The organism is Paraburkholderia sp. SIMBA_030 (genome assembly GCF_046535245.1).
Taxonomy (GTDB): domain Bacteria; phylum Pseudomonadota; class Gammaproteobacteria; order Burkholderiales; family Burkholderiaceae; genus Paraburkholderia.
Genome location: NZ_JAWRXB010000014.1, coordinates 112,684 through 216,665, shown reverse-complemented (window position 1 = coordinate 216,665; position 103,982 = coordinate 112,684). Strand labels below are relative to the sequence as shown.

Below are 103,982 nucleotides of genomic sequence, written 5' to 3'. Positions count from 1 at the left end.
GACGCGTCGCGCTGTCGATTCACGTAACCACCTGTCCCGTTATGCCGGAATTCTTTCGAGCAGGTGCGTCACCCGTTGCCGCTGTCCCGCTTTCGTTGCCTGCGCCAGGGCAGCCTCGTACTCGCCAGGCGTCGGTGCTGGACCGTCGCAAAGCCGGTTGACGAGAACCGTCAGCGCGTCCATCTGCGGCCCGTCGTACCGCGCCCGTAATCTCCCGTGAGACAGGCCAGCGCGCACCGCGTCAGATCACCTGATTGCTGCATCTCGGCGCTGACCCGCAGCACAGGCTCCATGCGCGCCAGCATCCATGAAGTGCGCTGGTTGCGCCCTTCCAGCGAGTAGAGGCTGTCGTAATACCTTCGTCGCTCCCTGCTGCTGATGTCGAGCGGCGCGAACCGGTATACGAATTCATTCAGGGACCATCCCTGGTGCCCACGAATATATCTAACATTGGCTCCAAGGCTCATTTCGGGCCTCTCAAAATAAAAAACCCGCACACAGGTGCGGGTTCTCCAGACACTCGCCACGGCTCGGGGATTCGGGCCGCGGCACTTACGGTGCCGAATCTATCCATCCGGTTTTGCAGCGGGCATCGGAATGCCATACGCACCCGTATCCAGGTTGCACGTCTCAACGAGGCGAATTCAACCGGGCGGGTCTGATCCAGCGCGCGGCGTTGCTGGTCATCGGGCGTGGTGCGGGAGCCGGGCTGTACGCTCAGTTGTCCTACCGTGCAATCGTAGATATCGGCGAAGCGCTTCAGCGTGCCGGTGCCAGGTACGTTGTATCCGTTCTCATGCCAGCGAACCGTATCGCGTGACAGTCCGGCAGGACAAAGACTGCGGTGTACAACGGGCACTCCCAAACACGACCGTATACACAAGAGAACGATTCTTAAAGATTTTGGATCGTCAGTAGACTCCAGTAGACGGAAAGAATCCCCCGCACAGGGGGAAAGCCAATAAACCAATATCAAATCAAGGAAAGGCCAACGCCGCAGACAAACAGAAACACGCCGCCGCCAATGCCAAATAAACCTAAACCCTTTATCGAATTCGTTCGAACGCCAACCGCACACCCTCATCCGAACTCCGGGCAGCAAGCTCAACCACAGTCATAACATCGACGGCATCCTGTGCACTAACAGGAAACTTCACGCCATTCTGAATGGCATCAGCCAAAGCAATATAAAACCCGGCGTAGTCTCCATTGCGAGTGGGAACCTCGCGCTCAACCTCTTGCGAGCCGTCGAGCACCCGCAGCATCCCTGCCGCGTTGCCGGCGCCAAATCCGTCATCACCGGGCCGCAGTCCGGCTTTCAATTGATCTTCCTGCGTATCGAGCCCGTATTTCACATAGCTTCCGCGCGTGCCGTGAATCGCAAACCGCGGCCCGACCAGCGCGGTCAACGCGCTCGCATGCAGCACCACCTCGAATTCGCCATACCCCAACTGAATATGAACGTAATCCGGTGCGCTCGCCTGATCGCGGTGCGTCCGAACCGTGGCCGAAACCGTCGCCGGCGTGCCGAACAACGCCAACGCCTGGTCGATCAAATGCGGCCCTAGATCGAACAGCAAACCGCCCCCGCGCGACGCCTCCTCGCGCCAGCGCTGCCGGACCTCCGGCCGGAAGCGGTCGAAATGCGATTCATATTGCGTGACGCGCCCCAACTCGCCGCTGGCGAGCAGATCCCGTACGGTCAGAAAATCACCGTCCCAGCGACGGTTGTGAAAGGGCACGAACAACTTGCCACGTGCAAGCGCGATGTTGGCGAGCGTGTGGGCGTCGGCGGCCGTGAGCGTCACCGGCTTGTCGACCACTACGTGCTTGCCCGCTTCGAGCGTGCGGCGCGCGAGGTCGAAGTGCGTGTCGTTGGGCGTCGCGATCACGACGCAGTCGATTTCGTCGAGCGCGAGCAGCGCGTCCAGATCGGCGACCACCTTCGCGTGCGGGTAGTCGGCCCGTGCGTGCTCGGCCTGGCTGGTCGCGATCGCGGCGACGTTCGCCCGCCCGCAGTGCTCGATCACCGGTGCGTGGAAGGTCGCGCCGGCAAAACCGTAACCCATCAATCCCATCTTCAGCGATACGGACATGCGTGTCTTCCTGCAAAAACGGCGCGCCGTTTTGCCACCGCGGCGACGGCGCGCAACGATGTAATTGTGGCATGTCCTGAAGCCTGTCCGTTAGCCGCCGGCGTGGGCGTCCGCCGCAGTCGTCTTCGACGCTCGGGCTAAAAGGGCAGTTGCGGCGCCGGACAAAGCTTCTGCCGCCGCTTCGGGCAAGATTTCCGCCGAGGGCTCTGACGCTTGAGTCAAGATTTCCGCCGAGAATTCCGCCGACGCTTCATTCAAGACTTCCGCCGAGGATTTCGCCGATGCTTCAGTCAAAACTTTCACCAAAGCTTGCGCCTCGCCTTCCGTGTTAACATCGCTCCTCTCGCGCGGATCGCCGCAAGCCGGAACGCCCTTCGCACCACGAGAGGCACCCGTTCCGGCCACCCGCCCGCGCAGCATGCCCCCGGGCCTTCGGTCCAGCGACTCCGCACCCAAGCGCCCTCAACCGCATTACCCATCCACAGACGATGTCCGCAGGCCTGAACCCCGCTCAAAATGAAGCGGTCCGTTATCTCGACGGTCCGTGTCTCGTGCTCGCCGGCGCAGGCAGCGGCAAGACGCGCGTGATCACGCAGAAGATCGCGCACCTTATCGAAGCCAAAGGTTTCGAGCCGCGCCACATCGCCGCCGTCACGTTCACGAACAAGGCCGCGGCGGAAATGCGCGAGCGCGTCGGCAAGCTGCTCGAAGGCAAGACGCTCACCACGCCCGGCAAGGAGGGCCGCAAGGTGCCCGTCAATCAGTTGACGGTCTGCACCTTCCACTCGCTAGGCGTGCAGATTCTGCGCCAGGAAGCGGAACACGTCGGCCTGAAACCGCAGTTCTCGATCATGGATTCCGACGACTGCTTCGGCATGATCCAGGAACAGGTCGGCTCGACGGACAAGGGCTTCATCCGCAAGATCCAGTCGATCATCTCGCTGTGGAAAAACGGCCTGATCATGCCGGAAGAGGCGATCGCGATCGCCGCGAACGAGGACGAGCACCAGGCCGCGATCGTCTATCGCAACTACGTGGCGACGCTGCATGCGTATCAGGCGGTCGATTTCGACGACCTGATCCGCCTGCCTGCGGAACTCTTCGCGAAGAACGAGCCGGTGCGCGACCGCTGGCAGAACAAGCTGCGCTACCTGCTGATCGACGAGTATCAGGACACCAACGCGTGCCAGTACGAGCTGCTCAAGCAGCTGGCCGGTCCGCGCGCGGCGTTCACGGCCGTGGGCGACGACGATCAGGCGATCTACGGCTGGCGCGGCGCGACGCTCGAAAACCTCGCGCAGCTCGGCAAGGATTTTCCGAAGCTGCATCTGGTGAAGCTCGAGCAGAATTACCGTTCGACGGTGCGCATCCTGACTGCCGCCAACAACGTGATCGCGAACAATCCGAAGCTGTTCGAAAAGAAACTGTGGTCCGAACACGGCATGGGCGACACGATCACCGTCACGCCGTGCAACGACGAAGAACACGAAGCCGAATCCGTGGTGTTTCGTCTCTCCGCGCACAAGTTCGAGCGGCGTACGAATTTCCGCGACTACGCGATCCTGTATCGCGGCAATTTCCAGGCGCGCATCTTCGAACAGGTGCTGCGGCGCGAACGCATTCCGTATGTGCTGTCCGGCGGCCAGTCGTTCTTCGACAAAGCCGAGATCAAGGACATCTGCGCGTATCTGCGCCTGATCGCCAACGCGAACGACGATCCCGCCTTCATCCGCGCGATCACCACGCCGCGCCGCGGCGTCGGCAATACGACGCTCGAAGCGCTCGGCTCGTTCGCGGGACAGGCCAAGGTGTCGCTGTTCGAGGCGGTGTACATGGGCGGCATCGAGGCGCGGCTGTCACCGCGTCAGGTCGAACCGATGCGCGTGTTCTGCGATTTCATGCAGCGTCTCACCGATCGCGCCGAAAAGGATGCCGCAGGCACTTTGCTCGACGAGCTGATGGACGCGATCCACTACGAGGCCTATCTGTACGATGCGTTCGACGAACGCCAGGCGCAGGCCAAGTGGCAGAACGTGCTGGAATTCATCGAGTGGCTCAAGCGCAAGGGCACGAAGGCCGAGCCTGACGGTTCCGGGAAGGGCGAAGCAACCGGCTTTGACAACGCCGACGGCCTCGCCGACACCGGCAAGAATCTGCTCGGCCTGATCCAGACCGTCGCGCTGATGTCGATGCTCGAAGGCAAGGAAGAAGATCCGGACGCGGTGCGGCTTTCGACGGTGCACGCATCGAAGGGGCTGGAGTATCCGCACGTGTTTCTGGTGGGCGTCGAGGAAGGCATCATGCCGCACCGCGGCGGCGCCGACGACGAACCGGTCGACGATGCGCGCATCGAGGAAGAGCGCCGCCTGATGTACGTCGCGATCACGCGGGCGCAGCGCAGCCTGCATCTGAACTGGTGCAAGAAGCGTAAGCGGGCGCGCGAAACGGTGGTGTGCGAGCCGTCGCGCTTCATCCCCGAAATGCTGCTCGACGATGCACCGCCGCCGACCCCCGAGGAAGCACCGATGTCGCCGAAAGACCGGCTCGCGAGTTTGAAGGCGCTGTTGCAGAAGCCTTGAGCGCGATCGCGAGCGAGCGTCCGCGTTCGCGCTGCAAGACCCGGCGCGCGGCAGGTGCATCGGCGGCTTTCACAAGCGCTAGCGTTACAGTGGCACGGCTCGACAACCGGACACTACTCGGAGACCCTTGCATGACAACGCCGCCCCTCGCGCACTATCGCCGCGCACTCGAAACCTATATCGACGCGAAGGACAACACGCGGGCCGAGCGCATCGCCGAGGCTTTTGCACAACGCATAAAAAATCCCTGCCGTGTGGCCACGATGCAGGGATTTTTTGGTTTACCAGAAAAGCCGGAGGCGATTTATTTCGCAGCGCTGACCATGTAATCGACGGCGGCCTTCACGTCCGCGTCGGACGCGTTGGAGCCGCCCTTCGCCGGCATCGCCCCCTTGCCGTGCAGCGCGTAGTTGTAGACGGTGTCCATCGGTTCTTTCAGGCGCGGCGCCCAAGCGTCCTTGTCGCCGAATTTCGGTGCGTTCAGCACGCCGGCCGCATGACACGCCTGGCAAACCTGCTGATACAACGCCTTGCCGGCTTGCGATGCATCTGCGCTTTGCGTGGCGCCCGGCGCCGGCGCAGCCGCTTGCGGCACGCTCGCCATCGCCGCCATGGCGGCAGCGGCTTGGGCGGCAGCCGTGTCCGAGGCGCCGGCCGGTACCGCGGCGGCTGCGCCCGACGCTGCTGCCGCACCCGAAGCCGCCGCAGCCGGCTGCGCCGGTTCAGGGAAGCTCGCGCCGGAATTGTTCGCCATATAAGCCACCGCGCGGGCGATTTCGAAATCGCTGTAGTCGTCGGGGCTGGTGCCGCCGCGCGCGGGCATCGCGCCCTTGCCGGTCAGCGCCGTGTGCAGGAGCGTGTCGAAACCTTGAGCGATGCGCGGCGCCCAGTCGGCGGTATTGGTGAATTTCGGCGCGCCAGCCGTACCCGCCGCGTGACACGCGGAGCAAACGGCCTTGTAGACCTCTTCGCCGGTTTTGTAGACGCGCGGCGCATTGGCGTCGCGGATCTCGACCTGCGCAAGCGGCTTGATGCGGGCGCTGACCTCGGCTTCGGAGAGACTGTCTGTGCCGGCGCCGGTACGCGTCGAGTTATCGACGTAAACCGCCAGCAGAACGATGATGACGATCGGTACGGCAAACCCCGCGATGATCGCAGCGATGAGCTGCGCGGGGGTTTTGATCGGGGCTCTGTGTGGTGCTTCGCTCATGCTTGTCTCGTCTCCGTGGGTATGTGAGCGGTACAGCGTGACGGCAACTTCTTGTTCTTGAATCAGCCACGGACGATTATAGACGTAACGTTTCGGCGGCGGCGAGCGGCGTGGCGAGGTGTTCAGCAGGCGTTTACCCGCATCGTGGGGCGCGCCTTGCGGCGTTCGGGCGGCGGCTTTGAAGCGCCAAATAGCGCCATGCAGGCCGTCCGGTGGACGGTTTGGACGAAACCGGGTATCCTTGCGGTCTCGCTTTGGCGCCGCTCCCGCTCAGGTTGCCGCGCTTTCATGTTGAAGCGCCCGTAGCTCAATGGATAGAGTACTGCCCTCCGAAGGCAGGGGTTGCTGGTTCGATCCCAGCCGGGCGCACCAATAGCCGTAAGGCTTTCAGCGGTTTCCCTTCCTTACCGTTCACCGTCATTGCAGCTAAATTGCAGCTAACTGCGGTTTTGCTGGCACCTCCGTCATCGGCTGCACCCACTGCGCCAGGTGATCGGCCGACAGGTGCGCGTACCGTTGCACCATTTCCAGCGTTTCCCATCCTCCCAGTTCCTTGAGCACCTGCAACGGCGTACCGCGCTGCACATGCCAGCTTGCCCAGGTGTGGCGCAGATCGTGCCATCGGCAGTCACGGATGCCGGCCCGCTTCAGCGCCTTTTTCCACGCGGCCGTCACGGTCTGGTAGACCGATTTGCCGTGGTACACGAACACGCTTTCGACATGCTCGGGCTTGCGCTTCTTCGGGAGCTGCCGCCGCAACACTCCCACGGCCGCGTCCGACAACGGCACCGTGATCGCCTTGCGGGCTTTCGCCTGGTCCGGATGTATCCACGCGACACGCCGCACCAGATCGACCTGTGACCATTGCAAACCGGTCACATTGGAGCGGCGCAGTCCGGTTTCGAGACTGAACTGCGCCATGTCGGCCAGGTGCGTCGGCAGCTCGGCCAGCAGCTTCTCGGCTTCCGCCGGCGTCAGCCAGCGAACCCGCTTTGATACGACCTTCGCGCGCTTCGTGACGGGAGCGCGATCGAGCCATTCCCATTCGACCGCCGCATTGAGCACCGCTTTCAGGACGCCGACGACGCGATTCACTGTGCCGGCGCTGACATTGCGCCCAAGCGTCTTGGGGCCTTTGCGCGTCTGCACTACACGCGGCTCCATCCGCTTCGCATGTGCGATCGCGTCGATCTTGTTCCGGTCGATGTCGATCAGCAGTACCCCCGACAAATGCTGGTCAAGCCAACGCAGGTGCGTCTTTGAGGTCTCAAGACTTGCGAGGCCTTCGCGATCGCTGATGTAACGGACGACCGCATCATTCCAGACGTAGCGCGGCTTGTGGCCGAGCCGCGCCTGATTCCAGAGATCCACTCTCAACCGATCGTAAAATTCCTGCGCCTGCTCTTTGTTGCTGGTGCCAGTGCTTCCCTGTATTGGCGGACCGCCGCCGGGGGGGTACAGCTTGTATTGCCAGTTTGGGCTCGTACTACGTTTATAGAGCGACATGTTTCTTCTTCCTTACCGTGGTCGCCCTGCACAACTCGCGGAATCCATTCTCCTGCGAGGTAGCGCTCCAGGGCAACCGTCGAGAACACCCAGCGCTTGCCGACTTTCCGGCCGGGCAGTTCGCCGGCCTTCGCCTTGAGCCTCACCGTCTCCGGATGCGCACGGAGCATCGCGGCGGCTTGAACGAGACCGACCGTACTCATTGGCGGACCTTCGGAGAGACGCGTAGCGGGGGTACACGCAGCGCAACTCGTGGACACGTGGATGGCGTGGAGGATGTCTCTAACGTTTTGATTTCAAACGAATTGCCTGCCATCAATTGCCATGGGTTAGCCGATTCCGAGGTGTCTAACTCGTGGCCTAAAAAATAGGCAGCGCGTCTGACTCGTGGCAAAACCGTGGTAACTCGTGGCGCACGTGCATAGCTGATTCTTTGCACCTCGAAGCCTTCTTTCTTCTTCTCTTTCAATAATTTAGAGAGAGAAGAGAAAGGAGCGACGCGGCGAAACGCAAAAAACGGACTCGTGGCAAAAAAGGCCTGACTCATGGCAAAGCATGGGTGATTTGTGGCGGTAGTCCTCTCAACAATCAATGACTTACACGCGCACACCCCCGAAAACCACGAGTTATCTGCACCGCCTGCCCCTGTCCATCGGCTAATTTCGCCCGCTTGGCCCCCGGCCTTCCCGGTTCGCGCCGTTGTCCGGTTGTTCTGGCTCGCGGGCAGAATGGCGGGAAGCGGACCGAACGGCGCGCGCGTGACGATGCGCACCGATTGCTGTGCGCATCGGTGCACGCACCGACGACCCGAATCCATGGCCGCTACGCGGCCAGAACGAGCAGGGTGAGGGACGCGATTGCGTGACGGCCGCGAGCGCTGGAAGGGCGTCATGCGCGGCCTCGCTGTTCGACGGCATCAGTCGCCAGGTCTTCGCGCACAGACACGTGCAGACCGAAGCCTGCGAGGCGATCGAGCGAAACCGGCGTGAGATATGGCACGCGGCGCGTGTAGATACGCCGCTCGACTTCTTTCTCGCCGACCACAACGCCGGCGTGATGGAGCTGGCGCTTGAACACGCGATCGGACTTCACCGGCAGACCGTTCCACTTGTCGCGCAGCGCGCTCGTGTGTGCGATGTGATCCATCACGTGTCCGGTGCGCAGCAGGATGCAGAACTCGCCGTCGACCGTATCGAACGTGTACGGGTGCTTGTAGTTGCCGCCGTCGATCTCGGACAGCACGGTTTCCAGAATCCAGACCCACGGCTCACGGTCGGCGCTCGTCTCGGCGATGTGGCTGTTCATTTCGGCCGTGAGGTCGCGAAGGAAGTCGCCTTCACTGGGGTCCATGCCGGCGAACTCGCAGAGGTAGCGCCACGCGAGACCCACGGCCGCATAGTTACCGGCCATCCGCAGCGCGCCATCGTCGGCGCCGCTCGCGCGACAGGTGGTGAGGCAACGCTCGCGGATGGCGCGATACTGGTCAAGCACGTCGCGTCTGTTCAGGCCGGCCAGGAATTCGAGCCATTGACGCAGCGGGAAGCGCGGCAGATCGTCGGGCAGCATCGGGCCACGCTTGCCGGTGAGCGACGTGCGGATCAGCTTGCCGAGCAGGCTTTTTACGGGCACATCTTCGCCGGCCAGCATCACGGGCGCGCACAACAGGTATTCCGTCATGTCGCTGCCGCGACGCGTTACCGTGTACTGATAGTTCTCCTGTAGCAGGCCAACGGCCTTGTCGATCACATCCTGCCGACGTGCGGACAGCTCTTCCCAACCGACCGGATGGCTCGTGTGGCTGATACTCGTCAGTAGTCGGAATTCGGTTTGCAGCGATTGCCCTGAAAACATGGTGAAAGCGAGCGTGCGCTCGAGGCGCTTGATGAGTGTCGATTTTCCCGCACCCTTGTCGGCCTGCACCGTCATGTGCGGCCAGAAGCCGAGCAGCGCTTTCAGGTGGCCGCCGAGTGCCCACACGAGCGGGATTGTCGCGGCGTTTTGCTTGAACGTCTCCTGATACGCGGCGAGCACACGCCGCGCGTCGCTGACCGGACCGGCCGGAAATGACAGGTTGTGATACGGACACTGCTTGTCGGCTTCAGTGAAATAGCAATCCGGGCCTTCGTTGACGATGAGCTGGCCGTCGCGCCAGGCGAGGCCCACGAAGTTCGCCGCGTGCCGTGCGCCGAGGTCCCCACCACGCTCCAAGATGTTCACCATGCGTTTGAACGGTGCCGGCGCCCAGATCGGCCCGAACTTCGCCCACTGGTCGGTGTTGTGGAGCTGGTCATCCATCATCACGCGACGAATGAGCGTCGGACCGTGGCGCGGCGCCTGTACGGACACGGCGAAGTACACGGTCGGCGCCTGGTCTGCATCGCCCGTCATGGTCGACGTCGCGCTCGCCACTGAAACGCGGCTAATAGAGGCGATACGGAAGCCGCACAGATCTGTCGTCACTGGCGTCTCGACGCCGCTTTCTTCGTTGCGGTCCATTTTCGCGATGTAGCTGGTGAAGTCGGGCCGAGTGCGGAAGCGCCAGTATTGTGCGAAGTCGTGCGAAGGCAGGTAGATGCGCGGCCGACCCTTGCGGCTGTCATCGCCAGCCATGCCGGCGATGAGCCACGGCTCGTACTGCTCAAGCGCGCGTTGCAGTTCACGAGGGCCGCGGAGTTGCAGGTAGTCGTTTACGTCGTTGATCGGCTTCCGAGCCTTTTCGCCATTGGCGAGGTCAGCCAGCCACTCGGATTGATCGACCATCACGGCGCTGATATTCAGGCTCGTGAGTCGTTCGTAAAGCGCCCACGCGGCTTCGGGGCCGGGCCGGTGGCCGGCGCGCGGGTGGCCGTCTGCGAATGGCTCATCATTGTCCAGGCAGATGACAACGTGCTTGCCGCGCAGAAACGAAAAGTCGATGCCGTCAACGTTCGCAAGGCCGCGCAGCGCGAACCCGGCGGTACCGGGAATGCTGCACGTGTCGATCGACAGCGCGTTGATCGCGCTTTCGACGACGATCACGCGCTTCGCCTTGCCGATCCGCCGCACGTCGGCTGTCCAGCCGTAGCCTGACTTGTCGCCTTGCGTCTGCGTCTTGACGCCGCCGTTGATCGTTGGATCGAGATAGCGCATGTCGACGGCGACGACATGGCCGGGATTCAACGTGCGGACGATGAACGCGGCGGCCGGCCCGCCGTGGCCGACTTCGCCGGGCTGCGCCTTCGAGCTGGTCCAGTCGTTAAAGCCGAGTGTCCTGGCTGTGATCGCGGCGTCGATTGCAGCGTCGGAGATCCCACGCCCGGTCAGGTAGTCGCGCACGAGCGCGCGTTCCGCGAGGCATCGATCGGCGATGAACTCCACCGTCGATTTCTCGCGGCGGTCCGCAGGCATGGCCGGCCGGTCGAACGGGATACCGTAGGCTTCATGCAGGAACCGGATCGCGTCGGAGACGGTGCCGCCGCGCGCGAAGATCACCAGATCGATGCAGGAACCCCCGTGGTCGGCGCTATGGTCGCGCCAACCGGTGCCATGCTTTGGGTGATTCTGGTAAATCGACAGTGACGGGCTTTTATCCTCGTGCTGCGGCGAGTGGTATAGCGCCTTGTCGCCGCCGCGTCCGCGTTTGAGGCCGAGGCGATCGGCCAGATCGTGCAGGTCGACGCGTTGTTTGAGTTCTTCGATCGAGGCCATTGTTATGCGTGTTGCTGTGACTGGGGACGAGATGTTTCGACCGGGTTGCTGTCTGTGGCCGGACTGAATACGACGGCTTTCAGTGCATCGGCAGAGTGCGGGAAGGCGAGCGCCAGACGGTCGCTCAACGCGGCAACGAACAGACCAAGGGTGCATTGCCGCTCAATGCTGCCCGGACGGTTATCGAACCGCAGTTGGTCTGCCGCGCGGGCGATCGCCGCCGCCAGTACGGCGTCATGGGGCGCCTTCGCAGGGGCTGTATGACAGTGTGACTGTGCAACTGGCGCGCTGGCCGCATTGCGGACGCAGTGCGCTTTCCGGTTTGGCAACGGATGCATGCACATCCAGTGACCTTCGCTCTCGCTGCATTCCGGACATGCTTTTCCCGTGGCCGTCGCGCTCCCGTTCCGCTCCATCGCTGGCCTGATAGCCGATAGGAGCGCGTGTGCAAACTCCATCACGTCGTCAAAGTACCAAACGGGTGTGCCTTCTTCGTTAAGCGCCCGGCAGTAGGTACTCGTCACCTGTCCGATCCTTTCGTTGTTCATCGTGTCAGTCATGAGTGCGTGTCCTCGCGTGAGTTGCTTGCTGCGGGTGTTTCTGTAGGGTTGCCGGTTGTTGTTTGCGGGAACGCCGGCGCGCGCGATTCACCATCGGTGGGGGCCGCGATCCACTCCGAGCCGTTCCAGCGGGCAAATTGACGAAACTGCTTGATCCAGTAGTCGGCCGGCTGGATGTTGAACATCGGTATCGGTTGGCTGCCCATCCAGCGCTTGATGATTTCAACGCTGATGGCACGTACTGCTTCGCAGGCGTCATGGTCGCCGTGCTCGACGGGCAGAAACTGCGCTCGATACCAGTACGCCGCGAGATATTCGTCGGAAACGCTGGCCAGGTGCTCTGTATCGATTTCGACGACAAAGATCTTTTTCATTGCATCATCCCCTGCGAAGGAACCGACCAGGCGAGCGCGGCAATCATCGCAATGAGCGAGCCTGTGGCAATCACAAGAGACAACAGCGGTCCAAACCGCAGTTCGTAGCGACGGAGTACGCCCACAGCGGTGAAGGTCAGACCGGCGAGAGAGAACGAGAGCATCAGCAACACGCCGATGCCGAAAACGTAGGGCTTCATGGTGTGGTTCCTTGTATACGCACCGATTACCGGTGCTGGTTACTCGTGGCGCTCGCCGGCCGCGCGGTTCTCGCGTAGTCGACGGGCGCGTTTTTGCTCGCTCGCTTCGAGCGCGCGGCCGGCGGCTTCAACTGCACACCTCACGGCACGGTTGCGCATTGATGCTTCGTAATCGCCTTTCATGCGCAACCGGTGCCAGGCGGCGCGAAGCCGGGCGTCAGTGAGCGGGGCTTTCATGACTGGCTCAGTGCAGGGTGGACAGCATGGGCATGCCATGCTCGCTATCCCATTGGCACATGACGAAATAGCCAAGGCGACGCGCTATTGCGACGAACTTGAGCGGGGGAATGTCCGCGTTCCAGAGAATGCGGAGATAGTCGACACGCTCCGCCGGGGCGAGCGTCGTGAGGTCTGTGGTCGAAAGGGCGGAACTGGATGCAGGGCGATGCATAAGACTCTCCTTTTTTCAGGCAAAAAAAGTCCCTCATGCCGCTTGGGCACGATGCGAGGGACAGACGGGGATTCGGTTAAGAGGCGCTAGATGTCGAGTGCTAGCTGTTCAACTAGGCGCTCCCGCACATGGGGCGAAAGCGGTAGATTGAGCGATAGATTCGGCGTCGCAGACGGTGACAGCGTCCGCGCGAATTCCATGTTCACGACGTACGTGTGGCCGCATTCGGGGTTGTTGCACATGAATGTCACTTCGCGGAATGTCAGCGACATATCGCGACTGCTGCGCGCGGTGGCGCGGGTGCGGCAATGGGGGCAGCGGTTCAGGATTCGCATTGCGACTCCGGGTGATGTTTCCCGCACTCACCGAAGCCCTGGCGAGCACATTCACAGTGGACGCCCACTTCGCCGAGCGTGGTGACGGCATCAAGGTATTTGCGCGTCACGAGGACAAAGCCGACGGCGGCGACGAGTGCGTCGATCTTGTCAATGACGACGCCTTGGCCGCCGCTCAGGAAGCGGCTCACCTGGGAGTCATCCCAGCGGATCGCCTGCTGTACGCCGTGGCGCTTGGGGCCGCTCAACGCCATGCGCAGCGCGGCTTCGATACGAACGGGGGATCTCATGGTTCAACTTTCCGCAATGGGTTTTGCGTGCGCTTGAGCAGCGCCTTGCATAACCTTTTTGCTGTAGGGGCCGAGGCCTTCGCGGAACACTTCACCGGCGGTTCGCGAAAGGGAGCAGTTTGTGCTCGCGGCCAGCGTCTCAAGCGCCTGCCTCTCTTCAGGCATCAGACGAAAGAGCACCGGCTCGGGGGACAGTACGCCACGAGGTTGGCGGCAGGGGCCTTTGAGTTTGCTCATGGGTATACTTTGGACACTTAGCCTTTCGTTACGGTAAAGCTAGTATAAAGTCCCCGAAAGGGGAATGTAAACACTTAGGGTATCAAATGAGCACCTTTGGCGAGCGCTTGCGACAAGAGCGAATGCGTGTTGGCCTAAGTCAAGAGGAACTTGCGGCCGTTGGTGGTCTGCAAAAGAAAGCGCAAATGAACTACGAGTCCGGTGCTCGATCGCCGGACGCTAATTATTTGATGGCGCTTCTTCAGGTAGGCGTTGACATCGTTTATGTGATCACCGGCGAAGCAGCATTCCGCACGCTACCGGCAGATGAAAGTGAGCTGCTTGGTGGATATCGTCTGCTCAACGTGCCTAGCAAGGCAGCGGTGCGGTCCTTGGTCCAGACGTGCCTTGAGAGCAGCACATTGACCGCAAGCGGTGAGCCGGTGCCGCCGCAGGAGCGTCGTGTGAAAAGGCTCGCCTCCAACCGTGTTGCTGCGCTCGATCAGCAGGCGGCCGACACTGTACGGAAAGCAATGGAGGTAGTCGGCGAGTATCGGATCAAGCAGCCTAGGGGTAAGGCGCCGTCAAAGCACCAGAAGGATTCCGAATAGCACCCTATGGCGGGGTATGGTGCGCGGAATCGTGCGCCTTCAGTTCCTCAATGGCATCTTGCAAGTCGTGCAATGCGGTTTCGGCGCGACCTAGCGGGTTAGTCCTGTCGCCAGCAGACTTGGCCGCGAGTTTCCGCACGACGGAGAGGTTTCCGTCGAATTCCAGAATAGCCCGATGGAGCACCTTCCCGCGTCTGGTCAACCGCAAGCCGGACCTGCCCGGCGAGCGTTCCACGATCGAGAATCCAAGCGCTTTTTCCAGATCCGCGACTTTTCGGCTGATAGCTGGGCGGACTGTGCCCGTCGCCTTTGCCGCTTCGGTGAATGAATCATGTGCGGCGATCGTCAGGAAATCGCGCAACAGGTTCCAGTTCAGGTCACTTCGATGATTCCGGGTAGTCATACCGAAAGCCTCGTGGTGTACCACACCGTAACCAACTCGAAAGCATTTAGCATAGAAAGGTTACCTTTCTGCTACCTTTTGTTCTGCTTTCGATTCGTTTCCAAGTGACTCGATTTCTGCGTTAATGGCGATTAACCGTTCGCACATTATGGTTATTGCGATGCGGCTGTTTGTCTTTTTGAATGCGCAGTATCAAAAAGTGGGGGAGTCCGTAATGAATCCGCAGCACGAGGTTACCAATAACCAGCTCAGTTCAAACGAATGCGCTAGCGAGGAACAGTATCAAGATCGAACGTTTCCTGCTACCCGGTGCCGCCCGGTGCCAGTCGTGCTAGGTGATGACTGCGACACAGCGGAACACGTAAGCACGCTGGTGACTGATGCCCTGGCGTCAGCCATCAAGGGCATCGAAATGACGGTATCAGCCGTTACCAAGTTGAGATTGGTACTTGAGGCACTTGAGGAATGCGCGCACTCGGGGGAAGGCTGTTCCGCCCAAGCCGATGACGCGTCGGGCGGACATTCATGAGGCAGTCGAATGGTACGCGACAAGAAAGAACCCCGCCGAAGCGGGGGCTCACAAATACTCTGGTATGTTTACCGGCTCCTAGACCTGAAACAAACGGGAACATCAATGAGTTCTTCGAATAATAGGCCAATCGTGCCCGACCCGCAGCCTGTTTACCGGGCACCAACCAAGGATGGATTCAACAAGGGCACGCCTACACCGACACCTTCGACGCCACAAAAGCAGCAGCGATAAAGACAATTGGACTGGCTGCGGCCGCGAGCCGCAGCCGATTGAGCCACACGACGACTCCGGCGTTGCTCTTGGCCGCCATGTCGATGCGGCGCTGCATGCCTTCGACTTCCGCTTCTTTCAGCTGGTCAAGCGAATATGCCGGCTGATAAAGGTTCCGCGGCTCGTTATAGATAGAGGGCATTGCCCGGAACATCAGGCAGTTCCGAACGAGCAGCAGACTCAGGATCAGGAACCACCCCGTAAATACGATAGCGCCCACCGAAAGCCAGTTCACGCTGTGCAGTTCGAGAGCTTTCGCTGCGTATGCCAGACCACCGCCCAGCGCTGCCAGGAACACCGTTAGTGTCGTAGCAGCATCCTTTGCGATCACATCAGCGCACGCGTGATGTGACTTCAGATTCTCGATCGCCGTTTGTTCTACCCAGTCCAGCAAATCGCTCATTGCGTCCTCTTCCTTAGTGGTTGTTCAATATACCGCAAACCATTAGCTCTACCCCCCGCGCCTGAAGTGCGAGCGGTGCCGGTTGCTTGTCGGATCGTCTCGCATTTCCAGTTCGAGTTCGCACGTATAGCCGTTATCCATCAGCTCGTGCCGCACCCTTTTCACGAGCCATGATTCATCATCGATATCGGGCTTGAACCCGTTGAGATAGACGGGCACTTCGGGGTAGAGGTCGGGCCGGCCGAGCGCGAGCATGTAACTCATGGTCGCCTGACTGCGCTGCGCGCGGTTGAGTTCGGACGTTGCCGCGGCGCGGGCCTCGGCCTCGGTCGGGTATGTCTCGGGCAAAACCTTGATGCTGTGATTGTTCTCGCCGCCGACGACAACGGACTTTCGTTTCGCTCGGCCGGTCGCTTGATAGAACGCGCGCACGCCGGCATAGTTCTCGCGCTCCGATACGTGGTAACGGTGGCGGTCGCCATCCTTGCGCGTCAGCTCGATCGACGTGAGCGGCTTGCCGCTTACGCTCGTGCCGTGGCCGGTCGGCATGAACAGCAGGCGCGTATCTTTCACGTTCATCACGGCGTCGTAGCGCTTCGCGAGGCGCGTGAGAAACGACATGTCGGACTCATGCGTCTGGTCAATATGCCCGATCACGATTTTCGCGAGCGTGTCGGCAACGGCCGCTTTCAGGTTGTGCGAGCCGGCAACTTTGCGCACGATCGCGCCAATCGTCTCGCCGTGCCAGCTCTTTTCCTTCCGCTCGCTCATGGCGTTCGTCATCGAGGCCGATCGCGCCTGAATGGTGATCGTATCTGGGGCGCCGGCGTGTTCGACTTCGTTGATCGTGAAAGACCCCTTGTCGACGAGGCCCGTGTCGGCCCATCCGATCGACGCGCGCACAACTTCGCCGCGCTTCGGAATTGCGAGCTTGCCGTCTGAGTCGTCGAGCACGAGCGTCAGCGAGTCGGCCTCGTCCGATCGCGACTCGTCGATCGAGAGGCTCACAAGGCGTGGCTCGATCTTGCCCGTCAGATCCTTTCCATTGAGCGTGATTTGATAGACCGGCGTCGGTTGCTTCATTGTGCCTCGTCCTTCTTCGGCTCGGTTTTCGTTTTCACGAGACCATCGTCGACGCGCATCAGGCTCAACGTGAATTCGATGCGCCTCGGCGTGCCGTCCTTCTGGTGTAGCGTTTGCCCTTCGTCGAGGCCTTCGATCACGAACGCGCCGTACACATTGCCGGCGCCGTCGACGAGCGCATAGGCGTCGCCGTCGTCGCCCATGTTGCGCAGCTCGGTAAGCGACGACAGCATGCCGATACCCTGGTCGGGGGCAAACCATCCCGTCATCGTGATCGCGTCGTCGCCCTTGCCGGTGTATTGCCGCGCGTCACGGGCGCCGACGCGCGAGGTGTTGCGATGCTTCCAGCTCGTGCGCCGTTGCAGCTCTTGATAGGCGAGGGTAGGCAGGCTGAAAACGAACTGCCCGAGGGCCATCATCATTGCTTTCTCTCCCGGTTAATCCGACAGGCGCGAGCTAACGCGCGAGGCCTTCTTGCGCTCGATTTGCTCGATCGCCTGTCGCACCTGATTCGCGATCTCTTTCGGATCCGCGCCGGTGATGTGGAACACGTATTGATTGCCGCCGGCCGCCGTATTGGCCCCGTTCGCGGCCGCGTGGCGGGCTTGCAGCGCTGGCCGGGTGTCGATCGTCACGCCGGGGTCGCCGGCGGCCTGTGCGGCCCCTGTGCCGGCGAACGAGGTCGCCGCGAGCGTCGCGAGGCCGACCGCAGCTTTCGCGATGCGGCCTTGCTCGGCCTGCATGCCGATCGCCGCGCCCTGGGTGATGAACCCGCCCAGCTCGCCGAACACACGCGACGGGCTATGAATGCCGAGTTTTTCCTTGAACCATGTGACGGTGCTACTCGCGACGTTGGTAATCGCGCTTTTCACGGTCCCGAGGCTTTTCGTGATGCCGTTGACGAGGCCCGAAATCAGGTTCGCGCCGAATTCCGAAAACTTCGCAGGCACGTCGATGCCGAACCATCGGAGCACGGCCGCGAAGGCGCGATGGAACAGGCCGAGCGGCGACCAGTTGAGGATCAGCGCGCCGATGCCGGCAAGGCCGCCATCGAACGCCGCGCGCACTTCCTCCCATATCGAGCGGAAAAACGCCTTGATTGGCTCCCAGTACCGGTAAATGAGTAGCGCCGCGACCGCGATCGCGGTGATCGTCAGCCCGATCGGGTTGGTCATCGCCGCGCGCCCGATGACCTTGAGCGCCGTGCCGAGAAATGGCAGCACGCGCGCGCCGAGGTTCCAGAGCATACCGATCGCGCTGCCGCCCTTGATGCCAAGCACGCCGAGCGACATTTTCACCGCAGCCATCGGGACCAGCACGGCGGCGAAGGCGAGCGTGAGCGCGCCGAGCACGCCAAGTGCGGCGCCGGCGACGAGCGCGATCTTCGTGATCGTCGCGGTCAGCTCGGGGTTACGCTTCGACCACTCACTAACCTTGCGGATCGTTTCGGTCACGGTCCGTGTGACCTTACGCAGCGGTCCGTCTACCGTGTCTGACACCGTGATGCCGAAATCTTCCCATGCCGATTTGGCAGTCAGCAGATCGCCTTTCAGGTTATCGGCCATGATCGCGGCCGTCTGCGTTGCGATGCCTGCCGAGGCCTTCACGATTTCGACATACTTGTCGATGCCCCGCGTACCCTGTTGCGCAATCAGCTCGGCCATGCCGGCCGCCGGTTCCTCGCCAAAAATCCGTTTCAGATAGCCGAGCCTCTCGCCCGAACCCATCTTCTCGGTCTTGGCGGCCACGTCGCTCAGCACAGACGTGATATCGCGCACGTTGCCTTTCGCGTCGCGTGACGATACGCCCAGCTCTTTCAGGGCCTTCGAGGCCTTCGACGTTGGCGACGCGAGCCGCAGCAGCATCGATCGTAGCGTCGTGCCGGCCTGGCTTGCCTGGATACCCACATTGCCAAGCAGGCCTGCCATTGCGGCGGCCTCTTCGAGCGACATTCCGGCGGCCTTGGCGACAGGTCCCATGTATTTCATGGTTTCGCCCAGCATATCCAGATTGGTGTTGGCCGTCGTGAAAGTCATCGTCAGCACGTCGGCAACGCGGGACATTTCGTCGGCCTGCAGGCCGAAGCCGCTCATGATGTTCGATGAAATGTCGGCGGTACGCGCGAGGTCGGCGTCGCCTGCCTTTGCCATCGCGAGCACGCTTGGCATCGACTTCAGGATCTGGTCGGGCTTGAAGCCGGCCATTGCGAGAAACCCCTGGCCGTCGGCGGCCTGTGTCGCGGTGTAACTCGTCGTTGCACCCAGTTCGCGCGACTGCGCCCGCAGCGCCCTGAATTCCTCCGAGTTCCTGTCGATGCGTGCGAGAGCCTGCACCTTCGACATTGCGGCGTTGTACTCCACGGCCGGCGTCAGCAGTCCGCGGGCGCTCATGAGCACGCCGCCGCCAAGCGCGGTACTTGTCGCGCCGATAGCCGCGGTGCTCCCGGCCAGATTCTTCGCCTTGTCGAATTTCTCGCGGGTCGCGCGCATGCGTTGCTGCTCGCGCGTGACGCGTTTGAGCTTTTCTTCCTGCTGCCTGAGTCCGCGATTCGCGGCGGCAGTTTGCTCATTGAGTGTGCGTTGATGCTTCGCGAGATTCGAGGTGCTGATGCCGTTCGCAGTGAGGCTTGAGCGCGCGGCGTCGAGGCGTTGCCGGTGCTGGGCGAGTTGTGCGTTGGCCTGCCGTGATTCCCTCGTCGCCTGCCCGAACGCGCGTGCGAGTTCACGCGACGGGTTTGCCGTCGATTTCATCTGCTGCGCGAGGGCTCGCACGCGTGCCTGCGATTCGCGCGCACGCTCAGAAGCTCCCTGCATGCCTCGCTTGAGTTCGGCAAACTGACCAATGCGCTTTTGCGCCTCGCCCAGCTCCTTAAGACGGTCGCGTGATGCCTTCATCCCGGCAGCAAGCCCCTTGCTGCCGTTGATGATGGACTTGATCGGGCGCGTTGCACCGTCGACCATGTCGAACAGCACGCGCAGTTTGAGGTCGTTTCTGGCCATCTTCATTCCGCTCCGCTTCTGACGCGCGCCCGCTCGCGCCAGGCGGCAAGCTCGCAGAGGGTGAAGTCGCGCATGTCGTGCGGGGTCCAGTGAAAGACCGTCGCGATATCGGCCATCGCTTCTTCAACCCTGTCGGGTATGCCGTGCTCTACTGAGCACGCTTCGGCAGCAAAAAACCGGCGAACACGACCCCCAATTGCACGAGGTCGGCCGGGTCGAGCTGCTGCACGTCGAATTCGGTCAGCGTCGGCGACGAGATACGCGGTAACACCTTGCCGAGCGCGTCGACGTCCAGATTTACAAGCGCATTGAGCGACGTGCCGCGCAGCTCGCCGGATGCTGGCTTGCGCAACGTGATTTCAGTGATGGTCTGCCCGCCGTTGCGCTCGATCGGCGCGTCGAGCGTGACGGTGTTCGGCTTGGGTTGCGTCGCCGGCGTGACGCCGTGCGAATGGCCGGGATCGATGACGCCGTGCGAATGGCCGGAGTCGGTGATGTGGTGTACGTGCATGGCTTGTTCGATCATTTCTTTCTCTGTTCGGGTTTTGGTTGTTGGTGCTCGCTCGGCACGATGCCACGCGAGCGGGGCAGTGCATCAGGTGCGATCGATTACAGGCCGATCGCCTTGCGCAGATCGGCGAGCAGATCGTCGCCGTTGACGTTCTCGATCATGTTCATCAGATCGATTTCGATCACGGTATCGCCGTTGATCGTGAGCTTGTAATAGCTGCACGTCGTCGAGACTTTGAAAGACGTGTCGTCGCCGGGCTTCGCGTTGCCGAAATCGAGTTCTTTGTGACGGCCGCGCACGACGATTTCAACGGCATCGGGTTTGCCCGAGTCGTCGGCGCGATATGCGCCGGCGAAGCGCAGTTGCACGCCGTCATGCTTCGTGATGCCGTATTGCGCGAGCACGGAACGCATGAGGCCGCCGCACGTCCATTCGAGCACGATGCCCTCTTGCCCTTGGTCGATATCGACAGGGCCATTCATGCCGCCGCCGCGATAGGCCTCCATCTTTCGCGTCAGCTTAGGGGGCGTGACTTCGGCCACCTGGCCGACGAAGTTCTCGCCGTTCTGAAAGAGGTTGAACGCCTTAAGTTTCTTCGGCAAAGCCATGTTCTATTGCTCCTGGTTATGCCGACACGCGCGAGGCGAAATCGGCGAGGTAACGGTCGGTGATGCGTTGGCGCAGCATCAGGTTTTCGATCGGCGGTACGGGCGTGTAGTCGTAATCGATCGCCAGCTTGCCGGCCTTGAGCGAATCCTTGTCGTTCGCGCTTTCGTCGAACCATGCTTCGCCGCCGATGAGATAGCCGTTTCGGATCAGCTCGCGGAATTTCGCATTGACGCTCTCGATCATGTCGCGCACGAGCGACGGGTGTAGATCCTTGTCGACATACAGCATGTGCGCCTCGGCCATCGTGTCGGCGAGCACTTGCGCGGTGCGGGTGTAGTTCTCGAACGCGAACAGCGGATCATCCGAGCAGGTGCGCGAACCCCAGAAGCGAAAGCCCTTCGAATTCACGAGCGTCGTCACGTCCTGTTCGTTCAGATAGCCCGCGTCCGTCGCCGGGTCTTGCAGATCCCAGAAAACATCGCGGCTGATACCTGTGACGCCATTTACGCCGATATTCGAAAGCGTCTTGTGCCAGCCCGTTTCTTCGTCGATCTTCGCGCGCAGGCCGAGCGCGATCGCCGTCGCGTCAACCGTGTCATACGCGTTCGTGCTCGTGTTCCAGCCGACGAAATCCGGCCAGATCACCATCAGCTCGCGTTGGCTGAATTGCTTGCGGTACGCGGTCGCCGCTTCCTTCGTCTCGCAGCCGTTCGCCGAGATGTAGCCGAACCCGCGCAGCTTTTGAGCGATCGTGGCGAGGCCTTGCGCGACGGGTTGCGCGTCGAGGCCAGGAGCGCCGAGAATGCGCGGCTTCACGCCGAGCCGAGCTTGCGCGGCAAGTAGCGCCTGCATACCGGTGAAACGGCCGCTCGTGTCCGTTTTGCCGATCACGTTGCTCGTCGTCGCGGCGTCGTCGGTGCCTTCAGCGACACGCACGACGATCGTGACGGGCTTCGTTTGTGCCGAAATTGCTTCGAGGGAGCGCGCGAGCGTGCCCTTGTCGCCGGCCTTGCCAAGCGCCGATTGAATGTTCGTCAGCAGCACGGCCGTATCGAGCGGGAACATGTCTTTGTCCGCATCGAGGCCGGTCGCGACGAGGCCGACAACGGCCGTCGATACGGTGCGAATCGGGCGCGTTCCTTCGTTGATTTCCAGTACGCGCACGCCGTGGTGATAGTCAGTTGCCATGTGTATACCTTTGTTTAAGGGCAGTGAAAGGGCGGGTTGCAGCTCGCGACGCTTGCGGCGTTACGCGTTCTCGGCCGGCGGTGCATCGGACGTTTCCGGTGCATCCGGCAGCGGATAGGGGTGAGGCTCGGCCGGCCAGCGAACGGCCGGCAGCGGGTCGCGCTCGAGCGCGAGAGAAAGGGCGGTCGTGTAGTCGCTCCACGCGTGGTATTCGTAGGCCTCGCGCGCCGACAGCGTGCCGGTCGCATAGGCGTCGGCCTTGCCATCGGTGAAGGTCTTGGCCTTCGTCATGCGCGCGTCGAATTCGGCCATCACGGGGGCCATTGCTTCTTCGAACGAAATCGGATCGGCCGGCCATGTCACGGCATTGGGGAACCCTTCGCGCTGGATCGTGCGCACAAGGGCGAGCTGATAGGCCGACCACGCGCGGAAGTAATACGCCTCCTCGGGCGTCAGCAGGCCGGCCGCGATCGCGTCGGCCTTGCCGTTGTTCATCTCGCGTGCGTGCGCCATGCGCGTTTCAAACTCGGCCATCGCGGCCGAGCGCAGGGTTTGCGCAACGATCGCCGGATCAATGGTCCATGCGCCATCGCGCCAAACGTGTTCAGCCGAGGGGCGCGGCGTTTCCGTCAGGCCGTTCTCGGCCGGCGTCGTGCCGGCGACGAGGATTTCGGCCGCCTCGCCGTTGTCCTGGCGATACAGTATCCGGCCGCGATAGTCGGGCAGCAGCTTCCATGTACCGTTGAGGTAGAACGGCCACGTAAGCGGCGTGCGGGCCGGCAGCTCGTCGATAGTGCTGAATGCAGGCACTAGCCAGCGGTCGGGATTGAGCGGGTCGGAATCAGCCAGGCGGCTTGATGTGTATTGGCCGGTCTCGGCGTCGTATTGATGAATGAGCATGGTTTGATCCTTCAGTAAGCACGAATCATTGCGAGTAAGGCGATGTTGCGCGGCCGTGCTTCGTTGCCGCCGTCGCCGTTGACAGTGACGCCGTGAGAGTGGCCACCGCCGCCGCCGATGCCGACGTTATGGCCGTGGTTGCCGTCGCCGTTGAGCCAAATGCCCGTGCCCGCGCCAGTCGTCCACGGGTCGACGGGTGCCCTACCTTGGGCGTTCTGGTAGAGAATCGCCCCGTCGTTGACGCCGCCGCTAATGCCGGGGTCTTGCGCGTGCATGCGGTGGTTGTGGCCGGGGTCGTTGACGCCGTGGCCGTGCCAGCCTTGCGCGTCGGTCCATGCGCCGTGTATGTGATCGCCGACCCATGACGAACTGGCCCCGTGGGCGTGGTAGCTGTTTTGCGAGCCTTGATTGGTGCCGATACCTCGGCCCGGATCAGCGCCGCGCCCGTCATCCCAACAGCGCAAGAATTCGCCGCGCAGCTCGGGGATTCGAAAATTCGTCGAACCGTCGCCGGTCGAGAAACAGCCGAAATTGCTCGTCCAGTACGCCTCGGCGACGATTGCGCCGCTCGCCTGTGCATAGGCCCACAAGGCCGGATAGTCAGCGCGACGGAGTACCGCCCCGTTGAGCTTGAGAAAGCCGGCGCGTGCCGTTGTGCGGGCTTCGAAAACGATGGTGCCGACAGCAGCCGACGCGATCGCCGCGATCACCCATTCGGTAGTCGCCGCGCGGCGCGACACATCGGACGCCGGCGGGGTTTGCGCGGTAATCAGGCCTGCAACATCGAGCGAGCCACGAAAGCCCGCATTGCCCGTGCGTGTGTCGAACCAGTGCGAGTATTCGGCTCTCGGCACGTGCATGTTATCGATCGACGGGCCGAACCCGATGCCGAACCATGAGCGCAACGCAAAGTTGTTGATGGTCTCCGAAGCCCCGTCGCCGTTACCGGCCGACACGGTGATATTTGAGCCCATTGCGCCAGCAAATCGCAGCACGTCCGCGATGGTTACGGGGCCGGTGAAGTCAGCGCCCGACAGGTTCGCTTTCTTGTCGAGCCGTAGTTTCAGCGTGGCAGGCGTGACGGCGCGCGATGCGTCGGCGCCGGCGTCGACTTCGGCTTGCGTCGCGAGCTGGATCACGCCTTGACGCTGAGTTGTCGCCGGCGGGTTCGTGAAAGAGGCGTCGCCGAACACGAGCTGTGCCGCGTCGATCGTGGCGAATTGCACATCGGCCGACAGCAACAGCAGCGCATCAGGCGACTTTTCCATGATCGGCGTTGCCTGCCCATAGGCCGCGAGCAGCACGTCGTTTTCGAGGTACAGGCCAAAGCCGTACAGCGTGAATTGATCGGCCGTGTCGTCTTTCAACGTCACATGGATCGTGTCGGGCGCGACGTTCTCGCCGGCGAAAGTCTTGATGCGCTTGCGCTCGCCGGGTAGCGCCTTCATTGCCTTGTCAGCGGTGAAAGGGGCGCTCGCGAGGCCGATTTCGACGATCTGGTGCGCGGTGGTGCCGTCATTGCCAGGCGCAACGAGCGCGGCGCGTCCAGCGTCGGTAACAGTGATGAGGGTTCCGGCCATGTTCAGATATCCGAGAAAGTAAGACGGCGATACAGCGCGCACCGAACAGCCGCTGCGACGCGTTGCGTCCCCTGCATGGAAAAGCCTTGCGTGAAGGTGTAATGCGCGCGCACGGGCTTGGTGCGATCAATCTCCGCGATGATGTCGGCGACGAGTGCAGCGGTCGGCGCTTCGCCGTTGCGCGAGCTAACGGTGAGCACTACGTCGAACGTGCCCGGTTTGCCGCGTGGCGTTTGCTCGAACCATTCGCGCAGCGCGACATTTGCGCCGAACGTGGCGACGACCTGGCGCACGGCAGCGGCCGTGCCGTTCTTGCGTGCGATCGGAATGGCGGCCTTGACGCGGGCACGCTTCGTTTGCTCGGGCCAATAGTCTTTCCATGCGTCGACGCCGAGGTGCCACGCGAGCCAGGGCAGCAGCGGCAGCGGGATCGCGTCAGGGTCCATCAGCGCGGCGATCGGCGACGGAATGTCGCTAATGCGGGCGCCGACACGCGCAAGATTGCGCTCGGTGGTCGACGAGTTCGGGGCGAGCAGCTCACTCATTGTTGTATATGCCCCCGTCGATCAGCTCGATAGCCGTGCAGTAAGCCGACTCCATTTTCGAAATCGGAATATCGGCGGCCGGCTCGTCGAGAATCACCTTTTGCACACCTGGCGCGCGCGCAGCGGCATAGATGCCGTCGAGCGTGATTTCCATGCCGAGCTTGTGCATTTCGGTCGTGTACGTCTTGACGCGCTTGTTTGCTTCGGCGAGTGCGACAGAGCGATCGGGGCCGGCGAAGAAAATGAGGGTGGCGCGAACCGCATATCGCTTGATGGTTGCGCTGCGCGTCGTTACGAAGTCCGTGAGCGGGCGCACGTCATCGGCCGAGAGCGCGGCTTGCACCTTGTCGACGAGCGGCTTGTCGGCCGTGCCATCGCCTTCGCGCGACAGGACAGTAACGACAACTTCGCACGGCGCGGGGCTAACGGCCGAGGCATCGAGCACGCGACCATCGGCGTCGCGCGCATGCTTGATGTATGCCCCCTCGGGGCCGGCGACGGAAAAGCCTTGCGGTGCGAGCTGCGTGCGGGCGCGCAAGTCGGTGTCGTTCTCGTAAACGCCGTCGATATCGTCGGCCGGGTCAGGCTCGGATATCGTCAGGCGTTGCACTTCGAACAGTGCGGCCAGGTGTTCGAGGGTCGTGCCTTGTGCATAGGCCAGCATGATCGAACGTGCAGCATCGTTGACGCGTTGACGCAACACGACTTCACGATAGGCGTTTTCCTGCAAAAGAATGTTCATCGGCTCGGATTCGAGCGCGAGCGCCGCCGCTACTTCGGCCTGTTGGTCGGCCGGGTAGAGCGACACGAGTTTCGCCTTGCGCTCGGCGAGCAGCGTTTCGAAATCGATCGTTTCGACGATATCGGGCGAGGGCAGGCGCGACAGATCGATCGGGGTTGCGCTCATGCTGCACCGCCGTTCGTCAGCTGCACGCGCGTCGATACCGGCTCGCCGGTTTCGGTGGTCGAGCCTTCAATGTCGACAACCTGCACGCCCGCGCCGGTGTCGGTCTGTTCCGTCGAGAGCTGCACGCGCGACAGGCGCAAGCGGGGTTCCCACTGCATCAGCGCGGTCGCGATCGCGGCATACAGGCGAACACGCGTTGCGCCATTGTTCGGCGCGTCGACCAGCTCGGGCAGCTCGGAACCGAAATCGCGGCGAGCGATGCGCGTGCCGATCGGCGTCGTCAGAGTCTTCGTGATCGATTGATACAGGTGTGCGAGGCCGGCCGTCGCGCGACCGGTGAATGCGTTCATGCCTTTCATTTCGTCGGCTCACTTGTCTGGGCGTTCGTGCCTTGCGCCTGGTGCTTATGCTTCGAGGTACTGACGCCGGCCGCGATCACGTCTTGCGTGAATTCGGCTCCGCCGTCGATCTTCATGGTCGAGCCGCCGGAACCGCCCTTGCCGGTCATGCCCGACTCGAACGCGAACGAACCTTTAACCAGCATCGCGCCGGTTACGGTGGTGTTTTTCGCGTCGATCGTCATTTCGTCCGCTTCGATGGTTGCGGTCTTGGTCTGCACGTTGACCGCGCCAGGCGCGACGATCAGTACGGTCGCGCCGGCGGGCAATCTGGCGGTGAGAGAGTGGGCGACTGTGTCGTATTCGACGGTTGCGCCGTCGCGATACTTACGGACGTGCTTCGCCGGGTCAGTGCTCGGCGGGGGGAAATCTTCGGAATAGAACCCGCGTAGCGCGACGGCTTGCGCCGGGTCGCCGCTCGGGCACAACAGCATTACGCCTTCGCCGATCGAGGGCGCAAGCCACTCGATCGTTTCGCCGGCAAAAAGCACGAACCATTGAATCCAGTCGGTAGATAAATCGCCGCTTTCTACGCGGCATAGCGCACCCTGCACGGCTAACACCGTGCCCTTGCGGATGCCGTTCAAAAATTGGCGTGAGGATTCGTTTGCGTTCATGCCTCCATGTTGCCGAGCACGCACGCGCGAGTCATCACGCGGCGTTTGTTAGCGTGTCGGGTACTTATTGCGGTAGGCGAACGATTAACGCACGAGGTGTTTGAGCAGCAGATCGCGAATCAAATTGCGCTCGGCGTCGGTGAATCCGAGCAGCACGCGGGCCGGATATTTGTATGAGGGGCCGCCCATGGCGACGCGATCGGTTTCGCCGTACTGGTGGACGCGTGCCACGCGTGCCACGCGGCCGGCAAAGCCGATCGCGATGCCGGCCGCGTCTGATTCAGTGCGCAGATAGCGTGTTTGCCGCAGCTTCGCGAACATGGCCGCACGCTTGATTCGGCCGGCCTTGCCGCACAGGTGCTTTTTCGGGCGCGGCTTGCGCTTCTCGAATGGCGTGCCGTCCGGGTTGCTTTGCTGCGCGATGCGCGTGCGTTGACTGCGTTGCAGCTCGTGCGCGATTTCGCGCGTTGCGACGCGGCGAGCAGCTGGGGCGAGTTGCGTGAGCAGCGCGCCCGCCCATGATTCGAGGGCGCTTAACTCGTCCATTGCGGATCGACCAGGCTATTTACGTCCCATTCGGGCACAGGCTCGTCGACGTGCTTGATCGTCTGTTCGCCGGCGTCATTGGTGCCGACGACGACGCTTTCGGTGAGCCTCAGCTTGATCGACAGATCGACGGTCGTTTGCGTCAATTGATCGGCTTCGAAGGAAATGCCCGACTTTCGCAGATCGTCATTCGTGAGCAAGTCCGATTGATTGCGCCGAACCCAGGCCATCACCGCGACGAACACGGTATCGGCGTCGCCGGCGAAGTCCTCAATGATGACGTTGAGGGTGTACGCGTAATCGAACGACAGCGACACGGCGCCGGTGCCGATGATGTTGCCGGCGTCGATGAACACGAGCAGCTTGTCGGGATCGACCGCGAGCGACGGCACGGCCGCCGTGAGGGCACGGCGCAGACTGGTTGCCTTATTCATGGTCGGCCTTGTCGGGAGCGGGCAAGCCTTGCGCCTGGCACGTCGCGATCATGTCTACGCGGGCTGCACATTCGCCCCAGGCCGCCTCAGTCACGTCGAGCGCGCGGCGCAGCTCGTCGTTAGTTCGCGGGGCCATCGCCGGCAGCGTGCAGCGCGAGACGGGCGCGCATTGCTGAAATGAAATCGTCGGCTCCAGTGATCGCGGGCCGGTCGTACAGGCGCACAACAGCGTCAGGCAAAGGGCCGTCAGCCCAGGCGCGAACCGTTTCGTTTTCATGCTTCAAAGCCTCAAAGTCGGTTTCGAATTGTGCGAGGTCGGCTGCGATGCGTTGGCGCTTCGCTTCGAGCTGCGCGAGCGCTTGCGCGTCGTCGCGCGCTTTCTTCTGTAGATCGGCGATCAACGCGTCGCGACGGCCGACCGTCTCTTTCGCGGTGCGTGCATCGACTTGTGCCGCGACCAGCTCGGCGTGCAGGCTTTCCACGTAAAGCCAGCCGACGACGAGCGCGAGCACGACGAGCGCGATCGTGCCGAGGCGCACGGCGATCGCGTTCATGCCGCCGCCTTCTCGCGATCGGCATATTTCGCGTATGCCTGGGCGAGCTTCGCGTCGTACAGGTTGCGGGCGTAATCCGGGCCGTTGTAGCCCTTCGCAAAGGCCGCCCACTTCCTACCCTTCAGCGCGGAAAGCAAGGCCGTGTCTGCCGCGATAAACCGCACGAACGCGTCGAGGTGATCGCCTTCGCTGCGCTGCATGCGCACGACGAAATCGGCGATGCTCGAGTACTCAAGGGCATTCCAGTGATAGCCCATGATTTGAAACGCGCCCCAGCTCGCCGACTCGTGCGCCGCGTCCGCGTCGATACGCTCGGCCGTCGCGAGCCGGGTGTATTCGGCCGCCTTGCCCATGTAACCGCCGGCGGTGCTCGATACGATGTTCGGATACTTCGCCGCAAGTGCGTCAGCGTCGAGGCCTTGCGCTTTCAGGCGCTTGTAGAACACATGCCGCTCGAACAGGATCACGGGCCGGCCATCGGTCAAAAAGCCTTCGCCGCGTGATTCGACTTCGTTGACGGCGCGGATCGATGCGACGGACACGCCGAGCGCGTCGGCCGCCCGCACGAGGTCGGTATCGGTAAGGTGGCTCGGCAGCGCGACGCCTGGTAAGGCGATCATCGTTTTCGGGCCGGCGATGCCGTCGATCACGAGGCCGCGAGTTTTCTGCAGGGCCATCACCGCGGATTCGGTTTCATGGTCGAAAACGTGCGTCTCGGGGACCGGAAAGCCGGCGCGCGTGAGGCGCTTTTGCAACAGCGATACATCGTCGCCGATATCGCCTTTTCTAAGGCTCATGTCATGCACTCCGCAGCAGGCGCGCGACGTTGCCGCGTGCGCCAAAAATGAGAACAGCGAAAAGAACGGCGCGGACCGCTTCGAAATAGCCGGCCGACTTCGCATGCAAGGCCAGCTCGATCGCCGAGCCGCCGAGCATGACCAGCAGCAGCCATGCGAACCATGAAACGTGACGACGATGCCGCGCGCCGTCGCGGCGATAGACGAGGATGCACAACGCGGCGACGCTATACGCAGTCAGCGCAATCAGTGCGAGGGGGGTGTGCATGGGTCAGCCCTTTCGAAACAGCGACAACAGGTCGAAAGACTTGATGCGTTCGATCAGTTGCAGGGTCACGGTGATTGCCAGAGCGGCAGCGAAGAAAGCAGCGACGCCGGTGCTCGTGATTGGCGTATGGCTCACCACATCGGGCGCGGCGAGATAGCCGGCGATCAGCGAAATCACCAGATACGCAAAGCGCTTGCCGAGCGAGATGTCTTTCGACGTGACGACGACGAGCGCGGCGCCAGTGAAAGCGCCGATCAGCGCATTACCGTCAATGCCGGGAAGCAGGCTTGCAAAGCCGATGCCGGCCGATGCAACGGCGAGGGTAGTGGTGCTAGGTTCGGCCATATTGGCGACTCCGGGTTAGTCGAAAAGGTTGACGAGCTGGATCGTTGATTGATCGTTCGGCGGATCGGGCAGATCTACGGCGAGGCCGAGCGGCAGCACGGGGCCGTGATCGGCCAGGCCGGCGTTAAGTTCTAGCGTCGCCTCGACGACGCTTTGCGTGCGGCCGAGATAGCGAAAGCAAAGCGAGTCGACCGTATCGCCCTGTTGTGCATAGACGCGCATCAGATCAGCTCTACCGTTGTGCGCGCGGCGCCGCGCATGTCGTTGATTGCGTGGCGAGCGTTGCGGCGATCGGCGTCGATCGTCGTTTCCAGCTCGGCCGCGTCGGCCGCGCCCGATTTCGTGCTATCGAAATCGCGGTATTGCTCGGTCACGTCAGCACGCGCGAGGTAATAGACGGCGCGGCGATAGCGCGCGAGATGCACGCTTTCACCGCCGATATCGTCGGCCGGCAGCTCGGCGAGTGTCGCGACGCCGGCGGCCTGGTGCGCCTGGCGCCACGTCGACAGTTCGCGATTTACTTCGTCGATCGCGGCGATCACGGCATCGCGCAAGCGCGCATGCGTAACGGTGCCGTCGAGGCGTACCGCCTGGCGCATGTGGGCCAGATCCACAGAGGGAAACCAGTGCGTATTAGTCACGATCAGCTCGGCCGCCGGCGGGGTTGGCTCGGGCGTGATGTTCGGTTCGGCGATCGCGTAAAAGCTACTCATGGTTTCAGCTCTGAAATAGTGGGCGGTGGGCCGGCGTCGGATCGCGTTTCCGTCAGGTGTTGCGATCGTCAGCCGGCGCCGCCCAGCCGGGGGGCTCTTTACGTGCGGCTGGCGTCGCCGCCGGTCACAATGCTGGCTTTTTCAAGCCGAGCAATGTCCTGTTTCACGCCGATACGCGAATCTAGTTCGAGTGCGCGGCATAGGTGTTCGAGTGCGGCCTTGCCGTTGCCGTCGCGCTCGGCCATATAGCCGAGTGCCTTGTGCGTCTTTGCGCGCACCTGGTCGTGCATGTCGGCCGACGCGGTGAGCTGCGCGACTTCGACGAGCTGCGCGGCAGTCACGCCGATATCGGCGCCGCCTTTCTTGAACGCTGAAAGCGCGGCTTCGGCGAATTCCTCGGCGATCGCAGTCGCGAGCGGCCGGTCGTATTGATCGGGCAGCGTCATCCGGTGCGCGAGTGCATACCGCGCGATATCGAGCGCGCCGGCGAAGTCGCCCGCGTCGACGCGCCAGATCATCACGGTCGTTAAAACATCGTCCTGCGCCCCCCGCCCGCCCGCCAGTGCGCCCGCAACATAGTCGACATATTCAGGCAGCAACTCGGCACGCTTTACGGCGATCTTGCGTTCGATCGAGGCGATCGATTTGAGGCGTCGGCGATCGGTCGCCAGCTTCGCAAGCATCAGCTCGTAAGCGCTCGCGCCGGCAAGCGATTCACCAGGCGCCGCCGATGCCGCAGCTTCTTCGGCCGACACGCGTTCGTAATGACGTTGGGCGGGGCTTTTCATGGTTAGGCCGCCACCGCAGTGATGTTCTCGACCAGGCAGCCGGCGCCAAAATCTTCGACGACATACGCATCATTCGACGATTCGAAGTTCTCGACACGATCGCGCTTTGCGTTGTCGACGAGCGTGCGACGGCGCGCGCCCTCTTGCCAGTAGATCGACAGATTGTCGAGTCGTTGAATCATGACGGCATTAGCCGGGAAGTAAGGCACGGACACGGCCGGCAAGCCGCCGATGCGCTTCTGACTCACGATCATGTCGGCCGCCGCCATCTCGGTCGGCTTGTTTTCCTGATTCAGAATCGGGAAATACTTGTCGTGCAGCATTTCACGGCCGCAGATCACGACGAGCGCCGTATCTTCACGGTGCCACGCGTCGACAAGGTTATTCACCACGTCATACACCAGCGCGTCGAGGTTCGTGTAATCGCCGCCGGCGCCGATTTGCACCTTGCCGGCCGCCTTGCCGTGATCCATCACGCGTTTCGCAGCTTGCGCACGATAGGCTTGCAGCCATCCGATATTTACGTCTTGCAGCAGCGGGTTTTTTGCGCGATCGGATGTTGCCGCGCGCCTCGTGCCGTTGAAACCGATCGTGATGCGATCGAGCGCCATACGTTGCACGATCGCGTCGCGCAAGCGGGTTTGAAAGTCGGCAAACTTCGCCCATGCGTCGAGCTTCGCATAAGGAATGTGCGAATCGAAGTTCGTTTGCGAGGCAAAGTATTTGCTCGAATCCAGATCGGTCGGGTCGACCGTTTCGCGGTCTTTAACCTTCGTGTCGGTCGTGCTCGCGATCGGGCCACCGATGCCGAGGCCGAGCTTTTCGCCCTGTTGCTCTGTCACGGGCATGACATTAATTTTCGACAGGAACGTGCTCGATTCCTGCATCTTGGTTTCGATCTTCTGTTGCACGCTCGGGTCGACCGCAAACTTTACGGCCGCGCTCGGCACGCCGTTCAGTTTCGCGATCGCCTCCATGTATGCATTGAAGGCGAGGCGGGTTTTGTTCTGCATGTGTGTTGCTCCGAAATATCGAGGGGTAGGCCGGGGCCGGTTAGCAGTCGGTCACGATCGCGCCGTCGCCGCCCGTGGTGGTCGGGCGTTGCGGCTGGCCGTTGCCGGTGGTCGAGAGCTGCACTTGCAGCTCGTCGAACGCTTTGCGATCGGCTTCGCGTGCCTGGGTCAGCTCGGCGACCTTCGTTTCGAGGGCCGCGACGAGCTTGCCGGTCGCGATTACTGCGTCGGCTTGTTCCGCGCCGTGCGTGGCGAGTTCTTCCACCGCTTGCGCCACGTCAGCGAAACGCGTCTCGTCGGTCGCGGCCTTCTTCTTCGCAAAGCCGAGCACTTCCTTAACGCGGACAAACAGCGACGGCAGGCTCGGCGTGTCGTCGGCCTCTTCTTCAAACTCGATCACGGTTTCGGCACCGGCGGTGAAAAGGTTCGTCGGCGTCACCTTGCGGCCGGTGAATGGTGATGCGTTCGGGTTTTGAGCTGCGAAAGAAAGAATCTCGGTGCCGAGGCTCGCGGGGCTATCGGTCACGGCAAGGCCGATCAGATAGGCTTGCTTCGTGTCGGCGAACGCCGGATCGATTTCGCACGAGGTGTAAATCTTTTGCTTCGCCTTCGTCAGCGCGACCAGCTCGGGCGTTGGGGCGATTTGTGCATAGAGGCCGAGCTTTCCGGCGAGCGGGCCAGTTTCGTCGTGGGTTTCGAGCGCGAGCACGTCGCCGTATGCCTTGAACGGGCCATCGGGCACGATGCCGCGATAGTGTTCGAGGTTGATGCGTGCGCCGTAAATATCGCGGTTGTAGTTCTTCGCCATTTGCGAGAGCCATTCGCGGGCGATGGTGCGGCCGTCAGTCGTCGCACCTTCGACAGCGATGCGGAAAAACCTGGTTGCCGCGTGCTTGACCGAGTCGGGTGCGCCGGTCGCCGCGACGGAACCGATCGCGAGCGCGCCCAGGCCGACGCCGTGCGATGCCAGCGCACCGACAAAATCGACGGATTTGAAAACGGTGTCAACGGCGAGCGTCGCCGCGTGTGCGTCCATTGTGAAAGCGAACGCAATCGCCGCAACGGCGAAAGACATAAGCGACAGCTTGCGAGATTGCATCGTTAGGTCTCCAACAGGTTCGGAAAGGGTTCAACGTGAGTTCACATATTGCGGGTGAGCGTGCGAACGCTCAACGTGCGCCGATTGTTTTCGCTTTGGATACATACGGTTAGGCGTGCTTGCGCGCGCGCGGCGCGAGAAACTTGGGGCCATGCTAGGAACCGCCAACATTGCCCCCGCACTCGAATCGAATGCCGATCCACGCCGTATAGCCCGCGCGCTTTACTGGCAGGGTTGGCGCATCTCGTCTATCGCTCGGCACATTGGCGAAAAGCGGCCGACCGTCGAGGCATGGAAACAGCGCGACAAGTGGGCCGAGGCGACGCCGATCGAACGCATCGAGTCGTCGCTAGAAACGCGGCTTGCGGTGCTCATTGCAAAGGACAGGAAAGACGGCCAGGACTTCAAGGAAATCGACTTGCTCGGCCGGCAGTTCGAGCGCACGGCGCGCGTGCGCAAGTACGGCGAAACGGGGAAAGAGAGCGACCTGAATCCGAACATCGAGGCACGCAACACGGCGCCGCGCAAAGAGAAGCCCGCGCAAAACGAATTCAGCGACGAACAGGCCGAGCGGCTTCGCGAGGCGTTTCTAGATTCGTTGTTCGGCTATCAAAAGGTCTGGTATCGGCAGGGCGAGCAGCGCACGCGCAACATTCTCAAGTCGCGGCAGATCGGCGCGACGTGGTATTTCGCCCGCGAGGCACTGGACGACGCGATCGGCACGGGTCGCAATCAGATTTTCTTGTCGGCCAGCAAGGCACAGGCGCACGTATTCAAGCAATACATTCGGCAGTTTGCCGCCGAGGCCGCAGACGTTGAGCTGAAAGGCGACCCGATCGTGTTGCCGAACGGTGCCGAAATGATCTTTCTCGGCACTAACTCGCGCACCGCGCAGAGCTATCACGGCAATTTCTATTTCGACGAATATTTCTGGGTCGGTGGATTTCAGCAGCTCAACAAGGTTGCATCGGGCATGGCGATGCACAAGCAGTGGAGAAAGACGTATTTCTCTACGCCATCGAGTATCGCGCACGGCGCCTATACGTTCTGGACAGGCGAGCACGCCAACAAGGGCCGCTCGAAAGACAAGCATGTGCATTTCGACGTAACGCACAAGGCACTCGCCGGCGGCCGGCTTTGCGAGGATCGCCAGTGGCGCCAGATCGTCACCGTCGAGGATGCCGTCGCCGGCGGTTGCGACCTGTTCGATATCGACGAGCTGCGGCTTGAATACAGTCCAGAGGAATACGCCAATCTGTTGATGTGCCAGTTTATCGACGACACGGCGTCGATATTCCCGCTCGCGGATTTACAGCGCTGCATGGTCGACTCATGGGAAGAATGGGCCGACGACTTCAAGCCGCTCGCGCCCCGCCCTTTCGGTTTCCGGCCGGTTTGGGTCGGCTATGACCCTGCACTATCCGGCGACTCGGCCGGCTTGATCGTCATCGCACCGCCGGCGGTGCCTGGTGGCAAGTTTCGCGTGCTGCACAAGTGCCAATGGCGCGGCATGGATTTCGAGGCCCAGGCCGAGGCGATACGCACGGTCACAACGCAATACAACGTCGCCTATATGGCGATCGATACGACGGGCATCGGCCAGGGCGTCTATCAGCTCGTCAGGCAGTTCTATCCGAACGCGATCGCGCTCAACTATTCGCCAGAGGTGAAAGGCCGCCTGGTGCTCAAAGGCTTGTCGGTGATCGGCAAGGGCCGGCTCGAATTCGATGCCGGATGGACAGACCTGGCGCAATCGTTCATGGCGATTCGCAAGACCATGACGGCGAGCGGAAAGAAAGTCACCTATGAAGCGAGCCGTAACGAGGAAACAGGACACGCGGACCTTGCATGGGCGTGTCTGCACGCGCTCGGCAATGAACCGCTAGAGGGCGTCACCGCCAACAATACCGGCTTTATGGAGTTCTCAAATTGAGCAAGCGAAACCGCAACATGCACGCCGCACCGCCGGCGCCGGCCGCACCGTCGACGCCGCTGAGGGCCGAGGCCTTCACCTTCGGCGACGCCGTGCCGGTGATGGATCGCGCCGAGATTCTGGATTACGTCGAAACGTGGTCGGCCGGCAACTGGTTCGAGCCGCCGGTGTCGTGGTCGGGCCTGGCAAAGACATTTCGCGCCGGCGTCCATCACGGCTCGGCGATCTACTTCAAACGCAACGTGCTATCGGCGACGTTCATTCCGCACAGGTTGCTCACGCGTGAGGAATTCGACAAGTGGGCGCTCGACTTCCTCACGTTCGGCAATGGATACCTGGAGCGGCAGGATAACCGCCTGGGCCGGCCGCTCGCGCTCAGACGTGCGCCGGCAAAGTACATGCGCCGCGCGACGGACCTGCAACGTTTCTATCAGGTCAACGGGTGGCAAGCGTCGCACGAGTTCGCCGGCGGGACAGTGCATCACTTGATGGAACCGGACATTAACCAGGAGGTGTACGGCTTGCCCGAATATCTCGGCGCCCTGCACGCGGCATGGTTGAACGAATCGGCGACGCTGTTTCGTCGGCGGTATTACGAGAATGGTTCGCACGCGGGTTTCATCCTGTACATGACGGATGCGGCGCAGTCGCAAACCGATGTTGACGACATGCGCGCAGCGTTGAAAAACAGCAAGGGGCCGGGCAATTTCCGAAACCTGTTTATGTACGCGCCGAACGGCAAGAAAGACGGCATTCAGCTCATTCCCGTTTCCGAAGTCACGGCGAAAGACGAGTTTTTCAACATCAAGAATGTGACGCGCGACGACTTGCTCGCGGCTCATCGTATCCCGCCGCAGCTCATGGGGATCGTGCCGAGCAATACCGGGGGCTTTGGCGCGGCCGATACGGCCGCCGAGGTATTCGGGCGTAATGAAATCGAGCCACTGCAACGGCGGTTCGCGCAGCTCAATGACTGGATCGGCGACGAAGTTGTGAGGTTCGTTCCGTATTCGATCTAGACGCCGAAGGCCGCCGCGTAAGCGACAGGGGTTTCGTCCGGAGCGGGCATGTCACGAACGGCAATTGGGCGCGCCAAGTGCGCCCAATGTATGCGGTCGAATGGCTCAGATCGACCCAAATCTGACATCGAGCAAACAAGTTTGCCATCGAAGAGCGGACCTTGAACTGCAACTCTGAAGGCACCATTGGCCGGGCCTCCATATGCTTCGGTGTAACTGCTACAAATTCCTTGACTTGCAGACGCTATGCTGAGATTGGCAACCGCTGCTTCCTTAGCGACGTCAAGGCCAAGCATAGAGCGGCGGACCCGGGAGGAACCGTGTCCTCGGGGGCAGGATCGCCCTTCCTCACTTGCTCAATCGGCCGTACGCACAAACGATCACCAAGAAACTCTTCATTAAGCTCCAAGCGATCGACGCCGTCAATGCCCCGACTATGCTTTGAGAACCAATCGGGCGAGCTGATGTGAAGAACTGTGCATATCTCGGGCCGCAGATTTAGCAGATTTACTGCGACGCCCGTGAAAAGAAGAGATGCATCACCTCGGTCCAACAGTGAGCGAAGAAAGATCAGATTCCGGTTTCCGTAAAAGTAGTCATGCGAGATGACGCTGGGCGCCTGCGAAGCCTCTTTAACGCGAAACAACTCCTCCAGATACTCGCGATAGATGTTGTGAACCACGGAGTACTCGCGGGCGGTATCTCCAGCAATCGGCTGGAACATAAAGGACGGGGCCACGTGCCAAAGATCCCCATGTACTGCCACACCAGCCGCGGATCGTCGTTGCAGGATGACGCCATAGTCATCGGCCCTGCGAAAGACGACCACCGTGGAGACTGCTACAGCGGCGCTTCTGCCTGTTGGCTGCATGACTGGCTGCGCGGAAAGCGAATGAACGCGCATTCGGCACTTCAGCGCGTTGAGCAGGGGCTCTACGCTTTTGGCCCCTCTTTGTGCCTCGGCGACAAACGCAAGGATTTCCCACTCGAGAACGTCACATGTGCGCAAGGCGCCAAAGTACGTTCCCATGCCGCAATCGAGCGTGATGGCGTCGCCAAAGCGAATCTCTCTCATTGCGTATGTCGGCAGGTCTTTGGGACCACCATCACGAGGAGCAATCTTCTGAAGGAAGTCGACATACTCTTGTCCAGCGATTGCAAGATCCGGATCGATACTCACCTGTTCGGGAGCGAGCCGTCCCAAGACAGACTCGGGCTGCGTCATCTGTCCCGCAGGTGCGGGAAACATGACCACCGGATATGAATCCTCGTCCCATGGCCTTTCAAGAGCCGGGTACAACTGCAACAGCCATCTCTCTAGCTGGGGACACGACCGGCCCAGCCTTGCGGCATCTAGCTGCTTGCTTGCACGACTTCTGGACCACCAACCCCGCAGGTAACGCCCCATTTCAAACAGTTCGGTTGGAGATGGCGTGGGAATGGGAATAGGAATAGGCATCATCACCTCCCAGAGGGAATGCCATTCTCAGTGTAGAAAAACTTTCGCGGTCCGTCTATGTCACCGAAGGCATCGAAAGTAGGAGCCGGCGCGCACCAGAGCAGACGTTGACGACTGACAGCTTATGGCCGATCCACGCCCCTTGCGAAGGCCGCGCGCCGACCCGGTGAAATAAGTCGCCCCAACTCATTGCTGCGGCCGGCAAATTGGCCACCGTAGACGGCTGGCGCTTTGGGCCGATATAAGCAAGCCATCATCACCTATGCTTTTTTGCAGTCCCCTCCCCGCCTGCCGACTTCGCTTAGGGGGCCGATTTTGATGCGCGCATGGTAACGGCTCTTTGCCCTTTCATGTGCGTCATCGCGCGAAAAGACTCTCGACGAATTGATGCATTTCGATGCGCACTTGACGCGTCCTTATGCAGCTAACAGAAGTCGGAATAGTTGCTGCCTCGCGCCTTCGTTCCTCCTGTGGGACTCGTGTCGCCCAAGGGAAGACGAAGGCTCCGGATCTTCGACAATTCAGACCATCCCCAAGCCGGATTGGGGATGGCAGACTAATCCTTGTACCGTTATGAACTCCTCGGGCGGTCTAGCCACCTTCGAAGACTTGTTCGGCACATGGATGGCCTTGTCCCACGGACGGACAGCTGCGGTCCCGTCGCATGCGTCCGCCATGCGCTCCTTGGCGATAGCTACGTATGACGCGTCGATTTCTGAACCCACGAACCGACGCCCCTCAAGTAGCGCTGCGACGCCTGTGGTGCCGCTTCCGCAGAACGGGTCAAAAACTAAATCGCCTGGTTTGGTGAGAGCGCGGATGAAGACCTGGGGCAATGCGACTGGGAACTGGCACGGGTGCTCGGTTTTTTCGACATGGTTCGCCTTAACATTTGGCACGTCCCATACATCGCCGGGGTTTTTCCCGCGAGGATTGCCGCTAGGGGTTCCCTTTCGTGGACCGCGGGTGTGGGTTTTTCCCGGATATTTCTGCGGGACGCGAACAGAATCTAAGTCGAAATAGTAGTCGTCCCCTTTGGTAAACCACAGCACTACCTCATGGCGGCCACTGAAGCGGTTTGCGCAATGCAGGCCATGGCCAAAACTCCAGATAACCCTGTTCCGAAGACGCATTTCCGGGAACCGAGCCATTTCTGCGAACACGATGTAGTCAAGCGGTGTCACTACGCCGTTCTTCACATGTGACCCGACCTGCCAGCAAAAGCTACCGCCAGGGCGCAGTGAACGGATGAGCTCCGGAAGAAGCTCGCTATGCATTGATCGAAAGTCCTCGACGCTTCTTGCAGACTCGTATTCCTTTCCAATGCAGTACGGCGGAGACGAAAAAATAACATCGACGGTTTCAGGTGACATGGACCCGGCGAGTTCGAGCGCATCGCCGCAGAACAAGGAAGCTTGACGAGTGGCGGAACCTTGAATGCAGGTCTTCGTGGAACGATAAACAGGAATTTTGGTCATGGGTGTCCTCTTCGCCCGATGTTACTTGGTCTAGGGGCAAAGATCTATCGGCCGGTGTCAACAATCGAAGAACTGCGCCGCGAGGGCTGCTCCAACTTGAGCCCAAGCGCTGGAGGTATAGCTCTCGAAGGGGAAGGAGGCTATCCCCTCTAGTTGCTTATCGAAGTCAAAGCCGAATGGCGAATCGTAACCGTTGATGATGTCCCTCAGCATAAGTAGGAATCCGCCTATCGACGTGGGTGACAGGATGCCTACCTCTCCTTTGTGTCGTGGCTTCCATTTCTGTTGAAGTTGCGTGCGAAGCGAAAGTAAGACTAGGTTTATCTTTTCTTGGCAAAACTGTATATACGCGGATCGCGAGATGTCGTCCTCTAGATCGGCATCTGCATTTGGCGAAAAAAGGCTATACAAGGAGCCTTGTCCATCGGTTTTCAGCAGACTCGGGAGCACATATCTCACGAGGGAAGAAGTGCGGATTTTTTCTGGCGGGTCGTACAGGCTTTCCTGCAAGAAGCCTGACAGCGGACCAGACTTCGCGAGTGCGGAAATCACGGCTTTGCAAATGGAAATCGTCGATGCCGGATTAATAAGCGCTTCCAATTCCTGGCGGAGATCTGCCTTAACTCCCGTCTGAGTGTTGTTGATGCTAAGGAACAGTTCAGCTTCAAATTTAACTCGTTGGAAATCAGTGTAATCGTCCGGAAACACAATGCCGGTAACAAGTAGATTTTGCCGCTTTCTCAAGTTCTTTATCGCGCTTTCGGCACTATCTTCGCCCTCATAGTAAGAGAAAACACGATGCTGACCATCAATTATGCCCACCGTCCCGAGCTCTTCCGGGAGGGTAAGCATTGCATTTCCCTTAAATGTGCCAGATAGATCTACTGGAGTATTTGTTTTGTTGTTAATAATCTGGACATGATTGGGTAGGGTCACGATTAAATTATTAACGAAAACTTTCCTTGTTTCTGCAAGGTATTTCCGCATCGAAGCGAGTTTTACAGGGACCAAAAACCGTTGGTACGAGATCTGGGCGTCTTCCCAGCCGTCTCGTCTCAAAACATAGGCTCTACTTATCAACGAGGCAGGATCGGCGTAAAACGACACGACGCCGAAGCCTGTAGGATAGTTGATGTGATTTCCCGAAAGTACAAAGGTGTCATATCCCAGAGAGCTTACTTTGGCCCCCGACGCTTTTGTGTCTCCGACCTGAGCGAGGGAAACCCCAAGATATTTAAGTAACTCGTATTTCGAAGATTTGCCGATTGTCTTTGCGAGCGATTTGAAATAATTTGCGTCCGCGCGCTTCATTATTTTCAATGGATTGCTATGAGTATATAAACTCGCATCGCAGTCCATAGCAGACGAAAAATAGATGTGTCGCATCTCCAAGTCTTCTGCTTCGTACTCGCCTTCGTTCACGTATTTTTCGAAATCGTTGTTCTTTTCGCAATAAATTTTGTAAAACTCGGCCCTGTTGTCGGTCAATATTTCATGGAACAGCTTTTTCTTGGAGAAGTGTGCAGAGACGCCGTTCATCCCGGTTGTCTCTTCGCAAATAACGACTACGTTTTTATAAGAAAAAATAAAGTCTATTTCCCCAGTGCGACCAGCGACCTCAAAATGTATGCCGTCGGTCTCTATTGGAGTAAAACCGGCACCCGTGAAAATTTCTGGAAGCGTAACAAGCTTCTTGTTTGCTTTCGGTTTGCTTCCATTTTTTTGTTGGGTTTTTGCTTTTGCCATGGTTTGGTAAATAATCTGCCAGCAGTCTTAGGCTCGCGTCGCGGACGGAACGGCTACGCTCGTGCTGACGGGGTCCCCGAGGTGTTCCCGTATAGATTCGGCCTAGCGCACAACACGTTATCGCCAGAATATCCGCTAATAGACCGTAAACCGTCTGACAATACAAGAGGAACTGGGTGAGCGCCGTGTCCAGAACGCCGCCATGCCGCAAGCGGTCTGCGGGGCGAGCGACTCCAATGTGGAATGGACGTCTCGGCTTGATATCTGGAACTTACCGGCCGCTGCGTGACGAACGCGTGTGTGCAGCTAAATTGCAGCTGGGATGGCATCGGTTGATGCTGATTGAATTGGTTTAGCCTTGGTTTTGCAGCTTGCGAGTTGCGTAAGGCGTTGATTTATAACGGTGCGTGATGCGCCAGTAAAACTCCGAAGGCAGGGGTTGCTGGTTCGATCCCAGCCGGGCGCACCATCTAGTTTTCCGCAGAAATCCCCCGAAATCCTTGTGGCATTACTCTACAGATGTCGTAAACGACACCTGTAGTAGCACGAACAGCCGCAAAAAGTCCCGTCCTAGACTTTTCCCTCCGTTTGTCCGCAACTCGGACGACCCGGCAACAAGAGGCGCTCCGGCTCCCGACCTCGCGCAACCATTACCCCCGTCTGGGCGTGTGCTTTCCGCAGGGCTCTCTGCACGTCTTGGCGCCTTCCCAACGTTTTGACTTTCCCCCGCATTCGCTCGACCACCCGCCTTCGCGCAGGATAGATGCCGGCATCGCAAAGTGCTTTGTGCTCGTCCAGATAAACTTGGTCGAAAGTCTCCGACGCCTCACCCCGAATGGCTTTGACAAGGTCACTGCCGCGTTGAACTAGGAGCGCGTGTTCGTTAGGAAAAGTCGTTCGAAGAAATTTCAGCGAAACCCCAATCCGCTTCGCCGCTTCGGTGGCACTTTTCATTTCCCCAACATGAATCAATTCTTCGAGGTCCACACGAAGCTCGTCTCGCGGCCGCCGGGCTCCCGTGCCGCCACTTACGACCAGTCGACGGTTCTGACACTGCGGCGCGGGTCGCAGCGAAAGCATCACACGGTTACCGAGCAAGATGTCTGCAATTGCACAACCGCAACAGAACGCGGTCAGCGCAAGGCGCGGAAGACTCATTCGTACTTGTTCCTTCGCCCACCCATGCATCTGTGATTTGCCGACGTGGAGGTGAGCCGCGAAGTAAGCGGACTTACCCTTGAACAGGGTATTGATTGCATGCGTGAGAAACCAGATTGCACTCAGGCTCCCGCAACTCGTAGTTACCGCACTATTGGAGACGCCAGGTTGCACATTCTTCCAACCGTTTGGCCGTTGCCCCATGAAGCGTTGGTTGGCAATCGAAGCAGGCAGTCCAGCCTTTACTTCGCTCGATGACCTGTTTGAGGAAGCGGTGTTGTTTGCGAAGGAGTAGCCTTCAGAGGCTATTTCGGACGGGCAACATGTCACACGGCGTTGAGCCCGTTGCCATGTGTTGCACCGGGCTTCTTGTCCTTGGCGCCATGATAGGGCGCTTGCCCTGACAAGCCCTTTGCCGTTCAACGTCGCAGACGCCCGCATTGACGATGGGTTGGTGAATTCTGAAACCGGATATTACGGGTTGGATGGGATTCAGGTTGTTGGAGTGGCGGACAGGCGAAGGCGAAGTCCGCTTTGTGCGCGGACCATTGAAATCCGCGTCTGGTTGCTCAAAGCGACGTTGTGAATGTCGTCAACCACGCCGGGCTGGCAGACAGCAGCGCTGTCTCCAGCGTCTTGTCCAGTCCCGTAAGCGCGAGCAGACCGAACGCGATGAACACGGTCCCGAGAACCGTTTTCCCGATGGTTCCCGCAGAGCGCAGTCGACCTCGAAGCCGCAATATCGAGGCCCGCGAAAGGGAGCCGAGTACCGCCAGCGGAAGGCTCGCTCCGACGCCGAAGATGCCCATCAACAACGCAATATTGCCGAGATTCCGGCCTTGAGCGGCGAGCGTGGTTGCGGCGCCCAGTGTCGGGCCGACGCAGGGACTCCATACGGCTCCCAGAAGCAGTCCGACCGCGAACTGGCCAGACAAGGTGTTGCCCTTTATCCGGCCCAGCCAGCGCTGGCTGGGACCACCTGTACAAGCGGCCACGCGATTGAAAGCGGCCTGCAGCCGTTGGGAAAACATCGCGAGCCCAAAGAGAATCATCAGCACGGCGGCCACGCGACGGAACACGTCGTTATCTAGTCCCAACGACACACCGGCCGTCGCGACAATAATGCCGATGACCGAGAAGGACACACTCAATCCCGCGGCGAGTGCAACAACCCCCAGCCGTTGTGCTGCCAAGGCCGACGCCACGAGTATGGGAATGAGGCGAGCACGCACGGTGATAGCGTTGTCAGGGCTCCGGCCAGAAACCCGAGCGCGTACGTACCCGGAGTGAAATCCATTACAGGGCTTTCGCAAACGTGTTCCTGATGTCCTGCTCGCGCGTCTGCCCCGTTGAGCGCGCAACTTCGTGGCCGCCCTTGAAGACAACGAATGTCGACTGCTGGGTCACTTTCATCGCCCGCTTCAGGGCGACTTCCTTGTCGTAGTCGGCCACGAAAATGGTCACGTCTTTCATTTCCGGGCTCGCTGCCAGACGGTCCACAATCGGTTGCTGGACCTTGCAGGTGGGGCACCAGGTCGCATGGAAGTAGACGATGTTTGGCTTCCCGTCGGCGTTCAGCCTGTCGAACTGTGCCTGGTTAAACGCCTGTTCGCCGGCGAAGGCACTACCGACGGTCAGTAACAGGCTCGAAGCGAGCAGATATCTGCGAATGACTTTCAGCATTTCATTCTACCCAAAGATAAACAGCCTTATTGTTAGACGTCCCGATGACGAAAAGATTGCCCTCGCGCGTCGCGGTTGCCGGTAAGGCTCGGGTGGGCTGCTCAGCGCCAAACTCGTCACACTGGTTTGCTCTATCCCGGTTGTGTGGCGCAGGGATGTGCTGCGCTGACACAACCGGACTGATGTGTTCACTGGGTCAGGTCACCGCCGTCCATAAGCGTATCGATGAGCGGGCACGACATCTTTCCTTTCGACGTCGAACAGCGGTGCACCAGGGTCGCCAGCGCTGCCTCCAGTCTCGACAAATCCTGCATGCGGTGGCGCACGTCGGCGAGCCTGTGTTCCGCGATTGCGCGCGCAGCCCTGCACGTCTGACCGTCGTGCAGGGACAACAAGGCTTCCACCTCGTCCAGCGAAAAGCCGAGGGACTGCGACCGCTTGATGAAGCGCAGTCGCCTCAGCACACCTGCCCGATATCGCCGGATGCCACCGGTGGGACGGGGCGGTATCGGCAGTAACCCTCGGCGATGGTAGTACCTCACGGTTTCGACATTGACCTCTGCCGCTTCAGCCAGTTGTCCGATGGTCATTTCCTGCATGGTGCGCTTGACTCCGTACTTAGGTACGCACCTAGACTAGACTCAACCAGTCCGAAAAGGAAGTGCGATGCGACGTCGCTGGGCCACCACCGGTTCCCTGCTAGCCGGAACTGCTGCCGCATTTGGAGCATCCGCTTGCTGCGCGGGCCCCTTGCTGCTTGTCGTGCTGGGAGTCGGGGGCGCCTGGGGTTCCCGCCTGACCGCGCTGCGGCCGTTCCAACCCCTATTTGTCGCCATCTCCATCGCTTTTTTCGCGGTCGCTTTCCGCAGGCTCTACGCCAGGTCCAAAGAATGTGCGGTGGGTGAAGCTTGCGCGGTGCCTTCGGTGCGACATCGTCAGCGCGTCATTTTCTGGGTCGCGATGCCGGCCGCGCTCGCGCTGATGTCGTGGCCTTCCAGGCCGGACTGCGCCGCACCCATAGGCTGGTGGAGCAGCTGCTCGCATTGGCGAGGTCCGAACAGGGAGCGCTGGAGCAGCCGACTACGGTGTCACTGCGAGCCGTGGCAACCGAGGTCATTAACGCCACGATTGGGCATGCCCGCGAGAAAGATATTGACCTTGGGTTCGAGCATTTCGATGAAATGGATGCCGTCGTCGATGTGTCGTCAGTCACGGTGGTGCTGAGAAACCTGGTCGACAATGCGGTGCGATATACGCCGGCAGGCGGGAAGGTGGACGTGTCCGTCGTTCAGGCAGGAAGCGAGGTAATGTTTGAAGTCGTCGACTCGGGCCCGGGTATTCCGCATGGAGAGCTCAAGCGTGTGCTGGAACCGTTCTACCGGCTGGACCATTCCGTTGCATCGGGAAGCGGGCTCGGCCTCTCCATCGTTTCCGAGATTGCACGGCGGACCGGCGGCCGCCTGGTGCTCGAGAACGTCGACGGTGGATTTCGCGCGCGTTTTTTCCAGCCGCTGCGCCAGAACGGCTGATGGCGCACGATGGAGCATCGCTTACAACTTGAATTTCCTTCTGGAAGGTCATTCCGAGCGGCCGTGATGTTGATGGTGCGGATGGGCGGAGCCATGACGCCCATGTCCTCCATGGTCGTGCTCAACGCTTTCCATCATTCGCATCATTTCCGGGCCACCGGTTCTGAAAAATGCGACCGTCAAGACGATGAAAATAGCACCAAAGATGATGTTCAGAACTGTCGTGTAGCTGAAGGTAATCGCTGCGTCGACGACTGCCGTATGCCGTTCCATCGGAACCCAGCCGAGCACCTGGAACAGGCCTTCGACGACCAGCGCGGCGGCGACCATCGCAAGGTAGAAAGTGACAGTCAGGAACACCGTCATCTTGCCGCCGTAATACTTCCTGTAGATGTTCAGGATGGGGAGGATGATGAGGTCGCCAAAGATGAAAGAGGCGACACCGCCGAAACTGATGCCGCCGTTCCATAGCACGGCAGAGAGCGGTACATTACCGACCGAACACGTGAAGGACGCCACCGCGATGAGCGGTCCCACGAACGCTCCCCAAATCATGGCGGCCGCTGGATGACTGACGAGGAAGAATTTCTGCCAGAAGCTGTCCGGAACCCAGGCACCAAGCGCGCCGGCGACGAGCAAACCAATACCAATGTCGCGCCACAGCATCGACCAGTTCATCACGTAGCTGTGGCTGATTGCAATCCAGCCTTGCTTCGAACCAAGCCGTTGCTTCCAGGTGCCGTGCTGTTCTCCCATCGACATGGCCGCATGACCTTCCATGCTGCCGGCGATACCTTTGTCCGCCTGGTCGATAGCTTCCTCTTTCAGCGAGTCCCTGAGAAAGAACCGGAAGAGCAGCACCAGAACGACAATCATGGTGGGGCCGCCGATAAACTCAGCGGCGGCGAACTGCCACGAAATCAGGACCCACCAGGACCCACATCAGCACACCGAGCTCGAGCACGAGATTCGTCGCCGCGAACTGGAACGCCATCGCTGAAGTGAAGTCGCCGCCCTTGCGCACAATGGAGCGTGCCATGGCGACAGCGGCGTAGGAACAGGAGGAGGACGCCGCGCCGAGCAGACTGGCGACCGTCAGGGACCGTGGGGACGCATCCGGCAGAAGCCTCGACATCTCGGACTTCGAGACGATGACTTCAATCACCGCAGAGAACAGGAAGCCTAGACTCAATCCCCAGAATATCTGCCACAACATCGTGAAGGCCATCCAGAGAGCATGGCCGACTGCAGTGACAATCTCCATCGCAACCTCCTGCCTGGGTGCTGCTCTACCAACGCTACGGTGTCGGATGCCGTTGCCGCCTTCGGCAAAGTGACAGGCTCAGACGCAGGCATATGCCGCAATGCCCAGGCGAATGCCGCATTTCCTCCGCCCTCATCGGGCGACCTGATTATGCGCTGACCACAGGATGGAACCCCGCCGCCTCAATCACGGCGACCAGACGCTCCCGTGGCAACGCCGAATCGACCTTCACGATTTTGGTGGTGACATCGATGTCGAGCTTTGCTGCCGGGTCGACGCTGGTCACCGCGCGCGTAATAGAGTTAGCGCACCCGCCGCATGACATATCCTTGACTTCAAATTCCATTTCCAGCTCCAGTAGCAAATCAGAAGCCCAAGCGTGAACCTTCCCATGACGGGAAGGTCAAGGGGTAGTAAACGCTCTATTCGAGCGACCGCTGTGTGCGGAGGGCGACGCAGGCTACAAATTGCCTGGGACATGAATAAAATACCTTCGCTATAATCCCAGCCATGAAATTCCTTCGGACAATGCTCCTTCTGCTGCTTTGCGCTGCGCTGCCCATCAGTGGGCTGGCGGCTAGCGGCTTGACTGGAGAATGTCCAATGCAGATGAGCATGGGCATCGACGACGCTGCTGCGATGTCTTCGGAGATGCCTGGCTGCGAGACGATGAAATCCTCGCAACCGGGGAAAGCCAAAGGCTTCTTCTGCAAGGTAACGGCGCAATGCCAGCTTGGTAGTCTGTATCATCCGGTATCCGCGACTGAAATAACCCGTCCTGCCGGGCTGTCCAGCCCCGTCGTATTCCACTACGCACAGTCGCTGTCCGTCCGTGAACCGGCCGGTCTCTGGCGACCTCCGTGCGCCATCTAATCCCTTGCTGACAGGTTCACCGCATTTGCGGTGAGGTCGTCCTGCGTCCAGGACGTGGATTCCTTTGGGAGTCCGCCGTTGGGGTTAGAACATGCCTTTAACTATTGGCACGCCGTCATACCGGCGTGCACCACTGCGTGCGCGTTCGCTTTTTGCCGCGCTGCTTCTCGCGAGCGTCGCCGCGCACGCGCAGGAAACACCCGTCACGCTTGATGCGGCGCTCCAGTCCGCTACCGACCGCTCCGCCGCCATGGGGGCTGCGCAGGCATCAGTGCGCGCCAGTTCGGAGGTGGCCGTAAAAGCGGGCCAGTTGCCGGACCCCATGCTGAAGGCTGGCGTGGACAACCTGCCGGTGAACGGACCTCAACGGTTCACCATCGGTCAGGACTTCATGACCATGCGCCGTATCGGCATCGAACAGGAATGGGTATCGGGGGACAAGCGGCGGCTGCGGTCCGTGTTGGCGAACGACGTAGTGGACCGCGAACGGGCCGGCTACCTTGCCCAGCTCGCGAACACGCGCCAGCAAACGGCCACCGCGTGGCTGAACGCGGTCTATGCGAAGAAAGCTGTCTCGCTGCAGCAGGAACTCGTTGGCCACATGACCCATGAGCTGGAGGCGACGAAAGCCTCTTATCGCGGGGCAAAAGCGACTGCGGCCGATGTGACGCAGGCCCAGGCGATGCTGGCGCAGACCCAGGACCAATTGCTTAAGGCGCAACAGACGTTTCAGACCGCGCTCATTGGCCTGTCCCGATGGACGGCAACGCCCGTTTCCGATGTGACCGGCGACCCGCCGGCACCACAGTCCTACGTATCGTCCCTGCCGTCCGAGAAACTTCGTGACGTGCAGCCGGCGCTCATCGCAGCCTCACGGGACATCGCCGTAGCCGACGCCGATACTGCGGTTGCCAACAGCGACCGCAGTCCCAACTGGACGTGGGAGGTCTCGTACCAGCAGCGAGGCGGGGCGTACTCGAACATGGTGTCGGTCGGCGTCAGCATTCCACTCCCCATCAACCGCAAGAATCGCCAGAACCGCGATGCCGCCGAAAAGGCGGAACTCGGCACCAAGGCGCGTCTGATGTACGAGGACGCGCAGCGTCAGGTGGAAGCGGATATTCGCACGCAGGCGGCAACTCTCGCCAGCGGTCGCGAACGTATCGACAATCTCCGCAATTCCCTGCTGCCCGCTGCGGACCAGCGCGCTCAACTCGCGACTGCAGCGTACAAGGCAGGCACAGGCTCGCTCGCGGACACCTTCGCTGCCAGGCGCGCGCAACTCGACGCCCAGCTTCAGGTGCTCGACCTGCAGCGAGACGTATCCCAGACCTGGGCCCAACTTGAATACCAGGTCGTGCCCGCCTCGATGTCCGTGAGTCAGTAAAGGAGAACGACATGCAAAAGAAACTACTGACACGCGTGGCCCTGATGGTGTTTGCCGCTGCGGCGTTGCTCGGGGCCGGCTATGTCGCCGGCACGCATCGTTCGGCGATGAGTGGCGAGAGCGCTCTTGCGGCTACACCTTCCGGCTACAAAACTGACCCGAAGACTGGCCGGAAGGTACTGTACTGGCACGACCCGATGGTGCCGAACCAGCATTTCGACAAGCCGGGCAAGTCGCCTTTCATGAACATGCAGTTGGAGCCGGTCTATGCCGACGAAGGCGGCTCGAACGGCATCAGGATTGACCCGGGGTTGCAGCAGAACCTCGGCATTCGCTACGCGTCTGTGCGCCGGCAGGAAACAACGGACGGATTCGACGCGGTAGGCACTACGCAGTTCGATGAGTCGAAAGCTGATGTCGTCCAGTCGCGGGTGACCGGCTACATTGACCATCTTTACGCCAGCGCCCCGATGCAACGCGTAACGAAAGGCGCTCCGATTGCGTCGCTTTTCGTTCCAGATTGGCTTGCGCCGCAGGAGGAGTATCTGGCGCTGAAACGTGGCGGCATGGATGACGGCATGCTTGCGGCGTCACGTGCGCGCATGCGTGCGATGTCCATTCCGGACGGCGTGATTGCAAGTCTCGACCGCACCGGCAAGGCGCAGACGCACATCACGCTATCCGCACCGGAAACCGGCGTGCTGACCGAACTGAACGTTCGCGATGGTGCGATGGTGCCGCCCGGGCAGACGCTCGCGAAGGTCTCCGGGCTCAACAGGCTGTGGCTCGTGGTCGAGGTGCCCGAAGCATTGGCCCTCCAGGTTCAACCAGGCATGAGCGTGGACGCTGTCTTTGCTGGCGACCCCGCACAGCATTTCACGGGACACATCCGCGAAATCCTGCCGGGCATCAGCAAGAGCAGTCGCACCCTCCAGGCACGCCTCGAAATCGATAACGCGGGCTTCAGGTTGACGCCGGGGATGTTGATGCGGGCTCGCATTGGCGCCGCGAAAAAGATATCACGGTTGCTCGTTCCCTCGGAAGCTGTCATCACGACGGGTAAGCGGTCGGTAGTCATCGTCAGGAACTCAGACGGCAGGTTACAACCTGTCTCGGTCGTCGTTGGCAACGATGCCGGCGACGATACCGAGGTAAGCAGCGGCCTGACTGAAGGCCAGCAGGTCGTTGCATCCGGCCAGTTCCTGATTGACTCGGAAGCGAGTCTGAAATCCGTTCTGCCGAAGCTCGAAGCAACCGCGCCGACCGGTGCGAGTGCGCCCGCTCCAGCACCTGCTGCAGCAGCACCGCAGACCTACGACACCACAGGTAAGGTCGAACAGGTAACGGCCGGAGACATCACGTTTTCGCATCAACCCGTTCCAGCTCTGGGGTGGGGTGCGATGACGATGACATTCGGCAAGCCGTCGCCGACGGCGTTCCCGGACGTGAAACCTGGCCAGACTGTTCATTTTGTTTTCAGGCAGTCGGGTGACGGATACCAGTTGACCAAGGTCGAGCCAATCGGAGGCGCCAAATGATTGCGCGTCTTATAAGGTGGTCTATCCACAACCGCTTCCTGGTGCTACTCGCGACCGTGCTCGTTACGGCGTGGGGCGTCTATTCGGTCACGCAAACGCCGCTCGATGCGTTGCCCGACCTGTCCGATACGCAGGTCATCATCAAGGCGTCGTATCCGGGGAAGGCGCCGCAGGTCATCGAAGACCAGGTCACATATCCGCTCACCACGACGCTGCTTGGGGTGCCCGGAGCGAAAACCATCCGCGCATATTCGTCGTTCGGCGATGCGTTCGTCTATGTGCTGTTCGATGACAAGACCGACCAGTACTGGGCTCGCTCGCGCGTACTCGAGTACCTGAACCAGGTACAGAGCCGCCTGCCGCAAGGCGCGACTGTTTCGCTTGGACCGGATGCAACCGGTGTTGGCTGGGTGTACGAATATGCACTTGTCGACAAAACTGGGCAACACGACCTCGGACAACTTCGTGCACTGAACGACTGGTTCCTGAAGTTCGAACTGAAGTCAGTGCCGGACGTGTCTGAAGTCGCATCCATTGGCGGCATGGTCCAACAGTATCAGGTCGTCCTGGACCCGGACAAACTTCGCGCGTACGGCATCACCCAGGCCATGGTGGCGGATGCACTGGGCAAGGCGAATCAGGAATCAGGTGGGTCGGTCGTTGAGATGGCCGAGTCGGAGTACATGGTTCGTTCGTCTGGCTACCTGCATACGCTCGACGACTTTCGCAACGTCGTATTGCGCACGAACGATGCCGGTACGCCGGTTCTGCTCGGCGATGTAGCCCGGATTCAAATCGGACCCGAGATGCGACGGGGTATTGCCGAGCTGAATGGCCAGGGAGAAGTCGCAGGCGGCGTCATCGTTATGCGTTCCGGCAAGAACGCGCTGACGACTATCGATGCGGTGAAGGCGAAACTGGCCGACCTGAAGCGCTCCTTGCCGGCTGGTGTCGAAGTCGTGACCACCTACGACCGCTCCCAGCTCATCGAGCGCGCGGTGGACAATCTCAAGGACAAGCTCATCGAGGAATTCATCATCGTTGGGTTGGTCTGCGCGGTGTTCCTGTTCCATTTGCGCAGTGCGTTCGTGGCGATTCTGTCACTGCCGCTTGGCGTGCTGGCCGCCTTCATTGTCATGCGCTATCAGGGGGTGAACGCGAACCTGATGTCCTTGGGCGGAATTGCAATTGCCATCGGGGCGATGATTGACGCGGCCATCGTGATGATTGAGAACGCTCACAAGCATCTCGAAGCGTACGACCACGAGCATCCGGGTGAACCAATCACGACGGCTCAGCGCTGGGAACTCATCGCGACCTCCGCAGCGGAGGTGGGGCCGGCGTTGTTCTTCTCGCTGCTCATCATCACGCTGTCGTTCATCCCGGTGTTCTCGCTCGAGGGGCAGGAGGGGAAGCTGTTCTCTCCGCTGGCTTTCACCAAGACCTACACCATTGCCGCTGCTGCCGGGTTGTCGGTGACGCTGGTGCCGGTGCTGATGGGTTATCTGATTCGAGGTCGCATCCCTCATGAAAATTCGAACCCCATCAATCGCGTGCTGATTCGACTGTACCGACCGTTGCTGGAAGCGACGCTGCGGCGGCCGTGGGTTGCCATTGGTCTGGCGGTCGTCGCGCTAGCCGCTTCGGTGATTCCGCTTTCCCAGCTCGGCGGCGAATTCATGCCGCCGCTCGATGAAGGCGACCTGCTGTATATGCCGACAGCGCTTCCGGGCATCTCCGCCGAGAAGACCAGCGAACTGCTGCAGCAGACGGACCGCCTTATCAAGACTGTCCCAGAGGTCGCAACGGTCTTTGGCAAATCTGGGCGTGCGGACACCGCGACCGACCCGGCGCCGCTCGAAATGTTCGAGACGACGATTCAGTTCAAGCCACGCAGCGAGTGGCGACCCGGCATGACGCCGGAGAAGCTGGTCGATGAACTGGACCGGACGGTCAAGGTGCCGGGGCTATCGAATGTGTGGGTGCCGCCTATTCGTAATCGTCTCGACATGCTGTCCACCGGCATCAAGACACCCGTTGGGGTCAAGATTTCGGGCCCGGACCTCACGCAAATCGACAAGGTTGCGGCGCAGGTCGAAGCGGCGGTCAAGGATGTTCCGGGCGTCACATCGGCGTTGGCTGAACGACTGAACGGGGGCCGCTACGTTGACGTCGACATCGACCGGCTGGCGGCTGCACGTTACGGGCTCGCCGTGGCGGACATCCAGTCGGTCGTGTCCTCGGCAGTGGGTGGTGACAATGTCGGCGAAGTCATTGCTGGCCGTGAGCGGTTCCCCATCAACATCCGCTATCCACGCGAAATCCGGGATTCGCTCGAGAAACTGCGTCAGCTACCGGTCGTCACAGACCGTGGTGCACAAATCCGGCTCGGCGATGTCGCGCACATCACGATTGCCGATGGTCCACCGATGATTCGCAGCGAGAATGCGCGGCTTTCCGGCTACGTGTACGTCGATATTCGCAACACGGACCTGCAGTCAGCCGTCAAGGCGATGCAGCGTGCTGTCGCGGATAAGGTCGTACTGCCTCCCGGTTACTCGATTGCCTGGTCCGGACAGTTCGAATACCTGGAGCGCGCTGCCGCGAAGCTGCGCACGGTCATTCCCGTGACGCTCGTCGTCATCTTCGTGCTGCTTTTCCTGACCTTCAACTCCGCGGCCGATGCACTCCTTCTGATGTCGACGGTGCCGTTCGCGCTGGTCGGCGGGTTCTGGCTCATCTGGATTCTGGGTCATGCAGTGTCTGTCGCGACGGCAGTTGGGTTTATCGCGCTAGCTGGTGTCGCAGCCGAGTTCGGTGTCGTGATGCTGCTCTACCTGAAGGGCGCGCTCAATCGCAGGCTGGAGGATGGTGAACAGCTAACCGAGGCGCTTCTGTTCGATGCGATTCGCGAAGGCGCGGTGCTGCGCGTGCGACCGAAAGCGATGACGGTCGCTGTCGTGCTGGCTGGTCTCATCCCCATCATGGTCGGACACGGTGCCGGTTCGGAAGTCATGCAACGCATTGCCGCACCGATGGTAGGCGGCATGGTCACGGCGCCCATCCTTTCGATGTTCGTCATCCCCGCAGCCTGGTTCCTGCTACAGCGCCGCCGTGCGCGAAAGCTGAACCAGGCGCGTTTTTCCCATGCAGTAAATTCCGGCATGAAAGTGCCATCTACCCAAACTGGAGAATTTTGATGAAGAAGCTGTTTGTTACCTCTGTTGCTGTCTGCGCAATTGGCACGTTTGCTGCGCCCGCGTTCGCCGGCGATGACATGGCCGGCATGAACATGTCCATGAAGCCGGCGGCTTCGAAGACGTCATCGAACACCGCGCTCACCGATGCGGAGGTCAGGAAGGTGGACGCTGCGACCGGCATGGTCACGCTGAAGCACGGTGCGCTGGAGAACGTCGGGATGCCACCGATGACGATGGCGTTCAAGGCGAAGGATGCGGCGATGGTCAAGCAGGTTCACGAGGGCGATAAGGTCAAGGTTCGTGTCGAGAACGTCAATGGCACGCTGACGATTGTGAAACTCGAAAAACAGTCTTGATGCTGTACTTGCAGGCTCACCATACCCGGTGAGCCTGCAATCCGGCTTTGCACGAATAGAGGCCAGCGATGCAAACGACATCCCTTTTTGCCCAGCCAGGCAATTGCCGTTTCGCGAATATGCTCAATTGCATGTTGCGGGTCGCACTTGGCTTGCTGTTCATACTGGCATCACTGGCCGCTCACGCCGTGAACGAGTCCGACCTGCTGCCTCCGGAGCGCGCCTTTCCATTGCGAGTCACGTCTGGCGGACCGCAGCAGGTCGTGCTCGATTTCGACACACAACCAGGCTACTACCTGTACCGGGACAGATTCAGCTTTGCGGTGGACGGTACGTCGATAAAGCCGGAACAGATGCCACCCGGAGAGCTGAAGAACGACCCCACCTTCGGTATGGTCACGGTCTACCACCAGCCGGTGCAAATTCACGTCTCTCTACCTCGCCCCGTCGCAACCAGCGTCGCGCTGTCCGTTACGTCGCAGGGATGCGCGGACCTTGGCGTCTGCTATCCGCCGCAGACGCGAAACTATCGTGTGTCGGCCAATGGCTCTGTCACGTCCGTCACTGCAGCGAGCAAAGCCCCCGCTGGGAATTCCGGATTCCCGGGCGTTGGTGAAATCCAGTCGCCCGTGGCAGCACCACTGGGAATGAATCTGCATCCGGCGAATGGCATCTCCGTACCGGAGCTGCTGGGTTTTCTATTTGCCGGTCTGCTGATGGCAGGCACGGTATGCATGTATCCGCTCATTCCCATCGTGGCCGCCGTCATTGGTGGAACGCAGGAACGGCGGTCTTTGGGAAGAGGCTTCGTTCTTTCGTTCGCATATGTACAGGGACTCGCGATTACTTATGCGGTAGCCGGCACCATCGCCGCGCTCATCGGCATTCCGCTGGTGGCCGTAACACAAAAACCCTGGGTGCTCGCTGGCTTTGGCCTGCTCATGGTGATTTTTGCCCTCGGAATGTTCGGCGTGTTTCGCTTGCAGCTACCTGCGGGCTGGCAAACGAGAATCACTGAGTGGAGCAATCGTCTGCCCGGCGGCCGGACTGTTCCGGTGTTCGTGATGGGTATGCTCTCCGCCTTGATTGTCGGCCCGTGTTCGACACCCGCCCTGGCGGGCGCGCTGCTTTATATCGCCAACAGCCATGATGTCGTTGGCGGAGCGCTCGCCCTGTATGTAATGGGCCTTGGAATCGGCGTTCCGCTGCTGCTCGTCGGTACATTTGGCGCACACATCCTCCCCAGGTCAGGTTATTGGATGGTTGCTGTTCAGAACGCGCTGGGCGTCATGCTGCTCGCCGCAGCACTATGGTTTGTCTACTCGCTGCTGCCGGCCTGGCTGTTGATGGTACTGGTGGCGCTGCTGCTGACCGGTTGCGGGATGATGCTTCGGGCGATTGACCCGCTGCCGCCCGATGCGCCTGGTATCTCACGCGTGGCAAAGGCGATGGGTGCATTGCTGCTGGTTGCCGGGGTTACCGAATTCATAGGTGTTGCAGCAGGAAATTTTGATGTTCTGACACCGCTCGGTGGGGTGATGCGAACGTCGTCATCGGCAAGCGGAGAAACGGAAGCGAAGGCCGCAGCAAATTTCGAGGCGATACGGTCGAATGCCGAACTGGACCAGGCGCTGAGGTCCGCGAACGGACAGCCCGTGATGGTCGACTTCTACGCGGACTGGTGCATCAGTTGCAAGGAACTCGAGCGCTTTACCTTTACCGACCCACGCGTGGTCAGCGAATTCGCGCACTGGAAGCTACTGCGCATCGACGTCACGAAGAACACCGCGGAAGATACGGCGCTGCTACGGCGCTTCGGGCTTTTCGGACCGCCAGCCCTGATTTTTTACAACAGGAACGGTCAGCAACAACCCGACGCCCCACTCGCGGGATTCGTGGGGCCCGATGCGTTCCTTGCGCACCTGAAACGATGGGGAGGGTAACGTGATGCAGCGCACAAGGCCTGAAGCAAACCGTGGCAGCGTGCTATTGCCGCGTCTATACTGAATTTTATGAAAATCTGGGCCAAACTCGTTGCCTGCTTTCTGATTGCGTGGATGCCATTTCTTGGCTACCCGGCGCAGGCGGCATTTTGCCCAGCGATGTCATCGATGGTAGCTGCACATCAGGATATGCAAACCTCGCATGCGTCCACCATTGGGACTTGCGAGCAAGGCTCGAAGCACCAGAACATGACGGCCCAACCTGCGTGCCATGGCGGCATGGGTGGCGCTGTCTGCGGCGTGCCGGTCGTACCCGTGACGTACGCAGTTATCACTGTACCTTCCTCGCCTGTCTATCAGGCTGTCGTCCATTCTCTGACGGCGCAGTTCATTTCCGAACTGCCAGCCCCTCCGCCGCGCTCGCTGTAACTCCCATATCGACCAAGGTTTGAACGGTTTCGTGCCGTGGCTTGCGCTCGCCCTGTCGCGAGTGTGATGACCATCAAACTGAATGTCGTCAGTTCTTTTCCAGCAATGCACGAACTTGAATTCGGAGAGTTACATGAACACGAAATTTCTACGAACGGCGGCCTTGTCAGCATTCCTGTTGACGACAAGTGCCGTCAGTCTTGCGGCGACGGTGGTGGCGCCAGCAACAATTCAGGCACATCTACGCAGAGCCGCGAACACGGCTCGATGATGGGAGGCATGACAGGCATGGACGGGATGATGGGTAGCTGTCCAATGATGGGTACAAGCATGGGCATGGACCCGAAGACCGCGATGCGTATGCATGGAGAAATGATGCGGGCGATGGGCGACATCATGCTCAAGTATTCCGACCAGGCCGGAACCGCACCATCGAAGTAATGGACTCGTCGCTTAGCGACGAACGTTCATCCTAATTTCCATAAGGACCTAACCATGAAGTGCAACACGAAGACGATGGTGTCAACGGCGCTGACTCTCGCACTGATTCTGACCATTGGATACTGGGCGCTGCCCCAGTTCCGGGGGGCGCTGACGTCATTGATTGGGATTGCCATCGCACTCGTTTGTCCGCTTTCGATGCTGTTCATGATGCGTGGCATGCAGTCCCACGCCGACAGTCGAGACAAGGTCGTTCCTGCGTCCGACAAAACCACGTCGTAAACCTGCATAGGTTACGCTTGTGCTGACACTACGTCCCCCGTCGGCTACTGGCAAGTTAGTTTCTATCATGAACCGGGCGGGACGCCTTATGCCGCGCAGATGGTTTGCCTCCAGCCCGGCAATACCTGGTATTCCACCACGCAACACTCCTGGAACGGTGACTGGTTCCAGAACGGCAATGAGGTTCAGTGGTACGGCAACGTCCCTATGGGTTCGGTTACGCTGGCGACGATCGGGATGGGGCAATTGACAACTGCTACGACCATGTCAGGTGAATACGCTGAATGGAATGCTCCTCAAACCCCGCTGTCGTGGGATAAGCACTATACCTACAATATGGTTTATCAAGGCGCGACTTGCCCGGCACCGGCCTGAAAAACCTTTAATCCGAATCGGTGCTCTGCGGACGCAATTGCCAAGGTTTTGAAGACTTGGCATAGTGAAGAGTGCTAATTTCTCTCCGAGATTACGCCACAATAGCGACGATTTTGATCGCTTGTGGCGTCGTCTCCCCAAAATGCCCTCATTGGACTTTGTGTAACGGGCGACGCCTGCAAGACTCCAAACGACTCTCAACGCGCGCCGCAACTAGGCACGTGCGGCGGCGATGGCGTCACAAATTCCAGTCGCCTCGGAACGTTATAACTTCGGTGTCGACGATCTTCGCTAAGGCATCGAATGACCGCCCATGGCCGTACTTGTTTCTACGGCGAACTTCCACTGCCGCCGACCCGAGGCAGCCATTCAGGTTCGCGCGCACTCAACGGCGGTTTTGCGGTGCTAACCCGGCCGTCCGAAACACCGACGGTCCGAGGCTCCGAAACTCCCAGCGGGTATTGGGGGAAACTCAGGCCGGGGGCCTGAGCGGCGATGGAATTTCATTGGACAACGACGAGGCAACGCTAGGCGCGGGCTTACGCAGCATCGCGCCTACGGCCACCATATCAGGCTTACTGGTCGCGAGGATTTCCCTTATCAACCGATTGGGATATGCAACCTTGCGTTTTAGGCGCTGCCATTCTTCCTTGAGGATGATCTTGGTGTATGCCGCATCAGTTTGGGCCGCGCCCCGCCTCGCTTTAGCGACGGCACTATAAATATTTGTCTTCTCGCTGTCTGTCGCGGACTTTTTTCGCGGGGTTTCCGTAGGTAACCGAAAAGGCATCAACCGCCTTCAGGACCGTAGAACCGGCTCCAACCACGCTGTGCTCCCCGATCGCGATGCCGTGGCGCAACACAGCGCCGATGCTCACTGCTGAGTGGGTGCCGATTCGACAGTTTCCGCCGATTGTCACGCCAGGCGCGAGACTCGAAAAATCCTCCATCACAGAGTCATGATCGAGTGACGCCTTCGTATTCACTATGCAAAATCGTCCGATCTGACAGCAGGGATTGATAACGGCTCCCGCCATGACAACCGTCCCGGCCCCGATGGTCACTCCTTTTCCGATACTGGCCTCCGGATGCACGGCATTGACGAACGGCAGCGGAGGACAAAAATCTGTGACCCTGGCGACAACTTTCGCCCGAACGTTGTTATCCCCAATGGCCACGATCGCACCTTTTAAATCGTGTTCGGCCGTCAATCGCGGAAGGTCCGTTTCAGCCCCAAGAATCGAGTAGCCGAGGGTTTCATCGCCAACCGTGCGAAAGGCATCGATCAAACCGGCAATCCTGTAGCGTCCCTGCTTCTCCACGATGTCGATGATGACTTTTGCGTGGCCAGATGACCCTACAAGAACAATGCTTTCCATTGCATGTGTCTCGCTGTAAGGACCCGTATGGGTCATTTTGTGCTGGCAACGATGCCGACAATGCGTTCGACCTGCGCTGGATCCAGATCGGGATATATCGGCAGGCACAGGATACGTTTTGACGCTTCGCTCGCAGACTTCAGGTTGTCCTTGCGCGCCGACGGCAGTCCACGATACATCGGAAACTCAGAGATCAGCGGATAGAAGTAGCGGCGCGCGTAGATCTCGTTTTCCCGCAGGCGTGCGTACAGCGCGTCACGGCTGATCGGGAAGCCGTCTTTGACCTGCACGGGAAAGTACGCATAATTCGCCACTTTTTCACCGGCGTCGGACAGGCAACGGATGCCGGGCACGTCCGCCAGCAGTTTGCGGTACTGCGCGTCGATCGCTTTGCGTCGCGCCAAAGCCTTGTCGACATGTTGCAACTGCAGAAGCCCGAAGGCAGCATTGATTTCGCTCATCTTGCCGTTGATGCCGGCCGCCACGACGGTGACCTCATCCACGAAACCGAAGTTCTTCAAATGATCGATGCGCTGCTTCGTCTTCGCGTCAGGACAGATAATGGCGCCGCCTTCGAACGTGTTGAAGACCTTGGTGGCGTGGAAACTGACGATCGACAGATCGCCATGCTGAAGGACGCTGCCATTTTCGGTCTGGACGCCGAATGCATGCGCGGCGTCGTAAATAACTTTGAGATTGTAGTTGTCGGCGATCTTCTGAATGGCGTCCACATCGCACGGATGGCCATAGCAGTGAACCGGCATGATGGCAGTCGTTTGCGGTGTGATGGCAGCTTCGATCTTCACCGGATCGAGGTTGAGCGTGAGCGGGTCGACGTCCACGAAGACCGGCTTGATGCCATTCCACAGCAGCGAGTGGGCAGTCGCTGCAAACGAATATGGCGTCGTAATCACTTCGCCATTGATGCGTAGCGCCTGCAGCGCTGTCACGAGGGCCAACGTGCCGTTAGCGAATAGCGCGAGGTGCTGAACGCCCAGATAGTCACAGAGCGTTTTTTCGAGCTGCTGGTGGAACGGTCCTCCATTGGTGAGGATTTTGCTGTTCCAGATCTTTTCGAGGTATGGGAGAAACTCGGCCAGCGGCGGCAGATGCGGCTGGGTCACATAGATGCGTTCGTCGTCCAGCGACGCGATCGCACGAAGAGGAGCGCTAGAGCCCATGGTTTCCTCGCTACTGTTTTGTGGTCCGGGTCACGGATGAATATCGTTATGCGGTGTGAACCGGATCGCTGCTTGCTGCTTGCGGATCGTGCGCGCTGAAGGCTACCGGCGGGAGACCGTCGCACCAGCGCTGCCACATCGTGCGAAATGCTCTTGACAGGCTTTCTGCAACAACCTCTGGTTGAAATGGGGGCGACTGCATGCAGCGCTCCCGCAGCGCCGTGCGCAGGATTGCGAGTGCGGGGATGTCGGAGGCAAGCTTGACGCCCTTCGCCACGAAGTCGTCCGCATCTTCTGCCGCGAAAGCGTCAAGACCCAAATGGGATAGCCATGCCGTGGCCGCCCGGCTCGCCATGGTCTTGCCAGCCATCGTCAGCGTAGGCACGCCCATCCACAACGAGTTCAGAACGGTCGTTGAACCTGTATAGGGGAAGGTGTCCAGGCAGATGTCGACCTGAAAGTGCTGTTGCAGGTAGACCGCAATGGTGGAGCGCGGGCGGAAACTCAGCCGATCTCGTGAAATACCTTCGTTGACGAACCAGCTGACGAGGTTTTCGTCGCCTTCGTCGCCGGTCATTGAACCAAGCACCATCCGCGCAGTGGGCAACTCGCGAAGCAACCTCGCCCACACGGCGATCACGTCGGGACGCAACTTGTTCAGCCGGTTGAAACTGCCGAAGGTGATGTAGCCGTTGTGCATGGCCGGCAGGATGTTGACCGGCGGTGCATTCTTCTCCGGCTGGAACGGCCCGATGGCTGCCAGGTGCACAAGTTTCTCGGAGAACTGGCGCTCGATATCGCCGAACGGCGTAAAGAAACGGTCACTGAGATAGTAGTCCATTGCATCGAGACCGGTCGTCGCCGGGTATCCGATCCAGCTCACCTGAATCGGCGCAGGCTTGCGCGCGAACGCCTGTAGCCGATTACGGCCGGTGTGCCCGCTCAGGTCGATCAGGATATCGATTTTATCGGCGCGAACCTTGGCAATGAATTGTTCGTCGGTCATGCCGGCGACCATGTTCCATTGGTCAGAGCAGTTGCGGAAGTGCTGTGTGTAATCGTCCTCGGCCACATGGTTGTAGTACATATGGAGATTCAGGCTCTCGTCTTTCGCGAGCGGCTCCACGATCGGCAACAGATACGAGGCGACTGCATGCCGGAACAGGTCACCGGAGACGATGCCGACCTTCAATTGGCGACAGGGTGCGCGGCTATTGGTGTGACGCGGCGGCGGCAAGCGCAGCGAGGCTTCATGAAACCAGGCAAACTTGCGATGTTCGGCGTAGATTTGCTCTGTGTTGATGTTAGGGTTGTGCGCGATGCAAAAGAGTAAATTGCTGCGCGTCATTGCATTCTTGGGCTCAAGATCGAGCGCGCGGTGGAAGCAAAGCTCCGCCTTATCTGGTGCACCATAATCAAGCAGCACAACGCCCAATGTGCCATGCGCCTCCGCGTACTCGGGAGTGAGTTCGGCCGCACGGCGGCACTCGACTATCGCTTCGCAATACTGTCCTCGGGCGGAGAGTATCAGGCCAAGCACGCGATGACCCTCCGAATGGTTTGGATTCAGTTCGAGTAGCCTTCTGCATTCGGCTTCTGCCTCAGCATACTGACCAGTCACCCGCAGTAAGTCGGCCAGTGCCTTACGAACTTCAGCATCGTCGCTACCCAACGATATTGCGCTCTTCAAAGGTTCGATGGCGTTGCCGAACTGGCCGCCGCGATGCAACGCAATGCCGAGTGAGCGCCATGCGGGACCGTGGGACGGAAATCGTTCGGTAAGGCTTCGCGCGAGTTTGATGGCATCCGCGATGTGGCCTTTGGCGAAGAGCGCGTTGAAGCGATTCATTTCTTGCGGGGTCGGACGGCGAGTATCAATCGCAGGGACGTCGTCGGTAATAGAGCCGGTATCTGAACCCACGACGATATTCGCAGTGGGTTCGGGCGATGCAACCGGCGATGCGACAGCGGATGTGGCGTACCCGGCGCCGTTGTGTGCCATGCGCGTGATCAGGCCGTTGACCGCTGGCCCTTTCAAACCCCGTTGCTGACCCATTTCGAGCGCCAGCCATGCCGCGGGGACTTGCTCTGCATCGATCAAGGCGTTGATATAAGCAACCCAGAATTGCCCGTTATTCGGCGCGCCGCCTAGTGCCGCCTCCAGATACGGCAAGGCATCAACAGGCCGGTTGCGCTGCACGTACAGCACACCGAGGTTGTAGCGCACGTCGGGGTGGTTGGGCTTCGCCTCGATGATCGCCTGATACAGCGCTTCGGCGTCGTCGGATTCCCCCTTGTGATGGTGCTCCAGCGCGGTTTGCAAAACGAGCGCAATGTCTTGCTCGAGTTGCTGTTCGGGCGTCAAGGGTTCAGCGGTCGGCTGCTCGTACAGGGAAGTCATGGTCTCAGCACGGAATGGTCTATGGGAGAAATTGTGCGACGAGGCGAGCGGTTCCGATGCGCGGAGATGACGGTAAAAAGGTCGCCTGTTTAGCGTATGGAGAGGGGGAGCGGAAAGCCGGACGGCAAGAAAAAAGCCCGCACGAGGCGGGCGGAGGGAACGAGCGCGCTTGGCTTCAGCGCGTGGTTCTTATTGTTCGGTCAAGCGATTCTGTCCAGCTTTTCGGTCAAATGGCGTCGGCCGGGCTTTGACACCGGTCACAGCCGCGCAACACGCTGATATTCGCCGGCGGCCCTGGTGCGCCCGATCGCCGCCTCGAACTCGATGTGCAGTTCGTTTTGGGTGGTTTCCGCATCGGCGAGCAGTGCTGCATCGATCGCCTGGATCCGGCGGATCATGTCGAGCGCGGCCGGTTCCTGGTCCGCGGCCAGCGACATCAGCAGCGGCGAGCGCGCTTCGGTCAGGCGGGCCGCTTCCGGCCAGTCGGCGAGCGAGGCTGCCTGCTCGATCGCCTGGGTCATCGACAGCAGGCGTTCGACCAATTCCGTCTGGTCCATTTCGAGCGCGTCCATTTATTTAGCCCTTATTGGTGGCCAAAGCACCGGCGCTGTTGGTGCCGCCGAACAAGGCGGTCAGGTACTGCGAGTTGTTGTTCATCGTCGCCATCAACGTGTTCAGCGCGGTGAATTGCGCCTGATACTGGTTCGTCAATTGCGTCGTGTAATCAGCGAGCGCGGTTTGCTGCGTGGTGATGCTCTTGAGATCGGCATTCAGCGCGGTGTTGCGCGTATCGATGATGCCGCCGGTCTGGGTGAAGTTGGTGATGCTGTTGTTCAGCTGCGCGGCAATGCCGTTCGTGGAGTTGAACAGCGAGGCGATCGTCGCCGGGCTGCTGGTCAGCGCGGTGCTCAGCTTGCTGCTGTCGACGACCAGCGTGCCGTCGGCCGGGCTGTCCTTCAGCGTAACGCCGATCGACGCCAAAGTGGTGCCTGAGCTGCCCGAGCCGACTGCGCCGCCGACGATCGTGGCCAGCATGTTCTTGATCGTCTGCAGCGTCGAATCGCCCAGCAGCGGACCTTGCGAACTGGACCCCGCGGTGAAAGACGAAAGCGAGGACATCGTCGTGACGACGGTGTTGTAGAGGCTCACGAAATTATTGATCGCTGTGCTTTGCGACGCGGTGTCCTGCGAAACGGTCAGCGTCTGCGTGGTGCCCGCGGACGCAGACGTCAGATTCATCGTGACGCCCGAAATGGCGGTGGTCACGGCATTGGTCGAACTGCTGGCGGCGATTCCGCCGACCGTGAATTCCGCGTCCTGGGCAAATCCGCTCTGTGTCCAGGCATTGCTCGAATTCGCAGAGGTAATCGACGACTGGCCGCCGGTGGTGCTCGCAGTCGACGTCACGCCGAGGCTCGACAGGCCGTTGTCGGTCGTCACGTTGCTGGTCGAAACGTTGATGACGTTGGCGGCGCCCGTGCTCGCCGAGCGCAGCACGAGGTGGGCGCCGTCCGTACCGGTCACGATGGTCGCGGTGACACCGGGGTTGCTGCTACCGGCGTTGATCGCGGAGGCGATGCCGGCGAGCGTGTTGTTGGTGCTGTCGACGTTGACGTTCATCGACTTGCCGCCGAGCGAGATCGTCAGCGTGCCGGTGCCCAGTTGCGTCGTTGCGCCGAATGCCGCGGACGACAAGGCCTGCGAGCTGGCGATCTGCGATACCGCAACCGAATAGCTGCCCGCCGCCGCGCCCGCTCCCGCCGTTGCCGTCAGGCCGCTGCCGCTCGCGGTTGCCGCGAAAGTCGACAGCGTGGTGCCGTTGGCGAGGCTCGCGATGCCCGATTGCAACGCGCTCAGCGCGGAGCTCAGTGCGCCGTACGCGGACAGTGTGGTGTTGTCTTTGGTTTGTTGCGCCGTCAGAGCCGCGGTTTGTCCTGCGGTCTTCGCGTTTACGAGTGCCGTAACGAGCGTCGACACATCCATCGACGAATTGCCGGTCGAGCCGCTGATGATCGATTGAGCGGCCGACTGCAGCGCAGCATTGGCGCTTGCCGTAGAAGACGTGGTTGAGATCGAGGACATGCGGAGGCTCCAGGCGTCGAGGAATCTGTTCTTGGTGTTGCGCGATGCTACATCACTACGGAACGGAAATGCACAGCGGGAGGCATGCCTCCCGTTGCTTGAAACCCAGCGATGCGCCGCACTTGCGCGCGGCGCATCGCCGTTACTGCGTCAGCTCTTACTGCAGGAGCTTCAGAACTTGCTGCGGCAACGAGTTCGCTTGCGCCAGAACCGAGATGCCGGCCTGTTGCAGCACTTGTGCCTTGCTCAGGTTCGCCGTTTCTTGTGCGAAGTTGGCGTCCGTGATTTGCGATTGTGCCGACGACAGGTCGGTCGACTCAGCTTGCTGCGACGTTGCGATCGCGGTGAAGCGGTTTTGTGCGGCACCCAGCGAAGCTTGCAGCGTGTTCACCGTTTGCAGCGCGTTGTCGATCGAGACCATCGCCTGATTCGCGCCGGTGACTGTGCTGATGTCGAGGCCCGAAACCGTCGGCGGGCTGTTGATCGCGTTGATCTGTGCGACTGCTGCAACCTGAGCAGCGGAGCCTGCGCCTGCCGTCGTCGTCGCGCCGGCGCTGAGAGCCAGGGTGGTGATGGCGGTGCCGGTGCCCGCTGCCGTGCCCGAGCTGAAAATCGCGCCTGCGACGCCCGCGGCGATAGCCTGGTTGTTTTGATCGGTGAAGGTATAGCCACCCTTACCGTCCGACAGCACGTTGACCGCCGTGATCGCTGCGCCAGTGGCCGTGTAGGCGCCCGCCGCGTCCAGGCTAACGGCGACCGTGCCGACCGTCGCGCCCGTTTGCACCAGGCCGCCACCGATCTTCGCAGCCGACATCGACTGGCTCAGATCCAGGCTGATCGTCTGACCGACATTCGCGCCGACCTGGAACGACACGCTGCCTGCCGAGCCGTCCAGAATGTTCGTGCCGTTGTACGTCGTTTGCGACGCGATACGGTTCACTTCCGAGATTTGCGCCGAAACTTCCTTCTGCAGTGCTGCCTGGTCGCTCGACGACAGCGAACCGGTCGATGCTTGCACGGCCAGTTGGCGAATACGCTGCAGGCTCGAGGTCAGCGACGACAGTGCGCTCGATGCGGTTTGAATCATCGACACGCCGTCGTTCGAATTCGACACGCCTTGGTTCAGGCCGTTGATCTGCGATTGCATACGCGTCGAGATTGCCAGACCTGCTGCATCGTCCGCTGCGCTGTTGATGCGCTTGCCCGACGACAGGCGGGTGATGGCTTGCGAAAGGGCGCTTTGCGAGCCACTAAGGTTTTGCTGTGCAACCAGCGAGTTGATGTTGCTATTGATTCCGAGCATTGAAAATCTCCTAAAAAAGCCTTAAGCCCAATACGCCACGTTGGCATCGGCGGAAGCACTCGTTCATTGCTGGCCGCCTCAGTGAAGGTTGACGGCGCCCCTAAAAAAAACTTGAGGGACTTTCTGCAATCGCAACCCAATTGTTTTCCATGCCGGCTGATGCAGCGCCCGTCTGGAAACGGCTCCCAGCCTTGTTCGGCCGACGCGCTGCAGGGATTGAAAAGACGGCGTATTCTCTTTTTCTCTTGTGACAAACCCCGGAGAAATCATGCAAAAGCGCACGATTGGACATTCCGAATTAGAGGTCGCGCCGCTTATGTTCGGCGGCAATGTATTCGGCTGGACCGCCGACGAAGCAACCTCGTTTTCGATTCTGGATGCGTTTGCCGATGCCGGTCTCGACTTTATCGATACCGCCGATGTCTATTCCGCGTGGGTGCCGGGCAACCAGGGCGGCGAGTCGGAAACCATCATCGGCAACTGGTTTCGGCAGAGCGGCAAGCGCGACCAGATCGTGCTCGCCACCAAGGTCTCCAAACACCCGCAGCGCAAGGGCTTGTCGGCGGCCAACATCCAGGCAGCCGTCGAAGATTCGTTGCGGCGTTTGCAAACCGATTACATCGATGTCTATTTCTCCCACGACGACGACACCGACACGCCGCTGGCCGAGACGCTCGGCGCTTATCAAAAGCTGATCGAGGCGGGCAAGGTTCGGGTGATCGGCGCGTCCAACTACAGCGGCGAGCGGGTCGAGGAAGCGCTTGCCGTATCCCGCCAGCACGGCTTGCCCGCATATCAGCTACTGCAACCGGAGTACAACCTGTATGACCGGGCAGAATACGAAAGCGACATCGAGCCGGTGGCGCTCGCCAATCAGCTCGGCGTGGTGGTGTATTACAGCCTTGCAAGCGGCTTTCTGACCGGCAAGTACCGCTCGCCGGCGGATCTGGCCAACAAGGCGCGCGGCAGCCGGGTCGAAAAATATCTGAACGAGCGCGGCTTGCGGATTCTGGGCGCGCTCGACCAGGTCGCCGAGCGGCACGGCAGCACGCCAGCCACGATCGCATTGGCGTGGCTGATCGCGCGGCCGAGCGTCACGGCCCCAATTGCCAGCGCCACGTCGGTCGAACAGCTCGAAAGCCTCGCCGCCGCTGTCCATCTGATGTTGAGCGGCGCCGATATCCGCGAACTGGACGAAGCGAGCGCCTGATGATGCGAGTGACCTGGCGCAGTCGCTAAACCCCTGGTAGGATGGAGAATTTCCTGATATCATCGGGAGTGAATTGAGATCTTTGCCTGTTTCGTCAATATTTTTCATTGATGAAAGGTTGGCGAAACGGCAGCAGACGCGGTTTTGCATTACGTCTGTCCGCGTTGCGCGGTGAGCTCCCCACCTCTCTTTTCCGGCCTCCGTGGCCGCTTTGCCTCTCGTTTCATTCGTGGTTTGGCCGGGTTCTACCCGCGTTTGCCTGTTACTGGCCATGAATCGGAACGACCGGAGGGCCGGCGCGTGAGCGGTTTCCCGCCACGCAATTAACCCGTATCAAGTGATTGAGTTAGGAATTACATGACGACGATTCTTCTGAAGGAAAACGAGCCGTTCGAAGTGGCGATTCGCCGCTTTCGTCGCGCAATCGAAAAGAACGGCCTGATCGCTGAACTGCGTGAGCGCCAATCGTACGAAAAGCCGACGACGGCGCGTAAGCGCAAGAAGGCTGCTGCTGTGAAGCGCCTGCACAAGCGCCTGCGCAGCCAGATGCTGCCGAAAAAGCTGCACTAAGCACGTTTTTTCTGCACGGCCGAACGGCGGTGTGAGCTTCGAAAGAAGCCACGCCGCCGTTTTGCTTTTGGGGCGCGGGTTTGATGCTAGGCGGACGCATGACAGCCCTTGCCGCTTCCCGCGCAGCCCAGTCGCACAAGGCGAATGCCGCTCGGGCGTTTCCCTGAGTCTCCAGCCTTTGGCAGTCCCGCGGCACCAAGCAGGCCGGCCGCTGGGCCGGCAGTGTTGCCGCGTCAGCCGGCTTTGCGATTGCGGCCCTTCTTGCCGAGCGCCGCGCATTGCGCGCGGCACATGCAGTTCGTTTCGTGATCGTTCACCATGCCGACCGCCTGCATGAACGCGTAGCAGATCGTAGAGCCGACGAATTTGCAGCCGTAGCGCTTCAGCGCCTTGCTGAGCGCGTCCGAGACCTCGGTCGACGCCGGTGCCTGCTTGTACGAGGCCCAATCGTTCTGGATCGGCGTCTGATCGACGAACGACCATACGAAGTTGGCGAGCGATCCGTGCTCTGCCTGAATCTGCTGCACGGCGCGTGCGTTGCCGATGGCGGCTTCGATTTTGCCGCGGTGACGCACGATACTTTCGTCCAGCACGAGTACATCGACATGCCTAGGCGTGAAGCGTGCCACTTTGTCGATGTCGAAATCGGCAAATGCACGGCGATAGCCGGCCCGCTTGTTGAGAATCGTCGACCATGACAGGCCGGCCTGCGCGCCTTCCAGCACCAGCATCTCGAACAGATGCCGGTCGTCGCGCGACGGCACACCCCACTCGGTGTCGTGGTAGTGTGCGAGCGCATCGCTCGATACCCAGTTGCATCGCTGTGTCACTTTCATGCTCCTGCATTGTCATGTCGCCCGCCAGCATAGCGGAACGCCTGCGCGCCGCAAGCTGGCCGTTCAGCCGATTGCCGAATTGAAATCGACCTGCCACGCTATGCGTTATTCACCACCTGAACTCACTCGATTCGATGACTACAGATTTCTTTCTGCTCGGCATTGACGGCGGCGGCAGCGGCACGCGCGTCGTGCTGGGCGACTCGCAAGGCCGCGAACTGGCGCAGGCGGCGAGCGGACCGTCAGGCCTGGGCCTTGGCGTAGAACGCGCATGGCAGGCCATTCAGGCAGGCTGCCAGGAGGCGTTTGCACGCGCGGGCGTGACACTGGACTGGTCGCGTTGCGTACTCGGTTGCGGGCTCGCGGGCGTCAACAACCGCGACTGGCTGGCGGCATTCCGCGCGCTGGCGCCCGGAGTGGTCGGACTCGCAATTGAAAGCGACGCCTACACCACGCTGCTCGGTGCGCACGGCGGCGCGCCCGGCGTGGTGGTCGCGCTGGGCACCGGCAGCGTAGCGGCGGCGCTCGACGGCGACGGCGCATGCCGCATCGTCAGCGGTTACGGTTATCCGTCGGGCGACGAAGCGAGCGGCGCCTGGCTTGGCCTGCGGGCCATTGTGCATGCACAACAGGCGCTCGATGGACGGGGGCCCAACGACGGTCTGGCGCAGGCGCTGCTCACCCACGTCGGCGCGCATGACCGCGACGGTCTCGTCGTGTGGCTTTGCGAGGCTAACCAGACCGCTTATGCGAGGCTCGCGCCGATTGTCATCGCGCATCGCACGCATCTGTTTGCGGCGCGTTTGCTCGGCGAGGCCGGAGCGGAGGTGGGCAAGATGATTGCGGCGCTCGACCCCTCGGCGAGCCTGCCAGTCGCGCTGTGCGGCGGCCTCGGCGCGCCGTTGCGCGAGTACGTGCCGCAGGTCTATCAGTCCCGTCTACGGGAGCCGCTGGCCGACTCGGCGCACGGCGGATTGCAACTGGCACAACGCGAAGCCGCCCGCATCGCCGGCTGAGAATGGCGGGGTGGCTGGCGAGCATTCTGCGGATGCCGCGGGCAACGGTAAAATACGTTCTTTAACGCTGTCCGGCCGCTCATACCATGTATAAAGTCATCGCCACGGATCTCGACGGCACGCTCCTCAACGCCGATCACCAGGTGGACCCGTTCACGATCTCCACCGTGCGCAAGCTGGAAGCCGATGGGCTGCACTTCGTGATCGCCACAGGCCGCCACTATTGCGACGTCGCGGGCATTCGCGACCTGCTGGGCATCAGTCCGTACCTGATTACGTCGAACGGCGCACGTATCCACGCTCCGGACAACACGGTGATCCATGCGGACGATTTGCCGCCGGCCATCGTGCAGCGTCTGGTGCAGCCGGAAATCGCCGGCGAGCATGGCCGTGTGATTGTCAACCTGTTCGCCGACCAGGCGTGGCTGATCGATCGCGACGCGCCGGACCTGCTGAAGTTTCATCAGGATTCCGGCTTCACGTACGAGGTCACCGATCTGCCCAGGCACGACGGCGTCGACATTGCGAAGGCCCTGTATATCGGTGAGCCCGGCGATCTCGCCCAGGTCGCGGCAAATCTGGCGCGCGAATTCGGCGACGCGCTCTACGTCACCTATTCGTTGCCGGATTGCCTGGAAGTGATGACGTCGAACGTCTCGAAAGGGCGAGCTTTGCAGATCGTGCTCGAACGCCTTGGCGTCGATGCGTCGCGCTGCGTGGCGTTCGGCGACAACATGAACGATATCGACCTGCTGGAAACAGCCGGCCATCCGTTCATGATGAACAACGCCAATCCGGACCTCATGACGCGCTTGCCGAACGTGCCGCGTATCGGCAATAACTTCGAAGCAGGCGTTGCGCATCATCTGCGCAAACTTTTCTTGCTCGATGACGAATTGATGTCGTGAAACGGAATCGGCCCGAATCCACGTTTGAGCCTATGGTCGAAGGCCGCTTTTCAGGCTGCTTGAGGCAACTCATCGCTACCTGGCGCCAGGCGTTGAATTAGCCGCGCCGTCTTTGAATCTTTATTACCCGATTAGTCTGCCGTGCCGGCGGAAGCGCCCGCGGCCGCCGCCGAAGGAGCGCCGGGCAGCGCCGCACAAGGACAATCGGCGGTGCGGCCGTCCAATCCTTGATGATCGTGCTTGAAGCTGGCGCGCGCCGCGCCGTTTTCCCAGGCGAGGCGAACGACATAAATACTGTCGAAGTCGTCGCTTTGCCAGTTGGGGACATCGGCGGCGCTCCCGCCGTGCGCGCTCAGCATCTGGCGCAGCAACTTCACAATCAGCTTGTGTTCCCAGGCAACGACAATCAGCTTGCCGCGATGGGCCGGATTGACGAGCGTGGCGCCGAGCTGGTCGATCTGAGCGAAGCCGTACGGCATTTGCACCGGCATCTCGAACTGGATCGCAGTCGGCTCGATGGTCGCCAGTGGCCGAACATAATAATAAGAATGCCCGCTGTCGTCCTTTTGCTGGCCGGGATCCGGCGCGTAGATCGCGTCGGGCTTGCCGAACTTGGCCGCGATCACCGCCGGCAGCGCAAGCGCACGATTGAGCCCCTGGCAATTAAGTTGGCCGAAGCCCTGCGCGGGTTTCTCGCCGTGGCGCACGAACACGAGCGTTTCTATATTGCCGTCGGCTGCATGCGCGGCCGGCAGCGCCAATACGCCGATACCGAGGCTGCCGAGGGAAAGTGCGACGCCATGCAGGAATCCGCGGAAACGGTTCATCGGTAGGACCTGTGCGAGCCGGGGGAAGTCGCACGATTCTAGCAGCGGGCACGAGCGGCCATTGCGCGGCTCGCCTCGTTCGCACCAAAACAAAGCGGGCGCCGTAGCGCCCGCTTGACTGCGAGGATAAGCGCAGCGCCTGTCAGTCGAGAGCCAGTTCCTTCGAATCGGCGCGGCGGCTTCCGGCGAGCGCCGGATACAGCACGCCTGCGATCACTGCGCCAATGATCGGCGCGACCCAGAACATCCACAGTTGATCCACCGCCGCGCCGCCGACGAACAGCGCCGGGCCGGTCGAGCGCGCCGGGTTGACCGACGTATTCGTAACCGGAATCGAGATCAGATGAATCAGCGTGAGACACAGGCCGATCGCGATCGGCGCGAAACCGGCCGCCGGTGCCCGCTTGTCGGTCGCACCGAGAATGACGAACAGGAAGAAGCCTGTCATCACCACTTCGCAAATGAACGCGGCGGCGAGCGAGTAATGACCCGGCGAGCGCTCGCCGTAGCCGTTGCTGGCGAAACCGCTTGCGACGAGATCGAAGCCCGGCTTGCCCGATGCGATCAAGGACAGCACCAGCGCCCCGACTACCGCGCCGATCACTTGCGCGACGACGTACGGCAGCAGATCGCGCGCCGGAAAGCGGCCGGCGACGGTCAGGCCGACGCTCACCGCCGGATTCAGGTGGCAGCCGGAGATGTGGCCGATCGCGTAAGCCATTGTCAGGACGGTCAAGCCGAATGCGAGCGAGACGCCCACGAAGCCGATGCCGAGCCCGTGGACCGGGCCGGCGAAATTAGCGGCGAGGACGGCGCTGCCGCAGCCTCCGAGCACGAGCCAGAAGGTGCCGAACAGCTCGGCAGCGAGGCGCTTTGACAACTGCATGATTGGTTATCCTAAAAAGTTCAATGCTCTGAATAACATGCATGGCCGCGCGCGGATGCATGCATTTGAGCGCGCAATTCTAGACAATGGCTGGCCGATCGGGTGTCAAGAATTGTCAAAGTGGCGTCGGCTTCACCTATTATTTCGCGATAAAGACGTCATTTAACAATTCATCGACGCTTAATAATTATCAGAGGATATCTGCCTAAATCGGTATTATTGGCCATTGCGAATTTTTATAATTACAGTTAGTCTGCGTGCCAATGAGTTCCAGAAAAGGGGAGAACCGAAATGTCTCAATACGCGGACCTCAAGGCGCAGATCGCCAAATTGCAGGCACAGGCGGAAGAAGCCCGGCGCACGGAAATCGACAATGTAGTCGCCGACATCCGCCAAAAGATCGCTGAATACGGTCTAACCGCACAAGACCTCGGCTTCGCGGTCGCCGCCAAGCGCGGACGCCCGCCCAAGAAGGCACCGCTGCCGGCCAAGTATCAGGATCCGAAGTCGGGCAATACATGGAGCGGGCGCGGCAAGCCGCCTAAGTGGATTGCCGGCAAGAATCGCGAACGCTTTCTGATCGGTGCGGTTTGAACGGGGTACCGGGCTATCGAAAGCCAATTGAAGGACGATTGGTGCCCGATCGTTTATTCGTTTCGCGGTAATGCTGCCATGGAAGCGCATCCACGCAGGCATTAAAAAAGCCGCCATCGAAAGCGGCTTTTTCTTAGAAGAAGCGGGGTTAACTCTGACATACCCGATCGCGCAAACGATTCACATGACAATGTTGCTCGTGATTGGCGTGGGAATCGTGCAATCGGAAAGCGGCGGAAGCGGACCTAAGCGGCTGAGTGCAAAAAGAGTGTCAGCCGCTTTAGGGCGTCAATCAACCTACTGCGACCTTGCGCAGCACCGGACGGCGAGTTGCTTCGATCAGTGCCGAATAGCCGTCTACATAATTCTGCGCCATCGTTTTCGAGCTGAAGCGGCGCTCGAACTGCGTCCGAATCTCAGTGCGCGAAAGCTCGTCCAGACGTTGGAGCGCGGCAACCGCGCCCTGCACGTCTTCGACGATATAGCCGGTCACGCCGTGGTCGATCACTTCCGGCACCGAGCCGCGGTTGAACGCGATCACCGGCGTGCCGCAGGCCATCGATTCGATCATTACGAGGCCGAACGGCTCCGACCAGTCGATCGGGAACAGCAACGCTTTGGCGCCCGACAGAAACTCGGGCTTCTGCGCCTCGTTGATCTCGCCGACGAACTCGACGTGCGCCAGCGACAGCAGCGGCTCGATTTCCTTCTTGAAGTAGTCCTGGTCGACCTTGTCCACTTTGGCGGCGATCTTCAGCGGCAGACCGCTTTGGGCAGCGATCCTGATAGCTGTATCGACGCGCTTCTCAGGACAGATACGGCCGAGGAACGCCAGATATTCCGGCTGCTTGTGCGTTTGCGGCGTCAGCAACTGGTCCGGCAGACCGTGATAAATCGTGCTCAGCCAGTTCGCCTGCGACAGCGGAACACGTTGCGAGTCGGAAATCGACACCACCGGCACATGCGAGAAGGTGTCGAACACCGGCTGAAGCTCCGGCAAGTCCAGACGGCCGTGCAGCGTCGTCACGAACGGCGTGTCCATCGTGGTGAACAGCGGAAACGGCATATAGTCGAGGTGGAAATGCAGCACGTCGAATTCGTGCGCGACCTTGCGCACTTTTTCCATCATCAGGATATGCGGAGCCAGCGCGTCCCGGATCGTCGGATCAAGGCGCAGCGCTCGCGGCCAGCAGGCATCGAGGTTGGCGGAAGTGACCGAGTCGCCGCTCGCGAACAGCGTAACGTCGTGGCCAAGGTCGACCAGCGCTTCGGTCAGATACGACACGACGCGTTCGGTGCCACCGTAAAATTTCGGCGGAACGGCTTCGTACAACGGCGCAATTTGTGCGATTCGCATGCGTTTTCTCCTATACACAACACAACGGCTTCGCACAACGACGCTCGAATGCGCGAGGCGCGAATGCCTGACGGACGGTTGGGCGCGGTAAGCCGCCGCCCGGGGGTGCCTCGAACCTGCATCGGGTAATCACCTAAGGGTCATTATCGGGATTGGCGGAGCTAATTCGAGTGATTTTTCAAACGCTTAATGTTGTTACAGCGCGAAACATGACGCGTTACAGGTAGGCCGGATGGCTGTCCCCGATAGTCAGGAAGCAAGAATGGCTGGCAGCAAGCGCTTCCGACGCATTAAACGTGCCGGAAAGCGCTACAAGTACGCCCGGTGGGCTGGAAACGGCGCCTACACGAGGCGCGTTGCATGGAAGTGAAAACGTCTATAATTCTTGCTCACCGTTGCACGGTGCGGATCATGAGCTTTCGGTGGCTCACCATTCTGTACGCATCGTACCGGCCGCGGAAATCTCCCAGGCGCATCGCAACTTGCGAACCATGCGCTTTCTCATCCGAAGATTCCTTTCCGATTGGCCCGTTGTAGGAGAAATTCCTACAACAATGACGGATTAATCCGTCAGACAAGCTGGGTGTCTGTCCGATTTTCGTCCGCTCCCCCTTTCGACACAATGCTTGCAACACCAGAAACGAGCCGATTCGCGCGGTTTAAGTGCGCGCGTTCGAGCAAACGTTTCCGCAACGGCCTGACCAGCCAGATACACCCCGGGGGAATCATGAGCGCGACAAGCGAAATGCTCAATGAGATCAGAGAAGTAAACCTGTCTTATCTCCTGCTCGCGCAGCGTCTGTTGCGCGAAGACAAGCCGATGGGCATGTTCCGCATGGGGATTTCGGACCAGTTGGCCGATGTGCTCGCCAATCTGTCGTTGGCGCAGACCGTCAAGCTGGCGGGGTCCAATCAGGTGTTGTGCCGTTTCCGTTTCGACGATCATGCCGTGCTGTCCGCGCTCGCGGACAAGAGCAAATCCAGCGCCGTGGCTCAGGCGCATTCCGCGATCCTGATGGCCAGCCAGCCGGTCGAGCAACTCGGCTGATGGCGTCCTGCATCTCAAATAAAGCGATCAGGACGTGGGAAATGCCAACGGATGGCCTATAAAAGCGTAGTGCTCGAAGTCAGGGAAATCACCCTGGCGATCGAATTGGTCGAACTCGGCGCGCGTTTGCAGTTGCTGGAAGCGGAAACCAGTCTGTCGCGCGACCGGCTCATCAAGCTGTACAAGGAGCTGAAAGGCGTTTCGCCGCCCAAGGGCATGCTGCCGTTTTCGACCGACTGGTTCATGACCTGGCAGCCGAACATTCACTCCTCCCTGTTCTACAACATCTACCGTTTCATGGCCGGCCACGGCGGCTGCCTGACGATCCAGTCGATCGTGAAGAGCTACCGGCTGTATCTGGAACACGTCCACCTGCACGACGACGAACCCGTGCTCAGTCTCACGCGCGCCTGGACGCTGGTGCGCTTTTTCGACTCCGGCATGCTGCAAATGACCGCCTGCTGCCGTTGCGGCGGACACTTTGTCGCGCATGCGCACGATCCGCAGCACGCTTTCGTCTGCGGGCTGTGCCAGCCGCCCTCGCGCGCCGGTAAGACGAAGAAATTCGCCGACGCCCGGGCCCGCGAGAGCCTGGCCGCGCTCGCGGTTTGAGCGGCGCGCCGGGCGCCAACCCGACGCCAGCTCGCGCCCGCCACGCGCATCTCCGTCCGCGCGGCCTCGCAGCCCGACCGCGCGGCGCCCGTCCGGTTTCTTTACACCGGAGCGACAAGCTGCTTTTCCGCCAAAGTTTTCTGCTCCGTTGCCGTAAACCAGATTAACGACGGTGACCGTCGCTTCTTTGTGAGGGCTCGGCAGTGCTGATTTTCGTGGGAACACTCGTGACGCTGTTGTCTGTCTTCGGCGGGTATGCGCTGGAAGGCGGTCATCTCGGCGCGCTGTTGCAACCCGTCGAAGTGCTGATGATCGTCGGCGCCGGCCTCGGTGCGTTCATTCTCGGCAACGGGATGAAGACCATCAAGTCGACGGTGCGCGTCATTCCAACCCTCTTCAAAGGTGCGAAGTACAACAAGGACGTCTATATGGAGCTGATGGCGCTGCTCTATGTCCTGCTGGCCAAGGCGCGCAAGGAAGGCACGCTGACGCTGGAAGCCGACATCGACGATCCGTCGAAGAGCCCGATTTTCACCCAGTATCCGAAGATCCTCGCCGACAAGCACATCATCGAGTTCCTGACCGACTACCTGCGTCTGATGGTCGGCGGCAACATGAACGCTTTCGAGATCGAAAGCCTGATGGACGAGGAGATCGAGACGCATCACCAGGAAGGCGAAGCGCCGGCGCATGCGCTGAACAAGGTCGGCGACGCGATGCCGGCGTTCGGGATCGTCGCCGCGGTGATGGGCGTGGTGCACACCATGGCCTCGGCCGACAAGCCGCCCGCGGTGCTCGGCGAGATGATCGCCCAGGCGCTGGTCGGCACCTTCCTCGGGATTCTGCTTTCGTACGGGTTGATCGGGCCGCTCGCGAGCGTCGCCGAACAGCGCGTGACCGAATCGACCAAGATGTTCCAGTGCATCAAGGTGACGATTCTCGCCAGCCTGAACGGCTATGCGCCGGCGATCGCCGTCGAATTCGGCCGCAAGGTGCTGTTCTCGACCGAACGCCCGTCGTTCGCCGAGCTGGAAGAGCACGTGCGCCGCGTCAAGGCCAAGTAAAGACCAGATAAAGGGCGCCGGGAACCGAATCGATGAGCAAGGACAAAGACCGCGCGATTGTCGTCAAGCGCTCCGCGCCGAAGAAGGCCGGCCATCACGGCGGCGCGTGGAAGCTCGCGTACGCGGACTTCATGACCGCGATGATGGCGTTCTTCCTGCTGATGTGGCTGCTGAGCTCGGCCTCCACCGTGCAGTTGAGGGGCATCGCCGATTACTTCAACCAGCCGTTGAAGATCACGCTGTGGGGCGGCGATCGCAGCGCCGAGGATTCGAGCATTCTGAAGGGCGGCGGCCGCGACATCTCGACCGACGCGCAAGGCGTGACGCGTTCCACCGACGGTTCGAGCAGCCGCGCCGAGCGTACCACGTCGCATAACAACGAGGATTCGGTCAAGCAGTTGCAGGGTGAGCTGGAGCGCCGCGAGCAGGTCCGCCTGCACGATCTGCAGGTCAAGCTGATGGCCGCGATCGAAGCGAATCCGGTGCTGCGCCAGTTCAAGCAGCAGATCCGTATCGACTCGACGCTGACCGGCCTGCGCATCGAAATCGTCGACTCGCAGAAGCGGCCGATGTTCGCGACCGCGCGAGACGTGGTCGAACCGTACATGCGCGACATCCTGCGCGAAATCGGCCACACGTTGAACGACGTGCCGAACCGCATCATCGTCCAGGGTCACACCGACGCGGTGCAATACGCGGGTGGCGAGAAGGGCTACAGCAACTGGGAACTGTCCGCGGACCGCGCCAATGCGTCGCGCCGCGAGCTGATCGCCGGCGGCATGGACGAAACGAAGGTCATGCGGGTGCTCGGCCTCGCGTCGACGCAGAACCTGAACAAGGCGGACCCGATGGATCCGGAAAACCGCCGCATCAGCATCATCGTGTTGAACAGGAAGTCGGAGGAGGCGCTTGACCATGACGACTCCACCACGACCACCTTGTCGGACGACGCAGCCGGCTCGAAGCCGCTGCTGCAAAAGCTTGCGCAACCGGTGACGGTTGCACCGAAGGCGCCGGCAACGGCGGCCCAGTAACAGACAGCGATTGCCCGGTGCGCGTTTCCTGCGAGGCGGGAAATGCACGGCGATCCATAGCGTAAGTGCAGCGAGGTTTTCATGATCAGGCACATTCTGGCAATCGACGATTCGGCATCGATGCGGCAAATCCTCGCCGCGACGCTGACGACGGCCGGCTATGAAGTGACGCTCGCGGCGGATGGCAACGAAGGGCTCGAGAACGCGCTCGCCATGTCGTTCGACCTCGTGCTGACCGACCAGTACATGCCGGGCAGGACCGGCCTCGATCTGATCGCCGCGCTGCGCGGCAACCCGGCCTACCAGGCGACGCCTATCCTCGTCCTCACGACGGAATCGGGCGAGCCGTTCAAGGCGGCGGCGCGGGCTGCGGGCGCGACCGGCTGGATCGAAAAGCCGCTCGACCCCGACATGCTGACCGAACTGGTGGCGGCGTTAGGTGAAGCAGACCCGGCATGAGCGCCAGATGAGCGCCACCTTTACACAAGTTATAGAAGCTTTCGACGCGGCGGCACGGCAGCCCAAGCCTAGACAGGAACTCTCGCGGTGACCCAGGCATGACACTCGACATCACTCAGTTCTATCAGACGTTCTTCGACGAAGCGGACGAATTGCTCGCGCAGATGGAGCAGTTGCTGCTCAATCTGGACATCGCCCACCCGGACCCCGAAGACCTCGCGGCGATTTTCCGCGCGGCGCATTCGATCAAGGGCGGCGCGGCGACGTTCGGCTTTACCGCGCTAACGGAAACGACCCACATTCTCGAATCGCTGCTCGACCGCGCGCGCAATAACGAACTCGTGCTGCGCAAGGACATGATCGACACGTTCCTCGAAACCAAGGACGTGCTGTCGGGCCAGCTCGCCGACTACCGCGCGAGCGCCGAGCCGGACACGGCGGTCGCCAAGGCGATCTGCGCGAAGCTCGAACAGTTGCACGCGGAGAGCCGTCTCGGCGGCGCGCCGGCAGCGGCAGTTGCAACGGCAGCAGCGGCAGCGCCAGCAGTACAAGCAGTACAAGCCGCACCGATAGAACCACCGGCAGCAGTACAAGGCGGCACCCCGCCGGAGCACGTCGTCGACCAGGCGGTGCAGGCGGCGGGTGAATGGACTGACGGCGAACCGGCACAGACCGGGCAAGCCGCGGGAACCGGCGATGCAAACGAAAGCGCCGGCCCTCATCTGAAAATTACGCTACGGGGCGTGGACGAGAAGGACCAGGAACTGCTGGCCGAAGAGCTCGGCAACCTGGGGAACATCGTCGGGCGGGTCAAGAGCGGCGGCGATCTGACGCTGTGGCTCGCGACCGATGTGAGTTCCGACGACATCATCGCCGTGTGCTGTTTCGTGATCGACGAAAGTCAGATCTCGATCAGCCGCGGTGCGGCGCCGGCCGACGATACTCAGCAAGGCGAACCTGGAACGCCGGACGCTGAGCATTCGTCGCCGGTGCAGGCAGCACAGGTAACACAGGCAGCACAGGCAACCTACGCAGCACCGGTGGAGCGCGCAGCATCGTCGGCACCGGCGGCCGACTCCGCTGCGTCCACCCATTCCGCCACGCACGGTGTGTTCGACGCACCGGCGCAACAGCCGAGCGCGCCGGCAGCCCACGAACCGGCAGCGGCACCCGCGTCGGCGGCCAACGCACCAGCGGCGAATGCGGCCGCGCCGGCCGAACAGGACCGCAAGGCGCGTCCGGCCGCGGCGGCAGGCGGCGCGGAAGGCAGCTCGATTCGCGTCGGCGTCGAGAAGGTCGATCAGCTGATCAACCTGGTCGGCGAACTGGTGATCACTCAGGCGATGTTGGCCGAGACCACCAGCACGTTCGATCCGGCATTGCACGACCGCCTCTTCAACGGCATGGCGCAACTCGAGCGCAACGCGCGCGACCTGCAGGAAGCGGTGATGTCGATCCGCATGATGCCGATGGATTACGTCTTCAGCCGCTTCCCGCGTCTGGTGCGCGATCTGGCGGCGAAACTCGGCAAGGAAGTGGAACTCGTGACCTTCGGTCAGGCGACCGAACTCGACAAGAGCCTCATCGAACGGATCATCGATCCGTTGACCCACCTCGTGCGCAACAGTCTCGACCACGGCATCGAAACCGTGGAAGCGCGGCGTGCGGCGGGCAAGGATTCGACCGGCCAGCTGGTGCTGTCGGCCGCGCATCACGGCGGCAACATCGTTATCGAAGTCAGCGACGACGGTGCCGGTTTGCGCCGCGACAAGATTCTCGCGAAAGCGGCCAAGCAAGGCATGCAGGTCAGCGAAAGCATGACCGACGACGAAGTCTGGAACCTGATCTTCCTGCCGGGCTTCTCGACGGCGGAGCAGGTGACGGACGTGTCGGGCCGCGGCGTCGGCATGGACGTGGTGAAGCGCAACATCCAGTCGATGGGTGGTCACGTCGAAATCACCTCGCGTGCGGGCAAGGGCAGCACCACGCGGATCGTCTTGCCGCTCACGCTGGCGATTCTCGACGGCATGTCGGTGAAGGTCGGCAACGAGATCTTCATTCTGCCACTGAACTTCGTGATGGAGTCGCTGCAGCCGCGAGCCGAGGACATCTACACGGTGGCCAACGGCGAGCGCGTGGTGCGCGTGCGCGGTGAATATCTGCCGCTTGTCGCGCTGCACGAAGTGTTCTCGGTCGAAGACGCGAAGCGGGAACCGACCCAAGGCATCGTCACCATCATGCAAACCGAAGGGCGCCGCTTTGCGATGCTGATCGACGAGCTGGTCGGCCAGCAGCAGGTGGTCGTGAAGAATCTGGAAACGAACTACCGCAAGGTGCACGGCATTTCCGCCGCAACCATTCTCGGCGACGGCAGTGTCGCGCTGATCGTGGACGTGGCGGCGTTGAACCGCGAGACCCGCCACGCGCATGGCGCGATGAGCCTCGCGTGACGTTCATGACATTCGCAACACTTACTCAACTCAATTCATCCCAACCGTTTGGGGGCTAACGTGGCAGAAGTCCAATCCATCAATTCGAGCGTCGCGAACGCGAGCGGTACGAATGGCCGCCGCGACGCGCAGCAGGCGGACGCCGGCGGTCAGGAATTCCTCGTCTTCACGCTCGGCGCCGAGGAGTATGGCATCGACATCCTCAAGGTGCAGGAAATCCGCGGCTACGACAACGTGACGCGTATCGCCAATGCGCCGGAATTCATCAAAGGCGTGATCAATCTGCGCGGCATCATCGTGCCGATCGTCGACATGCGCATCAAGTTCCATCTGGGCCGCGTCGAGTACGACCACCAGACCGTCGTGATCATTCTGAACGTCGCGCATCGCGTGGTCGGGATGGTGGTGGACGGCGTGTCGGACGTGCTGACGCTCGCTGCCGATCAGATCATGCCGGCGCCGGAATTCGGCGCCACGTTGACGACCGAGTACCTCACGGGGCTGGGCACCGTCGACGGCCGCATGCTGATCCTGATGGACATCGAGAAGCTGATGACCAGCCGTGAAATGGCGCTGATCGAAACGCTCGCCAGCTAAGCGGCTGTTGCGTGAACGAGAGACTGAAAAAGGGAGCATTGAGATGCTGAGCAGGTGGTCGATTCGCACGTCACTGACGATGGTGGGGATCATTCTGGTTGCGCTGACCGTGGTGGTCGGCGCGCTCGGACTGACGGCGCTGCGCGGCGCCAGCCAGTCGCTCGATCGCATTACGCGTGGCGATCTGGTGGCGATTCACGCGCTCGACGAGGCGTCTACATACCTGTTGCGTTCGCGCGTGACACTGGATCGCTTCATTTCGTTGAGCGCCGCCGGCGACGCCGAACAGACGAAGAAGGTCCTCGATCGTGCGCAGGAGTTGCACGGCATGGGCAATCAGAGCTGGCAGGCCTATCTCGACGCACCGAAAAGCGGCGCCGAGCAGGCGCAGCTCGACGAACTGGTGACGCGCCGCACGGCCCTGATGCGAGACGGCATCGAGCCGGAGCTCGCGGCATTGCACGCGAACGATCTGGCGGCTTATCACGCGATCGCCGATACGAAGATCAGCCCGATGTTCGTCGCGTACGACAACGCCGCGTCCGCCGTGATCAAGGGGCTGCAGCAACACGCAGTGGATCAGCAGGCAAGCGCGCAATCGGGCATCTCGCTGATGACGACGCTGATCATCGCCGTCACCGTGCTGGCCTTGCTGCTGGTGGTGGGCATCCGCTTCGCGCTGCGCGGCCTGATCGTGCAGCCGCTCGCCGACGCAACCGCGTGCTTCGAACGGATCGCCGCGGGCGATCTGTCCGAGACGATCGAAGTGTTCAGCCGCAATGAAATCGGCGGGTTGTTCGGCGGCATCAAGCGGATGCAGGAAAGCATGTCGACGATGGTGAAGGCGGTCCACAGCAGCGCCGAATCGATCGACACCGGCGCGCGCGAAATCGCGATGGGCAACACCGATCTGTCGCAACGCACCGAGCAACAAGCCGCTTCGCTGCAGGAAACCGCCTCGAGCATGGAGCAGCTGACCGGCACCGTGCGGCAGAACGCCGAGAACGCGCGCCAGGCGAGCCAGTTGGCCGTCAACGCGTCCGATATCGCGACCCGCGGCGGCGACGTGGTGAGCCAGGTCGTGACGACGATGCAGGACATCGCGACCAGTTCGAACAAGGTCGTCGACATCATCGGGGTGATCGAAGGGATTGCGTTCCAGACCAATATTCTGGCGCTGAATGCGGCGGTCGAAGCCGCGCGCGCAGGCGAACAGGGCCGCGGTTTCGCCGTGGTCGCCGGCGAAGTGCGCAGCCTTGCGCAGCGCAGCGCCAGCGCCGCGAAGGAAATCAAGGATCTGATCGGCGACTCGGTCGACAAGGTGCAAAGCGGTTCGACGCTGGTCGGCCGCGCGGGCACCACGATGGACGAGATCGTGCAGGCGGTGCGCCGCGTGACCGACATCATGGGCGAAATCAGCGCGGCATCCGAAGAACAGTCGGGCGGCATCGAGCAGGTCAATCGCGCGGTCGTGCAGATGGACGAAGTGACGCAGCAGAACGCCGCGCTGGTCGAACAGGCAGCAGCGGCGGCCGCGTCGCTCGAAGATCAGACGCGTCAGTTGCAATCCGTGGTCAACGGCTGGAAGGTGGCCGGCGGTGGGCAAACGCACGCGGCAACGCGCAGCGTGACGACGGCCGCGCGTCCGCAAAAGGCGCGCAGCGCAGGCATGAAAACGACGCCGGCTGCCAAAGCCTCGCCGCAACCGGCAGCACACACGGCAACAGGCACAGCGGCAGCGGTTTCGGCCGCCCATGACGCCGGCACCGCACGTGTCGAACCGGCTCTGAAGCCGAAGACGACGCGTGCGGCGTCCGAATCCGCAGTTCGCCCGGCCGCTGCAAGCGCGGCCACGGCATCGGATGCGGACTGGGAAACGTTCTAGGAAGCAGCAGGCAGACATGCAGTCATTCGGCATCTCGCTCCATGAGGGGCGAATCATCGAAGCACGCTTAGGCAGCGTGTCGCAGGCCGGCTGCAAGCGGGCAGAACTCGCGGGCGGGCGCGACCCCGCGAACACAATCCCTTGCGCCAAAGGAAATCGCTTTGGCGGCAAGCGGAATGGCTCGTATCGCAGGCAGGAACTTTCATGATGGCAACGCGCGCACAGCAACGCTCCGAGCGGGCGGAACCAGCTAGATCCGGCGAACAGGGACGGGATTTCGAATTCACGTCGGCGGATTTCGCTCGTATTCGCGAACTGATTCATCGCAGCGCGGGCATTTCGCTGTCGGACCACAAGCGCGACATGGCGTACAGCCGTCTGGCGCGCCGGCTGCGCGCGCGTGGCCTCGATACCTTCAAACAGTATCTCGATCTGCTCGAAGGGGAGAACGATCCGGCCGAGTGGGAAGCGTTCACCAATGCGCTGACCACCAACCTGACCGCGTTCTTCCGCGAAGCGCATCACTTTCCGATCCTCGCCGAGTTCGTGCCGCGCCGGCCGCAGCCGGTGTCGGTGTGGTGCTCGGCGGCTTCGACCGGAGAAGAGCCCTATTCAATCGCGATGACGCTGATCGAAGCGCTCGGCGACAGCGGCGCGCGCCAGGCGAGCGTACTCGCCACCGACATCGACACGCAGGTGCTGGCAAAAGCCGAAGCGGGCATGTATCAGTTCGATCAGGTCAAGCATCTTTCGCCCGAACGGCTCAAGCGCTTCTTCCTGAAAGGTACCGGCGCGCACGCCGGGATGGTCAAAGTGCGCCCGGAAGTGCGCGCGATGGTGCGCTTCGAACAACTAAACCTGACCGACCGGGACTATGCGTTGCGCTCGCAGTTCGACGCGATCTTCTGCCGCAACGTGATGATCTATTTCGACAAGCCGACCCAGGCGCAGGTGCTCGCGCGCTTCGAGCCCTTGATGAAATCGGGCGGTTTGCTGTTTGCCGGTCACTCGGAAAACTTCACGTATGTGACGCAGGCGTTCAAGCTGCGCGGCCAGACTGTTTATGAACTGACGCGCGACGCCACCGGCGCACGCGCGCCGTCTCGCCAGGCGAACCATTCCATTAGCACGCCGGCGAGCGGGGTGACGGTATGAGCGCCGCCCTGCCGATCGCCACCAATCTGTACTTCGACAACCACTTCCAACGCCCCGGCGTGAAGCTGTTGCCGAACGAGTTTTATACGACCAGCGAAGACATGGTGCTGGTCACCGTCCTCGGTTCCTGCGTCGCGGCCTGTATTCAGGACCGCACGGCGGGCATCGGCGGCATGAATCACTTCATGCTGCCCGACGACGGCGCGGACGTCGCGCAAGCCGCGTCGGATTCGATGCGCTACGGTGCGTACGCGATGGAAGTGCTGATCAACGAACTCATCAAGGCGGGCGGCCGGCGCGAGCGCTTCGAAGCCAAGGTGTTCGGCGGCGGCGCGGTGTTGGCCGGCATGACGACGATGAACATCGGCGACCGTAATTCGGAATTCGTGCGCCGCTATCTGGCGCTCGAAAAAATCCGCATCGTCGCCGAGGACTTGCAGGGCTCGCATCCGCGCAAAATCGCCTTCATGCCGCGCACCGGCCAGGTGATGGTGAAGAAGCTGCGCCTGCAGCAGGAAGCCGGTGTCGCCGAGCGTGAACAGGCGCTGGTGCGGCAAAGCCCCGAAGCGCGCGCCGAGCGGCTCGCGGCGGCGCGCAAGCGGGTCGAGCTGTTTGCCACGCCGGCCGCTGCAAGGCCGAAAGTCGAATTGTTCGGCTCGAATACAGGCAGCGGCATGGGCAGCGGCGTGGGCAAGCCGGCAGGCAACGCCGCAGCATCCACAGCAAGCAGCGCGAGCGCAGGCGTAGCGAAGCCGCGCATCGAACTATTCGGCGTGAGCCCGCGCCCCATGAATTCAAACAACGCCAAAACCGCAGAGGAGGCGTGAGCGCTGTGCAAAAGATCAAAGTACTGTGCGTCGACGATTCGGCGCTGATTCGCAGCCTGATGACGGAAATCATCAATGGCCAGCCGGACATGACTGTCGTGGCAACCGCACCCGACCCGCTGGTCGCGCGTGATCTCATCAAGCAGCACAATCCGGACGTGCTGACGCTCGACGTCGAAATGCCGCGCATGGACGGCCTCGACTTTCTCGAGAAGCTGATGCGACTGCGGCCGATGCCGGTCGTGATGGTGTCGTCGCTGACCGAGCGCGGCAACGAAATCACGTTGCGCGCGCTGGAACTGGGCGCGGTCGACTTTGTCACGAAGCCGAAAGTCGGCATTCGCGACGGCATGCTCGACTACTCGGAAAAGCTCGCCGACAAGATTCGCGCCGCAGCCCGCGCGCGGGTGCGCCAGGCCGCGCCGGCGCACCATGCGGCGGCACATGCAGCGCATGCGCCCGACGCCGCAGCCGCTGCGCCGCTCTTCAACAACCCGCTGCTCAGTACCGAGAAGCTGATCATCGTCGGCGCGTCGACGGGCGGCACCGAAGCGATCCGCGAAGTGCTGGTGCCGCTGCCGCCGGATGCGCCTGCCGTGCTGATCGCGCAGCATATGCCGCCGGGTTTCACGAAATCTTTTGCACAACGCCTCAATGGTTTGTGCCGAATTACCGTTAAAGAGGCAGAGCACGGCGAACGCGTGCTGCCGGGGCATGCGTATATCGCGCCCGGCCACGCTCACCTGTTGCTGGCCCGCAGCGGCGCGAACTATATTGCGCACCTGTCGGACGAGCCGCCGGTCAACCGGCATCGTCCGTCGGTCGACGTGCTGTTCCGTTCGGCCGCGCAGCACGCGGGCAAGAACGCGGTCGGCGTGATCCTGACCGGGATGGGCCGCGATGGCGCCGCCGGGCTGCTGGAGATGAAAAAAGCGGGGGCGTATACCCTCGCGCAGGACGAAGCGAGCTGTATCGTGTTCGGCATGCCGCGCGAAGCGATCGCGCTGGGCGCCGCCGACGAGATCGCCTCGCTGCCGGAAATGAGCCGGCGCGTGATGGCGCGTCTGTCATCGATGGGCGAACGCGTTCAGCGGGTATGATGCGCGGCCTGACGGCGAGCGCCAGGCATGGGACCGGAGTAAGCGCTAAAGCGCCAACCCCGGTCGACACGAATCGGGATGAACTGGCGGTCATGCGCCGCACCGTGGATCAAGCAAAGGGAATGAAATGGATAAGGGAATGAAGATTCTGGTAGTTGACGACTTTCCGACGATGCGCCGGATCGTCCGCAACCTGCTCAAAGAGCTGGGCTATAGCAACGTCGATGAGGCGGAAGACGGCCAGGCCGGCCTCGCGCGCTTGCGCGGCGGCACCTACGAGTTCGTGATCTCGGACTGGAACATGCCGAACCTCGACGGTCTGGCGATGCTCAAGGAAATCCGCGCCGACGCCAACCTCACGCATCTGCCGGTGCTGATGGTGACGGCCGAGTCGAAGAAGGAAAACATCATCGCGGCGGCCCAGGCGGGCGCGAGCGGTTATGTCGTCAAGCCGTTCACGGCCGCGACGCTCGACGAGAAGCTCAACAAGATTCTCGAGAAGATGGCCAAGACCGGGAGCTGACGTGAATCTGCCGACCAACGCGCAAGGGGCCGAAGCGGTCCACGAGAGCGGTGAATTCGCGTCCGACCGCATCCTCGCCCGCATCGGCCAGTTGACGCGCACGCTGCGCGACTCGATGCGTGAGCTGGGGCTCGACAAGCATGTCGAGCGCGCGGCGGAAGCCGTACCCGACGCCCGCGATCGTCTGAAGTACATCGCGAACATGACCGAGCAGGCCGCCGAGCGCGTGCTGTCCTCGATCGACATCGCCAAGCCGATCCAGGAACAGTTGCGCCAGGATGCGGGCGAGCTCGATGCGCGCTGGGAAAAATGGTACGCGGCGCCGATCGAGCGCGAGGAAGTGCGCGCGCTGATGAACGACACGCGTGCCTTCTTGCGCGGCGTGCCGGAGGCCACCACCGCGACCAACTCGCAGCTGATGGAAATCATGCTGGCGCAGGACTTCCAGGATCTGACCGGCCAGGTCATCAAGAAGATCACGGAGGTCGTGTACCTGATCGAGCAGCAATTGCTCGGCGTGCTGGTCGAGAACATCGCGCTCGAGCGGCGCGAGCAGTTCGCGGCGACCGCGGCGGCGCTGGCGGCCGAGCCGTCGTCGACCGGCAGCCCCGAACACCTGCTGAACGGTCCGCAGATCAATCCGGAAGGCAAAACGGACGTGGTGCAGGACCAGTCGCAGGTCGACGATCTGCTGGCGAGTCTCGGGTTCTAACCCACGGATAGCCCGCCGAAGCGACCGGGCAAACCAGTATGCATGGCAAGCCGCGCGCCCGCGTGGCTTGCTGTCTGCCGACACAAACCACAGGCATACTACGACTTCGAGCAGCGGTACGGCTTTCCGGCGCGCAATGGCGCCGGGCGGTGGCACGACGAGGATCTCTCCCATCGTGCGACCGCGACGGTGCCGTATGATCTGCCTACATGCAGCCGGTTCGTACGACGTGCGGACCGAGCAGCAGTCGCCTGGGAGGAGCTTTGTCATGTCGAGTCGTGTACGCCGCGCCGGGTTGGTTACGGCGCTAGTCTTGCCCTGTTCGCTGTTCGCCGTGCCGTCCGCTTACGCCGGACTGGGCGGCGCACCGATGACACCGCCCGCGGATGCGTCGGTTTCGTCCCGCACCGTGCAGCCTGCCGCCAGCGCGGCTTCCGCGGCACAGAGCGTGATGCGTTCCGCATCCAGCGCCGCTGCCTCTACGACCGCCTCCGCGTCCTATACCGTGCGTGAAACCACGCTCGGCAACGGCACGGTCGTGCGCGAATACCTGGCGGCGGACGGCTCGGTGTTCGGCATCGCGTGGCACGGCCCGCAAATGCCGGATCTGAGCGATCTGCTCGGCAGCTATTTTCCGCAGTACGTGGCCGGCGTGAAGGCCATCCGCGCGACGCGCGGCGGACGCGGCCCGGTTGCGGTCGTTCAGAGCAGCCTCGTGGTCCATTCCGGCGGCCACATGGGCGGATTCAGCGGTCAGGCGTGGTTGCCCCAAGCGCTGCCTGCCGGCGTCAGCGGTTCCGACATCCAGTAAGGGCGAGGACGAACGATGCGAACCATGCAATTTACGGTAAAGCTAAAGAGTTGGACGCAGGCGGTTGCGGCCGTGGTGTTGGTGTCGGTTCTGGCCGCTTGCGGCGGTGGCGGCGATTCCGGTTCCAGTTCGGGTTCCAGCTCGTCGACCGCGCTGAACGGCGGATCGCTGCCGGCGAGCCCGACTCAGCAGCCGATCGCCGCGACTGCGGCGAATACGGTGCCGATTACGGTTGGCGTGGGCGTGAAAGGTGTCATCAACATTCCTACGGTCAGCGTGACGGTGTGCCCGCCCGGGTCGACCACCAATTGCCAGACTATCGACAACATCCAGGTCGACACCGGTTCGTTCGGTTTGCGTGTGGTGAGCTCGAAGCTGACTTCGGTGCTTGGCGCGTTGCCGGCGGTCACGGTGGCAGGCGTGCCACTTGCCGAGTGCGCGACGTTCGCCGATGGCTATACGTGGGGCTCGGTACGTACCGCTGACGTGACGATCGGCAGCGAGACGGCGGGGAGCATTCCAATGCAGATCATCGGCGACATGGCGGCGAGCACGGTGCCGGCTGGTTGCACCGGCGTGGCGGAAAACACGGCCAGTGATCTCGGCGCCAACGGCATTCTCGGCATCGGCACGGCGCCCTACGATTGCGGCGTTACCTGCGCGAACGCGTCGACAGCCGTCAACAACAGCAACTACTTCGCGTGCCCGGGCGGCACCTCCTGCAGCACGCGCAGCGCGGTGCCGCTCGCGCAGCAGGTCGCCAATCCGGTCGCGCACTTCGCCACCGACAACAACGGCGTGATCGTGCAGATGCCGCCGATTGGCGATACCGGCTCGCCATCGGCGACCGGCACGCTGGTGTTCGGTATCGACACGCGGTCGAACAACGCGATGGCTGCCGCGCAGAGCTTCACCACCGATCCCTGGGGCAATCTGAGCAACAGTGTCTTCAACGGCACGACGGTGAGGGCGTTCCTCGACTCGGGTTCGAACGGCTACTTCTTCGCCGATAGTTCGCTGACGCTGTGCGGCGGCTCCTACGTGGGCTTTTACTGCCCGTCGTCGGCACAGACGCGCTCGATCAGCCTGGTCGGGCTGAATGGCACGAAAACGACCGCCAATATCGGTATCTTGAGCGCGGCTACCCTGTTCGGCAACGGCAACAACTACGCGTTCAACGACCTGGCTGCGCAGAACAGCGGCAGCTTCGATCTCGGCTTGCCGTTCTTCTATGGCCGTCACGTGTATTACGGCATCGATCAGACGGCGAGCGGCGGCCAGCAGGCGCCTTACGTCGCTTTTTGACGCGCATGACTGAAGGGTGACAACCGGTGGGTACTCGCGCATTACCGAGCGAGTACCCGCCGCGCGTCTTCCGCCACGGGCAATCTGCTGGCGGCTTCCCGCTACCAGGCTGGCCATTACAGGCCGTCCGCTACCGGCGGCCCGTCCGTCGGCTTCCCCCTCGCTTATCCCCGCTCCATTCACCCCGCACGCGCGCCTCCAGCAACCCCGCCCGGGCGGTTTGCCCGCAGTTCCATCCCTCGAAATACCCCCCTTTCTCCGCCCTTATCCGCCGATCGTCGGTTGCGCGCAACGGGAATAATCGCTCTCACTCGAACCAGGCATCGTGCCTCGACCGACTGGAGAGCTTGAGTGGCAGAGGATAGCGACCTCGAAAAAACCGAATCAGCCACCCCCCGGCGCCTGCAGAAGGCGCGCGAGGAAGGGCAGATCGTGCGTTCGCGGGAGCTCTCGACGTTTGCGCTGCTGGCAGCAGGCTTTTTCGGCGTGTGGGGCATGTCCAGCAGCATCGGCGAGCATTTGCAGGGCATGCTGCGCACAGCTTTCACCTTCGACCACGCCGGCGCGTTCGAAACGCGCCGCATGATGATCGGCGCGGGTGTCGCGAGCCGCGAAGGGCTGTACGCATTGCTGCCGATTCTTGCCTTTACCGGCGCAGCCGCCTTGCTCGCGCCGATGGCGCTGGGCGGCTGGCTGTTGTCGGCGAAAGGGCTCGAGCCCAAGTTCAGCCGGCTCGACCCGATCGCCGGTCTCGGCAAGATGTTCTCGATCAACGGGCCGATCCAGCTCGGCATGTCGCTCGCGAAGACGCTTGTAGTGGGCATCGTCGGCGGCACGGCGATCTGGAATCGCCGCGAGGAAATTCTCGCGCTGGCCACCCAGCCTGTGCATATCGCGCTCGCCAACGCCATGCATCTGATCGCCGTCTGCTGCGGCATGACGGTGGCGGGCATGTTCGTGGTGGCGGCGCTGGACGTGCCGTATCAACTCTGGCAGTTCCACAAGAAACTGCGCATGACCAAGGAAGAAGTGAAGCGCGAACATCGCGAAAGCGAAGGCGATCCGCATGTCAAAGGCCGGATTCGTCAGCAGCAACGGGCGATGGCCCGCCGCCGCATGATGACCCAGGTGCCGAAGGCCGATGTCGTGGTGACCAACCCGACACACTTCGCCGTCGCGCTGCAATACACCGACGGCGAGATGCGCGCGCCGAAGGTGGTCGCCAAGGGCGTGAACCTGGTGGCCGCGCGGATTCGCGAGCTTGCCGCGGAGAACAACGTGCCGCTGCTCGAAGCACCGCCGCTGGCGCGCGCGCTGTATCACAACGTCGAACTGAACCGAGAGATTCCCGGGCCGCTGTACGGCGCGGTCGCCGAAGTCCTCGCGTGGGTGTATCAGTTGCGGCGCTTTAACGCCGAAGGCGGCGTCGCGCCGGTCGCACCGACCGGGCTCGACGTGCCGGCGGATCTCGACAAGGGCGGCGTATCGGAAGAAGAAGCCGATCAGGAAGCCGTCGACACACTTAACGACGCTAACGACAACGCTTCAGGAGCCTCCGCATGAACGCTCGCGCCGGATTCCTGTCCCGACGGCCCGATGCCTTGAGCAGCACCAATTTGCGTGCCCTCGCCGGGCCGGTGCTGATCTGCATGATCCTCGGCATGATGATTTTGCCGTTGCCGCCGTTTTTGCTGGACCTGCTGTTCACCTTCAACATCGCGCTTTCCGTGATGGTGCTGCTCGTCAGCATGTACACGATGAAGCCGCTCGACTTCGCGGCTTTCCCGAGCGTGCTGCTGTTCTCGACCTTGCTGCGCCTGTCGCTGAACGTGGCATCGACGCGGGTCGTACTGCTCGAAGGCCATACCGGGCCGGATGCCGCCGGTCAGGTGATCGAGTCGTTCGGCCACTTTCTGGTGGGCGGCAACTTCGCGGTCGGTATCGTCGTCTTTATCATTTTGATGGTGATCAACTTCATGGTGATCACCAAGGGCGCGGGGCGGATCGCGGAAGTGTCCGCGCGCTTCACGCTCGATGCGATGCCCGGCAAGCAGATGGCGATCGACGCCGACCTGAACGCCGGCCTCATCAACGAAGAGCAGGCCCGCAAGCGCCGCCTGGAAGTCTCCCAGGAAGCCGAGTTCTACGGTTCGATGGACGGCGCGAGCAAGTTCGTGCGCGGCGACGCGATCGCGGGACTCCTGATCATGGTGATCAACATCCTGGGCGGCCTGATCGTCGGGATGGTGCAGCACGGTATGGACTTCGCGTCGGCAGGCAAGACCTACACGCTGCTGACCATCGGTGACGGCCTCGTCGCGCAGATTCCGTCGCTGGTTATTTCGACGGCGGCCGGTGTGATCGTTTCGCGCGTCGCCACCAACGAAGACATCGGCACGCAGCTGACCGGCCAGCTGTTCACGAATCCGCGCGTGCTGATGATCACCGGCTGCATTCTCGTGCTGATGGGTTTGATCCCGGGCATGCCGCACTTCGCGTTTCTGATTCTCGGCGGCGGCCTGATCCAGCTCGGTCGCACGATGAAAAAGCGCGCCGAGGAACGCAAGAACAGCACCGCGCTCGTCGACGTCGCGCCGGCCGCGATGACCCCGGTGGAAAACACCGAAGCCAGCTGGGACGACGTGACGATGATCGACACGCTCGGCCTCGAAGTAGGCTACCGGCTGATTCCGCTCGTCGACAAGAACTCGGACGGCGAACTGCTCAAGCGTATCAAGAGCATTCGCAAGAAGTTCGCGCAGGAAATCGGCTTCCTGCCGCCGGTGATCCATATCCGCGACAACCTCGAATTGCGGCCGAACGGTTACCGGATTGCGCTGAAGGGCGTCGAAGTCGGCGTCGGCGAAGCGTATCCGGGGCAGTGGCTGGCGATCAATCCGGGGCAGGTTTCCGCCGCGCTGCCCGGCACGCCGACGCAGGACCCGGCGTTCGGTTTGCCGGCGATCTGGATCGATACGAATCTGCGCGAACAGGCGCAGGTGTACGGCTACACGGTGGTCGATTCGAGCACCGTGGTGGCGACGCACCTGAATCACCTGGTGGTCACGCATGCGTCCGAATTGCTCGGCCGCCGCGAAGTGCAGGCGCTGATCGAGCGGATGCAGAAAGATACGCCGTCGCTGGTCGACGATCTGGTGCCGAAGACGCTGCCGCTCACCACGCTGCAAAAGGTGCTGCAAAACCTGCTGGAAGAAGGCGTGCCGATCCGCGACATGCGCACGATTCTCGAAGCCTTGTCCGAGCACACGCCGAAGATCACCGACGCGCACGATCTCACCGCCGCCGTGCGCCTCGCGCTCGGCCGTGCGATTACGCAGCAGTGGTTCCCGGGCACCGGCGATATGCAGGTCATGGGCCTGGATTCGAATCTGGAACGGGTGTTGTCGCAGGCGCTGTCGACCGGCGCCAATCCGGGCCTCGAGCCCGGTCTCGCGCACACGCTGCTGACCGAAACGCAGAAGGCGATGACGCGCCAGCAGAACCTTGGGTTCGCGCCGGTGCTGCTGGTGCAGCACGCGTTGCGGCCGATGCTCGCGCGCTTCCTGCGGCGCAGCCTGCCGCAGTTGAAGGTGCTGTCGTACGCGGAGGTGCCCGACACACGCAATATCAGGGTCGTGAATCTGATCGGCGCGCACGGTTGAACCGCGCAGTTAACCCGCAGTCGACCCGCGGTTGACCTCTACGCACCGAGTCGATGCCTTTCTGCCGACGCTCCTTCGAGCGCCGGTTTTCATTCCAGCTTGCGGTTTTTCTTGCCGCATGCGGGCTGAGACGCGGGTTGAAACATACGTGCTCCCGCCGCAAAACGACCACCGGCCGTGCCCGGAAAACCCGTTTAAAACCGGCGTCCACATGGCTTACGCAGCGTTTCCATCGTTCGAATTGCCCACCTTTACCCGTCTTTATCCATCGATCGTCACTCGACGGCTTTCGCAATAATTGATCTCAATGGGAAGCGGTATGTTGCCGGTCCGATAGTCCGTTTACCTCATCGGGGGTCCAGCTTGAACATTCGTAAATTTGTCGGTGCTACCAGTCGTGACGCGCTGCGTCTCGTGCGCGAAGCCCTGGGCCCGGATGCGGTTGTGCTGTCCAATCGCACGATGGACGACGGCAGCGTCGAGATCGTCGCGCTGGCCGACAGCGATCTCGCCGCCATCACGCCGAAGGCCCGCACCGGCGCAAGCGCAGCGCAGGCCGCGCCGACGAATGCAGCGACCGGCATGTCTTCGCTCGCCGCGCCGCGCGCCATGACGATGCAGGCGAACCCGTATGCGAGCGGCATGCCCGATGTGTTCTCGTCGGTGTTCGGCGCAAGCCCGGAGGCCGGCGCCGAGACCATGGCCGCAAGCGATGCGCCGGTGGCCGCGCCGAAACCTGCTGCCGCGCCGACAGCCTCGCTGCCTGGCGCCGCCAAAGCCCCGTCGATGATGCCGGCCATGCCTTCCGCAGCCGCTCCGTCGCAACCGATCGCCATCGGCCAACCCAGCGCTCGCGCCGCGGCGACGCGTCTTAGTGAAGACATCCGCGCCGATCTGCTCAAAGCCGCCGGCGTGCCGGCCTCGCCCGCCGCACCGGCAGCCGATGCTGAAGCGTCGCGCACGATGGCCGAATCGAACCCCTGGCTGATCGACCACGCCCGCCGCATCGCCGCCGAGCAGGAACAGCAAGGCGCTTACAGCGCGCGGCCCGCGGCCATGACGCCTGCCGCCGCGATGGCCAAGGGCCTCGGCGCCGCAGTCGAGCCGGGCAAGACCGCGGCGCAGGCGGCCGCGGCGCAAGTCAAAGATACGCCCGAATGGGCTCGCGAAGCCGCGCAGGTTGCCGCGCGCCGCGCCGCGCAGAAGATCGCGCCGTCGCTGCCCACCGGCGACGACACCCGCGCGCCCGCCTCGGTCGCCGAAGCGATCAAGGCGCGCATGGAGCAGGTCGTCAACGAAACCGTGATGAACGAACTCGCGTCGATGCGCGGGATGATGGAAGAACACTTCGCCGGCCTGTTGTGGGGCGAGCGCCAGCGCCGCAGCCCGGCGCGCGCCGCGCTCACCAAGCATCTGTTCGCCGCCGGTTTCTCCGCGCAGCTCGTGCAGATGATGGTCGACAACCTGCCGGAAAACGTCGAAGACGTGGACGGCGGGATGGCATGGATCTGCTCGGTGCTCGAATCGAACCTGCCGGTGATGGAAGACGAGGACGCGCTGATGGAGCGCGGCGGCGTGTTCGCGCTGATGGGCCCGACGGGCGTCGGCAAGACGACGACCACCGCCAAGCTCGCGGCGCGCTGCGTGATGCGCTTCGGCGCCAGCAAGGTCGCACTGCTCACCACTGACAGCTACCGGATCGGCGGCCACGAACAACTACGCATCTTCGGCAAGATTCTCGGCGTGTCGGTTCACGCGGTGAAAGACGGCGCCGATCTGCAACTCGCGCTCTCCGAACTGCGCAACAAGCACATCGTGCTGATCGACACGATCGGCATGAGCCAGCGCGACCGCCTCGTGTCCGAACAGATCGCGATGTTGTGCCGCGCCGGTCAGCCGGTGCAGCGTCTCCTGCTGCTGAACGCGACGAGTCACGGCGACACGCTCAATGAAGTCGTGCAGGCGTATCAACGCGCGCCGGATCAGCAGCCGCTCGCCGGCTGCATCCTGACCAAGCTCGACGAAGCCACCAATCTGGGCGGCGTACTCGACGCGGTGATCCGCTACAAGCTGCCGGTGCATTACGTGTCGACCGGTCAGAAGGTGCCGGAAAACCTGTACGTCGCGACGAAGAAATTCCTGATCAAGAGCGCGTTCTGCATTCCGCGTGACAACTCCCCGTTCGTGCCGCACGACGACGATATTCCGGCGTTGCTGTCCGCGCTGTCCGCGCGGTCGACGGCCGAACTGCACGAGGTCCGCTTTGGATAAATTCATCTCGGATCAGGCCGAAGGACTGCGGCGCATGTTGGCGAGAAGCGGCTCGCGCGTGATTGCCGTGACGGGCGGATCGGCCGGCGTCGGCTCGACGACGACCGTGGTGAATCTCGCCGCCGCGCTCGCGCAGCAGGGCAAGGACGTGCTGGTGATCGACGAATGTCTGGGCGACAAGTCGGTGAGCGCGATGCTCGGCGGCGTGCGCGGCGCGGGCAATTTTGCGGCCGTGATACGCGGCGAGATGACGCTCGACGAGGCCACCGCACGGCACGCGCTCGGGTTCTCGGTGCTGGCCGCCTCGCGCAACAACCGCGAAGGCTACACGGCCGCGCAGTTAGACGCGGTGCTGCACGGTTCCGCGGACATCGTGCTGATCGACGCGCAACTCGACCAGCAAGGCCACCTGTCGCCGCTCGCGATGCAGGCGCACGACCTGATGATCGTCACGCGCGTGGCGGCGCAGGCGATCACCGACGCGTACGCGTGCATGAAGCGTCTGCACTACGCCCACGCCACCGCACAGTTTCGCGTGCTGGTGAACCACGTGCAGAGCGTGGACGACGCGCATATCGCTTTTGCGAACCTGGCCGGCGTGGCCGGGCGCTACCTGACGGTGGCGCTGGAAGACGCCGGTTGCATTGCCGCCGATGTGCGGATGGCGCGAGCCCTGGAGTTGTCGCGTTGTGTCGTCGACGCATTCCCGTCGACACCGGCAGCGCGTGACTTCCGGCATCTTGCCGCCGAATTGCAGTACTGGCCGATGCGGCCAGCGATGTCGTCGCAAACGCCGTGGATGGCGCCTGCGGCAGTTACAGCGGCGCAACACGCCGACCAACCGTCTGCGCAGCTCGCCTGAGAGGCGGCACAAGGACAAGGGGAGCACGATGTATAACGCTCAGGGAAAGATTTCCCAAGCCGAAGTTCTGACGAAGTACGCGCCGCTGGTGCGCCGCCTCGGCTTGCAACTTGTCGCCAAGATGCCGGCGAGCGTCGATCTCGACGATCTGATTCAGGCCGGCATGATCGGACTGCTGGATGCCGCGGGCCGCTACAAGGAGGACCAGGGCGCGCAGTTCGAGACTTACGCCAGCCAGCGGATTCGCGGCGCGATGCTCGACGAGTTGCGCAGCAACGACTGGTTGCCGCGCAGCTTGCGGCGTACCTCGCGCGAGGTCGAAACGGCAGTGCACAAGGTCGAACAGAACCTGGGCCGTTCGGCAAGCGAGACCGAGATCGCCGAGCATCTGAAAATGCCGCTCGACGAGTATCAGTCGATGCTCCAGGATCTGCATGGCAGCCAGCTGATCTATTACGAAGACTTCGACCGTTCCGCGGACGACGAGCCGTTTCTCGACCGCTACTGCGTCGATCATTCGGACCCGCTGTCGGCGCTGCTCGACGACAGCTTGCGCTCGGCGCTGGTGGAGGCGATCGACCGTCTGCCGGAGCGCGAGAAGCTGCTGATGTCGCTGTACTACGAGCGCGGCATGAACCTGCGCGAAATCGGCGCGGTGATGGAAGTCAGCGAATCGCGGGTGTGCCAGTTGCACAGCCAGGCGGTGGCGCGCTTGCGCACGCGACTGCGGGAGATGGCCTGGGCGAATGCCGAGGCGACCTGAACCCGGAAGGGTTGGTGTTTGACCGGCGCCGCGCCCGCGCACGCCTTCTCACGCATCCGCCATCTCATGCTCCGCGGCCAGCGCGAGAAATGCCGAACGTGACATGCCGCGTGCCTGCGCGTAAGCGTCGATGTCGTGGACCAGCGCCTCGGGCAGCGAGATATTGATGCGTATTGCTTTCTTCAACGCCGGGATGTTCCGGGTTGTCACGAAACCCCACGTAAAGCCTGCATAGTCCGGATTACGCCGATGCGCTTCGAGCGTCAGCCGTTCCGGGATCGGCATACCTTCGTCGAGCAGCGTATCGAGATGCGCCTCGATCGCTTCCTTCGCGTTCGCGTAAGCCTCCTCCAGCGTATCGCCCGCGGCATGGCAACCCGGAATGTCGGGGACCACCACGCCGAACGCATGGTGCTCGTCACCTGGCTCGATCGCGATCGGGAAAATCAAGTTTTTCATTTGAGGCCTGCCTGTTTCAAAATGCTGTTCAGCGTGCCGGGCGGAAGATCCTTTTTGGGATGCGGGATGGTCACGAGACCGGCTTTTACCGCGTGCCGGAAATGATGATGGCTGCCCGATATACGGATTAGCCGCCAGCCTTCCGCCCGAATCAGTTTGACGATCTCGGCACTGTTCATATTGCACTCCTCGAATCATACACACGATTACACAACCTCGCTAGTGGGTAATGCTTCGCCGCTTGCTCGGCTGAGGCAGCGTTGAAGCTGCACGGAGCGGCGAAGAACCTCAGTGGGGGGAGCCGGTGATTTCAACGCGGCGGACAAATTCGCGCTACCTGGCCGGATGGCCAACGTGTATTGGAGGTGGCCGTGAACGGCCTTTTTGCGGGCGGGCGTCGGAAAAATAAAAAGGGCTCGTCAAAGACGAGCCCTTTGTTGCAATCTGCTCAATCGGATCGGCGCCTGAAACGCGCCGGCGCCAGCAAAATCGTCATGCCGCCGCGCTGCGCGCCGGAATCCGTCCATCCGGTCCATAGAAACCGGCCTTCTGCGGCACGGCCACTTGCAGTGCCGTCAGCGCACGCTGGTTGTAGTCCATCCGCATGCGGATGAGTTCACCGTTACTCGTATTGGAGCGCCGTGCGCGATCGGCTGCTTTTTGCAGCAGCGACCATTGCGCCGCGAGCCGCGCGTCGGTGCTCGCCGCGAGTTCCATGCCCGGCCAGCCCGCCGGAAAGCCCAGTTCGGCCAACTGCGCGTCGCGCGCGCTTTCGAGCCTGGCGAGCACGCCGATCAGTTCGGTTTTCTTCTCGATGATCGGTGGCAACTGTTCCAGCGGCGACAAGGCGGTCAATGCACGAGTCTCGAGCACCAGAATCGAGGCGAAGGCCTCGACGGCCGAATATTCTTCGATGAGGGTGGCAAGCAGGGCGTCTTTCATCTCAACAACTCGCTAAACAAGACGGCTCGCGCGCGATTCACGAGCCGAGTTTGTCGAATGCCGCCCGGCAATGCACCGTACTTCGATGTGTCGATCAGTTGCCGGTCGACGAGGTTTTGCCTTGCAACAGGCTGCGCGCCGTTTCCAGCACGCCGTCGGCGATCTTGCCCGAGTCGATTTTCAGCGAGCCATCCTTGATGGCCTGCTTGATCGACTCGACGTGCGCCGTGTCGATATCGGCCGAGCCGGACGCCGCGAGACTGCGCAGATGCTGCGACAGATCCGACAGGCTGACGCTGGCGTCGCCCGAACCGCTGCTGGTAGTGCTTTGCGAGGCCGTGCCCGCACTCTGCGCGTTGCTGGTCGCGGCCGTCGCGTCGCTGTTCTGCGAGCGGGACAGGGCGTCTTTCAACGTCGACAGATTCGAATTGGTTGTGGAATCGACTTTCACGATTGGCTTCCTGAACGATTTGATCCTGATAACGGCAAGCAGTGATCAAAACTTTAGCGCAATCGGTCGACGTGTTGCCCCGCTTTCCGGGCTGATCCGGCCCCACGGGCATCGCATCCGTGACGGCTGCCGCCGCTCCTGAATCCGGCTCGGCGCACGTCCCGCCGAGCCGGTTCATAGCTGAATCTCCACCGTCGACCCATCCTTGACGATGCCGGAGACGATCTGGCCGTTGGCCGTCTTTACCCGCACCTGCTGGCCCGGCGACGCGTTGTTCATCGCGCTGCCTTCGGCCGAAATCGCGAAGCCTTCGCCGGCTGCGACGACTCGCACCGTCTGTCCGATCGACACCGCCGACGCGCTTTTCAGCATGTCGCGGCGCAGCGGCATGCCGCCCGCGATGCGCGTGAGCGACACCGAACCGACCGCCTGCGACGGGTCCGTGACGATCGCCTGCGGCAAGCCGGTCAGATCGCCGTCGCGGGCGACGAGGTCGGCGGCGGTGAGCACTTCGCCCGGCGCCATGGCGCGGGCGGCCAGATAGTAGGTGGCGCGCAGCGCGATGCGCGCTTGCAGATAAATGGTCCACGGCCGCTCGCCGGCGCAGCGCACGCCGACCGTCATGCGGCCCCAGAGGCGCGCGCCGCTCGGCATGAAGGGTTCGAGCGTCGTGCAAGCCGCGAGGCCGCGCGGAAACGCCGGCGCGACGGTGATTTCGACCTTGCCGGGCAAGCCCGCGGATTGCTGTTGCAGGAAGGCGAGGGCGGCGCTGCGGATCGCTTCGGGGTCTTGCTGACCCGGCGGCGTCACAGGTTGCGTCACAGGTTGCGTCACAGGTTGTGCCACCGCCGCAGCCTGGAGGTTCTGCTGCGCGACGGCCGGCGCGGCCTGCCGCACTGAAGGCGTGCGACGGATGGCCGGACGGGCCGGCATGGGCGCCGGCGCCGCCGCTGCGACCGCCGTCGTCACGACCGGTTTGCCGTTCGCGCCCAACTGCGGCGGCTCGCCACGCGACTCAAGACTGTCGAAACTGCTGACTGCGGGGGCGTTGGCGGCCACCGGCTGCACCGCTGCGCCCTGCCGTCCTGCGTTCGGCGACGGCGCCGGCGCCGGCGTGACGATGACCGGCACCGCCTGACGCACGCCCGGCACGACGTTGATGCGTGCAACCCCGGCCGCTGCGCGCGGATTCGCGTTCACCGGCGCGGGAATCGTCACGACGCCGTTCGCGTCGGGCTTGAAGCTGGTGCGGATCATCGCCGGCGCGGCAGGCGGTTCACCCGCGCCCGGAATCACGATCGAGCCGCTCGCATTGGCCGCGCGCGTGAATGGATCGGCGTCGCGTGCGACCGGGCCCGGCGTCATCGACTGCGCGGCGGCGGCGGCCAGGGTCGCGGTGGAACTCGCGCGCTTCGCGGGCGCCGCGGCTTGCATATGTTCGGCCAGATCGGCGAGCGCAGCGGGATTCTTCTCGCCCGGCCCGGGAATTACGATCGGGCCACCGGCGTCCTCAGCCTGTGCGGCGTTCGACAGCAGCAAGGCGCCGGCCGTCGCGCATAACGTCGAACTTACAACTAGCCGTGCTACCAGGCGCGCAGCAAGCCGCAGCGCGCCCGCACCCACGCGATGCGCCGCCGCCGCGCGGCTTGCGCGGTGCGTCAGATCGAAAGTGGGCTGGTCCATCGCGTTTCTCCATCGAATGCATCAGTACGCTTTGCATTCTAGTGAGCGCCCTCATTGCGCAAACGTTGAATAGAAGCCCCCTTTCCCGGTTATTCGTCCGATTGCCGCTTGCGTTCGGCCCATAAGATGGACCTCATGCAAAAAGGTCTTCCCGGCCGATGTGGTCCTCGCGCGAGGCACAACCAGGCACAAGCGGGAAGCCTCGGGAACGTTCTCCGGAGATTTCTATGCTGGACAAACTCGATGCCGAATTCGCCTTTGGCCGTCAGGCGCTCGATGTACGCGCTTACCGCCAGGAGCTGTTGTCTTCGAATATCGCCAACGCCGATACCCCAGGGTACAAGGCGCGCGATGTCGATTTCGCTTCGTCGCTGGCCGGCGCGCTGAAAAAGAGCGGCGGCGCGGCAGGCCAGGGCGCGTCGAACGGTTCGACGCTGGCCATGACGCAACCGGCGGGCGTGACGAGCGGCATGTCGATGGTCTCGACCGCGCCGGGCCATATGGCCGGCAAGACGACGCTCACGCCGACCGGCGGCTCGCCTGACGACTACGGCAATCTGCAATACCGCATTCCGGCGCAACCCGCTCTCGACGGCAACACGGTCGACATCGATACCGAGCGGGTGCAGTTCGCCGACAACACGCTGCATTTCGAATCGGGCATGACGGTGCTGTCGAGTCAGATCAAAACGATGCTGGCGGCGATCCAGTCGGGCTCGTAAGTCAGCGCAATGCGCTGCTGCAAGGCGGCTGCAAGACAGCCAGGGCAGCGAAGGCAGTGACGCAGGAACAATCGCTACGGGATTTAACGTAAGCCGGGTCGAACCGGCAAAAGAGGTCGGGAAACCATGCCATCCCTGATGAATATTTTTGGTGTTGCAGGCTCCGCGATGTCGGCGCAGTCGCAACGGCTCAACGTGACGGCGTCCAACCTCGCCAACGCGGACAGTACGACCGGCCCGGACGGCCAGCCGTACAAAGCCAAGCAGGTCGTGTTCGCGGTGAACCCGATCGGCGGCGCGCGTTCGGGCTCCGGTCAGCAGATCGGCGGCGTGCAGGTCACCGGCGTGGTCGACGACCCGACGCCGATGAAGACGGCCTACGACCCCGGCAATCCGGCGGCCAACCCGGACGGCTATGTCATGCTGCCCAACGTCGACCCGGTGCAGGAAATGGTCAACATGATCTCGGCCTCGCGCTCGTACCAGGCCAACGTCGAAACCCTGAACACCGCCAAAACGCTGATGCTGAAAACGCTCACGATCGGAACCTGAGGAGAGCTCCTTGACCACCAATACCACCATCGGCAGCAACGGCACGAACGTGTCGCAGACGCTGCTCGATACGATGAACGGCACGAGCAGCGCATCGAGCGCGAGCAGTTCCACGAGCTCGACCGGCAGCACGTCCGGCACGTCGGCGACCGATCTGCAGAACACCTTTCTGCAACTGCTCGTCGCGCAACTGAAGAATCAGGATCCGACCAATCCGATGGACAGCTCGCAGATGACCTCGCAGCTGGCGCAGATCAACACGGTGTCGGGCATCAGCCAGCTGAACACGACGCTCACCTCGCTGTCGACGCAACTGTCGGCCGGCCAGCAGTCGCAAGCGGCGCTGCTGATTGGCTCGACCGTGCTCGCGCCGGGCAACTCGGTGACGGTCGCGAGCGGCAAGGCCAGCTCGTTCGGCGTGCAGCTCGCCAACTCCGTGGGCGACCTGCAGGTGGTCGTGAAGAACTCGGCGGGCACGATCGTCAACACGATCGACCTCGGCAAGCAGTCGGCCGGCACGGTTCCGGTGGGCTGGACGCCGACCGACTCGGCCGGCAACACGCTGCCCGACGGCACCTACACGATCAGCGCGGTCGGCACGATCAACGGCCAGCAGGCCACGGCTACCACGCTTGCTGGCGCGACGGTGCAAAGCGTCGTCATGCAAAGCAGCGGCACGCCGGGCCTCGTGCTGTCGAACGGTACGACCGTCGGGCTGACCGGCGTCGCCGCCATCCTCTGATTCAGATTCAGTCAGTTACGACCTTCCAGATACGGAGACCGTCATGGGTTACCAAACAGGTTTGAGTGGTCTTGCGGCATCGTCGAGCGATCTCGACGTGATCGGCAACAACATCGCCAACGCGAATACGGTCGGCTTCAAGAGCGGCGCTGCGCAATTCGCGGACATGTACGCCAATTCGGTGGCGACCGCGGTGAACAACCAGGTCGGCATCGGCACGAAGCTCGCCGAAGTGCAGCAGCAGTTCGCGCAAGGCACGATCACCAGCACCAATCAGGCGCTCGACGTCGCGATCAACGGCAATGGCTTCTTCCAGCTGTCGAACAACGGTTCGCTGGTCTACTCGCGCAACGGTGTGTTCCAGCTCGACAAGAACGGCTTCATCACCAACGCGCAAGGCCTGCAACTGATGGGCTACGCCGCGAACAGCTCGGGCGTCATCAACACCGCGCAAACCGTGCCGCTCTCCGTGCCGACCGCGAACATCGCGCCGCAAGCGACCACCAAGATCGTCGCCGGCCTGAACCTGAACGCACAGGACGCACTGATGCTCGGCACGCCGACGGTGACGGCAGGCGGTACCAACACCGGTACGACCACGACCACCGGCGCGACCATCACGAACACCGCCTCGGGCACGAACAACGACAACTACACTGTCACATTCACAAGCCCGACGACCTACACGGTCACCGACAACACGCTCGGCACGACGACCGCCGCCGCGACGTACACGGCCGGCACCGCGATCCAGCTCGGCAACGGCCAGACCATCACGTTCAACGGCGTGCCGGTAGCTAGCGACAGCTACACGATCGCGCCGACGCCGATCGCGTTCAACCAGAACAGCTCGTCGACCTACAACTACTCGACCAGCACAACGGTCTACGATTCGCTCGGCGGCTCGCAGACGGTCAACATGTATTTCGCCAAGACCTCGGCCGGCACATGGAACGTGTATGCCGGCACCTCGACGGGCACGGCGTCGCTGATCGGCCATGCAAACTTCAATTCGTCGGGCACGCTACTCG

Annotated in this window: 112 protein-coding genes and 1 tRNA gene (1 of these 113 running past the window's edge); 48 read left to right on the top strand and 65 right to left on the bottom strand. The window is 61.7% G+C overall.

Features of this window, described 5'->3' with window-relative positions; translation table 11 throughout:
• Positions 1 to 1,046 precede the first annotated feature (1,046 nt).
• The gene (locus SB772_RS24580; RefSeq protein WP_410835802.1) at positions 1,047 to 2,096 is read right to left on the bottom strand and encodes an oxidoreductase; all 1,050 of its coding nucleotides are present in this window, start codon (positions 2,094 to 2,096) and stop codon (positions 1,047 to 1,049) included.
• A 90-nt stretch (positions 2,097 to 2,186) separates the two neighbouring features.
• The gene (locus SB772_RS24575; RefSeq protein ID WP_410835801.1) at positions 2,187 to 2,516 is read right to left on the bottom strand and encodes a hypothetical protein; all 330 of its coding nucleotides are present in this window, start codon (positions 2,514 to 2,516) and stop codon (positions 2,187 to 2,189) included.
• Between the two features lie 68 nt (positions 2,517 to 2,584).
• Between SB772_RS24575 and SB772_RS24570 the strand changes: the two genes are divergently transcribed.
• Together SB772_RS24570 and SB772_RS24565 are read left to right on the top strand one after the other, a co-directional pair.
• Positions 2,585 to 4,675, top strand: coding sequence for a UvrD-helicase domain-containing protein (locus tag SB772_RS24570; RefSeq protein ID WP_410835800.1), 2,091 nt, complete (start codon positions 2,585 to 2,587; stop codon positions 4,673 to 4,675).
• 131 nt (positions 4,676 to 4,806) lie between these two features.
• Positions 4,807 to 5,004, top strand: coding sequence for a hypothetical protein (locus SB772_RS24565; protein ID WP_410835799.1), 198 nt, complete (start codon positions 4,807 to 4,809; stop codon positions 5,002 to 5,004).
• Here SB772_RS24565 and SB772_RS24560 read toward each other — a convergent pair.
• The gene (locus SB772_RS24560; RefSeq protein WP_410835798.1) at positions 4,980 to 5,885 is read right to left on the bottom strand and encodes a c-type cytochrome; all 906 of its coding nucleotides are present in this window, start codon (positions 5,883 to 5,885) and stop codon (positions 4,980 to 4,982) included. The two genes, SB772_RS24565 and SB772_RS24560, sit on opposite strands and share 25 nt — an antisense overlap.
• A gap of 296 nt (positions 5,886 to 6,181) precedes the next feature.
• Here SB772_RS24560 and SB772_RS24555 point away from each other — a divergent pair.
• Positions 6,182 to 6,257, top strand: a tRNA-Arg gene (locus tag SB772_RS24555).
• 54 nt (positions 6,258 to 6,311) lie between these two features.
• On the opposite strand, the gene SB772_RS24550 is transcribed toward SB772_RS24555, so the two are convergent.
• The 11 genes from SB772_RS24550 to SB772_RS24500 form a co-directional block, all read right to left on the bottom strand.
• Positions 6,312 to 7,346: a tyrosine-type recombinase/integrase gene (locus SB772_RS24550; RefSeq protein ID WP_410835808.1), complete on the bottom strand. Its 1,035-nt coding sequence runs from the start codon at positions 7,344 to 7,346 to the stop codon at positions 6,312 to 6,314.
• Entirely contained in the window at positions 7,259 to 7,561 is a 303-nt protein-coding gene (locus tag SB772_RS24545) for a helix-turn-helix domain-containing protein (RefSeq protein WP_410835807.1), read from the bottom strand. Before SB772_RS24545 ends, SB772_RS24550 begins: the two co-directional genes overlap by 88 nt.
• A 718-nt stretch (positions 7,562 to 8,279) precedes the next feature.
• Positions 8,280 to 11,078, bottom strand: coding sequence for a toprim domain-containing protein (locus SB772_RS24540; RefSeq protein ID WP_410835797.1), 2,799 nt, complete (start codon positions 11,076 to 11,078; stop codon positions 8,280 to 8,282).
• Positions 11,079 to 11,080: 2 nt separating this feature from the next.
• Positions 11,081 to 11,305, bottom strand: coding sequence for a hypothetical protein (locus SB772_RS24535; RefSeq protein ID WP_410835806.1), 225 nt, complete (start codon positions 11,303 to 11,305; stop codon positions 11,081 to 11,083).
• 329 nt (positions 11,306 to 11,634) lie between these two features.
• Positions 11,635 to 12,012 carry a hypothetical protein gene (locus tag SB772_RS24530; RefSeq protein ID WP_410835796.1) on the bottom strand — a complete coding sequence of 126 codons (378 nt, stop codon included), beginning with the start codon at positions 12,010 to 12,012 and terminating at the stop codon, positions 11,635 to 11,637.
• The gene (locus tag SB772_RS24525) at positions 12,009 to 12,212 is read right to left on the bottom strand and encodes a hypothetical protein (protein WP_410835795.1); all 204 of its coding nucleotides are present in this window, start codon (positions 12,210 to 12,212) and stop codon (positions 12,009 to 12,011) included. The genes SB772_RS24530 and SB772_RS24525 overlap by 4 nt, the downstream gene beginning before the upstream one ends.
• Positions 12,213 to 12,251: 39 nt before the next feature.
• Positions 12,252 to 12,449, bottom strand: a complete 198-nt coding sequence (locus tag SB772_RS24520) for a hypothetical protein (protein ID WP_410835794.1) — start codon at positions 12,447 to 12,449, stop codon at positions 12,252 to 12,254.
• Between the two features lie 7 nt (positions 12,450 to 12,456).
• Positions 12,457 to 12,663 carry a hypothetical protein gene (locus SB772_RS24515; protein ID WP_410835793.1) on the bottom strand — a complete coding sequence of 69 codons (207 nt, stop codon included), beginning with the start codon at positions 12,661 to 12,663 and terminating at the stop codon, positions 12,457 to 12,459.
• 86 nt (positions 12,664 to 12,749) lie between these two features.
• Positions 12,750 to 12,998: an ogr/Delta-like zinc finger family protein gene (locus SB772_RS24510; RefSeq protein ID WP_410835792.1), complete on the bottom strand. Its 249-nt coding sequence runs from the start codon at positions 12,996 to 12,998 to the stop codon at positions 12,750 to 12,752.
• Positions 12,986 to 13,288, bottom strand: a complete 303-nt coding sequence (locus SB772_RS24505; RefSeq protein WP_410835791.1) for a DNA-binding protein — start codon at positions 13,286 to 13,288, stop codon at positions 12,986 to 12,988. The genes SB772_RS24510 and SB772_RS24505 overlap by 13 nt, the downstream gene beginning before the upstream one ends.
• Before the next feature lie 3 nt (positions 13,289 to 13,291).
• Positions 13,292 to 13,525, bottom strand: a complete 234-nt coding sequence (locus tag SB772_RS24500; RefSeq protein ID WP_410835790.1) for a hypothetical protein — start codon at positions 13,523 to 13,525, stop codon at positions 13,292 to 13,294.
• A gap of 86 nt (positions 13,526 to 13,611) precedes the next feature.
• On the opposite strand from SB772_RS24500, the gene SB772_RS24495 reads away from it, so the two are divergent.
• Positions 13,612 to 14,115 carry a helix-turn-helix domain-containing protein gene (locus SB772_RS24495; protein WP_410835789.1) on the top strand — a complete coding sequence of 168 codons (504 nt, stop codon included), beginning with the start codon at positions 13,612 to 13,614 and terminating at the stop codon, positions 14,113 to 14,115.
• Positions 14,116 to 14,119: 4 nt separating this feature from the next.
• Here the strand turns inward: SB772_RS24495 and SB772_RS24490 are convergent, their stop codons facing one another.
• Positions 14,120 to 14,476, bottom strand: a complete 357-nt coding sequence (locus tag SB772_RS24490; protein WP_410835788.1) for a LysR family transcriptional regulator — start codon at positions 14,474 to 14,476, stop codon at positions 14,120 to 14,122.
• Between the two features lie 166 nt (positions 14,477 to 14,642).
• Here SB772_RS24490 and SB772_RS24485 point away from each other — a divergent pair, with 166 nt between their 5' ends.
• Positions 14,643 to 15,047, top strand: a complete 405-nt coding sequence (locus SB772_RS24485; RefSeq protein ID WP_410835787.1) for a hypothetical protein — start codon at positions 14,643 to 14,645, stop codon at positions 15,045 to 15,047.
• Positions 15,048 to 15,240: 193 nt separating this feature from the next.
• Here SB772_RS24485 and SB772_RS24480 read toward each other — a convergent pair whose 3' ends face one another.
• The 26 genes from SB772_RS24480 to SB772_RS24355 form a co-directional block, all read right to left on the bottom strand.
• Positions 15,241 to 15,723, bottom strand: a complete 483-nt coding sequence (locus tag SB772_RS24480; protein WP_410835786.1) for a hypothetical protein — start codon at positions 15,721 to 15,723, stop codon at positions 15,241 to 15,243.
• 48 nt (positions 15,724 to 15,771) lie between these two features.
• Positions 15,772 to 16,806, bottom strand: coding sequence for a phage late control D family protein (locus SB772_RS24475; RefSeq protein ID WP_410835785.1), 1,035 nt, complete (start codon positions 16,804 to 16,806; stop codon positions 15,772 to 15,774).
• Positions 16,803 to 17,228: a phage tail protein gene (locus SB772_RS24470; protein WP_410835784.1), complete on the bottom strand. Its 426-nt coding sequence runs from the start codon at positions 17,226 to 17,228 to the stop codon at positions 16,803 to 16,805. The genes SB772_RS24475 and SB772_RS24470 overlap by 4 nt, the downstream gene beginning before the upstream one ends.
• 15 nt (positions 17,229 to 17,243) lie before the next feature.
• Complete coding sequence (locus tag SB772_RS24465; RefSeq protein ID WP_410835783.1) at positions 17,244 to 19,811, bottom strand: phage tail tape measure protein; 2,568 nt, start codon at positions 19,809 to 19,811, stop codon at positions 17,244 to 17,246.
• Entirely contained in the window at positions 19,808 to 19,921 is a 114-nt protein-coding gene (locus tag SB772_RS24460) for a GpE family phage tail protein (RefSeq protein WP_410835782.1), read from the bottom strand. Before SB772_RS24460 ends, SB772_RS24465 begins: the two co-directional genes overlap by 4 nt.
• Positions 19,922 to 19,953: 32 nt before the next feature.
• On the bottom strand, positions 19,954 to 20,331 hold the full coding sequence (locus tag SB772_RS24455; RefSeq protein WP_410835781.1) for a phage tail assembly protein: 378 nt from the start codon (positions 20,329 to 20,331) through the stop codon (positions 19,954 to 19,956).
• A gap of 83 nt (positions 20,332 to 20,414) precedes the next feature.
• Positions 20,415 to 20,924 carry a phage major tail tube protein gene (locus SB772_RS24450; protein ID WP_410835780.1) on the bottom strand — a complete coding sequence of 170 codons (510 nt, stop codon included), beginning with the start codon at positions 20,922 to 20,924 and terminating at the stop codon, positions 20,415 to 20,417.
• Between the two features lie 16 nt (positions 20,925 to 20,940).
• Positions 20,941 to 22,113, bottom strand: coding sequence for a phage tail sheath protein (locus SB772_RS24445; protein WP_410835779.1), 1,173 nt, complete (start codon positions 22,111 to 22,113; stop codon positions 20,941 to 20,943).
• Positions 22,114 to 22,173: 60 nt separating this feature from the next.
• A complete protein-coding gene (locus tag SB772_RS24440; RefSeq protein ID WP_410835778.1) occupies positions 22,174 to 23,013 on the bottom strand; it encodes a tail fiber assembly protein in 840 nt (279 codons plus the stop codon).
• Positions 23,014 to 23,024: 11 nt separating this feature from the next.
• Positions 23,025 to 24,593, bottom strand: a complete 1,569-nt coding sequence (locus tag SB772_RS24435; protein WP_410835777.1) for a tail fiber protein — start codon at positions 24,591 to 24,593, stop codon at positions 23,025 to 23,027.
• 2 nt (positions 24,594 to 24,595) lie between these two features.
• Positions 24,596 to 25,138, bottom strand: a complete 543-nt coding sequence (locus tag SB772_RS24430; RefSeq protein ID WP_410835776.1) for a phage tail protein I — start codon at positions 25,136 to 25,138, stop codon at positions 24,596 to 24,598.
• Positions 25,131 to 26,045 carry a baseplate J/gp47 family protein gene (locus SB772_RS24425; RefSeq protein ID WP_410835775.1) on the bottom strand — a complete coding sequence of 305 codons (915 nt, stop codon included), beginning with the start codon at positions 26,043 to 26,045 and terminating at the stop codon, positions 25,131 to 25,133. The genes SB772_RS24430 and SB772_RS24425 overlap by 8 nt, the downstream gene beginning before the upstream one ends.
• Complete coding sequence (locus tag SB772_RS24420; RefSeq protein WP_410835774.1) at positions 26,042 to 26,404, bottom strand: GPW/gp25 family protein; 363 nt, start codon at positions 26,402 to 26,404, stop codon at positions 26,042 to 26,044. Before SB772_RS24420 ends, SB772_RS24425 begins: the two co-directional genes overlap by 4 nt.
• A complete protein-coding gene (locus SB772_RS24415; protein ID WP_410835773.1) occupies positions 26,401 to 27,060 on the bottom strand; it encodes a phage baseplate assembly protein V in 660 nt (219 codons plus the stop codon). Before SB772_RS24415 ends, SB772_RS24420 begins: the two co-directional genes overlap by 4 nt.
• An 84-nt stretch (positions 27,061 to 27,144) precedes the next feature.
• A complete protein-coding gene (locus SB772_RS24410; RefSeq protein WP_410835772.1) occupies positions 27,145 to 27,606 on the bottom strand; it encodes a phage virion morphogenesis protein in 462 nt (153 codons plus the stop codon).
• Positions 27,594 to 28,040, bottom strand: coding sequence for a phage tail protein (locus SB772_RS24405; RefSeq protein WP_410835771.1), 447 nt, complete (start codon positions 28,038 to 28,040; stop codon positions 27,594 to 27,596). Before SB772_RS24405 ends, SB772_RS24410 begins: the two co-directional genes overlap by 13 nt.
• Positions 28,033 to 28,266, bottom strand: a complete 234-nt coding sequence (gene lysC, locus SB772_RS24400; RefSeq protein WP_410835770.1) for an Rz1-like lysis system protein LysC — start codon at positions 28,264 to 28,266, stop codon at positions 28,033 to 28,035. The genes SB772_RS24405 and lysC overlap by 8 nt, the downstream gene beginning before the upstream one ends.
• Complete coding sequence (lysB, locus tag SB772_RS24395) at positions 28,160 to 28,594, bottom strand: Rz-like lysis system protein LysB (protein ID WP_410835769.1); 435 nt, start codon at positions 28,592 to 28,594, stop codon at positions 28,160 to 28,162. Before lysB ends, lysC begins: the two co-directional genes overlap by 107 nt.
• Positions 28,591 to 29,391: an N-acetylmuramidase domain-containing protein gene (locus tag SB772_RS24390; RefSeq protein ID WP_410835768.1), complete on the bottom strand. Its 801-nt coding sequence runs from the start codon at positions 29,389 to 29,391 to the stop codon at positions 28,591 to 28,593. Before SB772_RS24390 ends, lysB begins: the two co-directional genes overlap by 4 nt.
• 1 nt (position 29,392) lies before the next feature.
• Positions 29,393 to 29,659 carry a phage holin family protein gene (locus SB772_RS24385; protein WP_410835767.1) on the bottom strand — a complete coding sequence of 89 codons (267 nt, stop codon included), beginning with the start codon at positions 29,657 to 29,659 and terminating at the stop codon, positions 29,393 to 29,395.
• 3 nt (positions 29,660 to 29,662) lie between these two features.
• Positions 29,663 to 30,004 (bottom strand): putative holin, encoded by a 342-nt coding sequence (locus tag SB772_RS24380; protein WP_410835766.1) that lies wholly within the window; start codon positions 30,002 to 30,004, stop codon positions 29,663 to 29,665.
• Positions 30,005 to 30,019: 15 nt separating this feature from the next.
• Positions 30,020 to 30,226 (bottom strand): tail protein X, encoded by a 207-nt coding sequence (locus SB772_RS24375; RefSeq protein WP_410835765.1) that lies wholly within the window; start codon positions 30,224 to 30,226, stop codon positions 30,020 to 30,022.
• Positions 30,226 to 30,717, bottom strand: coding sequence for a head completion/stabilization protein (locus tag SB772_RS24370; RefSeq protein WP_410835764.1), 492 nt, complete (start codon positions 30,715 to 30,717; stop codon positions 30,226 to 30,228). The genes SB772_RS24375 and SB772_RS24370 overlap by 1 nt, the downstream gene beginning before the upstream one ends.
• Before the next feature lie 98 nt (positions 30,718 to 30,815).
• Positions 30,816 to 31,505 (bottom strand): phage terminase small subunit, encoded by a 690-nt coding sequence (gene gpM / locus SB772_RS24365; RefSeq protein ID WP_410835763.1) that lies wholly within the window; start codon positions 31,503 to 31,505, stop codon positions 30,816 to 30,818.
• 2 nt (positions 31,506 to 31,507) lie between these two features.
• Complete coding sequence (locus SB772_RS24360; protein WP_410835762.1) at positions 31,508 to 32,518, bottom strand: phage major capsid protein, P2 family; 1,011 nt, start codon at positions 32,516 to 32,518, stop codon at positions 31,508 to 31,510.
• Positions 32,519 to 32,558: 40 nt separating this feature from the next.
• Positions 32,559 to 33,617, bottom strand: a complete 1,059-nt coding sequence (locus SB772_RS24355) for a GPO family capsid scaffolding protein (RefSeq protein ID WP_410835761.1) — start codon at positions 33,615 to 33,617, stop codon at positions 32,559 to 32,561.
• Between the two features lie 151 nt (positions 33,618 to 33,768).
• Here SB772_RS24355 and SB772_RS24350 point away from each other — a divergent pair, with 151 nt between their 5' ends.
• Together SB772_RS24350 and SB772_RS24345 are read left to right on the top strand one after the other, a co-directional pair.
• Entirely contained in the window at positions 33,769 to 35,550 is a 1,782-nt protein-coding gene (locus SB772_RS24350) for a terminase ATPase subunit family protein (protein ID WP_410835760.1), read from the top strand.
• A 17-nt stretch (positions 35,551 to 35,567) separates the two neighbouring features.
• The gene (locus tag SB772_RS24345; RefSeq protein ID WP_410835805.1) at positions 35,568 to 36,569 is read left to right on the top strand and encodes a phage portal protein; all 1,002 of its coding nucleotides are present in this window, start codon (positions 35,568 to 35,570) and stop codon (positions 36,567 to 36,569) included.
• Between the two features lie 244 nt (positions 36,570 to 36,813).
• Here SB772_RS24345 and SB772_RS24340 read toward each other — a convergent pair whose 3' ends face one another.
• From SB772_RS24340 to merR, 6 genes are all read right to left on the bottom strand, one after another.
• Entirely contained in the window at positions 36,814 to 37,794 is a 981-nt protein-coding gene (locus tag SB772_RS24340; protein ID WP_410835759.1) for a hypothetical protein, read from the bottom strand.
• A 755-nt stretch (positions 37,795 to 38,549) separates the two neighbouring features.
• Entirely contained in the window at positions 38,550 to 39,506 is a 957-nt protein-coding gene (locus SB772_RS24335) for a DNA-methyltransferase (RefSeq protein WP_410835758.1), read from the bottom strand.
• Between the two features lie 57 nt (positions 39,507 to 39,563).
• Entirely contained in the window at positions 39,564 to 41,252 is a 1,689-nt protein-coding gene (locus SB772_RS24330) for a hypothetical protein (RefSeq protein WP_410835757.1), read from the bottom strand.
• 1,727 nt (positions 41,253 to 42,979) lie between these two features.
• Positions 42,980 to 43,603, bottom strand: a complete 624-nt coding sequence (locus SB772_RS24325; protein WP_410835756.1) for a cytochrome c biogenesis CcdA family protein — start codon at positions 43,601 to 43,603, stop codon at positions 42,980 to 42,982.
• Positions 43,604 to 43,706: 103 nt separating this feature from the next.
• Positions 43,707 to 44,093, bottom strand: a complete 387-nt coding sequence (locus SB772_RS24320; RefSeq protein WP_410835755.1) for a thioredoxin family protein — start codon at positions 44,091 to 44,093, stop codon at positions 43,707 to 43,709.
• A gap of 188 nt (positions 44,094 to 44,281) precedes the next feature.
• Positions 44,282 to 44,692, bottom strand: coding sequence for an Hg(II)-responsive transcriptional regulator (gene merR / locus SB772_RS24315; protein ID WP_410835754.1), 411 nt, complete (start codon positions 44,690 to 44,692; stop codon positions 44,282 to 44,284).
• A gap of 67 nt (positions 44,693 to 44,759) precedes the next feature.
• Here merR and SB772_RS24310 point away from each other — a divergent pair, with 67 nt between their 5' ends.
• Positions 44,760 to 45,317 carry a mercuric transporter MerT family protein gene (locus tag SB772_RS24310; RefSeq protein WP_410835753.1) on the top strand — a complete coding sequence of 186 codons (558 nt, stop codon included), beginning with the start codon at positions 44,760 to 44,762 and terminating at the stop codon, positions 45,315 to 45,317.
• Complete coding sequence (locus SB772_RS24305) at positions 45,275 to 45,622, top strand: sensor histidine kinase (protein WP_410835752.1); 348 nt, start codon at positions 45,275 to 45,277, stop codon at positions 45,620 to 45,622. Before SB772_RS24310 ends, SB772_RS24305 begins: the two co-directional genes overlap by 43 nt.
• Positions 45,623 to 45,670: 48 nt before the next feature.
• Here the strand turns inward: SB772_RS24305 and SB772_RS24300 are convergent, their stop codons facing one another.
• The 3 genes from SB772_RS24300 to SB772_RS24290 all read right to left on the bottom strand — a co-directional run bounded on the left by SB772_RS24300 (position 45,671) and on the right by SB772_RS24290 (position 47,232).
• Positions 45,671 to 46,498, bottom strand: a complete 828-nt coding sequence (locus SB772_RS24300; RefSeq protein WP_410835751.1) for a permease — start codon at positions 46,496 to 46,498, stop codon at positions 45,671 to 45,673.
• 19 nt (positions 46,499 to 46,517) lie between these two features.
• Positions 46,518 to 46,886 (bottom strand): permease, encoded by a 369-nt coding sequence (locus SB772_RS24295; protein ID WP_410835750.1) that lies wholly within the window; start codon positions 46,884 to 46,886, stop codon positions 46,518 to 46,520.
• Positions 46,887 to 47,034: 148 nt separating this feature from the next.
• Positions 47,035 to 47,232 (bottom strand): heavy-metal-associated domain-containing protein, encoded by a 198-nt coding sequence (locus SB772_RS24290; protein WP_410835749.1) that lies wholly within the window; start codon positions 47,230 to 47,232, stop codon positions 47,035 to 47,037.
• A 164-nt stretch (positions 47,233 to 47,396) separates the two neighbouring features.
• On the opposite strand from SB772_RS24290, the gene SB772_RS24285 reads away from it, so the two are divergent.
• The 9 genes from SB772_RS24285 to SB772_RS24245 all read left to right on the top strand — a co-directional run bounded on the left by SB772_RS24285 (position 47,397) and on the right by SB772_RS24245 (position 57,335).
• On the top strand, positions 47,397 to 47,759 hold the full coding sequence (locus SB772_RS24285) for a hypothetical protein (RefSeq protein ID WP_410835748.1): 363 nt from the start codon (positions 47,397 to 47,399) through the stop codon (positions 47,757 to 47,759).
• Positions 47,760 to 47,850: 91 nt separating this feature from the next.
• Positions 47,851 to 49,146, top strand: a complete 1,296-nt coding sequence (locus tag SB772_RS24280; protein ID WP_410835747.1) for a TolC family protein — start codon at positions 47,851 to 47,853, stop codon at positions 49,144 to 49,146.
• An 11-nt stretch (positions 49,147 to 49,157) separates the two neighbouring features.
• On the top strand, positions 49,158 to 50,684 hold the full coding sequence (locus tag SB772_RS24275; RefSeq protein ID WP_410835746.1) for an efflux RND transporter periplasmic adaptor subunit: 1,527 nt from the start codon (positions 49,158 to 49,160) through the stop codon (positions 50,682 to 50,684).
• Positions 50,681 to 53,884, top strand: a complete 3,204-nt coding sequence (locus SB772_RS24270; RefSeq protein ID WP_410835745.1) for an efflux RND transporter permease subunit — start codon at positions 50,681 to 50,683, stop codon at positions 53,882 to 53,884. Before SB772_RS24275 ends, SB772_RS24270 begins: the two co-directional genes overlap by 4 nt.
• Complete coding sequence (locus SB772_RS24265) at positions 53,884 to 54,240, top strand: copper-binding protein (RefSeq protein ID WP_410835744.1); 357 nt, start codon at positions 53,884 to 53,886, stop codon at positions 54,238 to 54,240. Before SB772_RS24270 ends, SB772_RS24265 begins: the two co-directional genes overlap by 1 nt.
• A gap of 68 nt (positions 54,241 to 54,308) precedes the next feature.
• The gene (gene dsbD / locus SB772_RS24260) at positions 54,309 to 56,183 is read left to right on the top strand and encodes a protein-disulfide reductase DsbD (protein ID WP_410835743.1); all 1,875 of its coding nucleotides are present in this window, start codon (positions 54,309 to 54,311) and stop codon (positions 56,181 to 56,183) included.
• 69 nt (positions 56,184 to 56,252) lie between these two features.
• The gene (locus SB772_RS24255; RefSeq protein ID WP_410835742.1) at positions 56,253 to 56,612 is read left to right on the top strand and encodes a hypothetical protein; all 360 of its coding nucleotides are present in this window, start codon (positions 56,253 to 56,255) and stop codon (positions 56,610 to 56,612) included.
• 66 nt (positions 56,613 to 56,678) lie between these two features.
• A complete protein-coding gene (locus SB772_RS24250) occupies positions 56,679 to 57,053 on the top strand; it encodes a hypothetical protein (RefSeq protein ID WP_410835741.1) in 375 nt (124 codons plus the stop codon).
• A gap of 54 nt (positions 57,054 to 57,107) precedes the next feature.
• A complete protein-coding gene (locus SB772_RS24245; RefSeq protein ID WP_410835740.1) occupies positions 57,108 to 57,335 on the top strand; it encodes a DUF2933 domain-containing protein in 228 nt (75 codons plus the stop codon).
• A gap of 1,091 nt (positions 57,336 to 58,426) precedes the next feature.
• Here the strand turns inward: SB772_RS24245 and SB772_RS24240 are convergent.
• The 6 genes from SB772_RS24240 to SB772_RS24215 form a co-directional block, all read right to left on the bottom strand.
• Positions 58,427 to 59,089, bottom strand: coding sequence for an acetyltransferase (locus SB772_RS24240; RefSeq protein WP_410835739.1), 663 nt, complete (start codon positions 59,087 to 59,089; stop codon positions 58,427 to 58,429).
• Between the two features lie 32 nt (positions 59,090 to 59,121).
• Entirely contained in the window at positions 59,122 to 60,270 is a 1,149-nt protein-coding gene (vioA, locus tag SB772_RS24235) for a dTDP-4-amino-4,6-dideoxy-D-glucose aminotransferase VioA (RefSeq protein ID WP_410835738.1), read from the bottom strand.
• A 46-nt stretch (positions 60,271 to 60,316) separates the two neighbouring features.
• A complete protein-coding gene (locus SB772_RS24230; protein ID WP_410835804.1) occupies positions 60,317 to 62,662 on the bottom strand; it encodes a tetratricopeptide repeat protein in 2,346 nt (781 codons plus the stop codon).
• A 266-nt stretch (positions 62,663 to 62,928) separates the two neighbouring features.
• A complete protein-coding gene (locus tag SB772_RS24225) occupies positions 62,929 to 63,243 on the bottom strand; it encodes a flagellar protein FliT (protein ID WP_410835737.1) in 315 nt (104 codons plus the stop codon).
• 4 nt (positions 63,244 to 63,247) lie between these two features.
• Positions 63,248 to 64,753: a flagellar filament capping protein FliD gene (fliD, locus tag SB772_RS24220; RefSeq protein ID WP_410835736.1), complete on the bottom strand. Its 1,506-nt coding sequence runs from the start codon at positions 64,751 to 64,753 to the stop codon at positions 63,248 to 63,250.
• A 157-nt stretch (positions 64,754 to 64,910) separates the two neighbouring features.
• Positions 64,911 to 66,056, bottom strand: coding sequence for a flagellin (locus SB772_RS24215; protein WP_410835735.1), 1,146 nt, complete (start codon positions 66,054 to 66,056; stop codon positions 64,911 to 64,913).
• A gap of 268 nt (positions 66,057 to 66,324) precedes the next feature.
• Here SB772_RS24215 and SB772_RS24210 point away from each other — a divergent pair, with 268 nt between their 5' ends.
• Both SB772_RS24210 and rpsU read left to right on the top strand, forming a co-directional pair.
• Positions 66,325 to 67,266 carry an aldo/keto reductase gene (locus SB772_RS24210; protein ID WP_410835734.1) on the top strand — a complete coding sequence of 314 codons (942 nt, stop codon included), beginning with the start codon at positions 66,325 to 66,327 and terminating at the stop codon, positions 67,264 to 67,266.
• A gap of 357 nt (positions 67,267 to 67,623) precedes the next feature.
• Complete coding sequence (gene rpsU, locus SB772_RS24205; protein WP_006050883.1) at positions 67,624 to 67,836, top strand: 30S ribosomal protein S21; 213 nt, start codon at positions 67,624 to 67,626, stop codon at positions 67,834 to 67,836.
• 233 nt (positions 67,837 to 68,069) lie between these two features.
• Here rpsU and SB772_RS24200 read toward each other — a convergent pair whose 3' ends face one another.
• Positions 68,070 to 68,672 carry a DNA-3-methyladenine glycosylase I gene (locus tag SB772_RS24200; protein ID WP_410835733.1) on the bottom strand — a complete coding sequence of 201 codons (603 nt, stop codon included), beginning with the start codon at positions 68,670 to 68,672 and terminating at the stop codon, positions 68,070 to 68,072.
• A 134-nt stretch (positions 68,673 to 68,806) separates the two neighbouring features.
• Here SB772_RS24200 and SB772_RS24195 point away from each other — a divergent pair, with 134 nt between their 5' ends.
• Together SB772_RS24195 and SB772_RS24190 are read left to right on the top strand one after the other, a co-directional pair.
• On the top strand, positions 68,807 to 69,688 hold the full coding sequence (locus SB772_RS24195) for a BadF/BadG/BcrA/BcrD ATPase family protein (RefSeq protein ID WP_410835732.1): 882 nt from the start codon (positions 68,807 to 68,809) through the stop codon (positions 69,686 to 69,688).
• An 86-nt stretch (positions 69,689 to 69,774) separates the two neighbouring features.
• Positions 69,775 to 70,596, top strand: coding sequence for a Cof-type HAD-IIB family hydrolase (locus tag SB772_RS24190; RefSeq protein ID WP_410835731.1), 822 nt, complete (start codon positions 69,775 to 69,777; stop codon positions 70,594 to 70,596).
• A 131-nt stretch (positions 70,597 to 70,727) separates the two neighbouring features.
• On the opposite strand, the gene SB772_RS24185 is transcribed toward SB772_RS24190, so the two are convergent.
• Positions 70,728 to 71,423, bottom strand: a complete 696-nt coding sequence (locus SB772_RS24185; protein WP_410835730.1) for a histidine phosphatase family protein — start codon at positions 71,421 to 71,423, stop codon at positions 70,728 to 70,730.
• Between the two features lie 142 nt (positions 71,424 to 71,565).
• Positions 71,566 to 72,309: an aquaporin Z gene (gene aqpZ, locus SB772_RS24180; RefSeq protein ID WP_410835729.1), complete on the bottom strand. Its 744-nt coding sequence runs from the start codon at positions 72,307 to 72,309 to the stop codon at positions 71,566 to 71,568.
• 291 nt (positions 72,310 to 72,600) lie between these two features.
• Between aqpZ and SB772_RS24175 the strand changes: the two genes are divergently transcribed.
• Positions 72,601 to 72,903 carry an H-NS histone family protein gene (locus SB772_RS24175; protein WP_341313919.1) on the top strand — a complete coding sequence of 101 codons (303 nt, stop codon included), beginning with the start codon at positions 72,601 to 72,603 and terminating at the stop codon, positions 72,901 to 72,903.
• A gap of 292 nt (positions 72,904 to 73,195) precedes the next feature.
• On the opposite strand, the gene SB772_RS24170 is transcribed toward SB772_RS24175, so the two are convergent.
• Positions 73,196 to 74,260, bottom strand: a complete 1,065-nt coding sequence (locus SB772_RS24170; RefSeq protein ID WP_410835728.1) for a glycosyltransferase family 4 protein — start codon at positions 74,258 to 74,260, stop codon at positions 73,196 to 73,198.
• Positions 74,261 to 74,987: 727 nt separating this feature from the next.
• On the opposite strand from SB772_RS24170, the gene flhD reads away from it, so the two are divergent.
• The 21 genes from flhD (at position 74,988) to SB772_RS24065 (ending at position 97,400) form a co-directional block, all read left to right on the top strand.
• Complete coding sequence (gene flhD / locus SB772_RS24165; protein ID WP_410835727.1) at positions 74,988 to 75,308, top strand: flagellar transcriptional regulator FlhD; 321 nt, start codon at positions 74,988 to 74,990, stop codon at positions 75,306 to 75,308.
• Between the two features lie 51 nt (positions 75,309 to 75,359).
• Positions 75,360 to 75,920: a flagellar transcriptional regulator FlhC gene (flhC, locus tag SB772_RS24160; protein WP_410835726.1), complete on the top strand. Its 561-nt coding sequence runs from the start codon at positions 75,360 to 75,362 to the stop codon at positions 75,918 to 75,920.
• Between the two features lie 203 nt (positions 75,921 to 76,123).
• Positions 76,124 to 76,984, top strand: a complete 861-nt coding sequence (motA, locus tag SB772_RS24155; RefSeq protein WP_410835725.1) for a flagellar motor stator protein MotA — start codon at positions 76,124 to 76,126, stop codon at positions 76,982 to 76,984.
• A 32-nt stretch (positions 76,985 to 77,016) separates the two neighbouring features.
• Positions 77,017 to 78,018, top strand: coding sequence for a flagellar motor protein MotB (motB, locus tag SB772_RS24150; RefSeq protein ID WP_410835724.1), 1,002 nt, complete (start codon positions 77,017 to 77,019; stop codon positions 78,016 to 78,018).
• Between the two features lie 81 nt (positions 78,019 to 78,099).
• Positions 78,100 to 78,477 (top strand): response regulator, encoded by a 378-nt coding sequence (locus SB772_RS24145; RefSeq protein ID WP_410835723.1) that lies wholly within the window; start codon positions 78,100 to 78,102, stop codon positions 78,475 to 78,477.
• 98 nt (positions 78,478 to 78,575) lie between these two features.
• The gene (cheA, locus tag SB772_RS24140; RefSeq protein ID WP_410835722.1) at positions 78,576 to 80,927 is read left to right on the top strand and encodes a chemotaxis protein CheA; all 2,352 of its coding nucleotides are present in this window, start codon (positions 78,576 to 78,578) and stop codon (positions 80,925 to 80,927) included.
• Between the two features lie 60 nt (positions 80,928 to 80,987).
• Positions 80,988 to 81,524 (top strand): chemotaxis protein CheW, encoded by a 537-nt coding sequence (gene cheW / locus SB772_RS24135; RefSeq protein WP_410835721.1) that lies wholly within the window; start codon positions 80,988 to 80,990, stop codon positions 81,522 to 81,524.
• 43 nt (positions 81,525 to 81,567) lie between these two features.
• Positions 81,568 to 83,409, top strand: coding sequence for a methyl-accepting chemotaxis protein (locus SB772_RS24130; RefSeq protein ID WP_410835720.1), 1,842 nt, complete (start codon positions 81,568 to 81,570; stop codon positions 83,407 to 83,409).
• Between the two features lie 16 nt (positions 83,410 to 83,425).
• The gene (locus SB772_RS24125; RefSeq protein ID WP_410835719.1) at positions 83,426 to 83,617 is read left to right on the top strand and encodes a hypothetical protein; all 192 of its coding nucleotides are present in this window, start codon (positions 83,426 to 83,428) and stop codon (positions 83,615 to 83,617) included.
• On the top strand, positions 83,614 to 84,564 hold the full coding sequence (locus SB772_RS24120) for a CheR family methyltransferase (protein ID WP_410835718.1): 951 nt from the start codon (positions 83,614 to 83,616) through the stop codon (positions 84,562 to 84,564). The genes SB772_RS24125 and SB772_RS24120 overlap by 4 nt, the downstream gene beginning before the upstream one ends.
• Complete coding sequence (gene cheD, locus SB772_RS24115) at positions 84,561 to 85,391, top strand: chemoreceptor glutamine deamidase CheD (RefSeq protein WP_410835717.1); 831 nt, start codon at positions 84,561 to 84,563, stop codon at positions 85,389 to 85,391. Before SB772_RS24120 ends, cheD begins: the two co-directional genes overlap by 4 nt.
• A gap of 5 nt (positions 85,392 to 85,396) precedes the next feature.
• On the top strand, positions 85,397 to 86,491 hold the full coding sequence (locus tag SB772_RS24110; RefSeq protein WP_410835716.1) for a protein-glutamate methylesterase/protein-glutamine glutaminase: 1,095 nt from the start codon (positions 85,397 to 85,399) through the stop codon (positions 86,489 to 86,491).
• Between the two features lie 127 nt (positions 86,492 to 86,618).
• Positions 86,619 to 87,014, top strand: coding sequence for a chemotaxis response regulator CheY (gene cheY, locus SB772_RS24105; protein ID WP_201071378.1), 396 nt, complete (start codon positions 86,619 to 86,621; stop codon positions 87,012 to 87,014).
• Position 87,015: 1 nt separating this feature from the next.
• Positions 87,016 to 87,726, top strand: a complete 711-nt coding sequence (gene cheZ, locus SB772_RS24100; protein WP_410835715.1) for a protein phosphatase CheZ — start codon at positions 87,016 to 87,018, stop codon at positions 87,724 to 87,726.
• 268 nt (positions 87,727 to 87,994) lie between these two features.
• Positions 87,995 to 88,537, top strand: a complete 543-nt coding sequence (locus tag SB772_RS24095) for a DUF2844 domain-containing protein (protein ID WP_410835714.1) — start codon at positions 87,995 to 87,997, stop codon at positions 88,535 to 88,537.
• A gap of 15 nt (positions 88,538 to 88,552) precedes the next feature.
• Complete coding sequence (locus tag SB772_RS24090) at positions 88,553 to 89,842, top strand: DUF3443 domain-containing protein (RefSeq protein WP_410835713.1); 1,290 nt, start codon at positions 88,553 to 88,555, stop codon at positions 89,840 to 89,842.
• A 351-nt stretch (positions 89,843 to 90,193) separates the two neighbouring features.
• Positions 90,194 to 91,405, top strand: coding sequence for a flagellar biosynthesis protein FlhB (gene flhB, locus SB772_RS24085; RefSeq protein WP_410835712.1), 1,212 nt, complete (start codon positions 90,194 to 90,196; stop codon positions 91,403 to 91,405).
• On the top strand, positions 91,402 to 93,504 hold the full coding sequence (flhA, locus tag SB772_RS24080; RefSeq protein WP_410835711.1) for a flagellar biosynthesis protein FlhA: 2,103 nt from the start codon (positions 91,402 to 91,404) through the stop codon (positions 93,502 to 93,504). Before flhB ends, flhA begins: the two co-directional genes overlap by 4 nt.
• Positions 93,505 to 93,867: 363 nt before the next feature.
• Positions 93,868 to 95,775, top strand: coding sequence for a flagellar biosynthesis protein FlhF (flhF, locus tag SB772_RS24075; RefSeq protein WP_410835710.1), 1,908 nt, complete (start codon positions 93,868 to 93,870; stop codon positions 95,773 to 95,775).
• The gene (locus SB772_RS24070) at positions 95,768 to 96,637 is read left to right on the top strand and encodes an AAA family ATPase (protein WP_410835709.1); all 870 of its coding nucleotides are present in this window, start codon (positions 95,768 to 95,770) and stop codon (positions 96,635 to 96,637) included. The genes flhF and SB772_RS24070 overlap by 8 nt, the downstream gene beginning before the upstream one ends.
• 28 nt (positions 96,638 to 96,665) lie before the next feature.
• On the top strand, positions 96,666 to 97,400 hold the full coding sequence (locus SB772_RS24065; protein ID WP_341313938.1) for an RNA polymerase sigma factor FliA: 735 nt from the start codon (positions 96,666 to 96,668) through the stop codon (positions 97,398 to 97,400).
• Between the two features lie 48 nt (positions 97,401 to 97,448).
• Here SB772_RS24065 and SB772_RS24060 read toward each other — a convergent pair whose 3' ends face one another.
• The 5 genes from SB772_RS24060 to flgA form a co-directional block, all read right to left on the bottom strand.
• Positions 97,449 to 97,859, bottom strand: coding sequence for a type II toxin-antitoxin system HicB family antitoxin (locus tag SB772_RS24060; protein WP_410835708.1), 411 nt, complete (start codon positions 97,857 to 97,859; stop codon positions 97,449 to 97,451).
• The gene (locus SB772_RS24055; protein WP_410835707.1) at positions 97,856 to 98,038 is read right to left on the bottom strand and encodes a type II toxin-antitoxin system HicA family toxin; all 183 of its coding nucleotides are present in this window, start codon (positions 98,036 to 98,038) and stop codon (positions 97,856 to 97,858) included. Before SB772_RS24055 ends, SB772_RS24060 begins: the two co-directional genes overlap by 4 nt.
• 313 nt (positions 98,039 to 98,351) lie before the next feature.
• On the bottom strand, positions 98,352 to 98,801 hold the full coding sequence (locus tag SB772_RS24050) for a flagella synthesis protein FlgN (protein WP_410835706.1): 450 nt from the start codon (positions 98,799 to 98,801) through the stop codon (positions 98,352 to 98,354).
• 94 nt (positions 98,802 to 98,895) lie between these two features.
• Positions 98,896 to 99,252: a flagellar biosynthesis anti-sigma factor FlgM gene (gene flgM / locus SB772_RS24045; RefSeq protein WP_410835705.1), complete on the bottom strand. Its 357-nt coding sequence runs from the start codon at positions 99,250 to 99,252 to the stop codon at positions 98,896 to 98,898.
• A gap of 174 nt (positions 99,253 to 99,426) precedes the next feature.
• Positions 99,427 to 100,935, bottom strand: coding sequence for a flagellar basal body P-ring formation chaperone FlgA (flgA, locus tag SB772_RS24040; protein WP_410835704.1), 1,509 nt, complete (start codon positions 100,933 to 100,935; stop codon positions 99,427 to 99,429).
• Between the two features lie 227 nt (positions 100,936 to 101,162).
• On the opposite strand from flgA, the gene flgB reads away from it, so the two are divergent.
• The 4 genes from flgB to SB772_RS24020 form a co-directional block, all read left to right on the top strand.
• On the top strand, positions 101,163 to 101,657 hold the full coding sequence (flgB, locus tag SB772_RS24035; protein WP_410835703.1) for a flagellar basal body rod protein FlgB: 495 nt from the start codon (positions 101,163 to 101,165) through the stop codon (positions 101,655 to 101,657).
• 126 nt (positions 101,658 to 101,783) lie between these two features.
• A complete protein-coding gene (gene flgC / locus SB772_RS24030) occupies positions 101,784 to 102,209 on the top strand; it encodes a flagellar basal body rod protein FlgC (protein WP_410835702.1) in 426 nt (141 codons plus the stop codon).
• 10 nt (positions 102,210 to 102,219) lie between these two features.
• A complete protein-coding gene (locus SB772_RS24025; RefSeq protein WP_410835701.1) occupies positions 102,220 to 102,951 on the top strand; it encodes a flagellar hook assembly protein FlgD in 732 nt (243 codons plus the stop codon).
• 43 nt (positions 102,952 to 102,994) lie between these two features.
• Positions 102,995 to 103,982, top strand: the 5' portion of a protein-coding gene (locus SB772_RS24020) for a flagellar hook protein FlgE (RefSeq protein ID WP_410835700.1). 524 nt of this gene lie beyond the right edge of the window; only the first 988 of its 1,512 coding nucleotides appear in the window; the start codon lies at positions 102,995 to 102,997; its stop codon lies off the right edge, out of view.

Bases quoted from the DNA above. Each gene is read 5' to 3' on its own strand.
- SB772_RS24580 (WP_410835802.1), bottom strand. From the start codon at position 2,096: ATGTCCGTATCGCTGAAGATGGGATTGATGGGTTACGGTTTTGCCGGC.
- SB772_RS24575 (WP_410835801.1), bottom strand. From the start codon at position 2,516: ATGCTGCGCGGGCGGGTGGCCGGAACGGGTGCCTCTCGTGGTGCGAAG.
- SB772_RS24570 (WP_410835800.1), top strand. From the start codon at position 2,585: ATGTCCGCAGGCCTGAACCCCGCTCAAAATGAAGCGGTCCGTTATCTC.
- SB772_RS24565 (WP_410835799.1), top strand. From the start codon at position 4,807: ATGACAACGCCGCCCCTCGCGCACTATCGCCGCGCACTCGAAACCTAT.
- SB772_RS24560 (WP_410835798.1), bottom strand. From the start codon at position 5,885: ATGAGCGAAGCACCACACAGAGCCCCGATCAAAACCCCCGCGCAGCTC.
- SB772_RS24545 (WP_410835807.1), bottom strand. From the start codon at position 7,561: ATGCTCCGTGCGCATCCGGAGACGGTGAGGCTCAAGGCGAAGGCCGGC.
- SB772_RS24540 (WP_410835797.1), bottom strand. From the start codon at position 11,078: ATGGCCTCGATCGAAGAACTCAAACAACGCGTCGACCTGCACGATCTG.
- SB772_RS24530 (WP_410835796.1), bottom strand. From the start codon at position 12,012: ATGAAAAAGATCTTTGTCGTCGAAATCGATACAGAGCACCTGGCCAGC.
- SB772_RS24525 (WP_410835795.1), bottom strand. From the start codon at position 12,212: ATGAAGCCCTACGTTTTCGGCATCGGCGTGTTGCTGATGCTCTCGTTC.
- SB772_RS24520 (WP_410835794.1), bottom strand. From the start codon at position 12,449: ATGAAAGCCCCGCTCACTGACGCCCGGCTTCGCGCCGCCTGGCACCGG.
- SB772_RS24515 (WP_410835793.1), bottom strand. From the start codon at position 12,663: ATGCATCGCCCTGCATCCAGTTCCGCCCTTTCGACCACAGACCTCACG.
- SB772_RS24510 (WP_410835792.1), bottom strand. From the start codon at position 12,998: ATGCGAATCCTGAACCGCTGCCCCCATTGCCGCACCCGCGCCACCGCG.
- SB772_RS24505 (WP_410835791.1), bottom strand. From the start codon at position 13,288: ATGAGATCCCCCGTTCGTATCGAAGCCGCGCTGCGCATGGCGTTGAGC.
- SB772_RS24500 (WP_410835790.1), bottom strand. From the start codon at position 13,525: ATGAGCAAACTCAAAGGCCCCTGCCGCCAACCTCGTGGCGTACTGTCC.
- SB772_RS24495 (WP_410835789.1), top strand. From the start codon at position 13,612: ATGAGCACCTTTGGCGAGCGCTTGCGACAAGAGCGAATGCGTGTTGGC.
- SB772_RS24485 (WP_410835787.1), top strand. From the start codon at position 14,643: ATGGCGATTAACCGTTCGCACATTATGGTTATTGCGATGCGGCTGTTT.
- SB772_RS24480 (WP_410835786.1), bottom strand. From the start codon at position 15,723: ATGAGCGATTTGCTGGACTGGGTAGAACAAACGGCGATCGAGAATCTG.
- SB772_RS24475 (WP_410835785.1), bottom strand. From the start codon at position 16,806: ATGAAGCAACCGACGCCGGTCTATCAAATCACGCTCAATGGAAAGGAT.
- SB772_RS24470 (WP_410835784.1), bottom strand. From the start codon at position 17,228: ATGATGATGGCCCTCGGGCAGTTCGTTTTCAGCCTGCCTACCCTCGCC.
- SB772_RS24465 (WP_410835783.1), bottom strand. From the start codon at position 19,811: ATGAAGATGGCCAGAAACGACCTCAAACTGCGCGTGCTGTTCGACATG.
- SB772_RS24460 (WP_410835782.1), bottom strand. From the start codon at position 19,921: ATGGCCGATATCGCGACGGTCTTTCACTGGACCCCGCACGACATGCGC.
- SB772_RS24455 (WP_410835781.1), bottom strand. From the start codon at position 20,331: ATGATCGAACAAGCCATGCACGTACACCACATCACCGACTCCGGCCAT.
- SB772_RS24450 (WP_410835780.1), bottom strand. From the start codon at position 20,924: ATGGCTTTGCCGAAGAAACTTAAGGCGTTCAACCTCTTTCAGAACGGC.
- SB772_RS24445 (WP_410835779.1), bottom strand. From the start codon at position 22,113: ATGGCAACTGACTATCACCACGGCGTGCGCGTACTGGAAATCAACGAA.
- SB772_RS24440 (WP_410835778.1), bottom strand. From the start codon at position 23,013: ATGCTCATTCATCAATACGACGCCGAGACCGGCCAATACACATCAAGC.
- SB772_RS24435 (WP_410835777.1), bottom strand. From the start codon at position 24,593: ATGGCCGGAACCCTCATCACTGTTACCGACGCTGGACGCGCCGCGCTC.
- SB772_RS24430 (WP_410835776.1), bottom strand. From the start codon at position 25,138: ATGAGTGAGCTGCTCGCCCCGAACTCGTCGACCACCGAGCGCAATCTT.
- SB772_RS24425 (WP_410835775.1), bottom strand. From the start codon at position 26,045: ATGAGCGCAACCCCGATCGATCTGTCGCGCCTGCCCTCGCCCGATATC.
- SB772_RS24420 (WP_410835774.1), bottom strand. From the start codon at position 26,404: ATGAAAGGCATGAACGCATTCACCGGTCGCGCGACGGCCGGCCTCGCA.
- SB772_RS24415 (WP_410835773.1), bottom strand. From the start codon at position 27,060: ATGAACGCAAACGAATCCTCACGCCAATTTTTGAACGGCATCCGCAAG.
- SB772_RS24410 (WP_410835772.1), bottom strand. From the start codon at position 27,606: ATGGACGAGTTAAGCGCCCTCGAATCATGGGCGGGCGCGCTGCTCACG.
- SB772_RS24405 (WP_410835771.1), bottom strand. From the start codon at position 28,040: ATGAATAAGGCAACCAGTCTGCGCCGTGCCCTCACGGCGGCCGTGCCG.
- lysB (WP_410835769.1), bottom strand. From the start codon at position 28,594: ATGAACGCGATCGCCGTGCGCCTCGGCACGATCGCGCTCGTCGTGCTC.
- SB772_RS24390 (WP_410835768.1), bottom strand. From the start codon at position 29,391: ATGAGCCTTAGAAAAGGCGATATCGGCGACGATGTATCGCTGTTGCAA.
- SB772_RS24385 (WP_410835767.1), bottom strand. From the start codon at position 29,659: ATGCACACCCCCCTCGCACTGATTGCGCTGACTGCGTATAGCGTCGCC.
- SB772_RS24380 (WP_410835766.1), bottom strand. From the start codon at position 30,004: ATGGCCGAACCTAGCACCACTACCCTCGCCGTTGCATCGGCCGGCATC.
- SB772_RS24375 (WP_410835765.1), bottom strand. From the start codon at position 30,226: ATGCGCGTCTATGCACAACAGGGCGATACGGTCGACTCGCTTTGCTTT.
- SB772_RS24370 (WP_410835764.1), bottom strand. From the start codon at position 30,717: ATGAGTAGCTTTTACGCGATCGCCGAACCGAACATCACGCCCGAGCCA.
- gpM (WP_410835763.1), bottom strand. From the start codon at position 31,505: ATGAAAAGCCCCGCCCAACGTCATTACGAACGCGTGTCGGCCGAAGAA.
- SB772_RS24360 (WP_410835762.1), bottom strand. From the start codon at position 32,518: ATGCAGAACAAAACCCGCCTCGCCTTCAATGCATACATGGAGGCGATC.
- SB772_RS24355 (WP_410835761.1), bottom strand. From the start codon at position 33,617: ATGCAATCTCGCAAGCTGTCGCTTATGTCTTTCGCCGTTGCGGCGATT.
- SB772_RS24350 (WP_410835760.1), top strand. From the start codon at position 33,769: ATGCTAGGAACCGCCAACATTGCCCCCGCACTCGAATCGAATGCCGAT.
- SB772_RS24345 (WP_410835805.1), top strand. From the start codon at position 35,568: ATGCACGCCGCACCGCCGGCGCCGGCCGCACCGTCGACGCCGCTGAGG.
- SB772_RS24340 (WP_410835759.1), bottom strand. From the start codon at position 37,794: ATGACGCAGCCCGAGTCTGTCTTGGGACGGCTCGCTCCCGAACAGGTG.
- SB772_RS24335 (WP_410835758.1), bottom strand. From the start codon at position 39,506: ATGACCAAAATTCCTGTTTATCGTTCCACGAAGACCTGCATTCAAGGT.
- SB772_RS24330 (WP_410835757.1), bottom strand. From the start codon at position 41,252: ATGGCAAAAGCAAAAACCCAACAAAAAAATGGAAGCAAACCGAAAGCA.
- SB772_RS24320 (WP_410835755.1), bottom strand. From the start codon at position 44,093: ATGCTGAAAGTCATTCGCAGATATCTGCTCGCTTCGAGCCTGTTACTG.
- merR (WP_410835754.1), bottom strand. From the start codon at position 44,692: ATGCAGGAAATGACCATCGGACAACTGGCTGAAGCGGCAGAGGTCAAT.
- SB772_RS24310 (WP_410835753.1), top strand. From the start codon at position 44,760: ATGCGACGTCGCTGGGCCACCACCGGTTCCCTGCTAGCCGGAACTGCT.
- SB772_RS24305 (WP_410835752.1), top strand. From the start codon at position 45,275: ATGGATGCCGTCGTCGATGTGTCGTCAGTCACGGTGGTGCTGAGAAAC.
- SB772_RS24300 (WP_410835751.1), bottom strand. From the start codon at position 46,498: ATGATTGTCGTTCTGGTGCTGCTCTTCCGGTTCTTTCTCAGGGACTCG.
- SB772_RS24295 (WP_410835750.1), bottom strand. From the start codon at position 46,886: ATGGAGATTGTCACTGCAGTCGGCCATGCTCTCTGGATGGCCTTCACG.
- SB772_RS24290 (WP_410835749.1), bottom strand. From the start codon at position 47,232: ATGGAATTTGAAGTCAAGGATATGTCATGCGGCGGGTGCGCTAACTCT.
- SB772_RS24285 (WP_410835748.1), top strand. From the start codon at position 47,397: ATGAAATTCCTTCGGACAATGCTCCTTCTGCTGCTTTGCGCTGCGCTG.
- SB772_RS24280 (WP_410835747.1), top strand. From the start codon at position 47,851: ATGCCTTTAACTATTGGCACGCCGTCATACCGGCGTGCACCACTGCGT.
- SB772_RS24275 (WP_410835746.1), top strand. From the start codon at position 49,158: ATGCAAAAGAAACTACTGACACGCGTGGCCCTGATGGTGTTTGCCGCT.
- SB772_RS24270 (WP_410835745.1), top strand. From the start codon at position 50,681: ATGATTGCGCGTCTTATAAGGTGGTCTATCCACAACCGCTTCCTGGTG.
- SB772_RS24265 (WP_410835744.1), top strand. From the start codon at position 53,884: ATGAAGAAGCTGTTTGTTACCTCTGTTGCTGTCTGCGCAATTGGCACG.
- dsbD (WP_410835743.1), top strand. From the start codon at position 54,309: ATGCAAACGACATCCCTTTTTGCCCAGCCAGGCAATTGCCGTTTCGCG.
- SB772_RS24255 (WP_410835742.1), top strand. From the start codon at position 56,253: ATGAAAATCTGGGCCAAACTCGTTGCCTGCTTTCTGATTGCGTGGATG.
- SB772_RS24250 (WP_410835741.1), top strand. From the start codon at position 56,679: ATGACCATCAAACTGAATGTCGTCAGTTCTTTTCCAGCAATGCACGAA.
- SB772_RS24245 (WP_410835740.1), top strand. From the start codon at position 57,108: ATGAAGTGCAACACGAAGACGATGGTGTCAACGGCGCTGACTCTCGCA.
- SB772_RS24240 (WP_410835739.1), bottom strand. From the start codon at position 59,089: ATGGAAAGCATTGTTCTTGTAGGGTCATCTGGCCACGCAAAAGTCATC.
- vioA (WP_410835738.1), bottom strand. From the start codon at position 60,270: ATGGGCTCTAGCGCTCCTCTTCGTGCGATCGCGTCGCTGGACGACGAA.
- SB772_RS24225 (WP_410835737.1), bottom strand. From the start codon at position 63,243: ATGGACGCGCTCGAAATGGACCAGACGGAATTGGTCGAACGCCTGCTG.
- fliD (WP_410835736.1), bottom strand. From the start codon at position 64,753: ATGTCCTCGATCTCAACCACGTCTTCTACGGCAAGCGCCAATGCTGCG.
- SB772_RS24215 (WP_410835735.1), bottom strand. From the start codon at position 66,056: ATGCTCGGAATCAATAGCAACATCAACTCGCTGGTTGCACAGCAAAAC.
- SB772_RS24210 (WP_410835734.1), top strand. From the start codon at position 66,325: ATGCAAAAGCGCACGATTGGACATTCCGAATTAGAGGTCGCGCCGCTT.
- rpsU (WP_006050883.1), top strand. From the start codon at position 67,624: ATGACGACGATTCTTCTGAAGGAAAACGAGCCGTTCGAAGTGGCGATT.
- SB772_RS24200 (WP_410835733.1), bottom strand. From the start codon at position 68,672: ATGAAAGTGACACAGCGATGCAACTGGGTATCGAGCGATGCGCTCGCA.
- SB772_RS24195 (WP_410835732.1), top strand. From the start codon at position 68,807: ATGACTACAGATTTCTTTCTGCTCGGCATTGACGGCGGCGGCAGCGGC.
- SB772_RS24190 (WP_410835731.1), top strand. From the start codon at position 69,775: ATGTATAAAGTCATCGCCACGGATCTCGACGGCACGCTCCTCAACGCC.
- SB772_RS24185 (WP_410835730.1), bottom strand. From the start codon at position 71,423: ATGAACCGTTTCCGCGGATTCCTGCATGGCGTCGCACTTTCCCTCGGC.
- aqpZ (WP_410835729.1), bottom strand. From the start codon at position 72,309: ATGCAGTTGTCAAAGCGCCTCGCTGCCGAGCTGTTCGGCACCTTCTGG.
- SB772_RS24175 (WP_341313919.1), top strand. From the start codon at position 72,601: ATGTCTCAATACGCGGACCTCAAGGCGCAGATCGCCAAATTGCAGGCA.
- SB772_RS24170 (WP_410835728.1), bottom strand. From the start codon at position 74,260: ATGCGAATCGCACAAATTGCGCCGTTGTACGAAGCCGTTCCGCCGAAA.
- flhD (WP_410835727.1), top strand. From the start codon at position 74,988: ATGAGCGCGACAAGCGAAATGCTCAATGAGATCAGAGAAGTAAACCTG.
- flhC (WP_410835726.1), top strand. From the start codon at position 75,360: ATGGCCTATAAAAGCGTAGTGCTCGAAGTCAGGGAAATCACCCTGGCG.
- motB (WP_410835724.1), top strand. From the start codon at position 77,017: ATGAGCAAGGACAAAGACCGCGCGATTGTCGTCAAGCGCTCCGCGCCG.
- SB772_RS24145 (WP_410835723.1), top strand. From the start codon at position 78,100: ATGATCAGGCACATTCTGGCAATCGACGATTCGGCATCGATGCGGCAA.
- cheA (WP_410835722.1), top strand. From the start codon at position 78,576: ATGACACTCGACATCACTCAGTTCTATCAGACGTTCTTCGACGAAGCG.
- SB772_RS24130 (WP_410835720.1), top strand. From the start codon at position 81,568: ATGCTGAGCAGGTGGTCGATTCGCACGTCACTGACGATGGTGGGGATC.
- SB772_RS24125 (WP_410835719.1), top strand. From the start codon at position 83,426: ATGCAGTCATTCGGCATCTCGCTCCATGAGGGGCGAATCATCGAAGCA.
- SB772_RS24120 (WP_410835718.1), top strand. From the start codon at position 83,614: ATGATGGCAACGCGCGCACAGCAACGCTCCGAGCGGGCGGAACCAGCT.
- cheD (WP_410835717.1), top strand. From the start codon at position 84,561: ATGAGCGCCGCCCTGCCGATCGCCACCAATCTGTACTTCGACAACCAC.
- cheY (WP_201071378.1), top strand. From the start codon at position 86,619: ATGGATAAGGGAATGAAGATTCTGGTAGTTGACGACTTTCCGACGATG.
- SB772_RS24095 (WP_410835714.1), top strand. From the start codon at position 87,995: ATGTCGAGTCGTGTACGCCGCGCCGGGTTGGTTACGGCGCTAGTCTTG.
- SB772_RS24090 (WP_410835713.1), top strand. From the start codon at position 88,553: ATGCGAACCATGCAATTTACGGTAAAGCTAAAGAGTTGGACGCAGGCG.
- flhA (WP_410835711.1), top strand. From the start codon at position 91,402: ATGAACGCTCGCGCCGGATTCCTGTCCCGACGGCCCGATGCCTTGAGC.
- SB772_RS24065 (WP_341313938.1), top strand. From the start codon at position 96,666: ATGTATAACGCTCAGGGAAAGATTTCCCAAGCCGAAGTTCTGACGAAG.
- SB772_RS24060 (WP_410835708.1), bottom strand. From the start codon at position 97,859: ATGAAAAACTTGATTTTCCCGATCGCGATCGAGCCAGGTGACGAGCAC.
- SB772_RS24055 (WP_410835707.1), bottom strand. From the start codon at position 98,038: ATGAACAGTGCCGAGATCGTCAAACTGATTCGGGCGGAAGGCTGGCGG.
- SB772_RS24050 (WP_410835706.1), bottom strand. From the start codon at position 98,801: ATGAAAGACGCCCTGCTTGCCACCCTCATCGAAGAATATTCGGCCGTC.
- flgA (WP_410835704.1), bottom strand. From the start codon at position 100,935: ATGGACCAGCCCACTTTCGATCTGACGCACCGCGCAAGCCGCGCGGCG.
- flgB (WP_410835703.1), top strand. From the start codon at position 101,163: ATGCTGGACAAACTCGATGCCGAATTCGCCTTTGGCCGTCAGGCGCTC.
- flgC (WP_410835702.1), top strand. From the start codon at position 101,784: ATGCCATCCCTGATGAATATTTTTGGTGTTGCAGGCTCCGCGATGTCG.